Source organism: Shinella curvata (assembly GCF_022899935.1).
Classification (GTDB): Bacteria; Pseudomonadota; Alphaproteobacteria; order Rhizobiales; family Rhizobiaceae; genus Shinella; species Shinella curvata.
In genome coordinates, this window is the sequence record NZ_JALJCJ010000001.1 from 326,232 (window position 1) to 440,245 (window position 114,014).

Annotated in this window: 107 protein-coding genes and 1 riboswitch (1 of these 108 only partly in view); of the genes, 53 read left to right on the forward strand and 54 right to left on the reverse strand. The window is 63.1% G+C overall.

All coding sequences use genetic code 11. The annotated features are described in order from the left end of the window. The first annotated feature begins 128 nt into the window (after nt 1-128). From MUU55_RS01630 to sugE, 7 genes are all read left to right on the forward strand, one after another. A complete protein-coding gene (locus MUU55_RS01630; protein WP_244759020.1) occupies nt 129-533 on the forward strand; it encodes a helix-turn-helix domain-containing protein in 405 nt (134 codons plus the stop codon). Nucleotides 534-614: 81 nt separating this feature from the next. After that, nucleotides 615-1,742, forward strand: coding sequence for an S-(hydroxymethyl)glutathione dehydrogenase/class III alcohol dehydrogenase (locus MUU55_RS01635; RefSeq protein ID WP_244759021.1), 1,128 nt, complete (start codon nt 615-617; stop codon nt 1,740-1,742). A 35-nt stretch (nt 1,743-1,777) separates the two neighbouring features. Further along, a complete protein-coding gene (locus MUU55_RS01640; protein WP_425314141.1) occupies nt 1,778-2,215 on the forward strand; it encodes a GNAT family N-acetyltransferase in 438 nt (145 codons plus the stop codon). Between the two features lie 105 nt (nt 2,216-2,320). Further along, nucleotides 2,321-2,794 carry a YaiI/YqxD family protein gene (locus MUU55_RS01645; RefSeq protein ID WP_244759023.1) on the forward strand — a complete coding sequence of 158 codons (474 nt, stop codon included), beginning with the start codon at nt 2,321-2,323 and terminating at the stop codon, nt 2,792-2,794. After that, nucleotides 2,791-3,447 (forward strand): DUF1345 domain-containing protein, encoded by a 657-nt coding sequence (locus MUU55_RS01650; protein WP_244759024.1) that lies wholly within the window; start codon nt 2,791-2,793, stop codon nt 3,445-3,447. Before MUU55_RS01645 ends, MUU55_RS01650 begins: the two co-directional genes overlap by 4 nt. 15 nt (nt 3,448-3,462) lie before the next feature. Further along, nucleotides 3,463-4,296, forward strand: coding sequence for an S-formylglutathione hydrolase (gene fghA / locus MUU55_RS01655; RefSeq protein ID WP_244759025.1), 834 nt, complete (start codon nt 3,463-3,465; stop codon nt 4,294-4,296). A 164-nt stretch (nt 4,297-4,460) separates the two neighbouring features. Beyond that, nucleotides 4,461-4,775: a quaternary ammonium compound efflux SMR transporter SugE gene (sugE, locus tag MUU55_RS01660; RefSeq protein WP_244759026.1), complete on the forward strand. Its 315-nt coding sequence runs from the start codon at nt 4,461-4,463 to the stop codon at nt 4,773-4,775. Nucleotides 4,776-4,826: 51 nt separating this feature from the next. Here the strand turns inward: sugE and MUU55_RS01665 are convergent, their stop codons facing one another. The 7 genes from MUU55_RS01665 to MUU55_RS01695 all read right to left on the reverse strand — a co-directional run bounded on the left by MUU55_RS01665 (nt 4,827) and on the right by MUU55_RS01695 (nt 10,323). After that, nucleotides 4,827-5,213, reverse strand: a complete 387-nt coding sequence (locus tag MUU55_RS01665; protein ID WP_244759027.1) for a DoxX family protein — start codon at nt 5,211-5,213, stop codon at nt 4,827-4,829. Between the two features lie 24 nt (nt 5,214-5,237). Then, the gene (locus MUU55_RS01670) at nt 5,238-6,770 is read right to left on the reverse strand and encodes an acyl-CoA carboxylase subunit beta (RefSeq protein WP_244759028.1); all 1,533 of its coding nucleotides are present in this window, start codon (nt 6,768-6,770) and stop codon (nt 5,238-5,240) included. A gap of 99 nt (nt 6,771-6,869) precedes the next feature. Then, nucleotides 6,870-7,523 carry a hypothetical protein gene (locus tag MUU55_RS01675; protein ID WP_244759029.1) on the reverse strand — a complete coding sequence of 218 codons (654 nt, stop codon included), beginning with the start codon at nt 7,521-7,523 and terminating at the stop codon, nt 6,870-6,872. A gap of 74 nt (nt 7,524-7,597) precedes the next feature. Continuing rightward, entirely contained in the window at nt 7,598-8,383 is a 786-nt protein-coding gene (locus tag MUU55_RS01680; RefSeq protein WP_244759030.1) for an ATP12 family chaperone protein, read from the reverse strand. Next, the gene (locus MUU55_RS01685; protein WP_244759031.1) at nt 8,383-9,042 is read right to left on the reverse strand and encodes an HAD-IA family hydrolase; all 660 of its coding nucleotides are present in this window, start codon (nt 9,040-9,042) and stop codon (nt 8,383-8,385) included. Before MUU55_RS01685 ends, MUU55_RS01680 begins: the two co-directional genes overlap by 1 nt. Then, nucleotides 9,042-10,028: an RluA family pseudouridine synthase gene (locus MUU55_RS01690; protein WP_244759032.1), complete on the reverse strand. Its 987-nt coding sequence runs from the start codon at nt 10,026-10,028 to the stop codon at nt 9,042-9,044. The genes MUU55_RS01685 and MUU55_RS01690 overlap by 1 nt, the downstream gene beginning before the upstream one ends. Nucleotides 10,029-10,086: 58 nt before the next feature. Further along, nucleotides 10,087-10,323 carry an Lrp/AsnC ligand binding domain-containing protein gene (locus tag MUU55_RS01695; protein ID WP_117366160.1) on the reverse strand — a complete coding sequence of 79 codons (237 nt, stop codon included), beginning with the start codon at nt 10,321-10,323 and terminating at the stop codon, nt 10,087-10,089. Nucleotides 10,324-10,549: 226 nt separating this feature from the next. Here MUU55_RS01695 and MUU55_RS01700 point away from each other — a divergent pair, with 226 nt between their 5' ends. The 4 genes from MUU55_RS01700 to gcvP all read left to right on the forward strand — a co-directional run bounded on the left by MUU55_RS01700 (nt 10,550) and on the right by gcvP (nt 15,639). Next, complete coding sequence (locus MUU55_RS01700; protein WP_244759033.1) at nt 10,550-10,831, forward strand: hypothetical protein; 282 nt, start codon at nt 10,550-10,552, stop codon at nt 10,829-10,831. A 147-nt stretch (nt 10,832-10,978) separates the two neighbouring features. Next, nucleotides 10,979-11,081: riboswitch (glycine riboswitch) on the forward strand. Between the two features lie 151 nt (nt 11,082-11,232). Further along, on the forward strand, nt 11,233-12,372 hold the full coding sequence (gene gcvT, locus MUU55_RS01705; RefSeq protein WP_244759034.1) for a glycine cleavage system aminomethyltransferase GcvT: 1,140 nt from the start codon (nt 11,233-11,235) through the stop codon (nt 12,370-12,372). A 43-nt stretch (nt 12,373-12,415) separates the two neighbouring features. Continuing rightward, a complete protein-coding gene (gene gcvH / locus MUU55_RS01710; protein WP_244759035.1) occupies nt 12,416-12,778 on the forward strand; it encodes a glycine cleavage system protein GcvH in 363 nt (120 codons plus the stop codon). Next, nucleotides 12,778-15,639, forward strand: coding sequence for an aminomethyl-transferring glycine dehydrogenase (gene gcvP, locus MUU55_RS01715; protein WP_244759036.1), 2,862 nt, complete (start codon nt 12,778-12,780; stop codon nt 15,637-15,639). Before gcvH ends, gcvP begins: the two co-directional genes overlap by 1 nt. Nucleotides 15,640-15,708: 69 nt before the next feature. Here the strand turns inward: gcvP and MUU55_RS01720 are convergent, their stop codons facing one another. From MUU55_RS01720 to MUU55_RS01765, 10 genes are all read right to left on the reverse strand, one after another. Next, nucleotides 15,709-16,116, reverse strand: coding sequence for a response regulator (locus MUU55_RS01720; RefSeq protein WP_244759037.1), 408 nt, complete (start codon nt 16,114-16,116; stop codon nt 15,709-15,711). Next, nucleotides 16,100-17,962: an ATP-binding protein gene (locus MUU55_RS01725; RefSeq protein WP_244759038.1), complete on the reverse strand. Its 1,863-nt coding sequence runs from the start codon at nt 17,960-17,962 to the stop codon at nt 16,100-16,102. Before MUU55_RS01725 ends, MUU55_RS01720 begins: the two co-directional genes overlap by 17 nt. 115 nt (nt 17,963-18,077) lie before the next feature. Next, complete coding sequence (sufA, locus tag MUU55_RS01730; RefSeq protein ID WP_244759039.1) at nt 18,078-18,467, reverse strand: Fe-S cluster assembly scaffold SufA; 390 nt, start codon at nt 18,465-18,467, stop codon at nt 18,078-18,080. A 79-nt stretch (nt 18,468-18,546) separates the two neighbouring features. Continuing rightward, nucleotides 18,547-18,927, reverse strand: a complete 381-nt coding sequence (locus MUU55_RS01735; protein WP_244759040.1) for an SUF system Fe-S cluster assembly protein — start codon at nt 18,925-18,927, stop codon at nt 18,547-18,549. 11 nt (nt 18,928-18,938) lie between these two features. Further along, on the reverse strand, nt 18,939-20,177 hold the full coding sequence (locus tag MUU55_RS01740; protein WP_244759041.1) for a cysteine desulfurase: 1,239 nt from the start codon (nt 20,175-20,177) through the stop codon (nt 18,939-18,941). Between the two features lie 14 nt (nt 20,178-20,191). Then, nucleotides 20,192-21,466, reverse strand: a complete 1,275-nt coding sequence (gene sufD / locus MUU55_RS01745; RefSeq protein WP_244759042.1) for a Fe-S cluster assembly protein SufD — start codon at nt 21,464-21,466, stop codon at nt 20,192-20,194. Nucleotides 21,467-21,488: 22 nt separating this feature from the next. Beyond that, complete coding sequence (gene sufC, locus MUU55_RS01750) at nt 21,489-22,247, reverse strand: Fe-S cluster assembly ATPase SufC (RefSeq protein ID WP_117366171.1); 759 nt, start codon at nt 22,245-22,247, stop codon at nt 21,489-21,491. A 48-nt stretch (nt 22,248-22,295) separates the two neighbouring features. Further along, nucleotides 22,296-22,457: a hypothetical protein gene (locus tag MUU55_RS01755; protein ID WP_244759043.1), complete on the reverse strand. Its 162-nt coding sequence runs from the start codon at nt 22,455-22,457 to the stop codon at nt 22,296-22,298. A gap of 111 nt (nt 22,458-22,568) precedes the next feature. Beyond that, entirely contained in the window at nt 22,569-24,038 is a 1,470-nt protein-coding gene (sufB, locus tag MUU55_RS01760; RefSeq protein WP_244759044.1) for a Fe-S cluster assembly protein SufB, read from the reverse strand. A gap of 139 nt (nt 24,039-24,177) precedes the next feature. After that, a complete protein-coding gene (locus tag MUU55_RS01765) occupies nt 24,178-25,335 on the reverse strand; it encodes a cysteine desulfurase family protein (protein WP_244759045.1) in 1,158 nt (385 codons plus the stop codon). A gap of 214 nt (nt 25,336-25,549) precedes the next feature. Between MUU55_RS01765 and MUU55_RS01770 the strand changes: the two genes are divergently transcribed. Then, on the forward strand, nt 25,550-26,227 hold the full coding sequence (locus MUU55_RS01770; protein WP_244759046.1) for an alpha/beta hydrolase: 678 nt from the start codon (nt 25,550-25,552) through the stop codon (nt 26,225-26,227). Between the two features lie 63 nt (nt 26,228-26,290). Here the strand turns inward: MUU55_RS01770 and MUU55_RS01775 are convergent, their stop codons facing one another. Then, nucleotides 26,291-27,469, reverse strand: coding sequence for a GGDEF domain-containing protein (locus MUU55_RS01775; protein WP_244759047.1), 1,179 nt, complete (start codon nt 27,467-27,469; stop codon nt 26,291-26,293). 91 nt (nt 27,470-27,560) lie between these two features. After that, a complete protein-coding gene (locus MUU55_RS01780; RefSeq protein WP_244759048.1) occupies nt 27,561-28,697 on the reverse strand; it encodes an anhydro-N-acetylmuramic acid kinase in 1,137 nt (378 codons plus the stop codon). A 90-nt stretch (nt 28,698-28,787) separates the two neighbouring features. Between MUU55_RS01780 and tyrS the strand changes: the two genes are divergently transcribed. After that, the gene (tyrS, locus tag MUU55_RS01785) at nt 28,788-30,041 is read left to right on the forward strand and encodes a tyrosine--tRNA ligase (RefSeq protein ID WP_244759049.1); all 1,254 of its coding nucleotides are present in this window, start codon (nt 28,788-28,790) and stop codon (nt 30,039-30,041) included. A 47-nt stretch (nt 30,042-30,088) separates the two neighbouring features. Here the strand turns inward: tyrS and MUU55_RS01790 are convergent, their stop codons facing one another. Continuing rightward, nucleotides 30,089-33,481, reverse strand: coding sequence for a DUF3971 domain-containing protein (locus MUU55_RS01790; RefSeq protein ID WP_244759050.1), 3,393 nt, complete (start codon nt 33,479-33,481; stop codon nt 30,089-30,091). A 151-nt stretch (nt 33,482-33,632) separates the two neighbouring features. On the opposite strand from MUU55_RS01790, the gene MUU55_RS01795 reads away from it, so the two are divergent. The 5 genes from MUU55_RS01795 to MUU55_RS01815 all read left to right on the forward strand — a co-directional run bounded on the left by MUU55_RS01795 (nt 33,633) and on the right by MUU55_RS01815 (nt 38,507). Beyond that, nucleotides 33,633-34,100 (forward strand): peroxiredoxin, encoded by a 468-nt coding sequence (locus MUU55_RS01795; protein ID WP_244759051.1) that lies wholly within the window; start codon nt 33,633-33,635, stop codon nt 34,098-34,100. Nucleotides 34,101-34,122: 22 nt separating this feature from the next. Beyond that, complete coding sequence (locus MUU55_RS01800; protein ID WP_244759052.1) at nt 34,123-34,950, forward strand: ferritin-like domain-containing protein; 828 nt, start codon at nt 34,123-34,125, stop codon at nt 34,948-34,950. A gap of 97 nt (nt 34,951-35,047) precedes the next feature. Continuing rightward, the gene (locus MUU55_RS01805) at nt 35,048-36,325 is read left to right on the forward strand and encodes a M23 family metallopeptidase (protein ID WP_425314124.1); all 1,278 of its coding nucleotides are present in this window, start codon (nt 35,048-35,050) and stop codon (nt 36,323-36,325) included. A 192-nt stretch (nt 36,326-36,517) separates the two neighbouring features. Continuing rightward, nucleotides 36,518-38,023 (forward strand): DEAD/DEAH box helicase, encoded by a 1,506-nt coding sequence (locus tag MUU55_RS01810; protein ID WP_244759054.1) that lies wholly within the window; start codon nt 36,518-36,520, stop codon nt 38,021-38,023. A gap of 64 nt (nt 38,024-38,087) precedes the next feature. Further along, complete coding sequence (locus MUU55_RS01815; protein ID WP_244759055.1) at nt 38,088-38,507, forward strand: NUDIX domain-containing protein; 420 nt, start codon at nt 38,088-38,090, stop codon at nt 38,505-38,507. 15 nt (nt 38,508-38,522) lie between these two features. Here the strand turns inward: MUU55_RS01815 and MUU55_RS01820 are convergent, their stop codons facing one another. From MUU55_RS01820 to MUU55_RS01855, 8 genes are all read right to left on the reverse strand, one after another. Next, nucleotides 38,523-40,634, reverse strand: coding sequence for a TonB-dependent receptor domain-containing protein (locus MUU55_RS01820; RefSeq protein ID WP_244759056.1), 2,112 nt, complete (start codon nt 40,632-40,634; stop codon nt 38,523-38,525). Between the two features lie 103 nt (nt 40,635-40,737). Continuing rightward, a complete protein-coding gene (locus MUU55_RS01825) occupies nt 40,738-41,058 on the reverse strand; it encodes a TfoX/Sxy family protein (protein WP_244759057.1) in 321 nt (106 codons plus the stop codon). Between the two features lie 3 nt (nt 41,059-41,061). After that, on the reverse strand, nt 41,062-42,672 hold the full coding sequence (locus MUU55_RS01830) for an NTP transferase domain-containing protein (protein WP_244759058.1): 1,611 nt from the start codon (nt 42,670-42,672) through the stop codon (nt 41,062-41,064). Next, nucleotides 42,669-43,367 carry an XdhC family protein gene (locus MUU55_RS01835; protein ID WP_244759059.1) on the reverse strand — a complete coding sequence of 233 codons (699 nt, stop codon included), beginning with the start codon at nt 43,365-43,367 and terminating at the stop codon, nt 42,669-42,671. Before MUU55_RS01835 ends, MUU55_RS01830 begins: the two co-directional genes overlap by 4 nt. Further along, entirely contained in the window at nt 43,367-43,693 is a 327-nt protein-coding gene (locus MUU55_RS01840; RefSeq protein ID WP_244759060.1) for an XdhC family protein, read from the reverse strand. Before MUU55_RS01840 ends, MUU55_RS01835 begins: the two co-directional genes overlap by 1 nt. A 9-nt stretch (nt 43,694-43,702) precedes the next feature. Beyond that, nucleotides 43,703-44,944, reverse strand: coding sequence for a vWA domain-containing protein (locus tag MUU55_RS01845; protein ID WP_244759061.1), 1,242 nt, complete (start codon nt 44,942-44,944; stop codon nt 43,703-43,705). Between the two features lie 3 nt (nt 44,945-44,947). After that, nucleotides 44,948-45,823 (reverse strand): AAA family ATPase, encoded by an 876-nt coding sequence (locus tag MUU55_RS01850; RefSeq protein ID WP_244759844.1) that lies wholly within the window; start codon nt 45,821-45,823, stop codon nt 44,948-44,950. A 78-nt stretch (nt 45,824-45,901) separates the two neighbouring features. Beyond that, complete coding sequence (locus MUU55_RS01855; protein ID WP_280518835.1) at nt 45,902-46,417, reverse strand: flavin reductase family protein; 516 nt, start codon at nt 46,415-46,417, stop codon at nt 45,902-45,904. A 151-nt stretch (nt 46,418-46,568) separates the two neighbouring features. Between MUU55_RS01855 and MUU55_RS01860 the strand changes: the two genes are divergently transcribed. The 7 genes from MUU55_RS01860 (at nt 46,569) to MUU55_RS01890 (ending at nt 52,375) form a co-directional block, all read left to right on the forward strand. Next, nucleotides 46,569-47,645, forward strand: coding sequence for an ABC transporter substrate-binding protein (locus MUU55_RS01860; RefSeq protein WP_244759063.1), 1,077 nt, complete (start codon nt 46,569-46,571; stop codon nt 47,643-47,645). 1 nt (nt 47,646) lies between these two features. Continuing rightward, entirely contained in the window at nt 47,647-48,648 is a 1,002-nt protein-coding gene (locus MUU55_RS01865) for a P1 family peptidase (protein ID WP_244759064.1), read from the forward strand. Between the two features lie 69 nt (nt 48,649-48,717). Then, the gene (gene rpe, locus MUU55_RS01870; RefSeq protein WP_244759065.1) at nt 48,718-49,395 is read left to right on the forward strand and encodes a ribulose-phosphate 3-epimerase; all 678 of its coding nucleotides are present in this window, start codon (nt 48,718-48,720) and stop codon (nt 49,393-49,395) included. Further along, complete coding sequence (locus tag MUU55_RS01875) at nt 49,392-50,126, forward strand: DUF2259 domain-containing protein (RefSeq protein ID WP_244759066.1); 735 nt, start codon at nt 49,392-49,394, stop codon at nt 50,124-50,126. Before rpe ends, MUU55_RS01875 begins: the two co-directional genes overlap by 4 nt. Before the next feature lies 1 nt (nt 50,127). Then, complete coding sequence (locus MUU55_RS01880) at nt 50,128-50,670, forward strand: hypothetical protein (protein ID WP_244759067.1); 543 nt, start codon at nt 50,128-50,130, stop codon at nt 50,668-50,670. Between the two features lie 64 nt (nt 50,671-50,734). Beyond that, complete coding sequence (gene purB / locus MUU55_RS01885) at nt 50,735-52,042, forward strand: adenylosuccinate lyase (protein WP_244759068.1); 1,308 nt, start codon at nt 50,735-50,737, stop codon at nt 52,040-52,042. Nucleotides 52,043-52,141: 99 nt separating this feature from the next. Next, complete coding sequence (locus tag MUU55_RS01890) at nt 52,142-52,375, forward strand: hypothetical protein (RefSeq protein ID WP_244759069.1); 234 nt, start codon at nt 52,142-52,144, stop codon at nt 52,373-52,375. Between the two features lie 91 nt (nt 52,376-52,466). Here MUU55_RS01890 and MUU55_RS01895 read toward each other — a convergent pair whose 3' ends face one another. Then, on the reverse strand, nt 52,467-53,267 hold the full coding sequence (locus MUU55_RS01895; RefSeq protein WP_244759070.1) for a DUF2189 domain-containing protein: 801 nt from the start codon (nt 53,265-53,267) through the stop codon (nt 52,467-52,469). A gap of 173 nt (nt 53,268-53,440) precedes the next feature. Here MUU55_RS01895 and MUU55_RS01900 point away from each other — a divergent pair, with 173 nt between their 5' ends. Together MUU55_RS01900 and MUU55_RS01905 are read left to right on the forward strand one after the other, a co-directional pair. Continuing rightward, entirely contained in the window at nt 53,441-54,001 is a 561-nt protein-coding gene (locus MUU55_RS01900; RefSeq protein ID WP_244759071.1) for an RBBP9/YdeN family alpha/beta hydrolase, read from the forward strand. An 84-nt stretch (nt 54,002-54,085) separates the two neighbouring features. Next, entirely contained in the window at nt 54,086-56,674 is a 2,589-nt protein-coding gene (locus MUU55_RS01905; protein WP_244759072.1) for a sensor domain-containing protein, read from the forward strand. Between the two features lie 61 nt (nt 56,675-56,735). On the opposite strand, the gene MUU55_RS01910 is transcribed toward MUU55_RS01905, so the two are convergent. Beyond that, nucleotides 56,736-57,056 (reverse strand): DUF1476 domain-containing protein, encoded by a 321-nt coding sequence (locus MUU55_RS01910; RefSeq protein ID WP_244759073.1) that lies wholly within the window; start codon nt 57,054-57,056, stop codon nt 56,736-56,738. 226 nt (nt 57,057-57,282) lie between these two features. Between MUU55_RS01910 and purC the strand changes: the two genes are divergently transcribed. From purC to MUU55_RS01935, 5 genes are read left to right on the forward strand one after another with little or no spacing between them, the layout of a single operon-like run. Continuing rightward, nucleotides 57,283-58,047, forward strand: coding sequence for a phosphoribosylaminoimidazolesuccinocarboxamide synthase (gene purC / locus MUU55_RS01915; RefSeq protein WP_244759074.1), 765 nt, complete (start codon nt 57,283-57,285; stop codon nt 58,045-58,047). A 44-nt stretch (nt 58,048-58,091) separates the two neighbouring features. After that, a complete protein-coding gene (purS, locus tag MUU55_RS01920; RefSeq protein WP_117366198.1) occupies nt 58,092-58,334 on the forward strand; it encodes a phosphoribosylformylglycinamidine synthase subunit PurS in 243 nt (80 codons plus the stop codon). A gap of 19 nt (nt 58,335-58,353) precedes the next feature. Then, complete coding sequence (locus MUU55_RS01925) at nt 58,354-58,611, forward strand: hypothetical protein (protein WP_244759075.1); 258 nt, start codon at nt 58,354-58,356, stop codon at nt 58,609-58,611. Further along, nucleotides 58,608-59,279: a phosphoribosylformylglycinamidine synthase subunit PurQ gene (gene purQ, locus MUU55_RS01930; protein ID WP_244759076.1), complete on the forward strand. Its 672-nt coding sequence runs from the start codon at nt 58,608-58,610 to the stop codon at nt 59,277-59,279. The genes MUU55_RS01925 and purQ overlap by 4 nt, the downstream gene beginning before the upstream one ends. A 47-nt stretch (nt 59,280-59,326) precedes the next feature. Continuing rightward, nucleotides 59,327-59,719 (forward strand): hypothetical protein, encoded by a 393-nt coding sequence (locus MUU55_RS01935; protein WP_244759077.1) that lies wholly within the window; start codon nt 59,327-59,329, stop codon nt 59,717-59,719. Between the two features lie 7 nt (nt 59,720-59,726). Here MUU55_RS01935 and MUU55_RS01940 read toward each other — a convergent pair whose 3' ends face one another. Beyond that, entirely contained in the window at nt 59,727-59,942 is a 216-nt protein-coding gene (locus tag MUU55_RS01940) for a DUF1127 domain-containing protein (protein ID WP_244759078.1), read from the reverse strand. Nucleotides 59,943-60,036: 94 nt separating this feature from the next. Here MUU55_RS01940 and MUU55_RS01945 point away from each other — a divergent pair, with 94 nt between their 5' ends. From MUU55_RS01945 to MUU55_RS01975, 7 genes are all read left to right on the forward strand, one after another. After that, a complete protein-coding gene (locus MUU55_RS01945; protein WP_244759079.1) occupies nt 60,037-61,458 on the forward strand; it encodes an aminotransferase-like domain-containing protein in 1,422 nt (473 codons plus the stop codon). 103 nt (nt 61,459-61,561) lie between these two features. Further along, the gene (purL, locus tag MUU55_RS01950) at nt 61,562-63,799 is read left to right on the forward strand and encodes a phosphoribosylformylglycinamidine synthase subunit PurL (protein WP_244759080.1); all 2,238 of its coding nucleotides are present in this window, start codon (nt 61,562-61,564) and stop codon (nt 63,797-63,799) included. Nucleotides 63,800-63,815: 16 nt separating this feature from the next. Next, nucleotides 63,816-64,049, forward strand: coding sequence for a BolA/IbaG family iron-sulfur metabolism protein (locus MUU55_RS01955; RefSeq protein WP_244759081.1), 234 nt, complete (start codon nt 63,816-63,818; stop codon nt 64,047-64,049). A 6-nt stretch (nt 64,050-64,055) separates the two neighbouring features. Beyond that, nucleotides 64,056-64,319 (forward strand): hypothetical protein, encoded by a 264-nt coding sequence (locus MUU55_RS01960; RefSeq protein ID WP_244759082.1) that lies wholly within the window; start codon nt 64,056-64,058, stop codon nt 64,317-64,319. Nucleotides 64,320-64,337: 18 nt separating this feature from the next. Then, entirely contained in the window at nt 64,338-64,874 is a 537-nt protein-coding gene (locus MUU55_RS01965; protein WP_244759083.1) for a hypothetical protein, read from the forward strand. A gap of 151 nt (nt 64,875-65,025) precedes the next feature. After that, on the forward strand, nt 65,026-65,361 hold the full coding sequence (gene grxD, locus MUU55_RS01970; RefSeq protein ID WP_244759084.1) for a Grx4 family monothiol glutaredoxin: 336 nt from the start codon (nt 65,026-65,028) through the stop codon (nt 65,359-65,361). A gap of 125 nt (nt 65,362-65,486) precedes the next feature. Beyond that, on the forward strand, nt 65,487-66,692 hold the full coding sequence (locus tag MUU55_RS01975; RefSeq protein ID WP_244759845.1) for a multidrug effflux MFS transporter: 1,206 nt from the start codon (nt 65,487-65,489) through the stop codon (nt 66,690-66,692). 181 nt (nt 66,693-66,873) lie between these two features. Here MUU55_RS01975 and MUU55_RS01980 read toward each other — a convergent pair whose 3' ends face one another. From MUU55_RS01980 to MUU55_RS02015, 8 genes are all read right to left on the reverse strand, one after another. Then, nucleotides 66,874-67,692, reverse strand: a complete 819-nt coding sequence (locus tag MUU55_RS01980; protein WP_244759085.1) for an inositol monophosphatase family protein — start codon at nt 67,690-67,692, stop codon at nt 66,874-66,876. Next, on the reverse strand, nt 67,682-68,548 hold the full coding sequence (gene ttcA / locus MUU55_RS01985) for a tRNA 2-thiocytidine(32) synthetase TtcA (RefSeq protein WP_244759086.1): 867 nt from the start codon (nt 68,546-68,548) through the stop codon (nt 67,682-67,684). The genes MUU55_RS01980 and ttcA overlap by 11 nt, the downstream gene beginning before the upstream one ends. A gap of 31 nt (nt 68,549-68,579) precedes the next feature. Further along, nucleotides 68,580-69,506: a glutaminase gene (locus tag MUU55_RS01990; protein WP_244759087.1), complete on the reverse strand. Its 927-nt coding sequence runs from the start codon at nt 69,504-69,506 to the stop codon at nt 68,580-68,582. Between the two features lie 75 nt (nt 69,507-69,581). After that, entirely contained in the window at nt 69,582-70,199 is a 618-nt protein-coding gene (gene rpsD / locus MUU55_RS01995; protein ID WP_117366213.1) for a 30S ribosomal protein S4, read from the reverse strand. Nucleotides 70,200-70,420: 221 nt separating this feature from the next. After that, entirely contained in the window at nt 70,421-71,932 is a 1,512-nt protein-coding gene (locus MUU55_RS02000; protein WP_244759088.1) for a helicase HerA domain-containing protein, read from the reverse strand. A gap of 120 nt (nt 71,933-72,052) precedes the next feature. Beyond that, nucleotides 72,053-72,814: a glutamate racemase gene (gene murI / locus MUU55_RS02005; protein ID WP_244759846.1), complete on the reverse strand. Its 762-nt coding sequence runs from the start codon at nt 72,812-72,814 to the stop codon at nt 72,053-72,055. Nucleotides 72,815-72,830: 16 nt separating this feature from the next. Next, complete coding sequence (locus MUU55_RS02010; protein WP_244759089.1) at nt 72,831-73,667, reverse strand: RNA methyltransferase; 837 nt, start codon at nt 73,665-73,667, stop codon at nt 72,831-72,833. A gap of 67 nt (nt 73,668-73,734) precedes the next feature. Next, complete coding sequence (locus tag MUU55_RS02015; protein WP_244759090.1) at nt 73,735-74,310, reverse strand: hypothetical protein; 576 nt, start codon at nt 74,308-74,310, stop codon at nt 73,735-73,737. Nucleotides 74,311-74,526: 216 nt separating this feature from the next. On the opposite strand from MUU55_RS02015, the gene MUU55_RS02020 reads away from it, so the two are divergent. Both MUU55_RS02020 and MUU55_RS02025 read left to right on the forward strand, forming a co-directional pair. Further along, nucleotides 74,527-75,741 (forward strand): NADP-dependent isocitrate dehydrogenase, encoded by a 1,215-nt coding sequence (locus MUU55_RS02020; RefSeq protein WP_244759091.1) that lies wholly within the window; start codon nt 74,527-74,529, stop codon nt 75,739-75,741. A 111-nt stretch (nt 75,742-75,852) separates the two neighbouring features. Beyond that, nucleotides 75,853-76,491 (forward strand): glutathione S-transferase family protein, encoded by a 639-nt coding sequence (locus MUU55_RS02025; protein ID WP_244759092.1) that lies wholly within the window; start codon nt 75,853-75,855, stop codon nt 76,489-76,491. Between the two features lie 166 nt (nt 76,492-76,657). Here the strand turns inward: MUU55_RS02025 and MUU55_RS02030 are convergent, their stop codons facing one another. Continuing rightward, on the reverse strand, nt 76,658-77,530 hold the full coding sequence (locus MUU55_RS02030; RefSeq protein WP_244759093.1) for an AraC family transcriptional regulator: 873 nt from the start codon (nt 77,528-77,530) through the stop codon (nt 76,658-76,660). 175 nt (nt 77,531-77,705) lie between these two features. On the opposite strand from MUU55_RS02030, the gene MUU55_RS02035 reads away from it, so the two are divergent. Beyond that, nucleotides 77,706-79,373 carry a SulP family inorganic anion transporter gene (locus tag MUU55_RS02035; RefSeq protein WP_244759094.1) on the forward strand — a complete coding sequence of 556 codons (1,668 nt, stop codon included), beginning with the start codon at nt 77,706-77,708 and terminating at the stop codon, nt 79,371-79,373. On the opposite strand, the gene MUU55_RS02040 is transcribed toward MUU55_RS02035, so the two are convergent. The 3 genes from MUU55_RS02040 to recA all read right to left on the reverse strand — a co-directional run bounded on the left by MUU55_RS02040 (nt 79,370) and on the right by recA (nt 84,828). Beyond that, complete coding sequence (locus MUU55_RS02040; RefSeq protein WP_244759095.1) at nt 79,370-80,752, reverse strand: GGDEF domain-containing protein; 1,383 nt, start codon at nt 80,750-80,752, stop codon at nt 79,370-79,372. The two genes, MUU55_RS02035 and MUU55_RS02040, sit on opposite strands and share 4 nt — an antisense overlap. Continuing rightward, a complete protein-coding gene (gene alaS / locus MUU55_RS02045) occupies nt 80,715-83,375 on the reverse strand; it encodes an alanine--tRNA ligase (RefSeq protein WP_244759096.1) in 2,661 nt (886 codons plus the stop codon). Before alaS ends, MUU55_RS02040 begins: the two co-directional genes overlap by 38 nt. Nucleotides 83,376-83,742: 367 nt before the next feature. Next, on the reverse strand, nt 83,743-84,828 hold the full coding sequence (recA, locus tag MUU55_RS02050; protein WP_244759097.1) for a recombinase RecA: 1,086 nt from the start codon (nt 84,826-84,828) through the stop codon (nt 83,743-83,745). A 235-nt stretch (nt 84,829-85,063) separates the two neighbouring features. Here recA and MUU55_RS02055 point away from each other — a divergent pair, with 235 nt between their 5' ends. Together MUU55_RS02055 and MUU55_RS02060 are read left to right on the forward strand one after the other, a co-directional pair. Beyond that, on the forward strand, nt 85,064-86,011 hold the full coding sequence (locus tag MUU55_RS02055; RefSeq protein WP_244759098.1) for a carbohydrate kinase family protein: 948 nt from the start codon (nt 85,064-85,066) through the stop codon (nt 86,009-86,011). 46 nt (nt 86,012-86,057) lie between these two features. Then, nucleotides 86,058-86,984, forward strand: a complete 927-nt coding sequence (locus MUU55_RS02060) for a pseudouridine-5'-phosphate glycosidase (protein ID WP_244759099.1) — start codon at nt 86,058-86,060, stop codon at nt 86,982-86,984. Nucleotides 86,985-87,550: 566 nt separating this feature from the next. Here MUU55_RS02060 and cckA read toward each other — a convergent pair. Beyond that, nucleotides 87,551-90,154, reverse strand: coding sequence for a cell cycle histidine kinase CckA (gene cckA / locus MUU55_RS02065; RefSeq protein WP_425314142.1), 2,604 nt, complete (start codon nt 90,152-90,154; stop codon nt 87,551-87,553). 298 nt (nt 90,155-90,452) lie between these two features. On the opposite strand from cckA, the gene MUU55_RS02070 reads away from it, so the two are divergent. Next, nucleotides 90,453-91,421 (forward strand): flagellar biosynthetic protein FliO, encoded by a 969-nt coding sequence (locus MUU55_RS02070; RefSeq protein ID WP_244759101.1) that lies wholly within the window; start codon nt 90,453-90,455, stop codon nt 91,419-91,421. 243 nt (nt 91,422-91,664) lie between these two features. Here MUU55_RS02070 and dksA read toward each other — a convergent pair whose 3' ends face one another. Next, on the reverse strand, nt 91,665-92,084 hold the full coding sequence (gene dksA, locus MUU55_RS02075) for an RNA polymerase-binding protein DksA (protein WP_244759102.1): 420 nt from the start codon (nt 92,082-92,084) through the stop codon (nt 91,665-91,667). A gap of 373 nt (nt 92,085-92,457) precedes the next feature. Between dksA and MUU55_RS02080 the strand changes: the two genes are divergently transcribed. The 5 genes from MUU55_RS02080 to MUU55_RS02100 all read left to right on the forward strand — a co-directional run bounded on the left by MUU55_RS02080 (nt 92,458) and on the right by MUU55_RS02100 (nt 98,325). Beyond that, nucleotides 92,458-94,428 carry a putative bifunctional diguanylate cyclase/phosphodiesterase gene (locus MUU55_RS02080; RefSeq protein WP_244759103.1) on the forward strand — a complete coding sequence of 657 codons (1,971 nt, stop codon included), beginning with the start codon at nt 92,458-92,460 and terminating at the stop codon, nt 94,426-94,428. Between the two features lie 72 nt (nt 94,429-94,500). Continuing rightward, the gene (locus tag MUU55_RS02085; RefSeq protein ID WP_244759104.1) at nt 94,501-95,025 is read left to right on the forward strand and encodes a SixA phosphatase family protein; all 525 of its coding nucleotides are present in this window, start codon (nt 94,501-94,503) and stop codon (nt 95,023-95,025) included. Nucleotides 95,026-95,095: 70 nt separating this feature from the next. Continuing rightward, on the forward strand, nt 95,096-96,568 hold the full coding sequence (locus MUU55_RS02090; RefSeq protein ID WP_244759105.1) for a YcjX family GTP-binding protein: 1,473 nt from the start codon (nt 95,096-95,098) through the stop codon (nt 96,566-96,568). Then, nucleotides 96,565-97,626 (forward strand): YcjF family protein, encoded by a 1,062-nt coding sequence (locus tag MUU55_RS02095; protein WP_244759106.1) that lies wholly within the window; start codon nt 96,565-96,567, stop codon nt 97,624-97,626. The genes MUU55_RS02090 and MUU55_RS02095 overlap by 4 nt, the downstream gene beginning before the upstream one ends. A gap of 147 nt (nt 97,627-97,773) precedes the next feature. Further along, nucleotides 97,774-98,325, forward strand: a complete 552-nt coding sequence (locus MUU55_RS02100) for a hypothetical protein (RefSeq protein ID WP_244759107.1) — start codon at nt 97,774-97,776, stop codon at nt 98,323-98,325. On the opposite strand, the gene folK is transcribed toward MUU55_RS02100, so the two are convergent. From folK to folP, 3 genes are read right to left on the reverse strand one after another with little or no spacing between them, the layout of a single operon-like run. After that, nucleotides 98,318-98,836: a 2-amino-4-hydroxy-6-hydroxymethyldihydropteridine diphosphokinase gene (folK, locus tag MUU55_RS02105; RefSeq protein WP_244759108.1), complete on the reverse strand. Its 519-nt coding sequence runs from the start codon at nt 98,834-98,836 to the stop codon at nt 98,318-98,320. The two genes, MUU55_RS02100 and folK, sit on opposite strands and share 8 nt — an antisense overlap. Next, entirely contained in the window at nt 98,826-99,194 is a 369-nt protein-coding gene (folB, locus tag MUU55_RS02110; RefSeq protein ID WP_244759109.1) for a dihydroneopterin aldolase, read from the reverse strand. Before folB ends, folK begins: the two co-directional genes overlap by 11 nt. A 22-nt stretch (nt 99,195-99,216) precedes the next feature. Further along, nucleotides 99,217-100,089: a dihydropteroate synthase gene (folP, locus tag MUU55_RS02115; protein WP_244759110.1), complete on the reverse strand. Its 873-nt coding sequence runs from the start codon at nt 100,087-100,089 to the stop codon at nt 99,217-99,219. A 135-nt stretch (nt 100,090-100,224) separates the two neighbouring features. Between folP and MUU55_RS02120 the strand changes: the two genes are divergently transcribed. Beyond that, nucleotides 100,225-100,845, forward strand: coding sequence for a DUF922 domain-containing Zn-dependent protease (locus tag MUU55_RS02120; protein ID WP_425314143.1), 621 nt, complete (start codon nt 100,225-100,227; stop codon nt 100,843-100,845). A gap of 467 nt (nt 100,846-101,312) precedes the next feature. Here MUU55_RS02120 and MUU55_RS02125 read toward each other — a convergent pair whose 3' ends face one another. After that, nucleotides 101,313-101,633, reverse strand: coding sequence for a 2Fe-2S iron-sulfur cluster-binding protein (locus MUU55_RS02125; RefSeq protein ID WP_244759112.1), 321 nt, complete (start codon nt 101,631-101,633; stop codon nt 101,313-101,315). 206 nt (nt 101,634-101,839) lie between these two features. Further along, nucleotides 101,840-102,208, reverse strand: a complete 369-nt coding sequence (locus MUU55_RS02130) for an Hpt domain-containing protein (RefSeq protein ID WP_244759113.1) — start codon at nt 102,206-102,208, stop codon at nt 101,840-101,842. Nucleotides 102,209-102,736: 528 nt separating this feature from the next. Between MUU55_RS02130 and MUU55_RS02135 the strand changes: the two genes are divergently transcribed. Further along, on the forward strand, nt 102,737-108,883 hold the full coding sequence (locus MUU55_RS02135) for an apolipoprotein A-IV repeat region-like domain-containing protein (protein ID WP_244759114.1): 6,147 nt from the start codon (nt 102,737-102,739) through the stop codon (nt 108,881-108,883). 188 nt (nt 108,884-109,071) lie between these two features. After that, nucleotides 109,072-110,043 (forward strand): Tim44 domain-containing protein, encoded by a 972-nt coding sequence (locus tag MUU55_RS02140; RefSeq protein WP_244759115.1) that lies wholly within the window; start codon nt 109,072-109,074, stop codon nt 110,041-110,043. A gap of 198 nt (nt 110,044-110,241) precedes the next feature. Here MUU55_RS02140 and MUU55_RS02145 read toward each other — a convergent pair whose 3' ends face one another. The 4 genes from MUU55_RS02145 to MUU55_RS02160 form a co-directional block, all read right to left on the reverse strand. Further along, nucleotides 110,242-110,859, reverse strand: a complete 618-nt coding sequence (locus MUU55_RS02145) for an ABC-type transport auxiliary lipoprotein family protein (protein ID WP_244759116.1) — start codon at nt 110,857-110,859, stop codon at nt 110,242-110,244. 223 nt (nt 110,860-111,082) lie between these two features. After that, nucleotides 111,083-112,453, reverse strand: a complete 1,371-nt coding sequence (locus tag MUU55_RS02150; RefSeq protein ID WP_244759117.1) for an MlaD family protein — start codon at nt 112,451-112,453, stop codon at nt 111,083-111,085. A 61-nt stretch (nt 112,454-112,514) separates the two neighbouring features. Continuing rightward, a complete protein-coding gene (locus MUU55_RS02155) occupies nt 112,515-113,300 on the reverse strand; it encodes an ABC transporter ATP-binding protein (protein WP_244759118.1) in 786 nt (261 codons plus the stop codon). An 8-nt stretch (nt 113,301-113,308) separates the two neighbouring features. Beyond that, nucleotides 113,309-114,014, reverse strand: partial view of an ABC transporter permease gene (locus tag MUU55_RS02160; RefSeq protein ID WP_244759119.1) — the 3' portion only. Its footprint extends 449 nt past the window's final position; the window shows 706 of its 1,155 coding nt (coding positions 450-1,155); its start codon lies off the right edge, out of view — the gene reads right to left on this strand; it ends in the stop codon at nt 113,309-113,311.

Here is a 114,014-nt window from a genome sequence, read left to right on the forward strand (position 1 = left end):
GCTGGCAATGCCGGAAATCCTGCCGGTCGGGGGCGGCCGTGACGCGGGCGGCGCGCGGCGGCGCATTTGAGGTAGCCCGGCGCGGCGACTTGCCTGTAAACTCGCCCCAAGAAGAAATGGAGGCCGCGATGACCTTTCCCGGCGAGAGCAACACCATCCCCTTCCCGTCGGGCCGTGCCGACGGTGATACGCTCGGCGGACGCATCTGGCGCGCCCGCGACGCGCTTGGCCTCGAGCTTGCGGATCTCGCATCGCGGATCGGGCTTCCCGAGGAGACCGTGAGCGGCTGGGAACGAGATCATGCCGAGCCGGACACCAAGGCTCTCTTCATGCTGGCCGGCGTGCTCTCGGTATCCCCTTCCTGGCTGATTGCCGGTATAGGCGAGGCACCAGCCGATCCCACGGGCGACGATCACCTGCATCCGCTTCTTCGGCAATTGCGCGAGGTGCACCAGCTGCACGACCAGACAGGCAAGGCCATCGCCGCGCTCGAAGCCGAAATCGCGCGGTTGATTGCCCGCGATCAGGACTGATTTTTCCACTCACCGCACTTGAGAGGCCGGGCCGGCTCTGCAATGGTCCGCCCGACAGAGAATCCGTAAAGGGAGACGAACATGGACGTACGCGCCGCCGTTGCCGTTCAGGCAGGAAAACCGCTTGAAATCATGACCGTACAGCTGGAAGGCCCGCGCGCCGGCGAAGTGCTGGTCGAGGTGAAGGCCACTGGCATCTGCCACACCGACGACTTCACGCTCTCGGGCGCCGACCCGGAAGGCCTGTTCCCGGCCATTCTCGGCCATGAGGGCGCCGGCATTGTCGTCGATGTCGGTCCCGGCGTGACATCTCTCAAGAAGGGCGATCATGTCATTCCGCTCTACACGCCGGAATGCCGCGAATGCTATTCCTGCACCAGCCGCAAGACCAATCTCTGCACCTCGATCCGCGCCACCCAGGGCCAGGGCCTGATGCCCGACGGCACCTCGCGCTTCTCGATCGGCAAGGACAAGATCCACCACTATATGGGCTGCTCGACTTTCTCCAACTTCACGGTCCTGCCGGAGATCGCGCTTGCCAAGATCAATCCGGACGCGCCCTTCGACAAGGTCTGCTACATCGGCTGCGGTGTCACGACCGGCATCGGCGCGGTCATCAACACGGCCAAGGTCGAGATCGGCTCGACGGCGATCGTCTTCGGCCTCGGCGGCATCGGCCTCAACGTCTTGCAGGGCCTGCGCCTTGCCGGTGCCGACATGATCATCGGCGTCGACATCAACCCGGACCGCAAGGCCTGGGGCGAAAAGTTCGGCATGACGCATTTCGTCAATCCGAAGGAAGTCGGCGACGACATCGTGCCCTATCTCGTCAACATGACGAAGCGCGGCAACGACCTGATCGGCGGCGCGGACTACACGTTCGACTGCACGGGCAATACCAAGGTGATGCGCCAGGCGCTCGAAAGCTCGCATCGCGGCTGGGGCAAGTCGGTCATCATCGGCGTTGCCGGCGCCGGCCAGGAAATCTCGACGCGTCCGTTCCAGCTGGTCACCGGCCGCAACTGGATGGGCACGGCCTTCGGCGGCGCGCGTGGTCGCACGGACGTGCCGAAGATCGTCGACTGGTACATGGACGGCAAGATCCAGATCGACCCGATGATCACCCACACCATGCCGCTCGAAGACATCAACCACGGCTTCGAACTCATGCACAAGGGTGAGAGCATCCGCGGCGTGGTCGTCTATTGAGCACGCAGACACCCTACGGCATCGACGTGCGGAGAATGGAAGCCTTCTCCGCCGTCGAGCTTTATGCGCTCCTGAAACTGCGCGTGGCGGTCTTCGTCGTCGAGCAGGCCTGCGCCTATCCGGAGCTGGACGGCAAGGATTGCGACGCGCTGCACCTGCGGCTGCTGATCGACGGCGACACTGCCGCCTATGCGCGGCTGTTGCCGCCGGGCGATGGCCCGCCGCGCATCGGCCGGGTGCTCGTGGCGCCCGGTCATCGCGGCAAGGGGCTCGGAGAAACGATCATGCAGGAAGCCATCCGCGCCTGCGAGCAGCACTTCCCGGGCGCTGCGATCGAACTTTCCGCGCAAAGCTACCTGGAGCGCTTCTACAAGGCGCTGGGCTTTTCGCCGACCTCGGAGGAATATGTCGAGGACGGCATTCCGCATATCGATATGGTGCGACCGGCGGGAAGCCGTCAGCCACCACTCTGACCACAGCGAGACAATTAAGGGTGCTATTCCTGCCTGCCGGACTTGCTACACGTCTGGAAAGACCGTTTCACGGGAACGCCGCCAGGGACACGCTCCGTTACTGCGATGACTGACACGCCACCAACCATCTATGTCGACGCCGACGCCTGCCCGGTGAAAGCGGAAATTCTCAAAGTCGGCGAGCGTCACGGCCTGCCCGTGACCTTCGTCGCCAATTCGGGCCTGCGCCCCTCACGCGACCCGATGGTGAAGAACATCATCGTGTCCGGCGCCTTCGATGCGGCAGACAACTGGATCGCCGACAATGTCATCGAAGGCGATATCGTCGTGACGGCGGATGTGCCGCTCGCCGTACGTTGCGTCGCCAAGGGTGCCCACGTGACCGGACCGACCGGCCGGCTCTTCGACCAGGCCAATATCGGCATGGCGAGCGCCATGCGCGACCTCGGCGCGCATCTGCGCGAGACCGGCGAAAGCAAGGGCTACAACGCCGCCTTCTCGCCGCGTGACCGTTCCGCCTTCCTCGAAACGCTCGACCGCCTGTGCCGCCGGGCGAAAAGCACGCGGACAAGTTCATGACGAAGGCTCCGGGACGCAAGATCTATGGCCGGCATGTGCCCTTCTATGCGGGCATCGGCGCAGCCGTAGTCTTCGGCGTTCCGGCACTCTGGCTGAAACCGGATTTTGCGATCGGCATCGCGGCCATCGCCTTCTTCCTCAGCTATCTCGTGCTGACGGCCATACGCCTCCCAAGTCTGACGGCCTCCTATCTCGAGCACTATGCGACGGATGCCGACGAGCCCGTCGCTATCATCTTCGCCGTGACGCTTCTGGCCGTCGCCGTTTCCACGGGCTCGCTCTTCGTCGTCCTCAACGAACGCGCCGCCTCCGGCATCGAATTCGTGCTCGCCTTCGCCTCCGTGGCGCTCGGCTGGCTCACCATCCATACCATGGCGGCGCTGCACTATGCCCATCTCTACTGGCGCCCCGGCAGCACGGAGGAGAGCGAAGACGCAGGCCGCAGCCTGGATTTTCCCGGCAAGGCCCCGCCCGGCGTTTACGATTTCCTCTATTTCGCGTTCGTGATCGGCATGACGGCGCAGACGTCAGACGTCGCCATCACCTCGACGGCGATGCGCAAGGTCAACCTGCTGCACGCCGTGGTTTCGTTCTTCTTCAACACGGTGCTGGTCGCCGCCGCGGTCAATGCGGCAGTGTCGCTGGCGTCCTGACAACAGGAGTTTTCCATGAAAGTGCTTTCTCAGAACACGGCTTTCGGCGGCATGCAGGGCGTGTTTGCCCATGAATCGGAAGCCTGCAAGACCGAAATGAACTTTGCTGTCTTCGTGCCGCCGCAGGCGATCAAGGAGCCGCGTCCCGTGCTCTGGTATCTCTCCGGCCTCACCTGCACCCACGCCAACGTGATGGAAAAGGGCGAGTACCGCCGCATGGCCGCCGAACTCGGCCTGATCGTCGTCTGCCCGGACACCAGCCCGCGCGGCAACGACGTGCCGGACGAACTGACCAACTGGCAGATGGGCAAGGGCGCCGGCTTCTATCTCGACGCCACCGAACAGCCCTGGGCCGAGAACTACCAGATGTACAGCTATGTGACGGAGGAATTGCCAAACTTCCTGCGCCAGCATTTCCGTATGGACATGGACCGCCAGGGCATTTTCGGCCACTCGATGGGTGGCCACGGCGCCATGACGATCGCTCTGAAACATCCGGACCGTTTCAAGAGCTGCTCCGCCTTCGCGCCGATCGTCGCCCCTTCCAGCGCCGACTGGTCCGTGCCGGCCTTGGAAAAATACCTCGGCGCGGACAAGGCGGCCTGGCGCGAATATGACGCCTGCGCGCTCGTCGAAGATGGCGCGCGCTTTCCGGAGTTCCTGATCGACCAGGGCAAGGCCGACGGCTTCCTCGACAACGGCCTGCGGCCCTGGCTGTTCGAAGAGGCGATCAAGGACACCGACATCAAGCTGACGCTGCGCATGCACGAACGCTACGATCATTCCTACTACTTCATCTCGACCTTCATGGACGAGCATCTGAAGTGGCACGCCGAACGCCTCGGCTGAAACATCGCGTCGATATGGTGGGAGCGCATGGCTGACATGACGCCCCCGCCCTTGCCCTTCCGTTGGCAATGAGCAATATTCCGCCCCGGTAGACGGCTACCGCCGGGAACAATCCCGGTTACGATCGCGGGGACGGCCTCGCTCCTTTGAAACGGAGTAGCCACATGCCCTGGATCCTTCTTACCCTCGCCGGCATCTTTGAAATCGGCTGGGCCATCGGCCTCAAATATACCGACGGCTTCACCAGACTGGTTCCCACCGTCCTGACGGCGGGTTCGATGGTGATCAGCATCGTGCTTCTCGGCCTCGCCGTGAAGACGCTTCCGATGGGAACGGCCTATGCCATCTGGACCGGCATCGGTACCGTCGGCACCGTCATTCTCGGCATTATCCTTTTCGCCGAACCCGTCACCGCCATGCGTATCGGTTGCATCGCGCTGATCGTCACCGGTATTCTCGGCCTGAAGTTCGTCGCCTAAGAGCCATTCCAGCAAAAGTGCGAAGCGGTTTTGCGTCCGGAATTGCGATAACTAACGGTTGCGATTGTCGAGGGCAAATGCCCCCGGCCCCGCGGCCGTCAGGTAAAGGAAAACGAAGCAGAAGAGGATCGCGGCATCGCCGCGATTGTTGACCGGAAAGAAGCTCTGCGGCGCGTGCGCCATGAAATAGGCGACGGCCATGAAGCCGCAGAGTACGAAGGCCACCGGCCGCGTGAACAGACCGACCAGCAGCAATATCCCACCGACCACCTCCAGTGCGCCCGCAAGCCCGATGAGGTTCATCAGGTCGCCGAACGGCTGTTCGGCTGGCGGAAAATTGAAGAATTTCTGCGTGCCGTGCTCGATGAAGAGCAGCGACGAGACGATGCGCAGCACGGCAAGCGCCTGCGGCTGGCAGGCGGACAAACGGTCGAACATGGCATGCACTCCCTTCCGTTTTGCTCAGAGGGGAATGTTATCATGTTTTTTCCATGGGTTTTGCAGATCCTTGTTGCGCAGGAGGCGCAAGGCGCGCGCAATGCGCTTGCGCGTCGAATGCGGCATGATCACCTCGTCGATATAACCTCGCTCGGCCGCCACGAAGGGCGAAAGAAAACGATCCTCGTACATCTTCGTGTGTTCGGCGATCTTTTCGGGATCGGCGATATCCTTGCGGAAGATGATCTCCACCGCCCCCTTGGCGCCCATGACCGCGATCTGCGCCGTCGGCCAGGCATAGTTGAAGTCGCCGCGCAGGTGTTTCGAAGCCATCACGTCATAGGCGCCGCCATAGGCCTTGCGGGTAATCACCGTCACCTTCGGCACGGTCGCTTCGGCAAAGGCGAAGAGCAGTTTTGCGCCGTGTTTGATGAGACCGCCATATTCCTGCGCGGTGCCCGGCAGGAAACCCGGCACATCGACGAAGGTAACGACGGGAATGCCGAAGCAATCGCAGAAGCGCACGAAACGCGCCGCCTTGCGGCTGGCATCCGAATCGAGCACCCCCGCCAGCACCATCGGCTGGTTGGCGACGAATCCGACTGTGGAGCCCTCGATGCGACCGAAGCCGCAGACGATGTTTTTGGCAAAACTCTCCTGGATCTCGAAGAAGTCGCCCTCGTCGACGGTCTTGAGGATCAATTCCTTGATATCATAAGGCTTGTTGGCATTGGCCGGAACGAGCGTGTCGAGCGACTCGTCCACGTCGTCGACCGGCTGGAAGCACTCGATTTCAGGCACGGGCGCTGTGTTGGACTGTGGCAGGAAATCGATGAGCCGGCGCACCTGCAACAGCGCATCGACGTCATTGTCGTAGGCGCCATCGGCGATCGACGATTTCGTGGTGTGAACCGAGGCGCCACCAAGCTCTTCCGAAGTCACCGTCTCGTTGGTGACGGTCTTCACGACATCGGGTCCGGTCACGAACATGTAGGACGTATCACGCACCATGAAGATGAAGTCGGTCATCGCCGGCGAATAAACGTCACCGCCGGCGCAGGGTCCCATGATGACGGAAATCTGCGGGATGACGCCTGATGCCAGCACGTTGCGCTGGAAGACCTCGGCATAGCCGCCGAGTGCTGCCACGCCCTCCTGGATGCGCGCCCCGCCGGCATCGTAGAGGCCGATGATCGGCGCGCGGTTCTTCAGCGCCATATCCTGGACCTTCATGATCTTCTGGGCATGGGTTTCGGACAGCGATCCGCCGAAGACGGTGAAATCCTTGGCGAAGACGAAGACGGTTCGGCCGTTGACGGTGCCCCAGCCGGTAACCACGCCATCGCCAGCGATCTTCGATTTCTCCATGCCGAAATCCGTCGAGCGGTGCTCGACGAACATGTCGAATTCCTCGAACGACCCCTCGTCCAGAAAGACATCGATGCGTTCGCGCGCCGTCAGCTTGCCGCGCTTGTGCTGCGCATCGATGCGCCCCTGGCCGCCGCCCATGCGGGCGCGCTCGCGCCGGACTTCGAGCTCGTGGAGAATTTCCTTCATGACGCCTCGGTTCCTCCCGTTTTGAAAACGGCTTAGCATGGGGAAACGGGGGCTTGAAGGGGCAGCGACTAGATCGATGGTCTTAGAGCATGGAGAAGATCAGTCGCAGCTGATCGTCTGCGTGACCACGCAGGGGGCGACCTTTTTCGTCGATCCTTCGGCAAGTGCGCGCGAACGCACCGTCAGCGCCGCATCGGTCGGAACGACCAGCGGGCGGTCGTCCTTGCGCGAGCGGGACTGCACGCTCCGCTGCACGGCCGGCTTGCGCTTGCCACCGGCATATTTGCGTCCCTTGGAGGGGCGTTTGCCTTCATTCAGCTTACCGGCGGCGACCGGCGACAGGCGGTAGGCGATCGCCACGCGCTTGGCGATGGCGTCACCCAGCGCGGCCTCGCGCCCCTTGCTGGACGGCATGAAACTGTTGACGGTCATCGTGTTGCGGGATGCGACGCCGCCCTTGAGATCGGAAAGCGTGACCGTGACATTTGCCGAACTGGCGCCGTTTGCCGATTGCTTGACCCCACTCACGCGCACATCCATCGACGCCCGGTCGATGGTCACCGCCCGGCGCGTCGCCTGGGCGGCACGCTTCAGGTAGGCATCGGTTCGCTTGAGAACCACCGGTGGCACGTTCCCGTCACCGCTGACGACGACCTTGCGAACATCGCGGACGGGAAAACCCTCGGCGCTGGCGGCAATTGGTGCGGAAAAGACGAGGCAGGCGGAAAGAGCGGCGCGGAGAAGAAACTGCATGATACTCTGTACGGGTCGGCTATGGCTGTTGGAACGAAGCGCCAAAATGAGGCGTGAATCTTAAAAAACTCTGGTCAGCGCGGCATGTCGAAAAACACGGAAGCGGCGACGTCCAATTCCTTGCGACGCATTTCGCGGCGATGGAAGGCCTCGTCGTCGGTGCCCCAATGCTCGATCTGCCAGTCCTCGTCGATATGGGCAAGCAACCAGACCTTGTCCGCATCGACAACGCCTTCGGCAAAGGCCAGGCCCAGCAAGGCCGAACCGGTCAACGTCGTGACGGTGTGCACGCAGGCGAGCGCCAGCGGATCGCGCCAATCGGAGAGTGCGGCGGCAAAGGCTTGGATGGCAGGAACTGGCTGCTCCCGATGCATCACGCCTTCGACGAGGATGAAGCGGATGCCCTTGGCATCGGCAGCCCAGCGCAGGACCGGATCCCAGCCATCGCGCTGGCGCGCGACGAGACCATCCGGCGTGTCCGCGCGGTAGCAGAGCATGTCCGTGCCGGCAAAACGCACGATCTCATCGAAAACGGCATCAAGATTTTCCGCAACCCCATCGATGGCCGTGTTGACGAGGCGTGTCACCGGCATCGCCGCAGGGTCGATTTCCTCCGCCTGTGCATCCCATTCCGCTTTCAGACGATCGGCAATCATCTGAGACGGCGCGGCAAGCAGCTTCTTGCCGGGTGTTCGCACCGGGCGACCATCAAGAAGGATGCGGAACCCCTCCTCCGCCTTGTCGGTCGAGACCTCCTTGTAGAAGCGCTTGGGCAGCGGCCGCTTCATCTGGATCTGCGCGCGGCGCACCGGATCGGGATCGCTCATCGCATCGGAAAGATCGCTCAGGATGTCACGCATCAGAAAGTCTCCAACCAGTCGAGAAGGTCTGCGGGCGTTCGCAGGATGTGATCCGCGCCAGCCGCGACCAGTTCGGGCACGCTTGCATAGCCCCAGGAAACGCCGATGGCCTTTGCCCCGGCTGCCTTCGCCATCTGCATATCGTAGATCGCGTCGCCGATCACAACCGTGCGGGCTGCATCGATGCCGGCTTCGCTGCAGCATTCCGTCACCATGGCGGGGTGCGGCTTGGACGGGCAATCATCCGCCGTGCGCGAGACGAAGAAGGTCTTGTCGAAACCGTGGGCGGCACGGATCAGGTCGAGGCCGCGACGGGATTTTCCCGTGACGGCGCCGATCAGCAGGTCGTCCTGCCGCTCCAGCGTCGCCATCATCTCGGCGATGCCGGCAAACAGCGGCTCCTGGAAGCCGGGCTCGGCGCGCACGCCGGTGTAGGTCGCCTTGTAATGCGCCGTCATCGCCAGCGCCTCCTCGTCGACATGCGGCTTGCCCTGCATGCGGGCAATGGCGATGTCGAGCGTCAGCCCGATGATCGCCTTGGTCTCGGAAATATCCGGTCTCGCATGGCCGAAATCGACGAAGGTGCGGGCCATGACCTCATGGATCAGCCGCGCGCTATCGACCAGCGTGCCGTCGCAATCGAACAGGGCGAGCCGCATCAGTCTTCCTCGTCCCCGGCGGTCTGGTCGAAGCCGAACAGGTTCCAGGTCTGCACCATATGCGGCGGCAGCGGCGCGGTGACACGCAGGCGCCCGCCATTGGGATGCGGAATATCGATGCGGCGGGCATGGAGGTGCAGACGGTTCTGCACACCGCCCGGAAAGGCCCAGTTGAGGTCGGCCTCGAAATATTTCGGATCGCCGATGATCGGATGACCGATATGAGCGGCATGCACGCGCAGCTGATGCGTACGGCCGGTATAGGGTTCCATTTCCAGCCACGCATAGTTTTGCGCAGCCTGCTCGATGATGCGGTAGAACGAAACCGCGTGGTCGGCGCCATCCTCGCCGTGCTTGGCGATGCGCATGCGGTCACCATCCGGCGTCTGTTCCTTGACGAGCCAGGTCGAAATCTTGTCCTCGCGCTTCTTCGGCACGCCCATCACCAGCGACCAGTAGGTCTTCTTGGTATCACGCTCGCGGAAGGCGGCCGTCAGCTTCTGCGCCGCGCCGCGCGTGCGGGCGATGACGAGCACGCCCGACGTGTCGCGGTCGAGCCGGTGCACGAGGCGCGGCTTCTCGCCCTTCGGGCTGGTCCAGGCCTCGAGCATCTGGTCGATATGGCGATTGACGCCCGAACCGCCCTGCACGGCGATGCCGGCCGGCTTGTTGAGCACAATGACCTTCTCATCCTCATGCAGCAGCATGCGGGAAAGCAGCTCGTGATCCGAAGAATGCTTCAGCTCGCGGCCGGCGATCGGCCCGGCCTTCTTGGCATCCACCTCCATCGGAGGGATGCGGATCATCTGTCCCGGCTGCACGCGGGTGTCGCTCTTGACGCGGCCGCCGTCGATGCGCACCTGGCCGGAGCGCAGCAATTTCTGGAGCGGGCCGAAGCCGAGACCCGGATAGTGGACCTTGAACCACCGGTCGAGGCGCATGCCCGCCTCGTCGCTCTCAACTTGCCTGTGTTCGATGCCTGCCATGTCAGCCTTCTTTCGTTGCGCCGTGCTTTAGCGCAAGAACCGGCGGAGGGAAACAGTCTTAGAACGCGCGGAAGGTCAGAGTGGTCAGCGAACGCACGATACCGGGAATGGAGGCGACGTGGTCGTTGATGAACTTGCCGATATCCTCTTCGCTATCGACATAGACCTTGAGAAGCAGGTCGTATTCGCCGCTGGTCGAATAGAGCTCCGAAATGAGTTCCGTAGCGTAAAGCGCATCAGCGACTTCGTAGGTCTTGCCTGGAGCGCATTGCAATTGCACGAAAATCGGCTTCATCGGTCCTCCCGCACCATCGGCGGCATCTGCTTTTACCGCCGATTCCGGCGGCATTTCCACTCCTCTTATGACGGAAACTGCCCCGAAAAGGCAAGGCCGACCGAAATTCGCACAGATCGTTAAAAGTCGATGAAAATGCAACCGCCGCGCTTCACACACGCGAAAGGCGCAAATGATAAATTGCACGAACCTGAACCAACTCTCGTTGAACGCCATGACTCAGATTGTGACAGTTTCGCCCGCCACCGCCGCCTATGCCTCGCAGGGCATGAAGATGCAGACGCGTGCGAACACCCTTTTCGAGCAGCGCATCCAGACCTGGAGCGAGGACGCGAAGACCCGCGGCGATGCGCGTGTGATCGCGGTGCTTAACGTCGTACAGCCGCCCGCACTGGCGCTTGCCCTTATCACCGCGCCCGGCATGACGCCGCAAGTGACCGTCGCGGAGGCGCAACGTCTTTATGACGAGAACGGCGCCCCTGTTCAGCAGGAAGCCGAACCCGCCTGATCCTCCCCTTTAAAGGACTACAGCCGTCCTCCAACCGACTAAGGCCCCTCATGGGGCCTTTTCTTTGCTCCTTTCCCTGAACGACAAAAATGTGTTCGGCAGCGACGCCACCTCTTGCCAAAACACGGGCAAGACCGTTATCTGGAGCCAACCTCGCTGGGAGAAGCCGGCCGCCTCTGGATGAGGCAGCGCCGGTGCCGAAGGAGCAACCGCCCCGGAAACTCTCAGGCAAAAGGACCAGCAAGGTGCCGTCATAACTCTGGAGAGAAGCGCGCAAGCGCTCGCCGAAGGGATAACAATCTCAGGCGAAGGGACAGAGGGGGCTCAGGAGAACGGCGCGACTGCGCCTGATTGTGAGCCGGCGCCTTGTAATCGGGCGCCCAGGGACTGGAGGGCGCCTTTTGGACGGATCGTCTGAACTCAAGAAAACACCGCTTCACGCGCTGAACGTATCGCTCGGCGGCCGCATGGTGCCGTTCGCTGGCTACGAGATGCCGGTGCAATACACGGCCGGCGTGATGAAGGAGCACCTGCACACCCGTGCTGCCGCCGGCCTGTTCGACGTCTCGCATATGGGCCAGGTCACCGTGCGCGCCCGCTCCGGCGACAATGCGGACGCCGCCCGCGCGCTCGAAACGCTGGTGCCGGTCGATGTCGTCGGCCTCGGCGAAGGCCGCCAGCGCTATGCGCTCTTCACCAATGACGAGGGCGGTATCCTCGACGACCTGATGATCGCCAACCGCGGCGACCATTTTTATGTGGTCGTCAACGCCGCCTGCAAGGATCAGGACTTCGCCTATATGCAGGCGAAGATCGGCGATGTCTGCGAGCTGACGCTGCATGACGACCGCGCGCTGGTCGCCCTCCAGGGGCCGCATGCGGAATCGGTCCTGGCCGAACTTTGGGCCGACATCTCCTCCATGCGCTTCATGGATGTGCGCGCCTGCGACCTGCACGACGCCGACTGCATCGTCTCACGCTCCGGCTATACCGGTGAGGACGGCTTCGAGATCTCCATTCCGGCAGCGCTTACCGAAACCGTCTGTCGCCGCCTGCTCGATCATCCGGACGTGCTGCCGATCGGTCTCGGCGCCCGCGATTCGCTGCGCCTCGAAGCCGGCCTCTGCCTCTACGGCAACGATATCGACACCAGCACCACGCCGGTGGAAGGCGCGCTCGAATGGGCGATCCAGAAGGTTCGCCGCAAGGGCGGCGAGCGTGAAGGCGGGTTCCCGGGCGCTTCCGTCATCCTCGACCAGCTTGAAAACGGTGCGGCCCGCCGCCGCGTCGGCCTGCGGGCCGAGGGCCGTGCGCCCGTGCGCGCCAGCGCCGTACTTGCCACCGATCCCGAGGGCGAGGATGTCGTCGGCACGGTCACCTCGGGCGGCTTCGGTCCGAATGTCGATGGCCCTGTCGCCATGGGCTACGTGACCAAGGCGGCGATTGCTCCCGGCACGCAGCTCTATGCCGGCGTGCGCGGCAAATTCCTGCCCGTCACCGTCGCCGCCATGCCCTTCGTCAAGAACACCTTCAAGCGCTGACACCGGCGCACGCAACCAAAAACATTCCGAGAGAGGAACAAACATGCTGAAATTCACCGAAGAACACGAGTGGCTGAAGATCGAAGGCGGCGTTGCGACCGTCGGCATTACGGTTCATGCCGCCGAACAGCTCGGCGATCTCGTCTTCGTCGAACTGCCCGAAGTCGGCGCGACCTTCGAAAAGGGCGGCGATGCAGCCACTGTCGAGAGCGTGAAGGCGGCCTCCGACGTCTATTGTCCACTCGATGGTGAAATCGTCGAAGTCAACGAGGCGATCACCGCCGATCCCTCTCTCGTCAACAGCGATCCGCAGGGCGCCGGCTGGTTCTTCAAGCTGAAGCTTGCCAATGTTTCCGATGCCGACGGCCTGATGGATGAAGCCGCCTACAAGGAGCTTGTCGGCTGATGTCTCTCCCCAAGGACTTTGCCTTTACCGATTACCAGCCCTACGACTTCGCCAACCGTCGCCATATCGGCCCCTCGCCGAAGGAGATGGAGGCGATGCTGAAGGTGATCGGTTATCCAAGCCTCGACGCGCTGATCGACGACACCGTGCCGAAATCGATCCGCCAGGAAAAGCCGCTGGAATGGGGCGCGCCGATGACCGAGCGCGAGGCGCTCGACAAGCTGCGCGAGACCGCCAGCCGCAACAAGAAGCTCGTCTCGCTGATCGGCCAGGGCTACTACGGCACGATCACGCCGCCGGTCATCCAGCGCACCATCCTGGAAAACCCCGCCTGGTACACGGCCTATACGCCCTATCAGCCGGAAATCAGCCAGGGCCGCCTCGAAGCGCTGCTGAACTATCAGACCATGGTCTGCGACCTGACGGGCCTCGACGTGGCGAATGCCTCGCTGCTCGACGAAGCAACCGCCGCCGCAGAAGCCATGGCCATGGCCGAGCGTGTCTCGAAGTCCAAGGCCAAGACCTTCTTCGTCGACGAGAACTGCCACCCGCAGACCATCGCGCTCCTGAAGACCCGTTCCGAGCCGCTCGGCTGGAGCATCGTCGTCGGCGATCCCTTCACCGATCTTGATCCGGTCGATGTTTTCGGCGCGATCTTCCAGTATCCGGGCACCTACGGCCATGTGCGCGATTTCACCGGCCTGATCGCCCGTCTGCACCAGACCGGCGCGATCGCCGTGATCGCCGCCGACCCGCTGGCGCTGGCGCTGCTCAAGTCGCCAGGCGACATGAATGCCGACATCGCCATCGGCTGCACGCAGCGCTTCGGCGTGCCGGTCGGATACGGCGGTCCGCATGCCGCCTACATGGCCGTCAAGGACGCCTACAAGCGCTCCATGCCCGGCCGTCTCGTCGGCGTCTCCATCGATGCCCGTGGCAACCGCGCCTATCGCCTGTCGCTGCAGACGCGCGAACAGCACATCCGCCGCGAAAAGGCGACGTCGAACATTTGCACCGCGCAGGTGCTGCTCGCCGTCATGGCCTCGATGTATGCGGTTTTCCACGGTCCGCAGGGCTTGAAGGCCATCTCGCAGAGCGTGCACCAGAAAACTGTGCGTCTCGCCATGGGTCTTGAAAAGCTCGGCTATACCGTCGAGCCGGAAGTGTTCTTCGACACGATCACCGTCCATGTCGGCAAGCTGCAGGGCATCATCCTGAAGACGGCCGTCGCGGAAGAGGTCAATCTCCGCAAGATCGGCGACGACCGCATCGGCATCAGCCTCGACGAGCGCTCGCGCCCCGTCACGCTGGAAGCCGTCTGGCGCGCCTTCGGCGGTGATTTCGAGGTGGCGGAGTTCGAGCCGGGTTACCGGCTGCCGGAAGACCTTCTGCGCACCAGCGAATACCTGACGCATCCGATCTTCCACATGAACCGCGCCGAAAGCGAGATGACGCGCTACATCCGCCGGCTCTCGGACCGCGACCTGGCGCTCGACCGCTCGATGATCCCGCTCGGTTCCTGCACGATGAAGCTCAACGCCACGGCGGAAATGCTGCCGATCACCTGGCCGGAATTTTCGGAGATCCATCCCTTCGTTCCCGCCGACCAGGCGCTGGGCTATCGCCACCTGATCGAGGACCTGTCGCAAAAACTCTGCGACATCACGGGCTATGACGCGCTGTCCATGCAGCCGAATTCCGGTGCCCAGGGTGAATATGCCGGCCTTCTGACGATCCGCGCCTATCACCTCGCCAATGGCGACACCCATCGTGACGTCTGCTTGATCCCGACCTCCGCGCACGGCACCAACCCGGCCTCGGCCCAGATGGTCGGCATGAAGGTCGTCGTCGTGAAGGTGTCGGACAATGGCGACATCGACATGGATGATTTCCGCGCCAAGGCCGAGAGCCATGCGGACAATCTGTCCTGCTGCATGATCACCTACCCTTCCACGCACGGCGTCTTTGAAGAAAACGTGCGCGAGGTTTGCGACATCGTGCACAAGCATGGCGGCCAGGTCTATATGGACGGCGCCAACATGAATGCCATGGTGGGCCTTGCCCGCCCCGGCGACATCGGCGGCGACGTCAGCCACCTCAACCTGCACAAGACCTTCTGCATCCCGCATGGCGGCGGTGGTCCCGGCATGGGCCCGATCGGCGTCAAGGCGCATCTCGCGCCTTTCCTGCCGACGAACCCGACGACCGGCGAAGCCGGCGCGGTTTCGGCGGCGCCCTTCGGCTCGGCCTCCATCCTGCCGATATCCTGGAGCTACTGCCTGATGATGGGCGGCGCGGGCCTGACGCAGGCGACCAAAGTGGCGATCCTCAACGCCAACTACATCGCCGCCCGCCTGAAGGGCGCCTATGACGTGCTTTACAAGTCCTCAAAGGGCCGCGTTGCGCATGAGTGCATCATCGACACGCGCCCGCTGGTCGACAGCGCCGGCGTGACCGTCGACGACGTCGCCAAGCGCCTCATTGACAGCGGCTTCCATGCCCCGACCATGAGCTGGCCAGTCGCCGGCACGCTGATGATCGAACCGACGGAATCGGAAACCAAGGCGGAACTTGACCGTTTCTGCGACGCGATGCTGTCGATCCGCGAGGAAGCCCGTGCCATCGAAGAAGGCCGGATGGACCGGGAGAACAACCCGCTCAAGAATGCCCCGCACACGGTGGAAGACCTCGTCGGCGAGTGGGATCGTCCCTATTCGCGCGAGCAGGCCTGCTACCCGCCGGGCGCCTTCCGCGTCGACAAGTACTGGTCGCCGGTCAACCGCGTGGACAACGTCTACGGCGACCGAAACCTCGTCTGCTCTTGCCCGCCGCTCGAGGATTATGCGGACGCTGCCGAGTAACGGCACACAAAAATGCTTGCCCCGGCCGATCCCATCGGCCGGGGCTTTTCATTTTCGGGCAGGGACTGGTCAGGGCGAAACGGCGACGTCCACCCAAAAGCGGGTAAAGCCCTCGGCGAAATCCCGGTAGCCGCTGAGCGTCGACGGTTTCACCGCATAGGCATTGGCGCCGTTCTCATAGGCGCGGTTGACATCAGCCGTATTCGAAGAGGACGACAGCATGATGACCGGCGTCACCGCCGTGCGCGCATCGCCACGCAAACGCTTCAGAAGCTCCATGCCGTTGGTGCCGGGCATGTTGATATCGAGCAGGATGTAGTCAAAGGCTTCCGTCGCGAGGCGATCGCTCGCCATGTCCGCATCGGCGACATGAGTGATCTCGATGGCGCTGCCGGCATCGCTGAAGGCGCGCATCACAAAGCGCACATCAACCGGATCGTCGTCGACGACGATGAGCTTCCTAGCCAAGCTTACCACGATCGCTCCCCCTCGATTTTACGGGTTGCGGAAACGTCACGATAAAGCGTGCGCCCGGACTATAGGTCGTGTCAAGCGCGATCACACCGTTGTGACTTTCAACGATCCGACGCGCGAGCGCCAGGCCGACGCCTGTGCCCTGATAAACCGTTTCATCCCGGTGAAGCCGCTGAAAGACTTCGAAAATCCGTCCGACATGCTGGGGATCGATGCCGATTCCATCGTCCTCGACGACGAGATCGACACCCCTCTCCGTTTCCCGGCAGTAGACACGCACAACGGGTGCCTCACCGGGCTTGCGGTATTTCAGGGCATTGCCGATCAGATTCTGCGCAAGGCGCTTTAGAAGCTCGTGATCACCCATGATCTCCGGCAGCGCAGCGACCTCGACCGTGCCGCTCGCCTCCTGCACGTGGGTTTCGAGCAGCACCAGTGCGTCGCGTACGACATCAGAGAGACCGACAGGCCTCGGTGTGGTGATGCGATAGGCGATCTGCGAGAATTCGAGCAGGCTGTCGATGATGCGCCGCATGCGCGCGGCACTCTTGCGAACATGGTCGGCATAGTGCACCAATTCGTCGTGCTCACCGCGATGCAGATCCTCGGAAATCATCTCGGCGAACATCGAGAGATGGCGCAGCGGCGCCTTCAGATCGTGGGATACCGTGGCCGTGAACTGGTCGAGCGCCTCGTTCTTGCGCCGCAGCTCGTTCGTCTGGGCTTCCACCTGCTGCTGCTGGCGCTTGGCCTCTGTGATGTCGCGGCCAACGCAGACGATCTCGGCGACACCGTCGTCATCGAAGATCGCGACGGCGGTCCAGAACATCCATTCCTGCTGCCCGTCCGGCCCTTCGGTGCAAACCTCGAGCGAGCGCACAGGGGCGTCGCGCGTATAATTCGCGACACTCATGAGGTCAGCCGTCTGCTCGGGCGCGCAGGCGACATCCGGCAAGTAGCGGCCGAGAAGCTCATCGGTCGTCGAGCCGACATGGGCGGCGTATTTGTCGTTGGCAAAGCGGATGGAAAGGTTGCGGTCGAAGCGCAGGATCATGTCGGGCAGGATCTGCAGCAGCGAGAGGTAGTCGCGTCGTTTCTCCTCCAACGCCGCCTCGGTACGCTTCAGTTCCGATATGTCGACGCGCAATGCGACGATGTCGCCGGTCTCGGCGACATGGCTTTCTCCGCGGATCCAGCGGTCCTTGCCGAATTCGAACACACTGCCGCCGCTGTCGGTCTGACGGTGGCTTTCGAGGCGCTCGCGCACCATCGTTTCGGCCTCGGGCGTGCCCTCGACAATGCCGGGAAACATCCCGGCCCGAATGCTCGCGCGCGCAATGCTCTCCAGCGTCGCGCCGACACGCACGGAATCGCGTGCCGCTCCGCACCGCTCCTTGTACGAGCGATTGAACATGACGAGGCGCTCTTCCTGATCGAAGATTGCAAATCCTTCTTTCATCGTATCCAGTGCGGAGGCGATGCGCTGGCCGAGTAGGATCTGCTCGCCATGGCTACCGCCGCTCAGAAGGCTGCGCAGCAGAAGCGCGTAGTGATGAGCGTTTTCGTCGGAGACAGGAATGACATGGGCTGTCGCCTCGAACTGCGAACCGTTTTCGTGAAAAAACGCAAAGGGGTGCACGTTTTCCCGGCCCATCGTGGCGCGGTGAGAGAGCAGCACCGCCGTGTCCGGATCTGTGAAAACAGGAGAATCGGAGGGTTTCTTGCCATCCTTGCCCCAGCCGAAGGTTCGCGCAGCGGCGTCATTATAAGACGCAACGCGCGCTTCGGCATCGACGACGAGCACGGGAAACGGCAAGTTTTGATAAAGTGCGGCGGCAAAGCCGTTCATCGCATGCTCTCTCCCCGTTGCGACATGGCCGGCTTACGCGCCGGCGGGGGGAGACTAGGCAAAACTCTCGGCGATGAAAAGGTGCAAGGATTTGCGGTCCCTGCACCCTGTGATTTCAGGCGCGAACCGTCGGCTGGCCCGCCGCGGCGAGCGCTGCAAGGTCGGCCGGCTTAAGTTCGACCGATTCGCCGCAGCCGCAGGCGGATGTCTGGTTCGGGTTGTGGAAGGTGAAGCCGGAGCGCAGCGTCGTCACTTCGAAATCCATCTGCGTGCCGAGCAGATAGAGCACCGCTTCCGGCGCAACCCAGACATTTGCGCCGTTGCGCTCGATAAGGTCGTCCTTGGCGTTGGGCTCTTTTACGAGATCGACGGAATACTCCATCCCCGCGCAGCCGCCCTTCTTGATGCCGACTCGGATGCCCTTGGCGTCGCCACCGGCATTATCGACGATCGCCTTGACGCGGCTGGCCGCCGCATCGGTAAGTGTCATCACTGCAAAGGCCATGGGCCGTATCTCCTTCGACCAGCCGGGTTCAAGGCCCGACGGTTTCCGAATCCGAATCTAGTGTCCCGGTATTAAAGGATCAATACCAGCCAACGGCGACCTGCGCCTCTTCCGACATGCGGTCCGGCGTCCACGGCGGGTCGAAGGTCATCCTGACCTCGACACCCGAGACGCCCTCGACGGCGCTGACGGCGTTTTCCACCCAGCCCGGCATCTCGCCGGCAACGGGGCAGCCGGGGGCGGTCAGCGTCATGTCGATCTTGACCATGCGGTCGTCTTCGATATCGATCTTGTAGATCAGGCCGAGCTCGAAGATATCGGCCGGGATTTCCGGGTCATAGACCGTCTTCAGCGCGGAAATGATGTCGTCGGAAAGGCGGGCGAGCTCATCGGCCGGGATCGCCGAATGAACGATGCCGTCGCGGACATCCACCTTTTCTTCGGTTGCGTCGAGGGACATGGGTCTACTCCTCAGGCAAAAAACTTGCGGGCGTGGTCGAGCGCGTCGGCCAGGGCATCGACCTCGGCGCGCGTATTATACAGGCCGAACGATGCACGGCATGTGGAGGTGACGCCGAAGCGTTTCAAGAGCGGCTGGGCACAATGCGTGCCGGCGCGCACCGCAACCCCTGCCCGGTCGATGACCATCGACACGTCATGGGCATGGATGCCTTCCAGCTCGAAGGAGAAGATCGAGCCCTTGCCGGGTGCCGTGCCGAAAATCTTCAGCGAATTGATCGAAGACAGCCGCTCATGGGCATAGTCGCGCAGATCGGCCTCGTGGGCCGAGATCGCCGCACGGCCGATCTTTTCCATATAGTCCAGCGCATGGCCAAGGCCGATCGCCTGCACGATGGGCGGCGTGCCGGCTTCGAAACGGTGCGGCGGGTCGTTGTAGGTGACAACATCTTCCGTGACCTCGACGATCATCTCGCCGCCGCCCTGGAAGGGGCGCATCTCCTTCAGGCGGTCCATCTTGCCGTAGAGCACGCCGATGCCCGAGGGGCCGTAGAGCTTGTGACCGGTCATCACGTACCAGTCGCAATCGATGTCGCGCACGTCGACCGGCATGTGCACCGCACCCTGCGAACCATCAACCAGCACCGGAATGCCGCGCGCACGGGCAATACGGCAGACTTCCTTGACCGGCACGATGGTGCCGAGCGCATTCGACATATGCGTGATGGCGATGAGCTTTGTGCGCTCGGTGAGGCATTTCTCGAATTCTTCGATCTGGAACGCACCCGTCTCGTCCACCGGCGCCCAGACCAGTTTGGCGCCCTGCCGCTCGCGGATGAAATGCCACGGCACGATGTTGGAGTGGTGCTCCATGATCGACAGCACGATCTCGTCGCCTTCGCCCAGCTTCGGCATGCCGTAGCCATAGGCGACCGTGTTGATCGCCTCGGTGGAGGACTTCGTGAAGATGATCTCGTCGATCGAGGAGGCATTCAGGAAACGGCGCACCTTTTCGCGCGCCGCCTCATAGGCATCGGTGGCAGCATTCGACAGAAAGTGAAGGCCGCGATGCACATTGGCATATTCGTTCGAATAGGCATGCGCGATCGCGTCGATCACCGACTGCGGCTTCTGCGCCGAGGCGCCGTTGTCGAGATAGACCAGCGGCTTGCCATAGACCGTCTTCGACAGGATCGGGAAATCCTTGCGGATCGCCTCGACGTCATAGGCCTTTGCGGGAGCGTGTTCCATCTCAATGGTCCTTCTTACGCGTGCTTTTCGAGCCAGGCGGCAATGACGCCTTCCAGCGCCTCGACCAGCGGCTCGTCTTCAAGCTCTTCAACGATCTCGGCGACGAAGGCGTTGACCAGCATGGCGCGCGCCTTGTTTTCCGGAATGCCGCGCGCCATCAGGTAGAAGAGCTGGACATGGTCGATGTCGATCACGGTCGCGCCGTGGCCGCACTGCACGTCGTCGGCGAAGATTTCCAGCTCCGGCTTGGCGGAGAAGTCGGCTTCGTCGGAGAGCAGCAGCGTGTTGCACGACATCTTCGCGTCGGTCTTCTGGGCATCCGGAGCGACCCGGATCTGGCCCTGGAAGACGCCGCGGGCGCGATCGAAGATCACGTTGCGGATGACTTCCGTCGACGTCGTGTTCGGCACGTCATGACCGACCGTGAAGGTTACGTCATTGTGCGTCTCGCCGCCGAGCAGGTTGATGCCGCGCAGCTTCAGGTCCGTGCCCTCGCCTGCCACGACGACATGGATTTCCTGCCGCACGAGCTTGCCGCCGGCATTGATCACATAGAGGCGCAGCTGCGCATCCGCGCCGAGCGTGATGCGGATCTGGCCGAGATGCGTATCGGCGGCACCCTGCGTCTGCAGGATGACCCAGGTGATGTCGGCGCCATCGCCGAGCGCGATATCGCTGATCGACGTGACAAAAGCCGCAGTCTCGCCGACCGCGGTGTGGCGCTCGATGATAGTACCTTTGGCGCCAGCACCGAAAGCGACGGGGAAACGCGTATGCGTCTGGCCGGCATTCTGCACCGTCTGGATTTCCAGCGGCGCTTCCAGCTCCGTACCGGCGGCGACATCGAGCACGAAACCATCGCGCACGAACGAGCCGTTGATACGACCAATCGCATCGTCACCATCGCGGGCAGCAAGGCCCTCGGCTGCGGTGCCGTCGGCCAGCGCATCCTTGAAGGTACGGACCGTCACGCCCTCGACCGTTGCGCGGGCATCGGCAAGGCCGTTGACGACCGACAGAACCGTCGAACCCTCGACCAGCGGGCTGGTCTTGGCGGCGGAGGCGGCTGGATCGAAAGCCGGCACGGCGCGCAGCAGCGCCTTGAGGTCGGTATAGTGCCAGGCCTCGACGCGACGCGTCGGCAGGCCGGCTTCCTTAAAGTCGCTGATCAGCGTGTCGCGCGCGGCCAGCACCGAACCGTCGCCCGGCAGCTCGCCGATGGCGTGGTCATAGGCTTCGCAGAGCGCTGTCTCGGCGACCGAGAGCTTCATGCCTGTCTGCATGTTCATGAGATTACTCCTTCACGATGCTTCAGGCAGCAGCGGCACCGATGATGTCGGCGTAGCCGTTTGCTTCCAGCTCGTGCGCCAGCGTCTTGTCGCCGGACTTGATGACCTGGCCCTTGTAGAGGACGTGGACCGTATCCGGCACGATGTAGTCGAGCAGGCGCTGGTAGTGGGTGATGACGATGACGGCGCGGTCAGGCGAACGCAGCGCATTGACGCCGTCGGCGACGATCTTCAGCGCGTCGATGTCGAGGCCGGAATCGGTCTCGTCGAGAACGCAAAGCTTCGGCTCGAGCAGCGACATCTGCAGGATTTCGGCGCGCTTCTTTTCACCGCCGGAGAAACCGACGTTCAGCGGACGGCGCAGCATTTCCGGTGCGATCTTCAGCTCGGCCGAGGCTTCCTTGACGCGGCGCATGAAGTCCGGCGTCGTCAGTTCGGCTTCGCCGCGCGCCTTGCGCTGCTCGTTCATCGCGACCTTGAGGAACTGCATGGTGGCAACGCCCGGGATTTCGACCGGGTACTGGAAGGCCAGGAAGATACCCTTGGCGGCGCGTTCGGCCGGGTCAAGCTCCAGAATGCTCTCACCGTTATACAGGATCTCGCCTTCGGTGACTTCATAGTCCTCGCGGCCGGACAGGATGTAGGAGAGCGTCGACTTGCCGGAGCCGTTCGGGCCCATGATGGCGGCGACTTCGCCGGCCTTCACGGTGAGGTTCAGGCCACGGATGATCTCGGTGCCGTCTTCGGCGATACGAGCGTGCAGATTCTTGATTTCCAGCATGGTGTCTTGGTCCTGCGTTCAGAGCGTCCAAACGCTCTCGTCTTCGTTTCAGAAGCCGAGGAAGAAATGGACCACCGGAAGCATCATGGCGGCAAAGCCGCCGAGGCAAAGCCCCACCACCGTGCGTATGGCCACGTTCCGAACGTTGGGCGCATACGCTGCCAGTCCACCGCAAACCACGGCGTAATACGTCAGATTGACCGGATCCATGTCGTCTCTCCCGATGAGAACCGCACCGCTAATATAACGGATCACGCGGGGAACTTCATCGGGAAGCCATCCGGCCACCCGGCGGAAGCCGCCGGGGCATTCATCACTCGATCAGCCGACCGAACCTTCCAGCGAGATGCCGATCAGCTTCTGCGCCTCGACGGCGAATTCCATCGGCAGTTCCTGAATGACTTCCTTGACGAAGCCGTTGACGATCAGCGCAATGGCCGCTTCCGTCGGGATACCGCGCTGCAGGCAGTAGAACAGCTGGTCTTCCGAGATCTTCGAGGTGGTCGCCTCGTGCTCGAAATGGGCCGTCGCGTTCTTCGCTTCGATATAGGGCACGGTATGCGCACCGCACTTGTCGCCGATCAGAAGCGAGTCGCACTGGGTGAAGTTACGCGCATTCTCCGCCTTGCGGTGGGCCGAAACCTGGCCGCGATAGGTGTTGTTGGAGAAGCCGGCGGAAATGCCCTTGGAGACGATTCGGCTCGACGTGTTCTTGCCGAGGTGAATCATCTTGGTGCCGCTATCGATCTGCTGATAGCCGTTGGAAACGGCAATCGAGTAGAACTCGCCGCGCGAACCATCGCCACGCAGAATGCAGGACGGGTACTTCCAGGTGATCGCCGAGCCGGTCTCGACCTGCGTCCAGGAGATCTTGGAATTCTTGCCGCGGCAATCGCCACGCTTGGTGACGAAGTTGTAGATGCCGCCCTTGCCTTCCTTGTCGCCCGGATACCAGTTCTGGACGGTGGAATACTTGATCTCGGCCTCATCGAGCGCGACCAGTTCGACGACGGCAGCGTGGAGCTGGTTTTCGTCGCGCTGCGGCGCGGTGCAGCCTTCGAGATAGGACACATAGGCGCCGTCTTCGGCGATGATCAGCGTGCGTTCGAACTGGCCGGTGTTCTTCTCGTTGATACGGAAGTAGGTCGACAGTTCCATCGGGCAACGAACGCCCTTCGGCACGAAGACGAAGGAACCGTCGGTGAAGACCGCGGAATTCAGCGTGGCATAGTAGTTGTCGGTCGTCGGGACGACGGTGCCGAGATACTTCTTCACCAGCTCTGGATGTTCGCGGATGGCTTCCGAGATCGACATGAAGATCACGCCGGCCTTCTTCAGCTCTTCCTTGAAGGTCGTAACGACGGAAACAGAATCGAAGACGGCATCAACGGCGATCTTCGAGGTCTGCACGCCGGCCAGGATTTCCTGCTCGCGCAAGGGAATGCCGAGCTTCTCGTACATCTTCAGAAGCTCGGGATCGACCTCGTCGATCGACTTCGGGCCGCTCTGGTTCTTCGGAGCAGCGTAGTAATAGAGGTCGTTGAAGTCGATCTTCGGATAATCGACGCGCGCCCAGGTCGGCTCCTCAAGCGTCAGCCAGCGGCGATAAGCCTCAAGGCGCCATTCGAGCATCCAGTCGGGTTCGTTCTTCTTCGCCGAGATGAAACGGATGATCTCTTCGGAAAGACCCTTCGGGGCCTTTTCCATTTCGATGGTCGTTTCGAAGCCGTATTTGTACTGGTCGACGTCAATCTGACGGACCTGATCGATCGTTTCCTGCACCGCAGGCATATCGTTCTCCAATCTCGCCGGATCCAAGGTCCGGCAGTTTGTCAACGTGTGGCGGGTCCTCCCGCCGGTTATGTAAGCGCCAAAGGGCGGTTTTCCCACCTTTTGGCAAGCGAAAACTTGAGTTTCCGCAAGATTCCGTTCAGGCCGCGCGCCGCCGCGAGACGACACGCGAAAAGGCGGCCAGAAAACGCTCCACATCGGCTTCCGTCGAGTCCGGGCCAAGCGAGACACGGAGCCCGCCGAGGGTCGCGTCAAACCCCATTGCCGTCAGCACATGGCTCTGCCCCACCTTGCCGGACGAGCAGGCCGATCCCGCCGACAGCGCGATACCCTCAAGATCGAAGGCGATCTGCCCGGTTTCCGATTTCAGGCCCGGCAGGCTGAAGAAAGAGGTGTTCGCGACCCGCTCTCCTTCCGCGCCATGAATGATCACGTCGTTCGTCGCCGTCCGCATGCCGTCTTCCAGCGCATCCCGCAGGCCGGAAATCCGGGCGTTGCGTTCGGCAAGATCGGCCAGGGCCGCGCGGGCGGCGGCGGCAAAGCCGGCGAGTGCAGCCGGGTTTTCCGTGCCGGAACGATGCCCCTTCTCCTGCCCGCCGCCACGGATCAGCGGCACCGGCATCAGGACTTCACCGCGCGAAACCAGCGCGCCGACGCCTTTCGGGCCGCCGAGCTTATGCGAGGATATGATCAGGAAATCAGCGTCGAGCGCCTCGATATCCACGGGCATGCGGCCGACAGCCTGGACGGCATCGACGATGAGCAGGCCGCCGTGACGGTGGACGATGTCCGCGACCGCCCTGACCGGCTGCACAATGCCCGTCTCGTTGTTGGCAAGCATGACGGCGACCATCGGCAGGCCCCTGGCCTTGTCATGGGCCTTGAGGCGTATGTCCAATGCGTCAAGATCGACGATGCCGGCACGGGTGACGGGAATCATCGTGACATCGTCGCGGGAAAATCGCCCGCCCTCGCGGATCGCCGGATGTTCGATTTCGGAGGCATAGAGATGGCCGACGGCAAGCGGCGTGCGTCCCATGCGGTAATTGGGCGTCAGCACGAGGTTTGCCGCCTCCGTCGCACCGCTGGTGAAAATGACATGAGCAGGCGCGGTATTGACAAGTGCGGCGACATCCCGGCGCACGGCTTCGACCAGCATGCGCAGCGCCCGCCCCTCACCGTGGACGGAGGACGGATTGCCGACCATATCGAGCGCGGACACAACGGCTTCGCGCGCCGCCGGCAACAGGGGTGCCGTGGCGTTCCAGTCCAGATATGTCCGCTCCGTTTTGGTCATTCTTCATCCGTACCCGAGCAATCAAGTTCAATGCAGCGTGCATTTTCCTTGAAATTTCCGTCGGGCTTGCCTTATGACACCAAACGCATGGCGCCAACCGGGCGCCGATACAGTTTCGAATGGTTCTAAACTAGGTTCTAGAAACGCTGACTGCTTTCGTCAAGACTTCAGTTGACAAGAATCCGTTTTCGGACCCGAGCTTGCCGGAGTAAGAATGCCCGAAATCATCTTCAACGGACCCGCCGGTCGCCTCGAAGGCCGTTACCAGCCGTCCAAGCAGAAGAACGCCCCCATCGCCATCGTGCTGCACCCGCACCCGCAGTTCGGCGGCACGATGAACAACCAGATCGTCTACCAGCTCTTCTACATGTTCCAGAAGCGCGGTTTCACGACGCTGCGCTTCAATTTCCGCAGCATCGGTCGCAGCCAGGGCGAATTCGATCATGGTGCCGGCGAATTGTCGGATGCGGCTTCCGCGCTCGACTGGGTGCAGAGCTTGCATCCCGATTCGAAGAGCTGCTGGGTCGCCGGTTATTCCTTCGGCGCCTGGATCGGCATGCAGCTTTTGATGCGCCGCCCGGAGATCGAAGGCTTCATGTCGATTGCGCCGCAGCCGAATATCTATGACTTCTCGTTCCTCGCCCCCTGCCCGTCCTCCGGCCTGATCATCAACGGCGATGCCGACAAGGTGGCGCCCGAGAAGGACGTCAACGGCCTCGTGGAAAAGCTGAAGACGCAGAAGGGCATCCTGATCACGCACCGCACGGTGCCGGGCGCAAACCACTTCTTCAACGGCCAGACCGAGACGCTGATGGCGGAATGCGAGGACTACCTCGACCGCCGCCTTGCCGGAGAACTCACCCCGGAACCGGCGGCCAAGCGCATCCGCTGACCGGCCGAAGACCGAAAATGCAAAAAGCCCGGTGGTTCCTGCCATCGGGCTTTTTCTTTGGGTTCAGTTCACGCGTTTGACGACTTCCAGCACCACGGCCGGCGGTTCGGCCTCGCGCACGCAATCGCGCCCGGCATTCTTGGCGGCATAGAGGGCATCGTCCGCGCGGCGCATGGCAAAACGCAGCGGCTCGTTCAGGCCGATTTCCGCCACGCCGAAGCTTGCCGTGACGCGAACGCCCGGCGGCAGGCCCGGAACGGGCGAAACGGACCGCGTCGCCCGCAGCGCATGGGCAAACAACAAAGCGGCTTCCTTGCCGGTGCATGGCAAAAACAGGACGAATTCCTCGCCGCCGATGCGGGCGACGAGTGCGCCCTGCGGGGCTGCGGCATTCAACATCTCGCCAAAGGCACGGATCGCCGCGTCGCCACCCTGGTGACCATAGGTGTCGTTGATCGATTTGAAACGGTCCAGGTCGCAGATCACAATGCTGTGCGGCCCGGCTTGGGCCATCAGGGCATCGACGCGGTTGTCGAAACCGCGACGGTTGCACAGGCCCGAAAGCGGATCCACCTCGGCGTTGACCTTCTCGTCGGCGACGATTTCCAGGACGAGTACGCATAGCAGCATCAGCCCGACCGCGACGATCAGCACGGCGCCCATGCTCTGGGAAACGAGCGCGAACGGACTGCCAAGATAGTCTTTCGCCGTCGCGCCTGCACCGGCAAACACGGCGGCAAAACCTTTCAGGATAAAATGCAGGCTGGTGGCGACCAGCAATACGATAAGCGCCCGGTTCACAAAAGACTTCACCGGCGCCCGCCAGGTGGCCCAGGCGCTCATGCCGAGCACTACCGCAAAGGGCGTCTGATAGGTCAGCGCATGCTGCAACGTGCCACGCGGCAGGTCATAGATGAAAGCACCAAGCACCACGAAGCAGAGATAGATGCCGGCAAGAACCGTTCGATTGGTCTTCAGATTGTAGAGATGACCGATACCGATGCGCAACATCAGCATGCCGGCGAGCATCGAGGCGAAGGCGAGGAGTGCCCAGAGCCTCACCGGCGGGATATAGGCGATGAGGAATTCGAAGATCGCAGACAGCGACGCGACCGCAAAACTGCCGGCAAACCAGCGGGCAGCAATACGATTGCGGCTCCGGGTGGAGACCGCCAGAAAAAACATGAAGAAACACTGCGCGATGAGGAAATTCACCGCCAGCAGGAAGCCTGCGCCGCTCATTGGCCACCCTACGCAATACACCACGACCATTCCGTTCATCACGTCTCGGAATGATCGCTGGCAATGCTAGGGAGCGGCAGGAAAAATTGCGTTAACCGGCCATACCAGATTTCCGCAGCAGGCCGCCCGTCACCGGCGCCTTGACGCCGGTGGTTCCCGGAAACGTCAGAGGCAAGCCGCGTAACGAGCGCACCGCCAGATAGGCCCAGGCTTCCGCCTCCATGCTGTCCCCATTGAGATCGACGGCTTCTGCCGCCACGACCTCGGCTTCCTCGACCTGAGCCAGCGACGCGAGGTCGTCCATGATGACACGGTTGAGCCGCCCACCACCGCAGACGACATAGAGTTTCGGCCTTTCCGGCAGATGCCGGGCGGAGCGCAGGATCGCCGCAGCCGTAACATGTGCCAGCGTGCGCGCGCCGTCCTCCAGGCTCGCCTCTTTTCCTTCCGGCGGGCGAAAATCGTTGCGGTCGAGTGAGCGGCGCACCGGATCGGTGAAGAAGGCATGGCCGAGATAGCGCCCAGCGAGATCGGCATTGACCCGCCCTTCCGAGGCGATCATACCGCCCTGATCATAGGGAATGCCGGCATGGGCCTCGACCCATTGGTCGATCAGCGTATTGCCCGGTCCGCTGTCGAAAGCGACGATCCTCTCGCCGCCGCTACCGATAAAGGTGAGATTGGAGATGCCGCCGATATTGACGAAGACCACGGCCCCGCGTCTTGCCTGGGAAAGACCAGCGGCGAGCGCGGCGTGATAGGCGGGGATGAGCGGCGCGCCCTGCCCGCCATGCACCATATCGTTGGCGCGCATGTCGTAGACAACGTCGATGCCGGTCTCGTCGGCCAGCAAGCCGCCATCGCCCAGTTGCACCGTCAGGGCGTCGTTGGGCCGGTGCAGCACGGTCTGACCATGGAAACCGATGACGTCAATGTCGGCAGGCTTCAGATCGTTTTCGGCCAGCAGAGTGCGTACGGCCTCGGCGTGACGCAGGGTCAGTTCCCGATCGATTTCGCGCAGGTCGCCGGGGCGCTCCGTTCGGTCCTTGATCACCTTGGCCGTTTCCAGTGCGCCTTGCAGCCGGCGACGGAAGGCCGATTCATAGGAACGCCCGAGCGACGGGCCACGCTCGACGATGCTCTCGCCATCCGTGCGCAGCAGCGCAACATCGATACCGTCAAGGCTCGTGCCACTCATCAGGCCGATCGCCGTTCGCATTCCCGTCATGTCCTTCGCTCCAGACTCACTTTTGAAGTGATAATGCCCATTAAAGGTGATAAATGCCCGCCCGAAACAATCCCACCAGAGAGACAGGCCATGTCCGAATTCAAATCCGATTTCCTTCGCACGCTCAAAGAGCGCGGTTTCATTCACCAGATTTCCGATGAAACCGGCCTCGACGACCTCCTGGCCAAGGAAACCGTGACGGCCTATATCGGCTTCGACCCGACGGCGCCCAGTCTCCATGCCGGCGGGCTCATCCAGATCATGCTGTTGCATTGGTTCCAGAAGACCGGCCATCGCCCGATCTCGCTGATGGGCGGCGGCACGGGCATGGTCGGCGATCCCTCGTTCAAGGATGATGCGCGCCAGCTGATGACGCCGCAGACCATCAACGACAATATCGCCAGCATCAAGAAGGTGTTCGCCAGCTACCTGACCTACGGCGACGGTCCCAAGGACGCGCTGATGATCAACAATGCCGACTGGCTGCTCGGCATCAACTACCTGGAATTCCTGCGCGATGTCGGTCGTCACTTCTCGGTCAACCGCATGCTGTCCTTCGACAGCGTGAAGACGCGCCTCGACCGCGAGCAGTCGCTGTCCTTCCTCGAATTCAACTACATGATCCTGCAGGCCTACGACTTCGTCGAGCTGAACAAGCGCTACGACGTGCGCCTGCAGATGGGCGGCTCCGACCAGTGGGGCAACATCATCAACGGCATCGACCTCGGTCACCGCATGGGCACGCCGCAGCTCTACGCCATGACCTCGCCGCTGCTTACGACCGCATCCGGCGCAAAGATGGGCAAGTCTCTGTCCGGCGCCATCTGGCTGAACCCGGAGATGCTGTCGGCCTATGATTTCTGGCAGTACTGGCGCAACACGGAAGACGCCGACGTCTCGCGCTTCCTGAAGCTCTACACGACCCTGCCGATGGACGAAATCGCCCGCCTGTCGGCGCTCGGCGGTTCGGAGATCAACGAGGTGAAGAAGATCCTCGCGACCGAGGTGACGGCCATGCTGCACGGCCGTCAGAACGCCGAACAGGCGGCCGAGACGGCACGCAAGACCTTTGAGGAGGGCGCGATTGCCGAAAACCTGCCGTCAGTAGATGTTGCCACGAGTGAGCTCGACGCCGGCATCGGCCTGCTCTCGCTGATCGTCAAGGCGGGCCTCGCCGCGTCGAACGGCGAAGCCCGCCGCCATGTGCAGGGCGGCGCCGTGCGCATCAACGACACCGCGATCTCCGACGAGCGCCGGGTGATCGGCACGGCCGACGTTTCGGCCGACGGCGTCATCAAGCTGTCGCTCGGCAAGAAGAAGCACATTCTCGTGCGTCCGGCCTGAGGCAGGCGCCAACGCTGATGATCAAGGCCGCCCTCGGGCGGCCTTTTTCATTGAAACTCGAAGATGTTGCGGAACACACCCGGCGCGATGATCGACAGCGGGTTGATGGTGAGACGCGGCTTTTCAAAGGGCCCGGACAGCTTGAACGTAATGCCGATCAGGCCACGGTCGTTGCCGTTGCCCAGGATGATGCCGATGATCGGAAGTTCGGCAAACAGCCGGTTGAGACCATAGGCCGGCATGAATGTGCCGGTCATCTCCGTCTGGCCGTTGGCATCGCGCACCACGCCCTGGAACGTCGCTCCCACCGCCTCGCCACGCACCACACCGTTTTCCAGCGACAACATCCCGCCGCCGACACGGACCTGCGCAAAACCGCGCGAGAACCTGACCGCGCTGACGTCGATTTCCTTGCGCACCGCATCGTTGAGGCTGCGCCCGTCGCCGCCGGTTGGGGTGGAGACCAGGGACCGCAGCCGCTCTTCGCCGACCAATGCGAAATCGCGGATATCGACTGAACCGCGCCAGCCGCTGTTCGTCGTCTCGCGCAAGCGCACGTTCAAAAGGCCCCCGCGCATATGGCTGTAGATATCGGCAAAGCGGGCGACGGCGCCGGCATCGCCGCTCGTCAACTGGATGGCGTCCGAGCCACCGCTTTGCACCATCTGGCCCACGACAGGAGCGCCGTTTTCGGTCACGGCCGAAAGATCGATCGACGAAATACGGCCGCCGGCCGTCGAATAGCTGAGGCTCACATTGTTGAGGCTTTCGCCATTGAAGCCGACTGCCCGCGCGAGCTTGGCCTTGATCGTCCCGCCCTGCTTGCTCTTGCCATCACCAACGCCCCTCGCCGTCTTGAGGCGCGCCAACACTGACCTGACATCAGCCGATTCTCCATTCACGGCAACCGAGTACCCCGCCTTGTTGCGGTCGACCACCAGCCGGAACCGATCGTCGGCAGAGAGTTTCACGGAGGAGAAATTGGCGGAATCGAGCGTCGCGCCGTTGAAAACCAGCGCGCCCGCCACGTTGAAACCGTCGCCGCTAAAACGGAAATCGGAGACGCGTGTCGCGCCGTCTCTGGTTTCCGCCACCAGCGTGACCTTGCCGCCGATGCCCGCCCCCTTCGTCCAGCCGAGCCAGGGCACCGAAACGGCAGCGCCCCCCAGATTCGCCTCAACGGTGCGCGGACCGTCGCCCTCCTGTTCCATCCGGATGGAAACGTCACCTTCGACGATGTCATCGAGGCCCGGAAGCAGCTTGCCCCGATCCCTGTTGCCGAGCGTGCCCGACAGCACGGTCCGCCGCACGATGCCGGCCGTCTTGCTGACGGGTTCGACCAGTTCGAGATCGAGCGTCACACCGTCGATATCGGCCTTCGCCATGAGGTTCGCCCGCTGCGGATCGATGGTAAGCACGCCGCGCAGCGCTGTGACGTTGCGGCCGGCAATCGGTTTGTGCACATCGACGCCATCGAGGTCGAGCGTTGCCGTCCATTGCGGCGGTGGCGGCTTGTGGGCGGAGATCACGCCGAAATGCGCCTTGACCTTCGCCTTGACAAGGCCGCCGAAGTCTTCCGGCGAAAAGCCCGTCGCGGGAAGTGCGCGGATGGGTCGATAGGTCACAAGTTCGGCGATGGAGTCGGCATTGCCGGCCACATCGATGTCCATGTCGGCCATCAGCGGCTTGGTGTAATTGTCGGGCAGCACGAAAGTGCCGCCGGTCAGCGCCACCGAACGGCCGGAGGGGAAGTAAGCAGTGCCCCCGGTGATGCCGATCTCAGTCCTCGGCCCGCGCAGGCGGAACGTACCCGATGTGTCGCGCAGCGGCGGGATATCGCCGGCGATGTTCATGCGTGCACCCTTGATGTCGAAATCGATCTTCAGCTCGTCGGCGGTGAGATGCATCGGTACGCCCGGCTCACGCTTTCGGCCGGCAGCAAGATAGAATTCAATGCGGCCGTTGGTGACGGTTCCGCCGAAAATGTTCTTCGCCACCCAGCCGCGCGCCGTCTTCGCCATCCAGAACGGCCAGAACTGCTTGACCGCAGCGGATTGCAGCTCGCTGGCGATCATCACGAAGCTGACTTCCGGCTCCTTGTCGCCGAATTGCAAGGCAAGCGATCCGGCGATACTGCCTTTTTCGCTCGCGACCGCCATCTCCTCGAATCTCAGGCTCTTCGACATGGCAAGGTAGTAGCCGTTCACCTTGGCGTCGAACCGGATCGGCGCTTCGCCCGTGTCGCCCGGCCGGGTCACGGCGTTGCTGAAGACGAGGTCGATCGCAAAACCCTTTTCCGTCCGGTCCGAGACACGGTCAAGGTCGATCAGGCCGCCCGTGAAGGGAAACAGCGACTGACCGACACTGGCATCCGTCGAGGCAAGCTCGATCGAGCCCTTTTCGAAATTGTAGCGGACCTTCACCGAGGAAGGGCGCAGCTCCGCCGCCACGCCATCGCCATAGACCGAACCGGCAGCGAGCCTGACGTCGAGACCGAGAGCAGGCTTCGTCCCACCTGCCTCACGCTGGGCGTTGATGGAGACATCTGCAGCCGTATCGACGCCGGCATGAACCGCGCCCTGCGGATCGTGGCTCAGCATGAAATCACCGAGGTCGACATTGCGAATCGCGCCATCGATCGCGCGGATGGCTCCGGCGGCGCCCGATGTTGTCAGATCGATCTCGCCCTGTTCGCCGTTGATTGTGAAGTGCCCGTCGATCGACATGTTCTGGCCACCCTCGCGGGTGAATTGCAGGCTGGCGACGTCGAGCGTGACCGGCTTGCCGTCCGGCCCGCGAAAAGTCGCGCCGAGATCGGAGATGCGTACGGTCTGCATACCGTTGGCCTCGATCAGACGGCTGATGCCGTCAAGGCGCTCGAAGGTGGTTTCGAGATAGTCCGGCACGTCGGAAATCCGCAGGGACGCGAGATCGAGAGGCGCGCTCTTCGGCAGGAGCGCCGCGTTGAACATCGCGCCATCCACATCGAGCCTCGAAACGGCGATGCGGCCGGAAAGAAGTGCCGTCGGGTCGAGCACGATATCGACAGAGGCCGTCGTGGCAAGTTCCAGGCCCGATTCGACTTCGACGATACGCGCATCCTCCGCCTTGAGCGCAAGGCCGCCGAAGCCGGAGAGGCGCACGACGGTGTGTTCCACCGAAGCGCGATAGCGCGGCCCGAGCGCCTTGTTGAGCGCCGCGACGGCGCGCGCGTTGAGGGTGTTGTCGAACGTCCCCATCTCGACGAGACCGACGAGTATGGCACCGATGAAAAGCACGAGCGCGACCATGGCGGCCGCCAGGCACATGCCGATCCTGGTGCGGCTCGCATCCACTGCATGCAGCACGATGGGCTCATGCGCCTGCGCGGACGGCAGGTCATGCAGCGGAACGATGTCCTTTCTGCGGAACACGACTTTCTCGCCGCGGGCTTCATCCATCTCGCGCTGGTTTCCTTGTCTCCGGTCTCGCGACATTATCCCACGGAATCGCTACGCCTCGTCCTGTCGTCGCTGGACGATTCTGTCAGCCACTATATATGCGGGAGGCCGGTTGCTTGACTCAAAAAGCCGGCCAAAGAAAGGAAATCCCATGGCAGAACTGGTACCGGGCGTCGAAGCGCCGGATTTCAACCTTCCGCGCGATGGCGGCGGCATGCTTTCGCTGTCGGACTACAGGGGCAAACCTGTCGTACTGTTCTTCTATCCGAAGGACGACACCGAAGGCTGCACCATGGAAGCCAAGGACTTCACCGCCGCAAAAGCGGATTTCGAGGCGGCCGGCGTAGCGCTTATCGGAATGTCACCCGACCCCGTGAAGAAACACGACAAGTTCGTCAAGAAACATGATCTCGGCGTGCCGCTCGCATCTGACGAGAGCCTTCAGACTCTCGAAGCCTATGGCGTCTGGAAAGAAAAAAGCATGTATGGACGCACCTATATGGGCGTCGAGCGCACGACGGTTCTGATCGATGCGACGGGAAAGATTGCCGAAATCTGGTCGAAAGTGAAAGTCAAAGGCCATGTCGAAGCTGTTCTCGAAACCGCAAAAAAGCTTTAGGTTTTCCTGACAAAGGTTTGGAATGGCTAATCTTCCCCACATTGAAAGCCTGCGCGGCGGCGCGACGGCGGCCATCGCCTCGGCCGATCTCGACCTGAAAGCGGACCTGACGCAGGAGACCGCCCGTCGCTGGTTCGCCCGCACCCTCTCGTTGCGATCGCCGCTCGACCCTGCGCTGCCGGCCCGGCCCGGCCGGCCGGAGAAACCGGAGCTCATTCCGCCGAAGCACATGGAAAAGCGTTCCCTTCACACCCAGAAGGGTCGCATCGCGCTCCTTCATGCGCTCGCCCATATCGAGCTCAACGCCGTGGATCTCGCGCTCGACATCGTCGCGCGCTTTACCACGGAGCGCGTGCCGCATTCTTTCTTCGACGGATGGATGCAGGTCGCCTTCGAGGAGGCAAAACACTTCCGCCTCATTCGCGACCGACTGCGCGAACTCGGCGCCGATTATGGCGATCTGCCGGCGCATGACGGGCTGTGGCAGGCCGCGCATGACACGCGCAACGACCTCACCGCACGCCTCGCCGTCGTTCCGCTGATCCTGGAGGCACGCGGTCTCGACGTGACACCGACGCTGCAGATGAAAATGCGCGAAACCGGTGATCACGCCAGCGCCGATATCCTCGACATCATCTACAATGATGAAAAGGGTCACGTGGCGGTCGGTGCGAAGTGGTTCCGTTTCCTCTGCGCCCGCGAAAAGAAGGATCCGGCCGCGACCTTCAAGCAGCTCGTGCGCAGCAATTTCCGCGGCCCGCTGAAGCCGCCGTTCAACGACGTCGCGCGTGCCGAAGCGGGCCTCACGCCCTCCTTCTACCGCGCGCTGGTTTCCGTCAGCCAAAGCTAATGTTTCACACTTAAATGCCTCTCCGGAAAGGCTTTATTAACCCTAACAATGTGTAATTCCCGACACGAGACCAAGTGAATCGGTCGGGGAGTTTGTGGTGGCGGAGCGTCCTGAAAACCGCGTATTCGGAAAGCGCGCGCAAAAGCATGTCGTTATCCTGGCAAGCGGCGACAAGATCCGACACATGACCATCCGGCCCTGGATGGCGGCCGTCACCTTCTGCTTTGCCGGCATGTTCACCGTCGGCTACCTTGCCGCGACCTCCTATCTCGTGCTGCGCGACGACCTGATCGGCGCAACGATGGCGCGCCAGGCGCGCATGCAGCACGACTACGAGGACCGCATCTCCGCCCTTCGCGCCCAGGTGGACCGCGTTACCAGCCGCCAGCTCCTCGATCAGCAGGTCGTGGAGGAAAAAGTTGCGAAGCTGATGCAGCAGCAGCTCGCGCTCTCCGAACGGCACGGCAAGCTGGACGCCCTGCTCAATCGCGCCGACGCCGGCAGCGCATTGGACGACGGGCCATTGCCCGATGAAAAACCCGTCACGGACGGCCGCCGCGCGGATGCCTCCGGCGCGATAGACGCCATCATGGGCTCAACCGGTGGCGCCACGCAAAAATCGTCCGCGCTCGCCTATGCCGCAACGGGCGAATCGGTCGCGGATCGAGCCGACCGGCTGTTTTCCCGCGTCACCCTTTCCCTTAAGGACCTTGAGCACGAACAGATCGGTCGCATCCAGTCGCTTACGGCAGGAGCCTCCGAGACGGCCAATGCGATCCAGACGATCCTGCAGCGCAGCGGATTCGATGTCGCGGAGGCGGCCGAAACCGATGCGGAAACAGGCATTGGCGGCCCCTTCGTCGAGCCGGAGGCCTTCAACGACCCTTTCCAAGCCTCGATCAACGACCTTGATGACGCACTGGACCGTCTCGACAACGTCCGCCGCACGGCGCGCAAGCTGCCCTTCGGCAACCCCTCGCCTGGCGCCGGCATCACCAGCCGTTTTGGCAATCGCACGGACCCGTTCCTGGGCCGCCTGGCACTGCATGCCGGCATCGATTTCCGCGTTGGCACAGGCACGGAAGTGCGCTCCACCGGCGCTGGCACTGTCGTCGTCGCCGGTCGCAACGGCGGATATGGCAACATGGTCGAGATCGACCACGGCGACGGCCTGACCACCCGTTACGCCCATCTCTCGCGCGTGCTCGTCAAGGTCGGCGATCATGTCGAAGCCGCCGACGCGGTCGGCCTCTCGGGCACGACGGGCCGCTCCACCGGCCCGCACCTGCATTATGAAGTCCGTCGCGACGGCAAGGCGGTCGACCCCATGCGGTTCCTGACGGCGGGCATGAAACTGACCACCTACATGGATTGACGTAACGCAAGCCGAAGCCCCTTCGAAAGCCAAAAGCGATCGCCAGAGGCTTCAAATTGCTTGCGGATTTACCAAATTCGCTGATTTCCTTGACTTTCCGGCGGTTTCGGCCTAAGTGCGCTGCATCCTAGCGGCGATGTGCCCGCTACAACCCATTGCGTTCGCAAGAACCGGAACGGAAACCTTTTTCCTTTGACCACTTTTGCTGATCTTGGCCTGAGCCAGAAAGTCCTGTCCGCTGTTACAGATTCGGGCTACACGACCCCGACCCCAATCCAGGCTGGCGCCATTCCGCCGGCGCTCGCGCGGCGCGACATTCTCGGCATTGCCCAGACGGGCACCGGCAAGACCGCTTCCTTCGTCCTTCCGATGCTGACGCTGCTCGAAAAGGGCCGCGCCCGTGCCCGCATGCCGCGCACACTGATCCTCGAGCCGACGCGCGAACTCGCCGCACAGGTCGCGGAAAACTTCGAGAAGTACGGCAAGAATCACAAGCTCAACGTCGCGCTGCTCATCGGCGGCGTTTCCTTCGACGAGCAGGACCGCAAGCTGGAGCGCGGCGCAGACGTTCTCATCTGCACCCCCGGCCGCCTGCTCGACCATTGCGAGCGCGGCAAGCTCCTGATGACCGGCGTCGAGATCCTGGTCATCGACGAAGCCGACCGCATGCTCGACATGGGCTTCATTCCCGATATCGAGCGCATCGCCAAGCTCATCCCCTTCACGCGCCAGACGCTGTTCTTCTCGGCCACCATGCCGCCGGAGATCCAGAAGCTGGCCGACCGCTTCCTGCAGAACCCGGAGCGGATCGAAGTGGCGCCGCCGTCCTCCACGGCCAAGACCGTGACGCAGCGTTTCGTCGCCACCCACAGCAAGGATTACGAGAAGCGCGCCACGCTGCGCGATCTGATCCGCGCGCAGGACGACCTCAAGAACGCGATCATCTTCTGCAACCGCAAGGTCGATGTCGCCGATCTCTTCCGCTCGCTCGATCGCCACGGCTTCTCCGTCGGCGCGCTGCATGGCGACATGGACCAGCGTGCCCGCACGACGATGCTGGCCAACTTCAAGGAAAACAAGCTCACGCTTCTCGTGGCCTCCGATGTCGCAGCCCGCGGCCTCGATATCCCCGATGTGAGCCATGTCTTCAATTTCGACGTCCCGATCCACGCCGAGGACTATGTCCATCGCATTGGCCGCACCGGTCGTGCCGGCCGTTCGGGCGCCGCCTTCACCCTCGTCTCCAAGCGCGACGGAAAGTTCGTCGATGCGATCGAAAAGCTGATCGACCAGAAGGTCGAATGGCTGAGCGGTGGCATCGAGGACCTGCCGCCGGTCGCCGAGAGCGAGGAGCGCGAACGGCCCCGCAACGGGCGCGATCGCGGTGGTCGTGACCGCGACCGTGATCGTTCCCGTGGACGCAACAAGGGCGAAGCCCGCGCTACGGAAACCCGTACCGAGACCGTTGAGATCGAAGAGAAGGTGGAAGCCGTGAAAGCTGAACGCAAGGCGGAAGGGCGGCCGCAGAACAATCCCGCTCGCAACCCGCGCGCCGCAAACCATGCCGCGCCGCGCCCGGCCAACGATGACAACCGTGATCGTCGCAACCGCTACCGCCGTGACGAGGATGATGGCCCGACGCCGCTCGGCTTCGGCGACGAAATCCCGGCCTTCATGCTGATCGCCGGCAAGGCCTGATCTGCTGAATTCCTAAGCAACTCCGAACGCAAAACCGATTCACACTTTTGCTGGAGTTGCTCCAATGCCCATTCCCGGTATCGATGTGCCAGGCCTCGGATGCGGCCTGGCACTTTTGCGTGACGGCAAGCTCCTGCTCTATCGGCGCCTGCGCGCGCCTGAGGCTGGCTCCTGGAGCATCGTCGGCGGCAAGGTCGACCATATGGAACAGGCGAAGGATGCCGCGCGCCGCGAGGCCGAGGAAGAATCCGGCCTTGCGATCGGCGCGGTCGATTTCCTCTGCGTTTCCGAACAGATCATCGTGGAAGAGCGCCAGCACTGGCTGTCGCTCATCTATGTCTCAGAGGATTTTTCCGGTGAGGCGCGCGTTGTCGAACCGGAGAAGCTGCCGGAACTCGGCTGGTTCCCGCTCGACGCCCTGCCCGCACCGCTCTCGCGCTTTGCGGCGGATGCGGTCGACGCAATCCGCCGTCGCCGGGCCTAAGCGTCCGTAAACCTGCTAGAATTTCGCAGTGGCGCCGAAGATGAAGGTCCGGCCGCGGCCGTTCTTGATGCCGGCGTAATTGTCCATCAGGCCGGAATTCGCCTTCATATAGTCCTTGTTGAAAACGTTCTCGACGTTGAAGAACACCTTTGCGTTCTCGTTGATCTGCCAGGAGGCATGTGCGTCGAACAGCGTGTAGCTCGGCAGATTGTAGGCCATGTCCTCGTTGATATAGGCCTGCTTGCTCTTGCCGGTGTAGCGCATGCGGCCTCCGACCGTCAGCGCCTCGTCGAAGAAGCGCATGCCGAGATCGAGCGTCGCGAAATCGTCGGGCAGCTTGCCGACGTCGCCAACGCCGGCGGCAACGCCCTCCGGCTGGGCGGTGTCGGCAATCGTCACCGAGAATCCGGCGTAATATTTGCCGGCATCGTAGCCGCCTTCTATTTCCACGCCCTTCATGATCGTCGTACCATCGACATTCACCCAGCGCATCGTGCCGTCGGTATCGAGGTCGAAGGTGATGTAGTCGCGGACGCGATTGTGGAAATAGCCGATCTTCAGCCAGCCCTCGTCGCCATTGGTCAGGAGGTCGCTGCCCGTGAGGTTGACGCCGAGATCCACGCCCCGGCTCTTTTCCGGCAACAGGTTCGGGTTGTTGTTGATCGGATCGGACGAGCCGTCGAAGCTGTGGCCACCCGGATAGAACACTTCAGAAGCAGTCGGCGGGCGCGAGGTGTGGGCGTAGGTGATGTAGGGCTGCAGCCAGTCGAACGGCCGCGCCGAGACGGTGATCTTCGGGTTGAAGTCGCTGCCCGAGCGGGAGAGTGTGTCGATGGGGCACGGATCGCCCGCCGCGGGGCAACCGTTGGTGCCCGGCGCATGGTACCCTGTGATGCCTTCGAGCGACCAGTAATCGTAGCGCAGGCCGCCGGTCACATCGAAAATGCCGCGACTGATCGTGGCTTCCGCAAAGGTGCCGGCCTTGACCAAGGTGCCGTCGGGGTTCGCACCGCGCTTAGCATTGCCCTTGTATCTGTCCCGGCTGTAGGCGGCGCCGTAATAGAGCTTCAACTCGGTTTCGTCGTTAAGATCGAAGCGCATGCGGTTGGAGATGTCGAAACCGGTTGTGGTGTTGGTGCCCTTGCGCCCGTCGAACGACGTGACATTGCCGTTCGTCCCGTCGAATTCCAAATCCGTGATGTTGAGGTAGGCGTTGGCGTGCAGATCGAAAAGGTCGTCGCCGGGCGTATAGGAATACTTGGCCGTATAGGTCTGGTTGTTGATGACCCAGTTGTAGCCGGATGTGCCCGGCAGGAACTCGTTGCCATACCAGATGCCGCCGAGCTGCAGCTTGTGGTCGGAATTCGGTGACAGGTTCACCTTGAAGAGGCCGGATTTCGGATGCTGGTCACCACCGAAGGGGTAGATGATACCGGCGCCGTTTTCATAGGGGCTCTTCTTCGTATCGCTGAGCGCACCCACGACACTCATCTCGCCCTCGCCGAGATCCGTACGGGCGGCGCCGGCCAGAAGACGCGAATAATCGAAGCCGTTGGTGCCGGCGCGCACGCTCGACATCACGCCGACGTCCTTGCCGGGGAGCAGCACATCGTCAACGTCGAGTGTGCGGAAATTGGCGGCGCCCGCCAGCGTACCCATGCCCTCGGCACCGGAAACCGCGCCGCGCGTGACATCGACGCCGACGAGCATGTTCTGCTCGACGTAGAGGAGATTGTCGAAGGTGCCGCCATGGCCGGAAAGGTTGCGGAAAGTCTGGGGAACACCGTCGATCATGCTGTTGACGCGCCCCATGCCCTGCATGCCGCGGATGTTGACGGTGATGCCGGGCTGATCGGCGGGTTCGCGCGTAAAAGTGCCCGGCGTCGAGCGCAGAACCTGCGTCGCATCGCCTGCATAGCGCTCCTGCACCTTGATGCGATCCGACTTGGAGACGGCCGCCGGAATATCGACGACGCTGTCACCATTACTGTCGCCCTCGACATTCACAGCCTGAAGTTCCGTCGGTCCCGCATCCTGCGCGCGGGCCGGCGCAGCAAGTGCCAGAAGCGCAAGCGCCATGGCCGAGCCCGCCAGAAGCGTCGACGCGTGAAAACGATTATACTGCATGGGAACCTCACCGGACTTCACGCCGCGCGCAGCCACGCGCAACCGTCCGGTAATGGACAACATGATAAATAAAGTCAAGTTTGATTGTGGCGAATTTCCGGCCCTACTTCGCACGGAGCGCGGCCTCATAGGCGCGCCGCACCCACACCGCCATCTCTTCCGGATCGTCGAAGGCAGCCTCGGGAACCGACCAGTAGGGCATTTTCACAGGGTTGCCGCTCTGCTTGCCATCGTAGGCCCATTGCCGGCTGCCGGCCGTCTCGAAATCCGGCGCACTACGGGCATCGGCCTTGAGCAGGATTTCACCCTGAACCTCCAGCGCGAGGATGCGCCCCTCGTGATAGATCCCCTTGCCGCCGAACATGCGCCTGATCGTCACCGGCCTCAGCGCCTGGAACATTTCCTCGATCCCGTCCCGATCCATGTCCTACCCTTTCAGAACGCCGCCGGCGGCAAGCACCGCTTCAGGGGTGTCCACATCGACATGAGCCGCCGCGCCGATCTCCACATCCACGATATCCAGTCCCGCGCTTTCCACGATATGCCGCGCCCCGACATCGCCCTCGAGCTGGAGGATCGCGGAAAATGTGGTCCGCGGCAGGATGACGGGATTGCCCCGCTTGCCGCCCGAGACCGCCCGAACCACCGCCTGGCCACCCGACGCCGCAAAGGCATCCAGCAGCCGGCGCACATCCGCGCCGGTGACATGCGGCATGTCGGCCAGCATCACCGCCACACCGTCGCAACCCGAACCGAGCGCGCAAACGCCTGCGCGCAGCGATGTCGACATGCCCTGCACATGATCCGGATTGCGAATGACATCAACCTCGAGGCCCGCCAGTTCCGCCTCGATTTCGTCCGCCCGATGCCCCGTCACCACCAGCACGCGTGCCGGGCTTGCGGCAAGCGCGGCCTCCACCGAGCGTCGCACCAGTGCCTGACCATCGAAAGCGGCGAGCAGCTTGTGGCTACCGTTCATGCGGCTGGCGCGGCCGGCCGCCAGCACCAGGGCGGCGACCGAAAGCGGCCGCTCCGATGCCCGCAGGTCGCGGGGCTGCGGACGGTTCGGAATTTCCTTCAGCAAGCCGCCGACACCCATGCCGGTAATCTCCTCGGGCCCAGGGTTTTCTCCAGCGCAAATGCGGGCGAGAACCCAATCGAAACCGTTCTCCCTGGGGCTGCGCGCGCAACCCGGTGCGCCGATGACCGGTACGTTACCGACGCGGCCGAGAACCAGCAGATTACCGGGATCGACCGGCATGCCGACATGTTCGACTACACCGCCTGCCGCGCGGATGGCGGCGGGAATGACGTCGCTCACGTCCGTCACCGCGGACGCGCCGAAAACGAGAACGATGTCGTTTTCCTTGACCGTTTCCGCAATCACCGCAGCGAGCTCCTGCGCACGATGCGGCACACGCCTCTCACTCGTTAGCCGGCTACCGGATGCATGCAGACGTTGTTCGACGAGCCGTCGCGTCTTGTCCATGACCGAAATCTTGAGCGTGGGCAGCTCCGTCGCAACGAGGCCGACACGATGGGCGACGAAGGGTTTGACCTCCAGCGCCTGGCTCGAGGCCATCACCGCCGCGGCCTTGCGAACAAGATCGAGCGGAACGGCGAGCGGGATGATCTTGATCGTTGCCACCATGTCGCCGGCGGCAACGCTTGCGTGATCCGGCAGGGTGGCGATGGTGATGGCGGGATCGACCCGGTTGAAGCGGTCGATCGCCGCCCGATCGGCGACGAAGAGGCCATTGGTTGCGGCATGCAGATTGATGCGGCCCGTGGCGGACGGGGTGAACGTGAGATGGTCCGGCGGAATAGCCTGCGCAATCAGTGAGGCTGCCTCGTCCTCGCCGATATCGCCGGCCTCCAGCCGCACCACGATGACCGTGGCAACCGCCTCGCCAATCAGAGCTGCGCGATCCTCCGCCGTCACCACATGCCCCTTGTGCAGCGAGAGGCCCCGGGTGCGCACGCCATGCGCCAACCGCGCGCCGACCGCGTCGTGAACGGGAACTTCACCAAAGATCATGATGCGGCCCCGCGCAGCGGCCGGCGGCGCAGATGCGCGATGATGTCGGCGAGAATGGCGACGGCGATCTCGGCAGGGCTTGCGGCACCGATATCGAGGCCGATAGGCGCGGAAATACGCGCGATCTCCGCCTCGCCGTGGCCAAGAGCCGCCAGGCGTTCGACACGCCTGGCATGCGTTTTCCGGCTGCCGAGAGCACCGACATAGAAGCACCCGGTCGCAAGCGCCCGCGACAGCGGAAGATCGTCGATCTTCGGATCATGCGTCACGGCAACGAGCGCCGTATAGGCATCGAGCGGGCGTTTCTCCAGCACATCCTCCGGCCAGTCCGCGACGAGGTCGATGCCGGCGAAACGTTCCTCCGTGGCAAAGGCCGTGCGCGGATCGATGATCGTGATATCGAAGCCCGCGACGACCGCCATCTTCGCCAGCGCCTGGCTGATATGGACCGCGCCGATGACGAAGATGCGGGCAGGCGGCAGGTGAACATTGAGAAAGAAGCTTCTCTCTTCCGCCTCCACCAGCCCGGATTTCCCCGAACGAAAGGCGTTTGCGAGTGCGTCGCCGAGTGGCCCGGCGACCGGGTCGCCTTCGCGGATCACCCGGTCGCGCCCATCGCCGAGATCCGTCAGGTGAATGACGGCGCGCCGCGCCGTGCGTTCCGTGTTCAGCTTGCGCAGAAGAAAGGGATCCATCAGCCGACGCGCTCCACATAGACCCGGATACGCCCGCCGCAGGACAGGCCGACACGCCAGGCGGTCTCGTCCGCCACGCCGAATTCCAGCATTCGCGGTTCACCGTCGCCGATCACCTCCATGGCCTCGCCGATCACCGCTCCCTCCACGCAGCCGCCGGAGACAGAACCGTGAAAACGGCCCTCCCCGTCGATCACCAGATGGCTGCCGACAGGGCGCGGCGCTGACCCCCAGGTCTCGACGACGGTGGCGAGCGCCACCATGCGTCCATCATCCATCCAGCGCTCCGCGATGGTCAACGGGTCGAGCGTTTCATCCAATTCCATAGTTCCTCCTCAAGCCGCCGGCAGAACGCGGCGCGGGTCGCCGGTTCCGCTTGGCGCGGCACCGCAGAGCGCCGCCACCAGATCGGCCATGGACTCCAGATTGTGCACCGGGCGCAATTCGTCGACATGCGGCAGCATGGCCCGTACACCTCGAGCCCGCGCCTCGAAACCTTCGAAGCGCAGCAGGGGATTGAGCCAGATCAGCCGACGACACGAGCGGTGCAGACGATCCATCTCGCTTTCCAGCAGGTCGATGCCCTCGCGCTCCAGCCCGTCCGTGATGAGCAGAACGATAGCGCCCTGCCCCAGTACCCGTCGCGACCAAAGACGGTTGAATTCCTTCAGCGTCTCACCGATGCGCGTTCCGCCGGACCAGTCGCTGACCGTCTGGCTGCACGCGTCCACCGCGATATCCGGATCGCGATGGCGCATCGGGCGCGTGACGTTCGTCAGCCGCGTGCCGAATAGGAAGGCATGCACCCGCCTGTGACTATCGCCGAGCGCATGCAGGAAATGCAGGAAGATGCGCGTGTACTGGCTCATCGAGCCCGAAATATCGGCAAGCACGACAAGCGGCGGATGCACCGTCTTCGGCTCCCGGTGGCGCGGCAGGATGAGCGTGCCACCCGTACGCATGGCATGGCGCATCGTGGCGCGTGCATCGATGGCGACACTCCTGTTCGATGGACGGAAACGGCGCGTGCGCACTTCGTCCATCGGCAGCACGAGGCGTGAGATGGCGCGCTTGGCGGCGGCAAGCTCGGCGGCGGACATCTGGGCGAAATCGGTGCGGCGCAAGACCTCGCTACCCGAGGCGGTCAAGCGAGAATCGATCTCGATATCCGGCTCGTCGCGCTGGCGCTTCTGGTTTTCGCGCCCGCCGAACAGCGCGTCGGAGACACGCGTTTCGCCCGCCTTGCGCTTTTCCCGCTCTTCATGGCGCGCCACGACGGGCGACATCAGTGCGATCATCTTTCCCACGAGGTCGCGCGAACGCCAGAACAGCCGGAAAGCCTCATCGAAAACGGCGGCGTCCTCGTGACGCTTGACCAGCGTCGCATGGAGCGCCGTGTAGAACACCTCGCGCTCGCCGATGCCGATCACCCGCACCGCCTCGATCGCGTCCGCTACGGCCGCAGGGCCGAGCCGCAGGCCCGCCTTGCGCAACACGCGCGCAAAAAACACGATATTGTCGGCAAGCCTGCCGTCCCCAGCGGTGCCCAGAACCTCGTTATCCACCCGTGCCGCCATCACTCAGCCCGCCGCCGCCAGGCCGACTTTCACGTCCTCCAGCAGTTTGCGCCCCTCGGCCCCGTCGATACGCGCGATATCGTCCTGGTACTTGAGCAGTGTGCCGAGCGTGTCGGAAACGGTTTCGGGATCGAGCGCCACGCGGTCGAGTTCGGTCAGGGCCGTTGCCCAGTCGATGGTTTCGGCGACACCGGGATTCTTGAACAGATCGAGCCCGCGCAGGTTCTGCACATAGGCGACAACCTGCCGCGAAAGCGTCTCGTTGCAACCCGGCACCTTGCGGCGGATGATTTCGAGTTCCTGCGCAGCCGCGGGATAGTCCACCCAATGATAGAGACAGCGGCGCTTGAGCGCGTCGTGCACCTCGCGGGTGCGGTTCGTGGTGATGATGACGATGGGCGGTTCGGCGGCGCGGATGGTGCCAAGCTCCGGCACCGTCACCTGGAAATCGGAAAGCACTTCCAGAAGGAAGGCTTCAAAGGCCTCGTCCGTGCGGTCGAGTTCGTCGATCAGGAAAACGGGAGGGCGACCATTAGACGAGGAAAGCGCCTGCAAGACCGGGCGGCGGATGAGGTGGCGCTCCGAGAAGATATCGGCCTCGATGCGGCTGCGGTCGGTCGTCCCGGCGGCTTCGGCAAGCCGGATTTCCAGCATCTGGGCCGGATAGTTCCATTCATACACGGCCGAGGAGATGTCGAGGCCTTCGTAACATTGCAGGCGGATCAGCGGCCGGTCGAGGGCTGCCGACAGGACCTTGGCGATCTCCGTCTTGCCGACGCCCGCTTCCCCTTCGAGGAAGAGCGGTCGTTTCATGCGCAGAGACAGGAACAACACCGTCGCGAGTGAGCGCCCGGCAAGATAATTGCCCGAGGCCAGCATCTCGACGGTCTCGTCGATCGATTGCGGGATGTGTCCACGCTGATAGGGCACGCAAATCCTCCACTCCGGAGGATGAGACTATAGCGTGCGGTAGCCCCGGTCCATATAGAGAAGCGCCGGTTTGTGCTCGCCGAAGGAAACGCCCTTCACCTCGCCGATCAGCATCATGTGGGTCGCCATGACCTTGAGTTCGATGAGCCGGCAATCGAAAGAGGCAAGCGTGCCCTTCAGCACGGGCGCACCCGTCACCAGTTCATGCCAGTCTCCCATCGCAAAACGTTCTTCGGCGCTGAGTGCGGGATCGCGGCCGGAAAAGGCGTTTGCAAGATGCATCTGGTTGGCGGCAAGCGTGTTGAGCGCGAAGTTGCCGCTTTTGGAGAAAATCGCATTCTTCGGATTGGATGCGTTGACACAGGCGAGCACCATGGCGGGGCTGTCCGAGACCGAGCAGGCGGCAGTGATGGTCACGCCGCGTTTCTCGCCGTCGTGGGCTGTCGTCACGATCTGTACATGGCCGGCGTAACGGCTCATCGCATCGCGGTAGAGCGACGCATCCAGCATCAACCTGTCCAACACGGCATTCTCCTTCGACATCTGGTGATACATGGCGAAAGTGAAAAAAAATGTAACCCCTGATGTCGAATTTTCCTGTCATGCCAGAGACAAGAGGCAAAAGCCGTCCATATTTCCTTTGACCTGTGCAATCCCGACCGTACAAAGGGCCATCGCCACCGGTGGATTAAGAATGAAGACCGTTTTCCTTGTGAGCCTCCTGGGCGGCGTCCTGCTCGCCGGCGCCCCGGCCATGGCGGCCGGCCTGACGTTCGCCGTCGTAGCGCCCGAGGCGGGGCCACTTGCCATTCTCGGGCAGCAGGTGCGCGACGGCGCACGTTTTGCCGCCGAAGCGAACGGCGACACGGTCGTGGAAATCCCGGAAGCCTGCGACGAGACGGATGGCACCGCCATCGCCAAGGCGATCCTTTCGGCGGGTGCCGATGCTGCCGTCGGCTTCCTCTGCACGGAGGGGCTTGCCGCCGCCCTTCCGGCGCTCGCGGAGGCGAAGGTGCCGGCCATCACGCTCTCGGTACGCTCCGGTATCCTCATGGAGGATGCGCTGAAGAGGAAGTGGCCGCTCTTCCGCCTGGCTCCCGGGCCGAAAGCGGAGGCGGACAAGGCGGTCGAAATCATCACCCGCGACTGGAAATCCGATCCCTTCGCGCTCATCGACGACGGCACGATCCATGCCCGCGAACTGGTGGAGACCGTCCGGCTGCGGCTTGAGGAAGTAGGTCTGAAGGCGGCCTTCGTCGATACGTTTCGCCCGGCACAGGAGCAACAGCTCACCCTCGTGCGGCGGCTGGCCAAGACCGGCGTCACCCATGTCTTCGTCGGCGGCGACCGAGCGGATGTCGCCGTCATTGCGCGTGACGCAGCAGCGGAGAAGCAACCTCTTGTCCTCCTTGGCGGCGAGGCGCTGATCGGCGCCGATCCGACCGTGGCGATGACCGACGGCGTGCAGGCGATCGCCTTGCCGGACTATCAGTCGCAGCCGGAGGGCGAACCGGTAGCCAAGGCCATGCTGGCACGCGGCATCGTCGCGGAAGGTTACGTCCTGCCGGCCCATGCGGCCGTGACGGCGCTCGCGGCGGCCGCGGCCGAAGGTGGCGACCTGCTGGAAAAACTCGCCGCCGGCCGCTTCGAAACGGCAATCGGGCCCCTCGCCTTCGGCGCGGATCACGAACTCGGCGCCAACCCCTACCGCCTGCTCGTCTGGAGGGCTGGCGCTTTCGTGCCGGCCAACGCGGCACTGGAAAGCGAATAAAATGCGACCGGGTGAGAGGAACCTCATCACCGATGTCGCGGGCCTCCAGGTCGGCAACGCGACCGATCACGTTTTGCGCTCCGGCGTCACCGTGGTGTTTTGCGAGGAGCCGGCGACGGCTGCCGTGCAGGTGCTTGGCGGCGCCCCCGGCACACGGGAAACCGACCTGCTGGAGCCGCACAATACGGTCCAGACCGTCGATGCCGTCGTGCTTTCCGGCGGCTCGGCCTTCGGGCTGGACGCGGCGACCGGCGTGCAGGCGGGTCTGCGCGAAAGAGAGCGCGGCTTTGCCGTCGGCCCGCACCGCGTGCCTATCGTACCCGCCGCGATCCTCTTCGACCTGATGAACGCCGGAAACAAGGATTGGGGCCGCTATTCACCCTACCGAGATCTTGGTTACGCAGCGCTGGAAAACGCGGGCGTCGATTTCGACACCGGCAGCGCCGGGGCGGGTACCGGAGCGCTCACCGCCAGCTTCAAGGGAGGCCTCGGCTCCGCTTCCAGCATGCTTGCCGAAGGTTTTACGGTCGGTGCGCTCGTGGCGGTCAATGCACTCGGCTCCGCTACGATCGGCGCCACCCGGCATTTCTGGGCCGCCCCCTTCGAGGAAAACGGCGAATTCGGCGGCCTCGGCCTGCCTGTGCCCTTCCCGCAAGACGCCCGCATTCCGCGCACAAAACTCTCCGCTCGCCCGACCGGCACGGAAAACACCACCATCGCCGTTATCGCAACCGACGCCCAACTGACCAAGGCAGAAGCGAAGCGCCTTGCGATCGCCGCCCACGATGGCTTTTCCCGCGCGATCTGGCCCTCGCATACGCCGCTCGACGGCGACCTCGTCTTCGCGCTTGCGACGGGAAAAAGCGGCCGTGCGCCTGCGCCGGAGGACTTCATCGCGCTCTGCGCCGCCGCCGCCGCCACCATGGCGCGCGCCATCGCCCGTGGCGTGCACGACGCCACACCGATGGACGGCGATGTGCAGCCGAGCTGGGCGGAACGGTGAATTCGCCCGTTGTTCCCTCTTGCCGGGGATGATATGGCGACGCCAAAATCCTTGCCGATGGAGCCTGACATGACCCTTCCCATGCGGATCGCCCCTTCCATTCTCGCCGCCGACTATGCCAAGCTCGGGCAGGAAGTGCGCGACGTCGTCGCGGCGGGGGCGGACTGGATCCATCTCGACATCATGGACGGCCATTTCGTGCCGAACATTTCCTTCGGTCCCGATGTCATCAAGGCGCTGCGTCCGCATACCGACGCCTTCTTCGACTGCCACCTGATGATCGCCCCGGCCGACCCCTATCTCGAGGCCTTCGCCAAGGCAGGCTGCGATGGCATCACCGTGCATGCCGAGGCCGGCCCGCATCTCGACCGGTCGCTGCAGGCGATCCGCGCGCTCGGTAAGCGCGCCGGCGTCGCGATCAACCCGGCGACACCGGAAAGTGTGCTCGACTACCTGCTCGACAAGATCGACCTTATTCTCGTCATGACCGTCAACCCCGGTTTCGGCGGCCAGAAATTCATTCCGGCCATGCAGGAAAAGCTGCGCCGCGTACGCAAGCTCGTCGGTGACCGGCCGATCGAAATTCAGATCGATGGCGGCATTGCAATCGATACGATCGCAATGCCGGCTGCTTCGGGCGCGAACGTCTTCGTCGCGGGCTCAGCGATCTTCGGCGGCGGCCATGTTGACGCCTACCGCAAAACCATCGACACTCTGCGCCGCAACGCGGAGGAAGCACGGACGTGACCATCTTGCGGAAAACGGCGTCCGGCCTGCTTGCCTCCGCACTGATGGCGGCCAGTGCCTCGGCTGGCGATTTCGCGACCTTCCAGCCGCTCGGTTTCTCGCCCGACGGCAAGGTCTTCGCCTTCGAAGAATTCGGCATCCAGGACGGTTCCGGCTTTCCCTATTCCAACGTCTATTTCATCGATACGGAAAAGGACACCTATCTCTCGGGCACGCCGATCCGCGTGCGCATCGACGACGAGTCCGTAGGCCTCGGCAAGGCGCGCGCTGAAAGCCGCGACAAGGCCAGGAGCCTGATCGAGAGCCACAAACTCGCCGACAATCCCGGCGTGCTCGCCGCGTTCAACCCGATGGGCGAAGTGGGTGCCGACCGCGAGCGCATCGACTATCTTCCCCACGCCATCGAACCGACGCCCGGCGGCAGCTTCGCACTGGCGCTTGAGAACATTCCGCTGAAGCCGTCCGATCGGTGCCGGGATATCACACCCGAGGGCGGCACGGGTTTCCGACTGAAGCTGGTCAAGCGCGAAGGCGAAACGGCCGATACGGTGCTCCACGAGGACACACGGGTGCCCGACAGCCGCAACTGCCCGCTCTCCTACCAGATTTCTGGCGCCATGACCTTCCATCCGCGTGGCGCCGATCCTGTTCACGTGGCGCTCGTGCTGGTCCGCAGCTTCGGTTTCGAAGGTGCCGACGGCCGCTGGATCGCCGTCCCCTTCCGGCCCTGACATGCACGCATCGGGATCCGTCGCGGCAGGAAGGGATACGCCCTTCGGCAACGGAACCGTGGCCGTGTTTCCCTCTCTTGCGCTCTGTCTCGGCGGGGCTTTCGCCTGGGGGCTGGTGATGACGGCCTGTGCGTTTGTCTCCCTGCATATGGAGGGCCGCGACGCGAACTTTCATCTCGACAAGCTTCTCCTCATCTACTTCGCCGGCGGCCTTTTCGCCTGGCCGATCGCCCTGCCGCTCGCGCGGCTCCTGACGCGAAGGCGCGGAACCGAAAGCCGCTTTTCCGCCCATTTCGTTCTGCTCAGCCTCGGTACGATCGCCATGACGGCCTTCTTCTTCGCCATGGAGTACCGGCTTTTCTATGCGCGGTGGCATCAGCCCTTCGGCACGCGCATCTGGGTCTATCAGTTCGTCTTCACCTCCATCGGCGCCGTCTATCAGTTTCTCGTCATGGGCCTGCGGCTCTATCTGCCGGTCGGCCTGCCGCTTCTGGCGGGCGCCAGCCTATGGCTTGCGCTGTCCATGCCCAGATACATGCGTTGAGCTTGCCGGCCATCTTTGCTAAAGCGGCGGCAATTCCCACCCTCCCAAGGAAAGTCTAGAACCGATGATCCCTCGCTATTCCCGACCGGACATGGTCGCCATCTGGTCGCCCGAAACGAAGTTCCGCATCTGGTTCGAAATCGAAGCCTATGCCTGCGACGCGCTCGCCGACCTCGGCGTCATCCCGAAATCGGCTGCCGAGACGATCTGGGAAAAGGGTGGCAAGGCCGAATTCGACGTCGCCCGCATCGACGAGATCGAGGCCGTGACCAAGCATGACGTCATCGCCTTCCTGACGCATCTCGCCGAATTCGTCGGCCCCGACAGCCGCTTCGTGCACCAGGGCATGACTTCGTCGGACGTGCTCGACACGACCTTCAACATCCAGCTCGTACGCGCCGCCGATATCCTGCTTGCCGGCGTCGACCGCGTTCTGACGGCGCTGAAGGCCCGCGCCTTCGAGCACAAGGACACGATCCGCATCGGCCGCAGCCACGGCATCCACGCCGAGCCGACGACGATGGGCCTGACGCTCGCCCGCTTCTATGCCGAAATGGATCGCAACCGCGCCCGCCTCGTCGCCGCACGTGCGGAAATCGCGACCGGTGCGATCTCCGGCGCCGTCGGCACCTTCGCCAATATCGACCCGCGCGTCGAAGAACATGTCTGCGCGAAGCTGGGTCTCGTGCCGGAGCCGGTCTCCACACAGGTCATCCCGCGCGACCGCCACGCCATGTTCTTCGCCACGCTCGGCGTCATCGCGTCGTCGATCGAGAACGTCGCGATTGAAATCCGCCACATGCAGCGCACGGAAGTGCTGGAAGCCGAAGAGTTCTTCTCGCCGGGGCAGAAGGGTTCTTCCGCCATGCCGCACAAGCGCAACCCGGTGCTGACGGAAAACCTGACGGGTCTCGCCCGCCTTGTGCGCATGGCCGTGACGCCCGCCATGGAAAACGTGGCGCTCTGGCATGAGCGCGACATTTCGCATTCCAGCGTCGAGCGCGGCATCGGCCCGGACACGACGATCACCCTCGACTTCGCGCTGAACCGCCTTGCCGGCGTCATCGAGAAGCTGGTGATCTATCCAGAGAACATGCTGAAGAATCTCAACAAGTTCCGCGGTCTCGTTCACTCGCAGCGCGTCCTGCTTGCCCTAACGCAAGCCGGCGTTTCCCGCGAAGATTCCTATCGTCTCGTGCAGCGCAACGCGATGAAGGTGTGGGAAAAGGGTGCGGACTTCCTGGAAGAACTGCTGGCCGACACCGAAGTGCGCGCTGCCCTCACCGAAGAGCAGATCCGCGAAAAATTCGACCTCGGCTACCACACCAAGCACGTCGACACGATCTTCCGCCGCGTCTTCGGCACGGTCTGAGACAAAGCTGAAAGTCGGCCGGCGAGCATCTTCGCCGGCCGTTTTCCCTGTATTAGACTTCCCGCGCGTGCAATGCCGCACGACCCTGGGAGGCCGAACATGAAATTTGCCGCTGCACTCCTTGCCACCGTTTTCCTCGCCGGAGAGGCGCTGGCGGAAACACCGCAATCCATCATCGAATTGCTGAAGGCCGATTACGACATCATCAACGTGTCGCCGATCGCGGAAAGCTATGCCGTTTTCCTGCAGAAGGACGAGGCGGTCGTCGTCTGCCAGATGGGGTTCAAGGACGGCGCCTTTTCCACCGACAAGTGCTACCCGCTGACCAGATAGGAAACAGCAGCGATGGCGCCAGTGGCGCCATCGCTCCCCTCTGGTGGACGGCAACGCTCTCCTCCAGGCGCCGCCGCCCACGAAACAGCGGTCATCGTTCCTCGACGACGATCTTGCGGTAGAGATGCCAGGTGGCATGGCCGAGGATCGGCATGATCACGGCAAGACCGACGAAGAGCGGGATCGTGCCGACGATCAGCAGCGCCGCGACGACGAGGCCCCAGCACGCGATCGGCACCGGATTGACGAGCGTCGCGCGCAACGACGTCTCGATGGCCGCGACAGCACCGACGTCCCGGTCGAGCATCAGCGGAAAGGCGATCACGGTTGTCGCCAGCACGACGAGCGCGAAGCAGAAGCCGATGACATTGCCCGCCAGCACCAGCAGCAACCCGTTTTCCGAACTGAAGATGGAGGCGAGGAAGAGCGCCAGCGAACGCGGCGGCTCCGGCCCGAAGAGGCTGGTATAAAGCATCTGGGCAAAGACCAGCCAGGCCACGAACAGCACCGTCAGCATGGCGCCGACGGCGAGGATGGATGGCAGGGCCGGCGAATGGCGCACCGCGAGTGCGTGGCGCCAGGATGCGTCCATGCCGCGTTCCCGCCGTCGGCTGATTTCATAGAGGCCAAGCGCGAGGAACGGCCCGAGCAGCGCGAAGCCGGCGATCAGCGGAAAGATCAACGGCAGCATGTTCGCCCCGGAACTCCACGTGATCAGCACGACGCCGCAGATCGGGTAGATGAGACTGAGAAAGACGTAGTGGGACGGTTTGGCGCGAAAATCTTCGAAGCCGCGTGCGAGTGCGTCCCGGACATCGGACATTCCGATCCGCCGCACGGCGGGACGTGTCGCCATGTCACCGGAGCCTGCCATCACATGAAAAGCCGTCATGACCATTCCTCCTTGCCGGTTGAAAACCGCCACGGCGTCCGCATGTGTCGAGGGCAAATCGTCCGCCCCCACGGATGGCCGTGATTGGCATTGAGAGGGAGAATCATACACCTGCCCGCCCGATTTGTCTCACCCTCTTGACTTCAGCACTTCGTGAACGCACATCCCGCCGCATGAAAGCGTCTGAAGCAGAAATCCTCATCGTCCCCGGCCATACCAATTCCGGCCCCGAGCACTGGCAGAGCCGCTGGCAGTCCAAGCTCGGTTCGGCGCGCCGCGTAGAACAAGCGGAATGGGAAAAGCCGGTGCGTGAAGACTGGGTGCAGCGGATCGTCGACGAAGTCGCGGCGGCGTCCAAGCCTGTCGTGCTGGTCGCTCATTCGTTGGGGGTTGCTGCGGCCATCCATGCCGCACCGCATCTCGGCAACAAGGTGGCCGGCGCCTTTCTCGTAGCGCCGCCCGATCTCACGAAGCCGGACATCGAGCCGGCGCATCTGACGACCTTCGGCCCCTATTCGCGCGAGCCGCTTTTCTTCCCATCGCTGGTCGTTGCCAGCCGGAACGATCCGTTCGGCACCTATGAGCATGCAGACGACATCGCGGCCTGCTGGGGTTCGCTGCTGCTCGATGCGGGGGAAGCCGGGCATATAAATACCGCGTCCGGCCATGGTCCGTGGCCGGAGGGAACCATGGTGTTCGCGCAGTTCCTCAGCAAGCTCAAGCCGCCGGTCTGACCGCACCGCATTTCAGCATTAAGAGGAATTTCATAGAAATCCTGCACGCTAAGCCTGTTGAGTTCTTTGCAGGCGCCGCGTTTCATGGCCAAACCACCCGGTTCGACCTCTATTGCCGTGGATAAAACGGAACGCGAACCGCTGTATCGTCAGCTTTTCGCGCGATCCGGCTTCGGCTTTGCCGCGCTTGATACAGAAGGCCGCATCATCGAGGCCAATGCCACGTTTCTGCGGCTCTTCGCCGCCGCCTCGGTTGATGACCTGCCCGTCTTCGACGCCTGTGTTTCCCCGAAAGATCGCTCCATCATCGCCTATGCGATGCATCCGAAACTTCCCGAGCAGGCGCCCTGGGAAATCCGCTTCCAGCGACCGGATGGCACCGAATTCTGGGTGCTCGCCTCCTTCATCGCGCCCCCGGCTCTTCCCGGCGACGACGCGTCGCCGGCAATGATCGTGCAGGCCATCGACGTCGACGAGCGCAAACGCAACGCGCTGGAACTGGCCGAACGGGAGGCACGCTGGAACCACGCACTGGAATCTGCCGGCCAGGGTGTGTGGGACCATGATTTTTCCCGCGGCGATCTGTTCTATTCCCGCCAGTGGCGCACCATCCGCGGCCTGCAGCCGGACGATCCGATAGACGCCTCGCTGGAAACCTGGATCCAGAGCGTGCATCCCGATGATCGGGCCCATGTCATCGCCCATATCCAGAAACAGGAAACCGGCCAGACACCGTTCAGCATCTTCGCCTATCGCGAGCGGCACAAGGACGGCCATTGGGTCTGGATCGAAAGCCGCGGCGCCGTTGTCGAATATGGCGAGGACGGCAAGCCAAGCCGCATCGCGGGAACGGATACCGACATTACCGAGCGCAAGGAGGCCGAGGAGCGTCTGGCCCAGATGTCGCGCCGCCTGGAACTGGCTCTCGACGTCTCGCGCATCGGTGTCTTCGAGGTCAATCTCAGGACCAACGAAGTGCAATGGGACGATCGCATGGTCGAGATGTACGGCCTGACCGAAGAGCCGAATGCCACGACCTGGGAACGCGCGCTGCACCCGCAGGACCGTCACAAGGCGATGGCGAGGGTCGATGAAGGCATCTTCATCGGCCGGGATTTCGCCAACGAATTCAGAATCGTCAGGGGTGACGGGGAAATCCGGCACCTGCGCGGCCGCTCGGCTCCTTATATCGACACGACAGGCGTCCCCCGCCTCATCGGTGCCAACTGGGATGTGACCGATGACGTCGAGCTTCAGGAGGAACTGACGCACGCCAAGGAACTGGCCGAAGCCCGCGCCGGTGAACTTGAAGCCGCCAAGGCGCGCATCGAGTACACCGCCCTGCACGATCATCTCACCGGACTGCCCAACCGCCGCTACCTTGATGCCACCATTCAGGAGGCCGCCAGGCAAGCGCAGGAATCGGGCAGCCGCCTCGCCGTGCTGCATATCGACCTTGACCGTTTCAAGGAAATCAACGACACGCTCGGCCATCTTGCCGGCGACCAGATGCTGGTCCATGCCGCGAGCGTATTGCGGGAGCTCAAGGGTCCCGGCGATTTCGTCGCGCGCATCGGCGGTGACGAGTTCGTGTTCCTCTCTTCGGGGCCGAACGGGCGCAATCTCTCCGTGCTCGCCGAGGCGATCGTCGAGGCCATGCGCAAGCCCGTGACCTTCAATGGCCACATCTGCCGCTTCGGCGCGTCCGTCGGCATTGCCAGCCAGTCGGGCGCGGCCATCGATGCCAAGCAGCTGCTCGTCAATGCCGACCTCGCGCTCTACCGCGCCAAGAACCGTGGCCGCAGCCGACACGAATTCTTCACCAGCGATTTCCAGGCGCAGATCATCGTCAACAAGCAGACGGCGGACGAAATCCTCTCCGGTATCGAACAGGGTCGGTTCCTGCCCTACTACCAGCCGCAATTCTGTGCCCGTACGCTAGATATCTTCGGCGTCGAGACACTCGCTCGCTGGGATCATCCGACGCGCGGCATCCTCGCGCCGGACGCGTTCCTGAAGATCGCCGAAGATCTCGATTGCGTGGCAACGATCGACCGCATCGTGCTCGAAAAATCCCTCGCTGACTTCGCCGAATGGCAGTCTCTCGGATTGGGCATCGGCAAGATTTCTGCAAATGTCTCCTCCAAGCGCCTGCATGATCCCGAGCTGGGGCGGTCGCTGCGCGCGCTGAAGATCGCGCCGCAGTCGCTTTCCTTCGAACTTCTGGAATCGATCTTCCTCGACGACTGCGACCGTACGGTGCTGGAAAACCTCGCGGAGATGCGCAAGCTCGGCATCGATATCGAGATCGATGACTTCGGTACCGGCCACGCCTCGATCGTCAGCCTCATGAAGCTCAGCCCCCGCCGGCTCAAGATCGACCGCCAACTCGTCAAGCCGGTCAACCGTTCGCCGGCGCAGCGCAAACTGGTCGGCACCATCGTGGAGATCGGGCGCTCCCTGAACATCCAGGTGGTGGCGGAAGGGGTCGAGACGCCGGCTCATGTGGCCATCATGCGCGATCTCGGCTGCGATATCCTGCAGGGCTATGCCCTTGCCCGGCCCATGCCGGCGCATGCTGTTCCGGACTTCGTGCGCCAGGAAGAATGGCGCATGGAGACGGGCAATGTGCGCGACCTGCAAAACGAAGTGCGGCGCGCCGTCAACCGGTAGATCAAAACAAAAAGCCGCCCGACGAGGCAGGCGGCTTTCCGATTGAATGCGATGGGATCGCTTACTTGGCTTCGAGCTGCGAAATCGCAACGGCGAGCAGCTCGATCATCTGCACGCGAATTTCGTCTTCGCTGCGGGCAACGCCGCCGGCATCGAAATCGGCCTTCACCTTACGCACGACATCCTCATGCCCGACTTCCTCGAAGTCCGCCGCAACGACGTCCTTGGCGTAAGCATCCGCTTCCTCGCCGGTCTTGCCGAGCAGGCCGGCAGCCCACAGGCCGAGCAGCTTGTTGCGACGTGCTTCGGCCTTGAAGCGCAGCTCCTCGTCCAGTGCGAACTTGGCCTCGAAGGCCTTTTCCCGATCCTGAATACTGGTCATCCGTGACTCCCGTAGATTCTCTCAGCCATCAAAGGCTTCTCCGCCCATAAATCAAAACGACGACAAAAGTGCAATGCGAACTTTCGTCCCACTGAAACTTGCCGGAAGGCCGGAAATCGGGGGATCGGGCGTCACGGCGATTGTGAAAGTGCGGCATTTCGTTTATGGGAGCGCAAAAGACCGATATGTGCGCGAGCCCAAGCGCGCCAACCACAGAGACAAATCCATGAACCGTCGCCGCCGTATTTACGAGGGCAAGGCCAAGATCCTTTATGAGGGTCCCGAGCCGGGCACGCTGATCCAGTTCTTCAAGGACGATGCGACCGCCTTCAACAAGAAAAAACACGACATCATCGACGGAAAGGGTGTGCTGAACAACCGGATTTCCGAGTACCTCTTCACGCAGCTGAACAAGATGGGTATCCCCACCCACTTCATCCGCCGCCTGAACATGCGCGAGCAGCTGATCAAGGAAGTCGAGATCATCCCGCTCGAAGTCGTCGTGCGCAACGTCGCCGCCGGCTCGCTGTCCAAACGCCTGGGCATCGAGGAAGGCACCGTGCTGCCGCGCTCGATCATCGAATTCTACTTCAAGGCCGATGCGCTCGAAGACCCGATGGTCTCCGAAGAACACATCACGGCCTTCGGCTGGGCAAGCCCTCAGGAACTCGACGACATCATGGCGCTCGCCATCCGCGTCAACGACTTCCTCTCCGGCCTGTTCCTCGGCGTCGGCATCCAGCTCGTCGATTTCAAGATCGAATGCGGCCGCCTGTTCGAGGGCGACATGATGCGCATCATCATCGCCGACGAGATCTCGCCCGACAGCTGCCGCCTGTGGGATATCGCCACGCAGGAAAAGATGGACAAGGACCGCTTTCGCCGCGATCTCGGTGGGCTCGTCGAAGCCTATCAGGAAGTGGCACGCCGTCTCGGCATCATCAACGAGAACGAGCCTCCGCGCGGTACCGGCCCGGTTCTGGTGAAATAATTGCGCCCGCCCGGCGCTTGGGATTTTGGTTTGAAGAGGAAGACATGATCAAGGCACGCGTAACGGTCACGCTCAAGAACGGCGTTCTCGACCCGCAGGGCAAAGCCATCGAAGGCGCGCTCGGCAGCCTCGGTTTCGACGGCGTCGGCGGCATCCGCCAGGGCAAGGTGTTCGATCTCGAGCTCGCCACGGCCGACCGTGCCAAGGCCGAAGCCGACCTCAAGGCCATGTGCGAGAAGCTTCTGGCCAACACGGTAATCGAGAATTATACTATCGCCCTCGCCTGACGGTTGAGGGATATAGACAATGGCAGATGTCACGAACGAACTGCTGTACGGGGTGCTGAAAAGCATTCCTGCCCGAATGGACAAATTGGACATCGGGCTTTCCGATCTTCGCAGTGAGATGATCACGACGCGAGGAGCGATCGTTACAGTCCAGCAGGACGTTCACCACATCTACTCGCGCCTGGCCCACATGGACAAGCGTCTCGACCATATCGAAAAACGCCTCGAACTGCGTGAACTCGCCGAGGCCCAGGCAAGGTTTGAACCACACCCATGAAGTCCGCCGTCGTCCAGCTCCCCGGCCTCAATCGTGACCGCGACATGATCGCGGCGCTGACCAAGATTTCCGGCACCGCACCGGTCACTGTCTGGCAGACGGAAACGGACCTGCCGGATGTCGATCTTATTGTCATCCCCGGCGGCTTCTCCTATGGCGATTACCTGCGCTGCGGCGCCATCGCCGCACGCATGCCGGTGATGCAGGCGATCAAGGCGAAGGCGGAAGCCGGCGTGAAGGTTCTGGGCGTGTGTAACGGCTTCCAGATCCTGCTGGAAGCAGGCCTGCTGCCAGGCGCCCTCATGCGCAACGCCTCGCTGAAATTCGTCTGCCGCGAAGTGAAGCTGGAAGTGGTGAATGCCGAGACGGACTTCACCCGCGCCTATGACAAGGGCCAGATCATCCGCAGCCCTGTCGCCCACCACGACGGCAACTTCTTCGCCGATGCCGAGACGCTCGCTGCCATCGAAGGCAACGGTCAGGTCGTCTTCCGCTATGCCGACGGCACCAATCCGAACGGCTCGCTCAACGACATTGCCGGCGTGATGAATGCCAAGGGCAACGTGCTGGGCTTGATGCCGCACCCGGAAAACCTCATCGAGGCCGCCCATGGCGGTTCCGACGGCCGCGGCCTTTTCGCTTCCGTGCTTGACGTAATCGCTGCTTAACCCGGCGTCGTTATCAAGGGCGCATGTCCAAACCCGAAAGGCTTTCCATGCGCCCTCGTCTCTCTGCCAAGCTTCTCCTGCCGCTCGTTGCCGTTGCGGCGCTGGCTGCTTGCCAGACGAAGACGCCGCCGCCGAAGGCCAATGGCGGCGCACTTCCGACCATGGAACGCGTGGCGCTCGGCGCCAACAGCTGCTGGTTCAAATCGGGTGACCCGGCCTTCAAGGCCTACCGTCTCGCGCCGGAACTGAATTCCTTCTCCGGCCGGCCGCGCATTCTCGTCGTGCACCGCAACTCCCCGGAGTCACGCCCGTTGCTCGTCGTGCAGGCGGAAGGCAGCCCTGCAAAGCTCGATGCCTTCGGACCGCTGATGGGCGAAGCCGTCGGTGCGCGTATCGCGACCGACGTCAAGCGCTGGGCGGCGGGTGGTAAGGGCTGCTGAGGCGTCCTCAGTCCCAATAGAACGATTTGCCGATCTCGCGCTGGGCCTCGCTGCGGGTGATCCCGATATCGCGCAGCTGATCCTCCGTCATCTCGATGAGGGCCTGACGCGTGCGGCGCTTCAGCCACCATGCCCGCACGGCAAGCCATGCTCGATGAAACAATCCACGAGTGGAACGCGAGTGCTCGATGTCGCCCTGGACGAAAATTGTATCAATTGCCATGAAACTGCCTCCTGAAAGGTCACTGGGAGCGTGACAATCGGTGCATTCAGGAGATAATTGACTTTCAGAACGGTGCAATATAAGAATTGCCACCATGACAAATTGGCTTCCCAATCTACAGGCCTCCGACGGCCCGCTCTATGTCCGCATCGCTGACCAGATCGAACAGGCCATCAACACCGGCACCCTCGCCTCCGGCAGCAAACTGCCGCCGCAGCGTAATCTCGCCTATGATATCGGGGTGACAATCGGTACGGTCAGCCGCGCCTACAGCATGGTGCGCGAGCGCGGTCTCGTGAGTGGTGAAGTTGGGCGTGGCACTTATGTCCTGGGCTCGCCCGACAATGACGATGCGGCCTCGGGCATCGACCCGATCAGCGCGCGCCTTGTCGGCACCCGCGCCACCAATGCACCGCCCGGTAAGCTGCGCTTCGACACGACGGCCGCCACGGATGTGGGACAATCGGCCATTGTCACCGATATCCTCTCGGCCATCTGTCGCGAGCAACCGAACGAGATTTCGAGCTATACACGGAATTTCCCGGCGCACTGGCTGGAGGCCGGTCGCCAATGGCTGAAGCGTGGTGACTGGCAGCCGGCGCAGGAAAGCATCGTCCCGACGCTCGGGGCGCATGCCGCCGTGATCGCTGCCGTGTCGGTCATCACGGCGCCGGGCGACCGCATCGTCTTCGAACACGTCACCTATTCTCAGGTCAGCCGCGGCACCGCCCTGCTCGGCCGCCAGACGGCACTGGTCGATTCGGATGCGCATGGCGTCATCCCCGAGGATTTCGAGCGAATCTGCGTCCAGCAGCACCCCAAGCTCGCCTTCCTGATGTCCGGCGCCCAGAACCCGACGCTCGTCACCATGCCGGAGGAGCGCCGCCGGGCCATTGTCGCCATTGCCAAGCGGCACAATGTCTTCCTCGTGGAGGACAATCTCTATGGCGCGACGGCCAATGACGACATTCCGTTGCTCGCCGAAATCGCACCGGAGCGCACCTTCCTCGTCGGCGGGCTGTCGAAGAGTGTGGCGGCCGGCGTGCGCGGCGGCTGGATCGCCTGCCCACCGCATCTGGCGCAGCGCGTGCGCATCGCCCACAAGATGGTGAGCGGCGGCCTGCCCTTCCTGCTCGCCGAGCTTGCCGCCCGCCTCGTTTTGTCGGGCATGGCCGATACCATCCGCGCGAAAGTCTCCGAGGAGGTCGGCATCCGCGAGGCGCATGCGCGCAACATCTTCGAAGGGCTGGATTTCAACTCGCATCCGCGCGTGCCGTTCCTCTGGCTGAAGCTGCCGGATCCCTGGCTGTCGGGCACCTTCAGACAGGCAGCGTTTGCCGAAGACATCCTCATCGACGATGAGGACGAGTTCAAAGCGGGCCGCTCGGAAAAGACATTTCATCGCGTGCGCATCGGCCTCTCCTCACCGACGGAACGCGAGGCGGTCGTCGGCGGCCTGATGCGGCTTCGGCGGCTGCTCGAAAACGGCCCGACGGGGTATGACAGCCCGGCCTGAAAGCCGCGTTTGCCTGTGTTTCACCGTCATTTTCCTGTCGCGCTGACAGTCGGCTTGGGTTAAAGAGACGGCAATCCTGCCCTCCACGACAAGACGAGCGACGATGACCATTTCGAACACCCGCCCGATCACCCCGGAGCTGATTGCCGCCCACGGGCTGAAGCCGGATGAATACGACCGCATCCTCTCGCTGATCGGCCGCGAACCGACCTTCACCGAACTTGGTATCTTCTCGGCCATGTGGAACGAGCACTGCTCGTACAAATCCTCCAAGCGCTGGCTGCGCACGCTGCCGACCAAGGGTCCGCGCGTCATCCAGGGTCCGGGCGAAAACGCCGGTGTCGTCGATATCGATGACGGCGACTGCGTCGTCTTCAAGATGGAGAGCCACAACCACCCGTCCTATATCGAGCCCTATCAGGGTGCGGCGACCGGTGTCGGCGGTATTCTGCGCGATGTCTTCACCATGGGCGCGCGCCCGGTCGCGGCAATGAACGCGCTGCGCTTCGGCGCGCCTGACCATCCGAAGACCCGCCACCTCGTCTCCGGCGTCGTCGCCGGCGTTGGCGGCTACGGCAATTCCTTCGGCGTTCCGACAGTCGGTGGCGAAGTCGAGTTCGATCCGCGCTACAACGGCAACATCCTCGTCAACGCCTTTGCCGCCGGCCTTGCCAAGTCGAACGCCATCTTCCTCTCGGAAGCAAAGGGCGTCGGTCTGCCGGTCGTCTATCTCGGCGCCAAGACCGGCCGTGACGGCGTGGGCGGCGCAACCATGGCATCGGCGGAATTCGACGAGTCCATCGAAGAGAAGCGCCCCACCGTGCAGGTCGGCGATCCCTTCACCGAAAAGTGCCTGCTGGAAGCCTGCCTTGAACTGATGCAGACCGGCGCCGTCATCGCCATCCAGGACATGGGTGCCGCCGGCCTCACTTGCTCGGCCGTCGAGATGGGCGCCAAGGGCGACCTCGGTATCGAGCTGAACCTCGATCTCGTGCCAGTCCGCGAAGAGCAGATGACGGCTTATGAAATGATGCTGTCGGAAAGCCAGGAGCGCATGCTCATGGTTCTCGAGCCGGCCAAGGAAGAGGTCGCCAAGGCGATCTTCATCAAGTGGGGCCTCGCCTTCGCCATCGTCGGCTATACGACGGACGACCTGCGCTTCCGCATCCTGCACCAGGGCGAGGAAGTCGCAAACCTGCCGATCAAGGAACTGGGCGACGAAGCGCCGGAATACGACCGCCCCTGGCGTGAACCGGGCAAGCCCGCACCGCTGCCGGCCAATCTGGTGGAAGAGCCCGCCAATTACGGCGAGGCCGTGCTGAAGCTCGTTGGCTCGCCGAACCAGTCCAGCCGCCGCTGGGTTTACGAGCAGTATGACACGCTGATCCAGGGTAATTCCCTGCAGATCCCCGGCGGCGATGCCGGCGTCGTGCGCGTCGAAGGGCATGCCTCCAAGGCGCTCGCCTTCTCCTCCGACGTCACTCCGCGTTATGTCGAGGCCGATCCATTCGAAGGCGGCAAGCAGGCTGTCGCCGAATGCTGGCGCAACATCACGGCGACCGGCGCCGAGCCGCTCGCATCCACCGACAACCTCAACTTCGGCAACCCGGAAAAGCCCGAGATCATGGGCCAGTTCGTCAAGGCGATCCAGGGCATCGGCGAAGCCTGCCGCGCGCTGGACTTCCCGATCGTCTCCGGCAACGTCTCGCTCTACAACGAGACGAACGGCATCGCGATCCTGCCGACCCCGACCATTGCCGGCGTCGGCCTGCTGCCTGACTGGTCGGTCATGGCCAAGATCGGCGGCGCCAAGGATGGCGATCACCTGATCCTCATCGGCACCGACGGCAGCCATCTCGGCCAGTCCGTCTATCTGCGCGACGTCATCGGCAAGATCGATGGCCCGGCGCCGGAAGTGGACCTGCATGCCGAACGCCGCAATGGCGATTTCGTGCGCTCGGCTATCCGCAACGGTCAGGTCACGGCCTGCCACGACATTTCCTCAGGCGGCCTCGCGACCGCGCTTGCCGAAATGGTCATGGCCTCCGGCAAGGGCGCCAAGGTCGATCTCTCCGAATCCAACGGCCCGGCGCATGCGCTGCTCTTCGGTGAAGACCAGGCCCGCTACGTGCTCGCGGTTTCCGCCGATCTCGCCAACTTCGTCTGCGCCAATGCGGAAGGTGCCGGCGTGCCGTTCCGCCGCCTCGGCACGGTCGTCGGCGATGCACTGGCCGTGGATGGCCTGTTCTCGCTGCCGATTGAGCAATTGCGCAACACCCATGAATCGTGGTTCCCTGACTTCATGGATGGCAACGGCACCGCCGCTGCCGCCGCAGAATAAATAAGGGAGCAGTTTCATGGCCATGTCACCCGGCGACATCGAAGACCTCATCAAATCCGGCATTCCCGGAGCGAAGGTGGTCATCCGCGATCTTGCCGGCGACGGCGACCATTATGCAGCCGAGGTCGTCGCGGAAGCCTTCCGCGGCAAGACCCGCGTGCAGCAGCACCAGATGGTCTACGACGCATTGAAGGGCAATATGGGCGGCGTTTTGCATGCCCTCGCCCTCCAGACCTCCATTCCGGAGTAATCCGTGATGGCCGGCCTTCTCGACCAGCTCGTCTCCGGTGTCGTTGATGCAGCCCTCAAAGAGGTGCTGAAGAAGACCGGCGTGCGCAAGACCACGACCACCAAGCGCACGCGCCGCAAGGCGACGACGCGCAAGAAGGCTTCCGGCGGCATCCTCGGCGATATCCTCGAGGCTGCGCTGAAGCCGACGAAAAAGCCGGCGAAGCGCCCACGCAAACAGACGAGCCGCCGGCGCACGGCGGCCAGTCGTTCGGCCCAGCGTAACCGCTGATCCAGCCAAGGTCCCGCCATGCGTCTCGTCGTTCTCTCGCTTGGCCTGTCCCTCCTCGCCCTGCCCGCGGCAGCGCAGGACGTCGAGTGCCATTCCAGCGACAGCTATCGCGTTGCCGTAAAACTCTATGACGAAGAACCGGGCGCGCAGATCGCCGTCACGGCTCTTGAGCCGGATGCTGCGTCAACCTGCCGGTTCGATGCGAACGAGGCCGACGACGTGATCGGCGAACCTGGCGATCCCTTGTGGTTCTACGCGCTGGAAGGCAACATACTGGTGTTGAGCCGCTCGACAGGCCCGCAGGGCGATGTCGTCGTGCACGACCTGGACGAAGGCACAGTGCTGCTCGATGCGCCGTCCGATGCCTTCGAGGTTCAGAGCGGCAAGCTCACCTTCTGGGAACGCACGGTCGAGGGTACGCCCGACACCTGCCCCGGCTTCGCGGAGTTTCAGGCAAACGGTTTCGGCACGGTCATCACGGTCGAAAAGACGCTGGATTTCGCCGACGGCAACGTGACGGCGACCGGCGCGAGCCGCTGCGACGGCACGCAATAGGCGCGGCAACGGCGCAACACCCAGGATTTGCTAAGGCAACCCCCCGTATTTTTTCCTGAGGGACTTCTGGCATTTGTCACCCGAGGTTGTTATCTAGGGCGCATGGTTCATCGCATCGGCCCTTGAAGCCGATTTGCTAGGGAATACGACTATGAGCGGCATCCAAGATTTCATCGCCAACGAAGTGAAGACCAACGACGTCGTCCTGTTCCTCAAGGGCACGCCGGAATTTCCGCAGTGTGGCTTCTCCGGTCAGGTCGTGCAGATCCTCGATTACGTGGGCGTGGACTACAAGGGCATCAACGTGCTCGCCGATGCCGACATCCGCCAGGGCATCAAGGACTATTCCAACTGGCCGACCATCCCGCAGCTTTACGTGAAGGGTGAATTCATCGGCGGTTGCGACATCGTGCGTGAAATGTTCCAGTCGGGCGAGCTGCAGTCTCACCTTCAGGAACAGGGTATTTCGATCAAGGGCGCTGCCTGACGCTTCACGGTCTTCCGACCGGCAAGCTTTTCAAAGGCGCCGCATCCCAGCGGCGCCTTATCTCATTTATGGAATGAATTGATATGTCTGGACTTTCCCCTGAATCGGCCCAGCGCCTCAAAGGCATGGGCAAGATAGAATTCATCGCGCTCATGGCGTTCCTCATGGCGCTCAATGCGCTAGCCATCGACATCATGCTACCCGGTCTCCAGGAAATCGGCGCCAGCCTTGGCGTCGAAAACGAGAACCACCGGCAATATGTCATCTCGGCCTATCTGATCGGCTTCGCCTTCGCGCAGTTGCTTTACGGCCCGATCTCCGACCGCTTCGGCCGTCGTATGCCGATGTTCGTCGGGCTGGGTATCTATGTCGTCTCGTCGATCGCGGCGATCTTCGTGCCGAGCTTTGCCGCGCTGCTCGCCGTGCGTTTCATCCAGGGCATCGGTTCGGCGGCGATGCGCGTCATCACCGTCTCGATCGTCCGCGACATATTTGGCGGGCGCGCGATGGCGGAGGTCATGTCGCTGATCATGATGGTCTTCATGGTCATCCCCGTCATGGCGCCGGGCATCGGCCAGGTTGTCATGCTGTTCGGCAACTGGCACCTGATCTTCGCCTTCATGGCGGTCGTGGCACTCGCCGTCTGGGCCTGGATGTATGTCCGCCTGCCGGAAACGCTGCATGAAGACGACGTTCGCCCCTTTACGGTGCGTTCGGTCCTCGGCGGCTTCCGCATCGTTCTGACTGACCGTGTGGCGCTCTGTTACACACTGGCGAGCACCTTCATCTTCGGGGCGCTCTTCGGTTTCATCAACTCAGCGCAGCAGATCTACGTCGGCATCTACGGCCTTGGCGTCTGGTTCCCGGTCGCGTTTGCCGCCGTCGCCGCCTTCATGGCGCTGTCGTCGTTCGTCAATGCCCGCCTCGTCGGCCGGTTCGGCATGCGCAAGCTGTCGCACGGCGCCCTGATGGGCTTCCTGACGGTCAACACGCTGTGGCTCGTTCTGACGCTGATCTGGCCGGGACATGTGCCCTTCCCGATCTTCATCGTGCTGTTTGCGCTATCGATGTTCCAGTTCGGCTGGATCGGCTCGAACTTCAACTCGCTCGCCATGGAACCGCTCGGCCACGTCGCCGGCACCGCCTCCTCGGTGCTCGGTTTCATGGGCACGGCGGGCGGTACGATCATCGGCGCGATCATTGGGCAGTCGTTCAACGGCACGGCGCTGCCGCTGGTCACGGGCTTCTTCACGCTCTCGATCATCGGCCTGATCTTCGTTTTGATTGCCGAGCGCGGAAAGTTGTTCCAGGCGCATAACAAGCCGGTTTGAGACAGGCGACCAACTCTCCGTCATCCTCGGGCTCGCCCCGAGGATCCACATCTCACGGCACGTGTTGAGTTTGTGACATGGATCCTCGGGGCGAGCCCGAGGATGACGGAGGAGAGGTTCGTAGACAAAAAAGGCCCGGTTGCCATTGGCAGCCGGGCCTTTTCCGTTGAAGAGCGTCCATTTAGTCAACAAACACTTCGCGGCGCAGCAGTTCCCAAGTGTCTTTGTCCGGTGCGACCAACAGGCCGCCTTCCGTGTGGTGCGGCTTGTAGGCCGAGCCATCGAAACGGGCGGCGTAGGCGCCGGCTTCCTGGGCGATCAGCGTGCCGGCCAGGTGATCCCAGGGCATCAGCTTGTTGTACATGAGGTAATGCAGGTGGCCGCCGGCGAAGGTGCGGTATTCGTGCGCGGCGCAGCGATAGTTCGAGACGAAGGCCACCTTGGCGAGGTTCGACAGGATGCGCGCGCGGCGGTCGCGATCAAGGAAGCTGGTGGAAGCCATGCCGGTCAGGTCTTCTAGTGCGGCACCGCCGCGTGCCTTCAGCTTGACGGCCGGGCGGTGATCGCCGGTCTGCCAGGTGCCGCTGCCCTTTTCAGCCATGACGAAATCGTCGCCCATCGGATCGTAGATGATGCCGCCAACGGTTTCGCCACCGGAGACGATCGCCGCCATGACGCCGAAGAGCGGCACGCCGGACGCGAAATTGAACGTGCCATCGATCGGATCGACGACGATGGCCGTTTCGGCATCGCCGAGCTTCGAAAGCAGCGCCGGATCAGCCGCAACCGATTCCTCGCCGACGAACAGCACGCCCGGAAACTGCGCGGCAACCTCGCGCTTAATGAAGCGTTCCGCCGCTTCGTCCGCGACCGTCACGAGGTCGTTCGCGTCGGCCTTGGTGTGAACGTCGCCTTTGGCGAGCGCACGAAAGCGTGGGCGGATTTCCGCTTCGGCGGCCTGTGCAAGCACAAGCGCCAGGGCATTGATGTCAATCGTCATTGCTTTTTACCGTTTCGAGGGAGGAGAAATCGAAAAGCTTGGGGTCGAGAAGATGGGACGGATTGGTATGGCCAAGCGCGCGCAGCATGGCATCCTTGCGGCCGGGCATGCGCGTTTCGATATCGGCCAGCATCGCCTTCATCGCATTGCGCTGGAGACCGTCCTGCGAGCCGCAGAGGTCGCAGGGGATGATCGGGAACTGCATGGCTGTTGCGAACTTCGCCAGATCGTCCTCCGCCGCATAGGCGAGCGGCCGCAGTACCATCAGGTCGCCTTCGTCGTTCAAGAGCTTCGGCGGCATGGCGGCCAGCCGCCCGCCATGGAAGAAGTTCATGAAGAAGGTTTCGAGAATGTCCTCCCGGTGGTGGCCGAGCACCAGCGCATCACAGCCCTCCTCCCGGGCGATGCGATAGAGATTGCCGCGCCTGAGCCGCGAGCAGAGCGAACAATAGGTCGCCCCCGCCTGCACCTTCTCCTTCACGATGGAATAGGTGTCGCGGTATTCGATGCGGTGTTTGACGCCGATCGATTTCAGATATTCGGGCAGGATATGTTTTGGAAAATTCGGCTGGCCCTGGTCGAGATTGCAGGCGATCAGTTCGACCGGCAGCACACCGCGCCATTGCAGGTCCATCAGAAGCGCAAGCAGGCCGTAGCTGTCCTTGCCGCCGGAGACACCGACGAGCCAGCGCTTCTGGCCCTTCAGCATGGAAAAATCGTCCATCGCCTGCCGCACCTGCCGAAGCAGGCGCTTGCGCAGCTTGTTGAACGACACACTCGAAGGCGCATCCGCAAAGAGCGGATGGCGGCCATCGTCCGATGTGTCGTCGTCGGTTTCAGCGAATGCCAAGGTCATGGGCCTGCAATGCCCCGAACCGGCGGCACAATCAAGCCCCGAAGACCGACCAGCCAGTGCGCGCCGCCAGCATTTCGAGCGCCAGCGAGCCGATGAGCGAGTTGCCGTTGTCGTTGAGGCCGGGCGACCAAACGGCAACGGACGCCTTTCCGGGCGCTACGGCCAGAATCCCGCCGCCGACGCCGCTTTTTCCGGGCAGGCCGACACGATAGGCGAAATCGCCGGAACCGTCATAATGGCCGCAGGTCAGCATCAATGCGTTGATACGTCGCGCCCGAAGATGCGAGACGACGCGGTGGCCGGTCAGCGGGTTGGTGCCGCTATTGGCAAGGAACAGGCCCGCCTTGGCGAGCTGCCGGCAGCTCATGGCGAGTGCGCATTGATGGAAATAGACGCCGAGCACCAGTTCGGCCGCATGATCGAGTTTGCCGAAGGAGCGCATGAAATTGGCGAGCGCGAAATTGCGAAAACCCGTCGCCTGCTCGGAGCGCGCCACGGCCTGGTCGATGATGATGTCGTCTTCGTCCGCCAGATAGCGCAGGAAGCGCACGACCTCGCCGATCGCCTCCTTCGGCGTGTGGCCGGCGAGCACGAGGTCGGTGATGGCGATGGCGCCGGCATTGATGAAAGGATTGCGCGGGATGCCGCCTTCCTGTTCCAGCTGGACGATGGAATTGAAGGCCGATCCCGAGGGTTCGCGACCGACGCGCTTCCAGATCGATTCGCCATGTTTGCCGAGTGCCAGCGTCAGCGTGAAGACCTTGGAAATGCTCTGGATGGAGAACGCTTCTTCCGCATCGCCGACGAGATGCACGTCGCCGTCGACCGTCACCACGGCCATGCCGAATTTTTCCGGATCCACATGGGCGAGCTGGGGAATGTAGTTCGCCACCTTGCCCTCGCCGCGCCGTGGCAACAGCGTGGCGTGGATATCTTCGATGATGCCCTGCAGATCCATTCGTCATTTTCCCCAAAGAAAAAGCCGCCAATTTCTTGGCGGCTTTTCCAGATTGCGCAAGGTGTCGACCGCGAATTAACGCGAGTAGAATTCGACGACCAGGTGCGGTTCCATGACGACGGCGTAGGGCACGTCGGAGAGAACCGGGATGCGAACGAAGGTCGCAACCATCTTGTTGTGATCGACTTCGATGTAGTCCGGAACGTCGCGTTCAGCCAGCGAAACGGATTCGAGAACCGTGACGAGTTGCTTGGACTTTTCCTTGACTTCAATGACGTCGCCCGGCTTGCAACGGTAGGAACCGATGTTGACGCGGACGCCGTTGACCTTGACGTGGCCGTGGTTGACGAACTGACGGGCAGCAAAAACCGTCGGAACGAACTTGGCGCGGTAGACGATCGCGTCCAGACGCGATTCGAGCAGGCCGATCAGGTTTTCCGGGGTGTCGCCCTTGCGGCGTTCGGCTTCAGCGAAGATCGCGCGGAATTGCTTCTCGCGGATATCGCCATAGTAGCCCTTCAGCTTCTGCTTGGCGCGGAGCTGGACACCGAAGTCCGAAAGCTTGGACTTGCGGCGCTGGCCGTGCTGGCCCGGGCCGTATTCGCGGCGGTTGACCGGGGACTTCGGACGGCCCCAGATGTTTTCGCCCATGCGGCGGTCGATTTTGTACTTGGATGCAGCGCGCTTGCTCATCGCATTTCCTCTAAGTCTTGTTATGGCCTGCCCGTTGCCGGACCGGCTCAAGGAAACACGCCCTCCTCTGAACCTTTCGGGTTCCGACAGGCTTCTCACGATCGCGACCGGAGAATCCACGGGACATGTCAAATGAAACACCGGACATTTCTGCCCGGCGTTGGCGGGGTCATTAGGCGAGTTTTACGAAACTGTCAACGAACAAAGCCCGGAAAATCCGCCTATTCCGCCGCATCGCGGTGGGAATCGACAAGGTCCGGCCCGTTGGCGTCGCCCGGCAAGGTCTCGCAGCCGAGATCCGGGAAGGCGACGATGCGGTGGCCGGCGAGATCGCTGTGCACGACGACCAGCCCCTGCTCCTCGAAATAGCCAAGCAGACGACGCGCACGACGAGCCGAATGCGTGCCGTAGGCGCGCGCAATGCGGGCGTCCGACGGGCAGGCAAGCCCGCGTACTGCCGTCTGGGCAACGAGCAGGAACACGCCCTGCAAGTCCTCGGTAACATTGCGCGACAGCTCAAGCGCCCTGCCCCAGATCTCGGTGGCCGCTGTCTCGGCATCGACGCCGGAACGCGCCACCGCCATCTTGCGGCGGAACGCCGGAAGGGAAAGCGGTGCGCCAGGTACGCGGCGGATGCGGCAGCGCACGAGAAAATCCTGGAACAGTTCGGCATCGGCGCGGAAGGCCGCTTCCGGATTGCTGAGGATTTCGGCAAGTGCCTGATCGAGCAGACCTTCGCGCTCCTCGGCGGAGATTTCCGGCGTGGGCGCCTTGGTTTCCGTCTGAACCGGCTCGGGGCGTGCGCGGGAAAGTTCGGCAAGGATATCCGTCGTCGGTCGCGGCGCCGGCGGCGCGCGGCGCACGAGCGGGCGGGTAAACTCTTCCGGATCGGGCGTGAAGATCAGGTCTTCCACATCCTGCGGCGCATCCGGCAGCGGCATCAGCTTGGGGCTGGTCGAGCGCGCGGACGTCTCGACGGCGCCAATCGTCACCGGCAGCGGGCGGCGCGACAGCGCAGGACCCAGCGCCACGAAGGAACCGCGCGGCAGGTCGCGGAACATTTCCGCCTGCCGGCGGTCGAGGCCCAGCAGATCGGCGGCGCGCGCCATGTCGATATCGAGGAAAGTACGGCCCATCAGGAAGTTCGAGGCTTCGGCCGCAACGTTCTTGGCGAGCTTGGCAAGGCGCTGCGTGGCGATGACGCCGGCAAGGCCGCGCTTACGGCCACGGCACATCAGGTTGGTCATCGCACCAAGCGAGAGTTTTCTCGCCTCTTCCGAGACCTCGCCGCTGACGGCAGGCGCAAAGAGCTGCGCCTCGTCGACCACGACAAGCACCGGATACCAGTAGTCTCGGTCCGCATCGAACATGGCATTGAGAAAAATGCCGGCAGCGCGCATCTGCTCGTCAGCCTCGAGGCCCTCGAGCGAGAGCACGCATGAGACACGATGCTGGCGGATACGGGTCGCGATGCCGACAAGCTCGGCTTCCGTGCGCTGCCCATCGACCACGACATGGCCGAAGCGATCGGACAGCGTGACGAAGTCACCCTCGGGGTCGATGATCACCTGCTGCACCCAGGGTGCGGACTGTTCGAGCAGGCGGCGCAGAAGATGCGACTTGCCGGAGCCCGAATTGCCCTGCACCAGCAGGCGCGTTGCCAAGAGTTCCTCGATATCGAGCTTGGCCGGTGCGCCGCCTTGCACCGTTCCCATGTCGATGCCGACCTTCATCCCGTTCCTCGTTCCTGAAATGTGCGATTCGCCCAGCCGCCACCGGACATCCGGCAAGCCCTAACACGAAACGAGCCGCCGTCACGCGCGGCTTTTGAAAAACCCACAGGGAAAGCCGCGTCAGACGACGCGTAGACCAAAACCCTGCATCAGACGTCGTGTCGCAAAATCCGGCTTGCCGGAGGTGAAGACGGCGATGTCCTCACCCGGTGCCAGCGTTTCCAGCGGCGGCACGAGGCGGCGGGCCTGGCGGGCGATGGCTTCTGCGGGGTCGAGCCAATCGACGGGCCATGGGGCGAGCTTGCGAAAGAGGTTCGCGACGAAAGGGTAGTGCGTGCAGGCGAGCACGACGATGTCGGTCTTGCGGCCCATTTCGTCGACGAAACACGGAATGATTTCGGCGCGCACGGCCTCGTCGGACAGCGTTTCGCCGCGGATATAGGCCTCGGCCATGCGGGCGAGGTTTTCCGAGCCGACGAGGCGCACGTCACATTGCGTGGCGAAGGACTGGATGAGATCGCGCGTATAGGCGCGCTTGACCGTGCCGGGGGTGGCGAGCACCGAGACGAGGCCGGAGCGGGTGCGCTCGGCGGCGGGCTTGATGGCAGGCACCGTGCCGACGAATGGCATATGCGGGAATGCGGCGCGCAGATCGCTGCCGACGAGCGTGAAGGCCGTGTTGCAGGCGATGACGCAGATTTCCGGATTGTGCTCGTTCAGGAGTTTTCCAAAGAGCGCGATGATATGCGTCTTCAGCGCCGGCTCTTCCCAGCCGCCATAGGGAAAGCCCGCATCGTCGGCAACGTAGATGAAATGCCGCTCGGGCATCAGCACGCGGGCCTCGCGCAGCACGGTGAGGCCGCCAATGCCGCTGTCGAACATGAGGATAGGCTTGGCGCTATTCGTCAAGGTCACGGGGCTCTTTAGGCCGGCGGTTGCGGGTTCGGTTGGGGTTGGTCACGCCGCGCGGCGATTCCCTTGTAAAACGATCGAGGCAGGAAATGATGCCGCGCAAGACCTGGATCTCCGTACCGCTGAAGGAGGGACGCGTGAGGATGGCGCGCAGGTTCTCCACCAGTTTTGGCTTTTTTTCGGCAGGCCGGAAATAACCGCGTGCATCGAGCGTTTCTTCGACATGGTCGAAGAGGCCCTGCAGTTCTTCCTTCTTGGCCGGGCGCTGCGGCAGCGCATCGAAGGGCGTATCCTCCACGGAGGCGAGACCGCTCTTCATCCATTCGTAGCTCATGAGGAGCACGGCCTGGGCGAGGTTCAACGAAGCGAAAGCGGGATTGACCGGGAAGGTCACCAGCTCGTCGGCCAGCGCGATCTCCTCGTTGGTGAGGCCGGTGCGCTCGCGGCCGAAGAGGATGCCTGTCTTCTCACCCGCCCGAAAGCGGCCGCGCAGATCGTCCGCTGCCACGACCGGCGAGCGAACTTCCTTGTAGCCGTAACGGTCACGCGCCGTCGTCGCATAGACGAATTCGAGATCGGCGACGGCTTCCTCCAGCGAGGCATAAACCTTTGCCGCCTCGATGACGTGATCGGCCTTGCTGGCGGCGGAGATCGCCTTCTCGCTCGGCCAGCCGTCACGCGGGTTGACGAGGCGCAGTTCGGCCAGGCCGAAATTCGCCATGGCACGCGCCACCATGCCGATATTTTCACCGAGTTGCGGATGAACGAGGATGATCGCCGGTCCTTCGGCGATCATCGTGCGTTCGCTGTTCGTGCCTGCCATGCCAAATTTTCCCTAGAAAGTTGGCGCCTCACTGGCATAAACGGCCGGAAATGAAAAGCATCCGCTGCTATTCAGCGCTTTCGGGCGCTTCCACATTGCCACCATTGGCACCGGCTTCGGCGATCTCGACCATTTCCTTCTTGAGCGACGCGCCATCCTCGAAGCTGGGACGCTCGATATCGTCGATGACGGCATGGCCATCCTCTTCGATCATCTTGAAGACCAGCGTCTCCGGCTTCCAGTCGGGCGCGCGCTCGCCGAAACAATGGCTGTTGTCGAAGCTCACGGTCACGTCTTCCGCGCCATTGGCGGGCTGGCCCTCAGTGGTTTTCACATCCTTCAGCGCGCAACCATCCTGGCCGCCGATGATCGGGTCGTAGTCGAAGGGCGAGCCGCCATCGTCATAGGCCGGGAATTTCGCCGCCGCACGGTATTTCGTGACGAAATCCTTGCTGTAGAGCCGCTTCAGGAAATCGTCGCTGAAATAGTCGACATAGGGCGGGGGCGTGTCACTGTCGGTGCCCATGTCCTGCCAGTTGTTGGTCGCCGCCGACATGATCTCCGTGACGGGCGCCTTGAAATCGGCGGCGTGCACGGCGACGGGAAAGAGGACGGCGAGCGCCACGAGACCGAAACGCGACATGATATTCTCCATGGGATGGCGGCCACCCGGACGGGCCCCGCGAGCGAACCTTCCTGAAACGGAATTCGGGCAAAAGTTATTCCGCATCGCAACGAAAATAAACCGCCTCATTCCTTCGTTGGCTTTGCCTTCCGGGTCCCGGATGCTATAGGGCCAATCGGTTCTTTTGAAGTCCACGATCCGGGGCGTTCCGCCCCTACAAGCACGAGGCTCCCCATGGCAAAGATCAAGGTCGCCAACCCCGTCGTCGAGCTCGACGGCGACGAGATGACGCGCATCATCTGGCAGTTCATCAAGGACAAGCTGATCCATCCCTATCTGGATGTCGACCTTGAATACTATGACCTCGGCATGGAGAACCGCGACGCCACTGACGACCAGGTGACGATCGATGCGGCCAACGCCATCAAGAAGCACGGCGTCGGCGTCAAGTGCGCAACGATCACGCCGGATGAAGCCCGCGTCGAGGAATTCAAGCTGAAGAAGATGTGGAAGTCGCCGAACGGCACGATCCGTAACATCCTCGGCGGCGTCATCTTCCGCGAGCCGATCATCTGCAAGAACGTGCCGCGCCTCGTTCCCGGCTGGACCAAGCCGATCATCGTCGGCCGCCACGCCTTCGGCGACCAGTACCGCGCCACCGACTTCAAGTTCCCCGGCAAGGGCAAGCTGACGATGAAGTTCGTCGGCGAAGACGGCAAGGAAATCGAATACGACGTGTTCGACGCCCCCTCCGCCGGTGTCGCCATGGGCATGTATAACCTCGACGATTCGATCACCGAATTCGCGCGCGCCTCGTTCAATTACGGCCTGCAGCGCAAGGTGCCGGTCTATCTTTCGACCAAGAACACCATCCTCAAGGTCTATGACGGCCGCTTCAAGGACATCTTCCAGCAGGTCTTCGACGCCGAATTCGCCGACAAGTTCAAGGAAGCGAAGATCTGGTACGAACACCGCCTGATCGACGACATGGTCGCTTCGGCGCTCAAGTGGTCCGGCGGCTATGTCTGGGCCTGCAAGAACTATGACGGCGACGTGCAGTCCGACATCGTGGCCCAGGGCTTCGGCTCGCTCGGCCTGATGACCTCGGTTCTGATGACGCCTGACGGTAAGACCGTCGAAGCCGAAGCCGCGCACGGCACGGTGACGCGCCACTACCGCCAGCACCAGAAGGGCGAGGAAACCTCGACCAACTCGATCGCCTCGATCTTCGCCTGGACCCGTGGCCTTGCCCACCGCGCCAAGCTCGACGGCAATGCGGAACTGGCGAAGTTCTCCGAAACGCTGGAACGCGTCTGCGTCGATACCGTCGAATCGGGCTTCATGACCAAGGACCTCGCGCTCCTCATCGGTCCCGATCAGCCGTGGCTCTCCACGACGGGCTTCCTCGACAAGATCGACGAAAACCTGCGCAAGGCCATGGCGGCCTGAGCCTGAAAACACTGAGAAAGCCCGTCCATCGCGCCGGGCTTTTTCTTGTGCGCAGGCTTGCGGCCTCCCTGCCGCGCCCTATTCTCCCCCTCGCCGTTCGAGGAGGACATCATGGCCGATGAGCTTGTTTTCTACAGCAACCCGATGTCGCGCGGGCGCATTGCCCGCTGGATGCTGGAGGAGGTCGGCGCGCCCTACCGCACGGAATGGCTGACCTATGAAGGCTCGATGAAGGCGCCGAATTATCTTGCGGTCAACCCGATGGGCAAGGTGCCGGCCATCCTTCACGGCAAAACCGTGGTAACGGAAGCCGCCGCCATCTGCGCCTATATGGCCGACGCCTTCCCCGAAGCCGGCCTTGCCCCGCCAACCAGCCAGCGCGCCGATTATTACCGCTGGATGTTCTTCGCCGCCGGCCCAGTGGAAATGGCGGTCTCGCTGAAAGGCTTCGGCATTGCCGTTCCGAAAGAGCGTGAGCGCAGCATCGGCTGCGGCAGCTACGAATCGGTGCTGGACGCGCTGTCCTATGCCGTCAGCCGCACGCCCTATATCGCGGGCGACAGCTTCACTGCCGCGGACGTCTATGTCGGCGCGCATATCAGCTGGGGCCTGCAATTCGGCACCCTGGAGGCCCGTCCGGAATATCAGGTCTATTGGGACCGCCTGAAGGATCGCCCCGCCTGCCTAAGAGCAAAGGCGATCGATGATGAAGAGATGCATCGCCAGCTCGGGGCGGCGAAAGCTACCTAATAACCGACAACTGCCTCTCCTTCGTCATCCTCAGGCTTGACGCGAGGATTCATGCGGCGAGCACAACGCTTGTGGGGTGGATCCTCGGGTCAAGCCCGAGAATGACGTTGTGAGGATGGGAGGCCGAGACAAACAACGTCACGGCCCCAAGCTCACCCCCCGTAGCTCAGGCCGCGGCCTCGATCGCCGGCTGCAAGGGCAGGCAGATTTCCGTGATCAGTTCATTCGGCGGCACGTCGCGCGGGTTGTTGAGATAGGCCTCAAACATAACCTCGTCGCGGATCGAGCGGCCGGAAGCCGGCAGCCAGGTGGCGTAGAGCCAGCGATAGGCCGCGCCCATATCGGCATAGGGGCCTTTGTGGCGCAGCACGGCGTAGTCACCGCCGGCCAGCGTGCGGCGTTCGAGCGGCGCGTCCGCCGGGACATTGGCATCCGCCGTGACGCAGGCATAGGAGCGGAGCTTTTCCTCAGGCACGAGATCGGGATCATCCAGGAAGAGGCCGATCATGCGCATGTCGGGCGTGAAGAGGTTGCGGGAAAACAGGGCGCCGTAGAGCGCCTCGAATGCCTTGCCGATGCCCATGTAGGACCCGGTATGGGGAATCGAGAGCAGCGTCTGTTCGGGAATGGTGCGGATGGCGATATCATACATGCGGGACGTTTCCTTGCCGTGTTCGGGTTCGAAAGCGCGATGGGGGCCCTCCTTGCGGTAGCGCGCCGGCGGCATGCCATAGCCAGCCGCGAAGGTGCGCGTGAAGGATTGCAGGTTGGGATAACCCCAGCGCGCGGCGATGTCCCGGACCGAGCGGTCGCTTTTCACCAGATCGCCCGCCGCACGGTGCAGGCGGAGCCGCCGGACGGTCGTTGCCAGCGTCTCGTTGTGCACAGCACGGTAAACACGATGCCAGTGATGGGCGGAAAGGCAGGCGATGTCCGAGAGCCTGTCGAGGTCGAGATCCTCATCCAGATGCTCGTAGATATAGGCGGAGACGCGCAGAAGACGCTTCTCGTAGGCGGCCCAGATCGCGTTCTCGCTCATGCCTTTTCCTTTCTCGTCGGGACGCATTCAACCAAGCACGGAGCGATTTCACAAATCCTGCGCTTCTGCCATGGCCACATTTTTCGACACACTTGACGTCCGTCAATTGCATCGGCGTCCGACTCGGCGTGAGATAGGCGTGCCAGGCCCCACCCACCGGCTCCTCGAGGCTCCCATGACCGATACTTTGACGCCCAAGCTCGCCAGCGTTTTCGCGGAGGGTTACGGCGGCGCGCGTCTGCGGGCCGATGCACTTTCGGGGCTGACCGTGGCGATCGTCGCCCTACCGCTTTCCATGGCCATCGCCATCGCCTCCGGCGTCACACCCGACCGGGGTCTCTATACCGCCATTGTCGGTGGCTTCCTCGTCTCGGCATTCGGCGGCAGCCGCTTCCAGGTGGGCGGACCGGCCGGCGCCTTCATCGTGCTGATTTCCGCGACCGTCGCGAGGCACGGCGTGGAAGGCCTCCTGCTCGCCACCTTCCTGTCCGGTCTCATCCTGGCACTTGCCGGATACTTGCGGCTGGGAAAGTACATCAAGTTCATTCCGTACCCCGTGACGGTCGGCTTTACCGCCGGCATCGCCGTCATCATCTTCGCCAGCCAGATCAGCGAGCTTTTCGGCCTCAAGCTCGATGGGCGCGAACCCGGTCCGATCCTCGAAAAACTCGCCGCCCTCTGGGCCGCCCGCCCGACCTTCACCCCCGCGGCTGTCGGCGTCGCCGGCCTTACCATCGCCGTCATCCTGCTGCTGCGCCGCTTCCGTCCGACCTGGCCTCACCTCCTCATCGCCGTCACGGTCGCCTCCGTCGCGACCGCACTTCTCTCCCTGCCCACGGACACGATCGGCACGCGCTTCGGCGGGATACCGCATGGTCTTCCCATTCCGGCACTGCCATCGTTCTCGCTGGATCTTGTCGTCGCGGTTCTGCCGGACGCCATCGCCTTCGCCCTGCTCGGCGCCATCGAGTCGCTGCTCTCGGCGGTCGTCGCCGATGGTATGACCGGACGGCGCCACCGCTCCAGCATGGAACTCATCGCGCAGGGGTTTGCCAATATCGGCTCGGCACTGTTCGGTGGCATCTGCGTGACCGGCACCATCGCCCGCACGGCGACGAATGTGCGCTCGGGTGCAACCAGCCCCGTCTCCGGCATGCTGCACGCGCTGTTTCTTCTCCTCTTCATGCTCGTCGCCGCACCGCTTGCAAGCTACATTCCGCTTGCTGCGCTTGCCGGCGTGCTCGCCGTCGTCGCGTTCAACATGGTGGAACGCCCGGCCATTGCGGCTCTCATTCGCTCGTCGCGCGGCGATGCAGCCGTCGTCGTCGTGACCTTTCTGCTCGTCGTGTTCCGCGATTTGACGGAGGGTATTGTCGTCGGCTTCCTGCTCGGGGCGGTATTGTTCATCGACCGCATGGGCAAGGCCGTCGATATCCGCGAGGAAAGCGTGCCGCGCCTCGTGCGCGCCATCGAAAATGCCGGCGAGGACGATGGCAATGCACGGGAGCGACCGGTCGTGGCAGACGATCCCGATACCGTGGTCTATCGCATCAGCGGTGTGTTCTTCTTCGGCGCTGCCGCCAGCGTCGGCTCCGTGCTCGACCGCATCGCCGACCAGCGGCGCAACTTCGTGCTCGATTGCACCGATGTTCCGCTGATCGATTCCACCGCCGCCAGCGTTATCGAAGGGTTGGTGCGCAAGGCGGGCCGATCCGGCGTCCAGGTTTACATTGCCGGCCTGAAACCGGAGATGCGCCGTCTTCTGGAGGCGCACGGTCTGCACGACCATGTGATCTTCACGAATACGGCAAGCCAAGCGCTTGAGCGCATCGCATCCGTTTAGCCGGCGGCAGCGACACCAGCGGAATGGACGGGCGGCCTGCACAGCCGCTCGGCAAAACCGGCCAGGACGGCGGCAGGCGCCGCACGCATGACGCGGTTGCGTCCGGCCTCTTTCGCGGCGTAGAGCGCGCCATCAGCGGCCGAATGCAGCCGGTCGAAATCCGCGCCGAAGGTCGCGACGTCGGCAAGGCCGATGCTGACGGAAACACCGATCTCACGGCCCTCGCTCAGAATATTGAGCGCCGCAACCTCCTGCCGCAGTCGCTCGGCAAACTGTTCAGCCTGCGTCATGTCGTGCAGAGGCGCAAAAAGGGCGAATTCCTCTCCACCGAAGCGGCAAAACAGCATGCCCTCCTCCAGTGAGGCCGAGATGCGCGCCGCGAAATGCTTGAGAACCGCATCGCCCGCCACATGGCCATGCGTATCATTGATTGCCTTGAAGCGATCGAGATCGAAAATCATCAGCGTGCCTTCATTCCGGTCTTCAAGATGGGCGCGCGTGTCCTCGAAAAACGAACCCCGATTGGCGATTCCCGTTAGCGCATCGGTACGGGACGCCTCACGATACAGCGCCTCGCCGCGCTCCTTGATGAGTACAAGCATGGCGACGGCGGCAAGAATGGTGTGGGCAAAAAGCTCCAGCGAAAAGATTGCGAACCACGCTGAATAGGCTGTTCCATGTCCCATTTCCGCCGGAGTAATGATCGCCAGCGGTATGCGCATCGAATAGACTATGCCGTGCGAAAAGAAGAATACCGCCGACAGTGTGCGCGTCGGCAGCCGCTCCCCTTTCCGTCCACGCCAGATATCCCAGGCCATCCAAACGGAATAGACGCTGATAATCACGGAAATGACGACAATCCGCGCATTCACATCCCCGGCGACATAAGGCGAAAACAGATAGGCGAGGCTCCACAGGATAGGACCGGCCAGCACGACGGACAGGTAGACCGGTCGCCGGTCGAAGACACGAAATCCCGCCCACATGAAGGAGTAGCCGAAGGCAGCGAGCGCGTTGCCAAGCCCGACGGTCAGCAAGGGAAAGCCCATGGGGCGGAGTGCGAAAAATAGTGTGCAGGCGGAGCCGACCCACATGGAAAGGCACCAATAACCAGCTGCCGCATGGCGCCGGTCGGTCAGCCAGACCTGCAACATGAAAATCCCGACGACCACGGTCGACAGGAAGGTACAGATCATCAAGGTTGAAATACTGATGACATCTTCAATCAAAACACGCTCTCCGCACAGTGAAGATGCTAGGCGCAAAGCTTGAAGACTTCGCAAACAAAACGGCGGGCCAGAAGCCCGCCGCCGTATCGATACAGGATGTTTGAACGCCGGATCAGCCGGCGATGACGGCAGCCACCACTTCCACGGCATCCGCTGCCCTGGAGCCATCGGGACCACCAGCCTGAGCCATGTCGGGACGGCCGCCGCCGCCCTTGCCGCCGAGCGCTTCGGAGGCGCGGCGTACCAGCTCGACGGCGCTGAAGCGGCCCGTCAGGTCATCGGTGACGGCCACGACGGCACTGGCCTTGCCATCCGGCGAAACGCCGACGAAGGTGACAACACCCGAGCCGAGGCTCTTCTTGCCCTCGTCCGCCAGGCTCTTCAGATCCTTCGGCTCGACGCCGGTGACGACCTTGCCGAGATACTTGATGCCGGCAACCTCGCGAACGCCATCATCGCCGCCCGAGGGGCCACCGGAAAGCGCAAGCTTCTTCTTGGCTTCCGTCAGTTCGCGCTCGAGCTTGCGACGCTCATCGACCAGCGCCTCGACGCGGGCGAGCACCTCGCCCGGCTGGGCTTTCAGCGCGGTGGCGAGCGCCTTCACGCGTTCGTCCTGTTCGGCGAGATAGGCACGAGCCGCCTCGCCCGTAAGGGCTTCCAGGCGGCGCACGCCGGAGCCGACGGCGCTATCGGAGAGAATGCGCACGAGGCCGATTTCGCCGGTGGAGGCGACATGCGTGCCGCCGCACAGTTCGACCGAATAGGCGCGGTTCGCCTTGGCGCCGCGAATGCCCTGGCCCATCGAAACGACGCGGACTTCGTCACCGTATTTTTCGCCGAACAGTGCCATGGCACCCTCGGCAATTGCGTCGTCCACCGTCATCAGGCGGGTGGTGACGGGTGAATTCTGCACGATGATCTCGTTGGCCATGTCCTCGATGACGCGCAGTTCGTCTGCCGTCATCGGCTTCGGATGCGAAACGTCGAAGCGCAGGCGTTCGGGCGCCACCAGCGAGCCCTTCTGGGCAACGTGGGTGCCGAGCACTTCGCGTAACGCCTCATGCAGCAGGTGCGTTGCCGAGTGGTTCGCACGCAGGCGCGAACGGCGGGCGTGATCGACAGTGAGCGCGACGGCATCGCCGACCTTCAGCGTGCCCTCGGCAACAGTCCCGACATGGACGAAGACGCCCTCGCCCTTCTTCTGCGTATCGGAAACGGTGAGCTTGGCAGCGTCCGACGAGATGATACCGGTATCGCCCATCTGGCCACCGGATTCGCCGTAGAACGGCGTCTGGTTGACGACGATCTGCACCTCTTCGCCGGCGGCGGCATTATCGACCGCCTTGCCGTCGCGTACGATCGCCTGGATCACGCCTTCGGCCGTCTCGGTGTCATAGCCGAGGAATTCGGTCGCGCCGTGCTTTTCCTTGAGCTCGAACCAGATGGTTTCCATCGCTTTGTCGCCGGAACCGGCCCAGTGCGAGCGTGCTTCGGCCTTCTGGCGCTCCATGGCATCGGTGAAGCCGGAGAGATCAACGTTGATTTCGCGGGCGCGCAGCGCGTCCTGCGTCAGGTCGAGCGGGAAGCCGTAGGTATCGTAAAGCTTGAAGGCCGTCTCGCCGTCCAGCATGTCGCCCTTGGTGAGCGTCGAGGTGGCGTCGGAGAGCAGGTTGAGGCCGCGTTCCAGCGTCGTGCGGAAGCGGGTTTCCTCCAGCTTCAGCGTCTCGGAGATCAGCGCTTCGGCGCGCTGCAGTTCCGGATAGGCGCGACCCATTTCGCCAACCAGCGTCGGCAGGAGCTTCCACATCAACGGTTCCTTGGCGCCAAGCAGCTGCGCATGGCGCATGGCGCGGCGCATGATGCGGCGCAGCACATAGCCGCGGCCATCCTTGGCCGGCAGAACCCCGTCGGCGATCAGGAAGGCTGAGGAACGCAGATGGTCGGCGATGACGCGGTGGCTGGCGCGGGCCTCGCCTTCGGCCTTGACGCCGGTTGCCTCGACAGAGGCGTCGATCAGCGCGCGGAACAGGTCGATATCGTAGTTGTCATGCTTGCCCTGAAGCAGGGCTGCGACGCGCTCGAGGCCCATGCCGGTATCGATGGACGGGCGCGGCAGGTCGATGCGTTCTTCCTTCGTCACCTGCTCGAACTGCATGAAGACGAGGTTCCAGATCTCGATGAAGCGGTCGCCATCCTCTTCCGGCGAGCCGGGCGGGCCGCCCCAGATATGATCGCCGTGATCGTAGAAGATTTCAGAACACGGGCCACAGGGACCGGTATCGCCCATCGCCCAGAAATTGTCGCTGGTCGGGATGCGGATGATGCGGTCGTCGGTCAGGCCGGCGATCTTCTTCCAGAGGTCGAAGGCCTGGTCGTCGGTATGGTAGACGGTGACGAGAAGGCGCTTCTTATCGATGCCGAATTCCTTGGTGATAAGGTTCCAGGCGAGCTCGATGGCGCGTTCCTTGAAATAATCACCGAAGGAAAAGTTACCGAGCATCTCGAAGAAGGTGTGGTGGCGGGCGGTATAGCCGACATTGTCGAGGTCGTTGTGCTTGCCGCCGGCGCGCACGCATTTCTGCGCGGTCACGGCGCGCGAATAGGGACGCTGCTCAAGGCCGGTGAAGACGTTCTTGAACTGCACCATACCGGCATTGGTGAACATCAATGTGGGGTCATTGCGCGGCACGAGCGGACTGGACGACACGACCTCGTGTTCATTTTTGCGGAAATAGTCGAGGAAAGTCGACCGGATTTCATTCACGCCGCTCATATCGCGTCCTTCATCTCTGCACTGTCTACGCCTCAAGCCGAGCGCAACATCCACCAAATTTTCATGTTCAGCAGATGCGAAACCGCCCCGCCGGCCGGAGTGCCCGCCGGAGGCCTGGCAAGGCCATCCATCCGCGAATTCCGTCGAACCTTCCGCGCAACGGTCGCCCATCCGGCAGAAAGGCCGAAAATCGCGGGCGCGCGCGAGAACTGAAGGCTTTTATCGCCCGCCTCTTTCCCTGTCCAGACATCAAAAAACCGGCCTTTCCAGAAGGAGAGGCCGGTTTTTCATATTTTATTCCGCGCATGCCGCAATCAACAAACCATCGCATGCATTTGCGACAGACCGATCAGGCGCCGCGCAACGATCAGGGCTCGCCGTCGCCACCATCGTTCGGATCCGGCCCACCGTTCTCCAGGAAGCGGTCGGCGATCAGGCCGGCATTCTGGCGCAACGTCATCTCGATCTCGCGGGCGACATCGGGATTATCGCGCAGGAACGTCTTGGCGTTTTCACGGCCCTGGCCGAGGCGCTGGCTGTTATAGGAGAACCATGCGCCCGACTTCTCGACGATGCCGGCCTTGACGCCGAGATCCACGAGTTCGCCCGTCTTGGAAACACCTTCACCGTACATGATGTCGAATTCGACCTGCTTGAAGGGCGGTGCCATCTTGTTCTTGACGACCTTGACGCGGGTCTGGTTGCCGATGACTTCGTCGCGCTCCTTGACGGCGCCGATGCGGCGGATGTCGAGGCGGACGGAGGCGTAGAACTTCAGGGCGTTACCGCCCGTCGTCACTTCCGGCGAACCGTAGACGACGCCGATCTTCATGCGGATCTGGTTGATGAAGATGACCATGGTGTTCGACTTGGAGATCGAGGCGGTCAGCTTGCGCAGCGCCTGGCTCATCAGGCGAGCCTGAAGACCCGGCAGGCTCTCGCCCATCTCGCCTTCGATTTCGGCGCGCGGCGTGAGTGCAGCAACCGAGTCGACGACCAGAACATCGATCGCGCCGGAGCGCACCAGCGTATCGGTGATTTCAAGCGCCTGCTCGCCGGTGTCGGGCTGCGAGATCAGGAGGTTTTCGAGATCGACGCCGAGCTTGCGGGCATAGACCGGGTCGAGCGCATGTTCGGCATCGACAAAGGCGCAGATGCCGCCCTTCTTCTGGGCTTCCGCGATGGTCTGCAGCGCCAGCGTCGTCTTGCCCGAGCTTTCCGGACCGTAGATTTCGATGATGCGTCCCTTGGGCAGACCACCGATGCCGAGCGCCACGTCGAGGCTGAGAGAGCCCGTCGAAACCGTCTCGACCTCGATGACGCTGTCCTTGCCACCGAGCTTCATGATGGAGCCCTTGCCGAACGAGCGCTCGATCTGAGAGAGAGCCGCTTCGAGTGCCTTGCTTTTATCCACTGATTTTTCCTCTACGAGCCGCAAAGTGTTCTGTGCCATTTGGTCCACCTTTAGGTTATTGAAGCAAGACAGGCAACGAAGCCGTCGATGAACGGTATGTACACATTTTGTTCTCATTTTGCAAGATGCATTCATGCACTTGAATGATTTCGTGAATCGGGGGGGTGTTCTATTTTCGTTTCAGGTGGATAAGACCGGCGCATGAACAGGAACAAATCGGTGTCCGATGGAGCGTGATGCGCGCGAATCGGCCTGCCGGATGTGAAGGAAGACGATGACGGAGAAAACGATTCTGGTGATGGGCGGCGCCCATGTGGACAGGCGCGGACGCATTGCCGGCGAGACGGCGCCGGGGGCGAGCAATCCCGGCAGCTGGTTCGTCGAGGCGGGCGGCGGCGCGTTCAACGCGGCCCGCAACCTCGCCCGGCTCGGCCATGCGGTGCGGCTGGTCTCACCGCGCGGCGGCGATGCGGACGGCGATATCGTCGCGGCGGCGGCTGAGGCCGCCGGCGTCGAGGACACGCCCTTCGTCTTCCTCGACCGGGCGACGCCGAGCTATACGGCGATCATCGAGCGGGACGGTAACCTCGTCATCGCGCTTGCCGATATGGAGCTCTACCGGCTGTTTTCACCACGCCGACTGCAGCAGCGCGCCATGCGCGAGGCGATGGCGGCGGCTGGACTGATGCTGACGGACGCCAATCTACCCGCCGACACGCTCTCCACGATGTCCCGGATCGCAAAGGCAGCGGCTGTGCCGCTAGCCGGCATCGCCATTTCGCCGGCCAAGGTCGTGCGGTTCCGCGAAAGCCTCGATGCTCTCGCCTTCCTCTTCATGAACGAGGCGGAAGCACGGGCCTTAACGGGGGAGGATGCGCAGAACCCGGCCGACTGGCCAAAGATCCTGCGCGCCACCGGTCTTTCCGCCGGTGTGGTGACGCGGGGCGGGCGCGGCGTTATCGCCTTTGACGAAACACAGGCTGCGTCGGTCGTTCCGCCTGCTATCCCCGAGCTCGGCGATGTCACGGGCGCGGGCGATTCGCTTGCCTCCGGTTTTCTCGGCGCCGTGCTCGGCGGCGCAGGCATCACGGAGGCGCTGCGCTACGGTGTGGCGGCAGCCACCATCACCGTGCGCTCGCCGCTCGCCGTCGCCGAAGAAATGTCGCAGGCAGCGCTTGCCGCCGCACTTTCGCTTGTGCCGCAGGTCGAAATCCTGTCATGAGACTTTTTTGCCCAGATTTCCTCCCAGGATTTTGTAAGGACACCGCATGACCCGACCCGTTTCCCCCCTTCTGCCGATGCAATATTCGGACGAAGTCGCCGCCGCCAAGGCGCGCGGCGCACCGATCGTCGCGCTCGAATCGACGATCATCACCCATGGCATGCCCTATCCGGGCAATCTCGATATGGCGCGCAGCGTGGAGCGCATCATTCGCGAACAGGGCGCCGTGCCGGCGACCATCGCGGTCATCGACGGCGTGCTGCATATCGGCCTCGACGAGGCAAAGCTGGAAGCGCTGGCCCAGACCCAGGGCGCCATGAAGCTGTCGCGCGCCGACCTCGCCTTCGCAATCGCCGAGCGCCGCACCGGCGCCACCACCGTCGCCGCCACGATGATCGGCGCAGCCCGCGCCGGCATCAAGGTCTTTGCGACCGGCGGCATCGGCGGCGTGCACCGCAAGGCTGAAGAAACCTTCGACATCTCCGCCGACCTCGACGAACTCTCGCGCACCGGCGTCATCGTCGTCTGCGCCGGCGCCAAAGCGATCCTCGATATCCCGAAGACGCTGGAAGTGCTGGAAACCCGCGGCGTGCCCGTCGTCACTTATGACAGCCCCGTCTTCCCGGCTTTCTGGTCGCGTGATTCGGGCCTGAAGAGCCCGCTCACGCTGAACAGCCCGGCGGCCATCGCCAATTTCCAGACAGTGCGCGACCAGCTCGGCGTCGACGGCGGCATGCTGATTGCCAATCCCGTGCCGGAGCAAGATGAAATTCCGCGCGAGGAAATGGAGATCTACATCGCCCGCGCCCTCGACAACGCCGAACGCGACGAAATCGCCGGCAAGTCGGTGACGCCTTACCTGCTCGACAACCTGTTCCATCTGACGGACGGCCGGAGCCTGAAGACGAACATCGCGCTCGTCGAAAACAACGCCCGACTGGCGGCGGAAATCGCCGTCGCGCTGGTTGATTAAATAAACGAATGGCGGCTGACGATGAGTCGGCCGCTCTTTTTTGCTTCTTTAAATTTTAAGTTTCGCTCGCGGAAACATTATTCGTATCGGAACTAAACCACTAAATTGATACAAACCCTGGTGGCCTTCTGTCTGTAAAACGAATAGCCGCAGCGCCGTTAAGCGCATGGTTTTCAACGGAAAAGCTTGGCTACGCCACAACCGATAACCAACCAGACACAACCATTTTCACCAGTGCAGCACGCATAGGTAGGCGCTCAGTTGGTAGACGGATAAAGGCCAAAAACATTAGAATACCAGAATACAACGAGGTATGCGGCCATGCACTTAGTTTGCAAAGACCCGAATGGGGATAAATGGCACTTCTACATGACCGCAGAAGGTTGGCGCTGGGATCGTTACGCGTCAAACGGACACAAAGTCGGAAACTCCGCCAAAGCCTTCGCCAGTAGATATACCTGTATAACGAATGCGAAGCGTAGCGGAATGCTCGGAACCCCAATTTAAGCCCCGTGCTAAAGTACAGGACTGCTCACGTAGCTCTCCTACCAAGCGAACAGCTACAATTACGCGTCCAGCATCTCCCGCACCGCTTCGGCCAGTTGCTTTAGCGAGAACGGCTTCGGCAGGAAGCCGAACTTGGCGTCGGCCGGCAGGTTGCGGGCGAAGGCATCCTCCGCGTAGCCGGAGACGAAGATGAACTTCATGTCGGGATAGGATTTGCGCAGCTCGCGCAGCAGCGACGGGCCGTCCATTTCGGGCATGACCACGTCGGAGACGACGATGTCGACGGCACCGTTCAGCTCTTCCATGATGTCCAATGCCTCGACGCCGGAGCCGGCCTCGTGCACCGTGTAGCCGCGGGTTTCCAGCATGCGCTTGCCGCCGCGGCGCACCGCCTCCTCGTCCTCGACCAGCAGCACGACGGCCGAGCCGCCGGTGAGGTCGCGCGGCTCCTTTTCCGGCGTCGCAATGGCGGCAACCGGCTGCTGAACGCCGGCGTCGCCTTCCGCGGCAGCCTCCACCGGGACGACGTCCTCGATGTGGCGCGGCATGAGGATGCGGAAGGTCGTGCCCTTGCCGACTTCGGAATCGAGATAGATGTAGCCGCCGGACTGCTTGACGATGCCGTAGACCATGGAAAGGCCGAGACCGGTGCCCTTTCCGACCTCCTTCGTCGTGAAGAAGGGCTCGAAAATCTTGTCGATGATCTCGGGCGGAATGCCGGTGCCTTGGTCGGCGACGTCGACCTCAACATAGTCGCCCGGCGGCAGGTCGCGCAGATTGCGCGCGGCGGCTTCGTCGGCCGGCAGATTCCGGGTGCGGAAGGTGATCGTGCCGCCCTCGGGCATCGCATCGCGCGCATTGACCGCAAGATTGATCAGCACCTGCTCGAACTGGCCGAGATCGGTCTTCACCGCCCACAGGTCGCGGCCGTATTCGACGTCGATCTTGACGTTGGTGCCCGTCATTCTGTCGACCAGCATGCGCAGGTCGCCGATGACATCCGTCATGTTCAGCACGGTCGGGCGCATCGTCTGCTTGCGCGAGAAGGCGAGCAGCTGGCGCACCAGCACGGCGGCGCGGTTGGCGTTGCGCTTGATCTCCATCAGATCGGCGAAACTCGCATCCGCCGGGCGGGCGGAGAGCAGCAGGTGATCGGAAGAGAGCAGGATTGCCGTCAGCACATTGTTGAAATCGTGCGCAATGCCGCCGGCGAGCGTGCCGACCGCATTCATCTTCTGCGTCTGCGCCATCTGCGTCTCGAGCGCCTTCTGCTCGGTGATCTCCACGGCATAGACGATGGCCGCCTCTTCGGGCGCCTCGTCGCTCTGATCAATGACGGCGTTTATGTAGAAGCGGAAATGGCGGCCATCATCGGCCGGATGCAGTGAATCGAGCGGCGCGATATCGCCCTGACGGTCCTTGGCGGCATCGAGTGCCGATTGCAGGCGCAGACGATCCGTCTCGTGCACGATGGTTTCAAGCTTGGCGCCGCGGTCGATATCGTCGCGCGAGACGACACCGGAGAACAGTTTCAGGAACGGCGCATTGGTGCGCAGGATGCGGCCATCGCCATCGACGGAGGCAATCGCCATCGGCGTGTTGTTGAAGAAGCGCGTGAAGCGCATGGAGGCGATCGACGCGGACTGATCGCTCTCACCGCCCTCCTCGCGTGCCAGAACGATGGTACGGCTTTCGCCGGGCGCGCCGTCGCGCATGGAGGAGACGCGGTGCACGATGCGCACCGGCAGGCTCTGGCCGTTGGTCTTGCGAAGATCGAGATCCAGCATCTCGGTGCGCTTGTGGCCGGGTTCGGCCTGAACGGACTGGATGAGCGCAAGCCCCTCGCCCGCCACCATATCGGCGATCGACAACGAGCCCGGCTGAAACTTGGCCAGATCGATGCCGAGCCATTCGGCAAGCGTTGCATTGAGGTAGACGATCTCGCCCTTGCGGCCGGCGGAAAAGAAGCCGGCGGGCGCGTGGTCGAGATAATCGATGGCGTTCTGCAATTCCTTGAAGAAGCGCTCCTGATCGTCCCGCTCGGAGGTGATGTCGGAGATCTGCCAGATATAGAGCGGCTGCCTGGACTTGTCGCGGTTCGGCAGTACACGTGCTTTCAGGCGATACCAGTGCGCGCCCGATCCGCTCGTCACCGACGGGTTGAGAGCCTTCTGAACCCGGAACTCCTCCGCGCCCTCCTTGCCTTCGTGCAAGCCGTTCGTCAGGCGATAGACGGCTTCGGTCGCATCGCGATTGCGCGACAGCAGCGTTTCCAGCGTCTGCACTTCCGCCGCGCCCGTCGCTCCCGTCAGCGCGCCATAGGCGGCGTTGGCATAGACGATACGGCCTTTGCGGTCGGTGACGACGGTGCCGTCGGGATGGGAATCGAGAAAGGCGCGTGCAAGATCGTCCGAGCCCGCGGCCTGCGGCATGATCTCGATGAAGCCGATCAGCGCCGAGACGACGAAAAAGATGCCGGCCATGGCGAGAACACCGAGCACGCCGAGCACGAGCTCGTTGTCGAGCTGATTCTTGAAGACGATGAAGGCGCCGGCGGATGCAGCCAGAACGGCGGCCAGCACGACGACGCGCAGCGCCACCGCCGGCCGCGTATTGCGGTCCACGATCGGCAGGTTGTCCTCGCCAGGCCGCTTCATCGTCATCATTCCCTCATTCGCAACGGTCCGGCGCAGCGCTTGCCGCCGGATCCGATGCCAGAATCATTTTTATCTGCACGAGGGAAGCGCAAAAAGCCATCAAGGGAAAGCAAGGGCGCGAATTCACAGGGAATATTCCCGGCCCAACCATCGCAATTTCGGCATGTCGCGCTATTTTCGCGACAGTGACGGGGGAAATGGGCGCTGGACAACGGGCAGCAAGCGCTTGTAGGAGCCCGCGAAAAGCCGTCAAATGCGGTACCGTGCCCACAGGGCCAATCTGCCGAGTTAAGGAGTGCGCGCCATGTTCCAGGAGATTCTCGCGGAGAACGGCACGAAGTTCGTCATCGCCGCCGTGGTGGTGCTGCTCGGCCTCCTCTGCCTCGCGCTGGTGCTGTGGATCATTCGCGGTCGCCCCTCTTCGCCTTTCATCCGTGGCGGGCGCAACCGCACGCCACGCCTTGCCGTCCTGGATGCCGCCGCGATCGACACGCGTCGTCGGCTGGTGCTGGTGCGCCGCGACGAGGTCGAGCACCTCATCATGATCGGCGGACCGACCGACATCGTCATCGAGACGCGCATCGGCGCGGCCCCCGCCGTTGAGCAGCCGGTGGAAAAGCCGGCCCAGAAAGTGGAGCGCGCCGAACCGGCAGCGGTATTGCATGAAACGCCCCTGCGCACGGCGGAAGCTGCCGCTGTCCGGTCTACCGCGTCCGCGACCGCCGGCACCGCCGAACGCCGCCCCGCTGGCGTTCCCGATAGCGTTTCTTCCATGAGCAAGGTGCTCTATGCCGGCGAAGACGAAGCTGCTGCCCGCGCCGCGCAGGTTCGCCCCGCCACACAGACAGTGACGACACAGCAGCAGGTTCCCGCGACCGCCCAGCAACGCACACCGGAACGGCGCGCCGAGGACGTGCTGGAACAGAGCCGCCAGCGCGTATTGTCAACGCAGCCCGCCGCCGCCACCACCGCGCAGGCGACGGCTGGCCAGCCGGTCCAGCGACCGGTGACGACGGGAGCAGTCGCCAGGCCGGTGACGAATGTCGCCGACAATCCGGCACTGGTCAGCGAATTCGAAAAGATCCTCGAAGCGGAAATGGCCAGCAACGCCGCGGCCACAAGCGCTGCCCGCGCCGGCGCACAGCCCGCCGCCCTCACGACCCAGGTAACGCCGACGGGTACGCAAAGCCAGCCGGTTGCCAAGAGCCGAGAGGAAACCGAAGCGGAAATGGCGCGCCTGCTCGGCGAGATCGCGGCCAACCGTAAAGGCTAATCCACCCTCCCGGCGCCTGGCGAACCGAGCCCGACCCTCTCCCGGCTTCGTGATAGCCATGCTCGGGCGGTGGAGGCGGACCCAAAATCCCAAAAGAAAAAAGCCGTTGGAAACGATATGTTTCCAGCGGCTTTCCGTTTTGACGCGGTACGTGGCAACCCGAGGGCTACCGGCACCGGATGCATCCGATGTCCGATCCTTGTAAACGCAGCCCGCGGACCTCCTCAGACCCGCGGAAAACGCCTACTCGTCGCGATACACCTTTTCCCGACGCTCATGGCGCTCCTGCGCCTCGATCGACAGCGTTGCGATCGGACGGGCGTCGAGACGCTTGAGGCCAATCGGTTCGCCGGTTTCCTCGCAATAGCCGTAGGTGCCCTCGTCGAGCCGCTGAAGCGCGGCATCGATCTTTGAGATCAACTTGCGCTGGCGATCGCGAGCACGAAGCTCGATGGCACGGTCGGTTTCCGAGGATGCCCGGTCCGCGAGGTCCGGGTGGTTGGCGCTTTCTTCCGCCAGATGATCGAGGGTTTCGCGCGCTTCGCGCAGGATATCGTTTTTCCAAGCGTTCAGCTTCGCACGGAAGTAAGCCCGCTGGCGTCCGTTCATGAATTCTTCGCCCTCATCGAGGACGAAGTTGCTAAGATCGATCTTCTCACTCAACGCGATTCTCCTGAAGAACATCTCAAGGCGCGCTGTATATCCCCACGGGTAACGCGATTCAAGCCTGTCGGAACTTACCCACGGTTTTCGCGCATGCCTTTGTTTTAATCTCTGCCAGACTAATATTTCATCAAGATTACAACGGGATGGCAAAACCGCCCCGCAAAAGCGCCAAAAATGGCCGCGGGTCGTTCGTAAGGGCACTGCCTTCGCAATCGGCCTTTTCATCCTGCCCTCAATTCAGGCACAGGTTGTTTGTTCCCATAACGGATGATGGAGGCGGTTTCTTTCGCGAACCTGTCGAAAAGGCTGGATTCAGACTTATTTTAGCAAGTCGTGTTTCCCTTCCTCGTAGGGCAGGAGCGCGTTTTTGATGTTTCGCAATTTGAAGGCAATTCTCACGATCGAAGCCGGAGATCCCGAACTCGTTCAGGCGCAGCTCGCCGCTTTCACAAAGCAGGTCCCCCTGCTCTATTTCATGCTGGTGACGAATACGGTCGCGCTCACCGTCACCCATTTCAACGCCGCCCCCGCCGTCCTCACGCTCTATATTCCGTCCGTGCTCTATGCCGTCAGCCTCTTCCGGCTGGTTCACTGGTGGTTCAGCCGCCAACGGCGCTATACGCATGAAGAAGCGACCATGCGCCTGCGATCGACGTATCGCCTCACCGCCCTTCTCGGTGCGGGTTTCTGTGCCTGGTCCCTCAGCCTCTTTACCTATGGCGACGCCTATCAGCAGTCCCATGTCGCCTTCTATATCGCCAACACCGTTGTCGGCTGCATCTTCTGCCTGATGCATCTGCGCGCCGCGGCCCTCGCGCTGACGGCGATCGTGCTTGGCCCGTTCACCATCTTCTTCGGCACGTCAGGCAATCCCGTCTTCACTGCGCTGGCGCTCAACGTGGCGCTCGTCACCGTTGCCATGGTGTTCATTCTGCTCACCTATTACCGGGATTTCCGCGCGCTCATCCAGTCGCAGAAGGAGCTGACGGCACGGCAGGCGGAAACCCAGCGCCTCAGCGACGAGAACCACCGCCTCGCCAATCTCGACAGCCTGACCAACCTGCCGAATCGCCGCCAGTTCCGCGCCGAGCTGGAGAAACGCCTCGCCGCGGCAGAAGACGCCGGCACGGGTCTCGCCCTCGATCTCATCGATCTCGACGGCTTCAAACCGGTCAACGACACGTTCGGCCATGGCATCGGCGACAAGCTGCTGATAGAGGTCGGCGAGCGGCTCTCCGCCTTCATGCAGCAGAACATCTTTCCCGCCCGCCTCGGCGGCGACGAATTCGGTCTGATCTTCGAAGGCAATCTCAGCCCCGACCGGCTGCGTGCGCTCGGCGAGGAGATCTGCGCGGCGTTGCACGAGCCCTATGTCCTGAGCGGCCAGACGGCCCGCGTCTCGGGCTCGCTCGGCATTTCCATCCTCGGCGATGCCGGCACGACGGCGGACCGCCTTTTCGATCGTGCCGATTTTGCCCTCTACCTCGCCAAGCAGAACTTTCGCGGCACTGCGGTCGTCTTTTCCGCCGAGCACGAAGCGGAAATCAGCGAGCAGGGCCGCATTCAGCAGGCGCTGCGGGCCGCTGACTTCGAGCAGGAAATGTACCTTGCCTTCCAGCCCCTGGTGGATACGGACACCCATGGCATTTTTGCCTACGAGGCGCTCGCCCGCTGGAAGAGCCCGAGCATCGGCACAGTCCCGCCCGGCATCTTCATCCGCGCCGCCGAACGGGCCGGAATCATCGGCAAGCTCACCGAAGTGCTGATGCGCAAGGCGCTCGAGGCCGCGAAAACCTGGCCGGACCATGTCCGTCTTTCCGTCAATCTCTCCACGCGCGACGTCGTCTCCAACAAGACCGTCGATGCACTGCTCGACATCATCGCCGAAAGCGGTGTCGATCCGGCCCGCCTCGACATAGAGGTGACGGAAACCGCCGTGATGCGCAATTTCGCGCTTGCCGCCGAAAACATCCGCCGCTTTTCCGAGCGCGGCATCGGCGTCGCGCTCGACGATTTCGGCACGGGCCATTCCAGCCTCAGCTATGTGCACAAGCTGCCGCTCACCAAGATCAAGATCGACCGCAGCTTCATCGTCGATATCGCCAGCAACGAACTCAGCCGCAGCATCGTGAAGACCATCGTCGATCTCTCGCGCAACATCGGCTGCGTCTGCGTGGTCGAAGGCATGGAAACGGCCGAGCAGGTGGCCGTATTGCGCGCACTGGGGTGCCGCATGATGCAGGGCTACTATTTCGCCCGGCCACAGAGGCTGGAAGACACCCTCGCCTACCAGGCGGCATCGGATGCGATCCTCAACGCGAGCCTTCGCAAAACGGGTTGATCTTTCGCGCGAGGAAAGACATGAAGTCTGGAAGCGGCGCAAGTTTCCGGCCGCAGGCGATGGAGGACAGACTTGGCATCTTTCGGCGCGCCGGCTTTCCGGCTCTATCTCCTCCGCCATGCCCGCGCGGCCTGGGCCGAGCCCGGCAAGACGGATTTCGACCGCACGCTCGACGATGACGGCTTTGCCGAGGCCGAGATTATCGCCGAGGAAGCGGCCGATCAGGGTTACAAACCCGATCTCGTCATCTCCTCTACCGCGGTGCGCTGCCGGCAGACCACCGAGCCGTTCCGGCGCACGGTCAGCGAAGAACTGTCCATCGAGTACGTCGACCCGCTCTATTCCGGCACGACCGATATCTATGCCGAGCTGGCCTTTGCCGCGCGGCAGGAGACGTCCATCATGATCGTCGGTCACAATCCGATGATCGAGGAATTTTTCCATCGGCTCGTCGGCAAGGAGATCGCCGAGACTGCCGCGCCCTTCGGCTATCCGACGGCGGGCCTTGCGATCCTCGATTTCGACAAACGTCCGACGGAAGACGACTATACCGGCGCCTGCCTTGCCGGCTTCATGATGCCCCGCCCCGCGCACTGACGGAAACAGCGGCCCCTCTTTTTTCGCCGGATTTCGTTTCCTATATCGCGACCGAAGCTGGAAAGAGACCTTGCCGCCTAGCCTGACCACTCTCACCGACGAAGCCCTGCTCGCGCTTGACGCGTTGACCGGCCGTGCCGCCAATCTCGTTCACCCATCGATCCGCCTTGGTGTGACGGGCCTGTCGCGCGCCGGCAAGACGGTCTTCATCTCGTCGCTGGTGCACAATCTCCTGAACGGCGGCCGCCTGCCGCTGTTCGAAGCCGGCCGCTCGGGGCGCGTTTCGAAAATCCGGCTGGAGCCGCAGCCGGACGACGCCGTGCCGCGCTTCCAGTACGAGGACCATATCCGCGCGCTCGTCGCCGACCGTCTATGGCCGGATTCGACGCGCGCCATCTCGCAACTGCGCATCACGCTCGATTATGAGAGCGCCTCCGGCTGGGGTCGGCTGTTTTCGCCCGGCAAACTCTCCATCGACATCGTCGACTATCCCGGCGAATGGCTGCTCGACCTGCCGCTGCTCGCACAGGATTTCCGTGCCTTCAGCGAAAGCACCGTGGCGCTGGCGGGATCCGGCATCCGCGCCGAGCTTGCCCGCGACTGGCTGGCACTGTCCAAAACGGTCGACCCCGGTGCTGCGGCTTCGGAGGCGACCGCAAGGGCGCTTGCGGAAAGCTTCACCGCCTATCTGAAGGCCTGCAAGTCGGACGAACGTTCGCTTTCGACCCTGCCGCCCGGCCGCTTCCTGATGCCGGGCGATCTCGAAGGCTCGCCCGCGCTGACCTTCGCGCCTCTGCCGAACCTGTCGAAGGACAGCCCCGCCAAGGGCTCGCTGCAGGCCATGATGGAGCGCCGATACGAGGCCTACAAGACCCATGTGGTTCGCCCCTTCTTCCGCGAGCACTTTGCCCGCCTCGACCGGCAGATCGTGCTGATCGATGCCCTGCAGGCAATCAATCGCGGGGCGGAAGCGGTGCATGATCTGGAACGCGCGCTCGGCGACGTGCTCGATTGCTTCCGCGCCGGTGCGAACAGTTTTCTCTCCTCCTTCGTCACTCGCCGCATCGATCGCATCGTTATCGCGGCGACGAAGGCCGACCACCTGCACCATGAAAGCCATGCACGACTTGAGGCCGTCACCCGGCGCCTTGTCGAGCGCGCGATCGAGCGCATCGGCATGAGCGGCGCAGGCATCGAGGTCATGGCGCTCGCCTCCGTGCGCGCCACCCGCGAGGCGACCGTCAAACACAACGGCGAGGACCTGCCCGTCATCGTCGGCGTGCCGATGGCAGGCGAGCGCATCAACGGTGAAATCTTCGACGGAGAAAAGAAAACCGCGATATTTCCCGGCGACTTACCGGAGAATCCGGATTCTCTTTTCGAAGCACTTGAATCACATTCTGAAGGTGATCCGCCACTGCTTAACTTCGTGCGCTTCCGCCCGCCACATATCGAGGAGACGGGGGGCGGCCTGAAACTGTCGGTACCGCACATCCGGCTCGACCGCGCGCTGCAATATCTCATCGGAGACCGGCTGGCATGAACGACCGTCCGCGCAAGCCCGCCGCCTTCTCGCTGCCGTCGGAGCCGGCCGTACCACCGGTGCGCGGCGAACCGCGCAAGCCTGCCGCCTTCGACGGTGCCGTGACGCTGACACCGGATGCCGACGACCCCTTCGTCGCGACGACGATGGACCTGCCGGAGCTTGCCCCGCCGGTCGCAGCGCCGCGCCGGCGTCGCCTCACCTTCGGCCGGATCGCCATCGGCGCGCTCGGCCTTCTGCTCTCGCTCGCCATCGGCCTTTGGGTCGATGCTTTGATCCGCGACCTCTTCGGGCGCAATGACTGGCTCGGTTATCTCGCGATCGGCGCCACGGCCGTTGCGGTCTTCGCCCTCCTCGGCGTCGTGCTGCGCGAAGTCTGGGGCATTCGCCGCCTCGCCGCCGTGCAGGATCTCAAGCGCGATGTCGCCGATGCGATCACGGCGCCGAAGCCGGCTGCCGGCCGCGCCATCGTCGCCCGCCTCGTGCACCTCCTCGCCGCCCGCCCGCAGACCGCGCGCGGACGCACCCGTCTGGCGGAAACAGAAGGCGAGATCATCGATTCGGCGCATCTCGTCGATCTCGCCGAGCGCGAACTGATGGCCCCGCTCGACCGCGAGGCGCGCGCCCTCATCCTCGGTGCGGCGAAACGCGTCTCCATCGTCACCGCCGTCAGCCCGCGTGCGCTGGTCGATATCGGCTATGTCGTCTATGAGAGCAGCCGGCTGGTGCGCGGGATGGCCGAACTCTATGGCGGCCGGCCGGGCAAACTGGGCATGCTGCGCCTGATGCGGGATGTCATCGCCCATCTCGCCGTCACCGGCTCCATCGCCATGGGCGACAGCCTGGTACAGCAGGTGCTCGGCCATGGACTGGCCTCAAAACTCTCCGCGCGCCTCGGCGAAGGCGTGATCAACGGGCTGATGACGGCGCGGATCGGCATCGCCGCCATGGATCTCTGCCGCCCCATGCCCTTCCGCGCGCTCAAGCGCCCAGGCATCGGCGACTTCATCGGCGACCTGGCGCCAGGCTCCGGAAACGGACGGCAGGACGAGGCGTGACCACCTTGCAACACTCCGGTTTTCCGGGCGCATGATCTTCACAAATGATGAACGACAAGGGCGACGGAAACCGTCCATTAACCATTTTCGCGCAAATCTCGTCGCACCAAAGCAGGCCAAATGGCCGTCGCCCATCAAGGATCGTTCATGTACCCGCGCACCTCTTTGATCGCCCGCGCCTCCGTAGCGGCCTTCCTCGCAGCCGCCACCACCTTCGCCACACCGGCCTCCGCCGGCACGCGCGACAAGGCCTTCTTCGAACAGGTCACCGGCAGCTGGCAGGGCAAGGGCGAAATCGTCGCCGGAAAATACAAGGGCACGAAATTCGCCTGCGACCTGACGGGCGACACCGCTCCGGCCAAGGGCGCTGGCATCCAGCTCGACGGCTTCTGCCGCGTCGGCGTCTTCAAGCAGCCGATGTCGGCGCTGATCACCAAGGCGGGCGGCACCTACAAGGGCAAGTTCCTTGACGGCGCGGCGGGCAAGGGCCTCGACATCACCTCCGGCCAGGTCGCCGGCAACAAGGTCGTCGTCGGGATCAACCGCCAGAAGCTGAACGGCGCCATGATCGCCCGGCTCGAGAGCGACAACAAGCTCAACATCACCATCTCGGTGAAGGTCGGGGAAAAGATGGTGCCGGTCATCGGCGTGTCGCTCGACCGCAGCCTCGACGACGTCGCCGTCGGTTCGATCAAGTAAACGGACACCATTCGGAGCCGGCGCTCGCCGGCTCGATCCCCGTGACGTCGGCCTGCTTCAGCCAGTCTCCCACCGTTCGCCCTGCGACGACGAGGTCGGGCGCGATATCCGCAAGCGGCATCAGCACGAAGCCGCGGCCCGTCATGCGCGGATGCGGAAGTTCGAGCCTGCCGCCCGATTGCTCCACGCCCGCATAGCTCAGCACGTCGATGTCGATGGTACGCGGCCCCCAGCGTTCCTTGCGCTCGCGCTTCATGTAGCGCTCGATACCAAGACAGGTATCGAGCAGCGCTTCTGGCGCCAGCGTGGTCTCCACCAGCGCGCAGGCATTGAAGAACCAGTCCTGATCGGTCTTGCCCCAGGGCGGCGTGCGGTAGAGCCTCGACACGGCTGTCACACGGCAATCCGGCCGCGCGTCGAGCGTGCGCAGCGCCTGCGCCATGGCCATTGCGGGATCACCGATATTGCCGCCCAAGCCGAGCGAGGCCCGACGAAACACTTCAGACGACATGATCGACGGTCACCTGCACGTAGTCGAGAACGCCGGGCACGGGCGCGTTCGGCTTCCTCACGGTGATCCGCGCGCGGGAAATCTGCGGAAAACGGGCACAGAGCACGCCGGCAATCTCCTGCGCCAATGCTTCGATGAGGTAACGGCGCTGGCCGGTGACGATCTTTTCGATCTCCTGGAAAGCGACGCCGTAATCCACGGTCGAATCAATCGAGTCGTCCGAAAGCGGCCGCAGCGGCCGCACATCGAGTTCCGCGTCGACGAAGAAACGCTGCCCCAGGAACTCTTCCGCATCGTGCAGGCCATGGCGGGCAAAGAAAGCGCAGTTCTTGAGCGTGATCGTATAGGTGGTGGTCATGGTTTTTCCTGTCTGGCTGTGGTCAGGCACGTTCTTCGCGCGCCTTCACCTTGCGCTTCGTGTCCAGCATAGCATCCGCAACCGCAAGCGCATCCCTGTTGATTGCGACATCGTGCACCCGAAACACCGCCGCACCTGCGACACGCAGCAGCGCCGTCGTCGCGGCGGTGCCGGTATCGCGCTCCGCCGCTTCGCGACCCGTGACGGCTCCAAGGAAGCGTTTGCGCGAGGTTCCGGCGAGAATGGGCAGGCCGAAGCCATAGAGCTCGCCGAAACGCGCCATCAGTTCGAGATTCTCGTCCGTATCCTTGGCAAAGCCGAAGCCGGGATCGAGCACCATGGCCTGCCGCTCCACCCCCGCCTCGCGGGCAATGTCCAGCGAGCGACCGAGGAAAAGATACTGATCCTCGACCACATCAGGCATCTTCTGCCGATCGCGGCCGGTATGCATGATGCACAGCCCCGCTCCGGTCTCCGCCGCCACACGGGCGATGTCGGGCTCGCGCTGCAAGCCGTGCACGTCGTTGACGATATGCGCGCCGGCAAGAACGGCAAGCCGCGCCGTCTCGGCCCTGTAGGTATCGACGGAGATGATGGCCTCGGTCGAACCGGCAAGCGCCTCGATGACGGGCAGGATACGGTCCTGCTCCTCTGCTGCCGTCACCGCTGCCGCGCCCGGTCGGGTGGATTCTCCGCCGATATCGATGATTTCGGCACCCTGCTCCAGACACAGGATCGCCTGAGCCAGCGCCGCATCGGCGCCGTCGAATTGCCCACCGTCCGAAAAGGAATCGGGGGTAACGTTGACGATTGCCATCAAAATGCCGCGCGGGCCGAGCTCCAGATGTCGCCCATGCGCGAGCGCCCAGCGGAAGGGATCAAATGGCGAGACCATGGCGGCTTCCTTCGCGATTAACCAGCGTTCTGGAAAGGGTGTTGCGCTCGCCGAGCCTATGCCCCAAGCTTAAGGGAAGTTCAACCGGCCCCTGGCCGGCACTGCGTCGGGCGATCCCCGATGGCGAAAGGAATGCTGCTTAGAATGAAGACCATCGCTCGCCTGATGGCCCTTGCCGCCATCGTCTCCGCCCCGCTCCAACCGGCCAGCGCAGAGACGATCACCTCGAAATCCTTCGCCTATTTCTCCGTCGGCGGGCGCACTGCCGCGGAACTTGACGAGGAATTGTCCAAACGCGGACCGATGATGAAGCACTCCGGCTCGCGGCATCCGGGCGCCACACGGATCAAATGGGGCGGATCGGTCACCTATGTGCGCCGTGGTGAAAAATGTGCCGTCGGCGACGCCAAGGTGACGCTCTCCACCCAGATCGTCCTGCCGCGCTGGAAGAACCGCAAGCGCGCCACCCCTTCGCTCGCCCTCATCTGGGATACGCTGTCGGCCGACATCAAGCGCCACGAGGAACGCCATGCCGAAATCGCCCGCAGCCACGCCCGTGCGCTCGAGAAGACGTTGAAGGCCCTGCGACCCGAAAGCGATTGCGAACGCATGCAGGCCCGCGTCGACAGGGCGACGGCAGATGCCGTTTCGAAGCACGATGCCGACCAGGCCCGCTTCGACAAGGTCGAATCGAAAAGCTTCAACGATCGCATGATGCGTCTGCTCACGCACCGGCTGAAGAGCCAGGCCGAATAAGCCTGCGCGGCAACCATGTATTTCCTGAAAAAGAGTGAATGGAATCGGACCGCACCAAGGCTCGATGCGCATTTCATGCATGAAATGACTGGTTAGTTTTAGCGATAGCGCAATTCCGCAAATCACCGTACTTTCATATCAACAGTGAACGGGAAGAGGAATTTCCTCCCCGCAGTTGCATGAAACGGTTTGTAACAGGTTCTCCTGGCGCGTCCCTATCAAAGCAGCAGGTGTCTCCTCCCTCTCCTCGCTGCGATGCGCCCTCCTGGCCTCGCTCGTCTTGATCGACCGGCGAGGCTCTTTTTTTGCCTGTCTATTCTTGCAAAACTCTCAGTCGGCCGAATTTCTTCTTCGGCCACGAAGACGATGCTGCATATTCATCGGCGAGAAATCGCCGCGATGAAGCGCACGGGTCGGCAGGCGACACCGGGGATGTCGCCGCGAAATTCCACCATTGCAGGATGATGTCAGGCCTGGCGTTCCGGCACGTGAACCACGAGCCCGTCGAGCGCATCCGACATCTTGATCTGACAGGAGAGGCGCGAGGTGGGGCGCACTTCGTAGGCGAAGTCCAGCATATCCTCTTCCATTGCCTCCGGCGGGCCGACGGTGGCGCTCCAGGCATCATCGACATAGACATGACAGGTCGCGCAGGCGCAGGCGCCGCCACACTCCGCCTCGATACCGGGCACGGAATTGCGAACGGCGTTTTCCATGACGGTGGAGCCATTGGCGACATCGAGGTCGTGGCGCGTGCCGTCAAAGGCGACGATGGTGAGTTTGCTCATGATGGTTTCCGGATTCTCAAAGGCTGCCCGAAGCGGACGAATGAACGGCCGGCGAAGGAATTTTCCAGAACACCGGTTTTCCGCCGGTTGTTTCCAACAAAACCCCTTCCCAGTCAACATCGCGCGCCCGGCCTACCCTTGCAGGTCCGGACGCGTCTTCGGCTTGTCCCGCCGCGCCGCGGCACGAGTGCCGCCCACTTCGACGATCAGCGGCAGAGCTTGAGGATGAAATTCTCCGCCTCGACGACGGCGGCGGTAACACCGGCAAGCGCAATCGCATTGGCCGGGTTCTCTTCGAGCGCCCCGGCGGCCTTGGCGATCGCGTCTGCACCGACGGACTGCGCCGAACCCTTGAGACGGTGGGCAACGGCGGAGCGCACGGCGCCTTCGCTTGCTGCCAGCTCCTTCATGCTTTCGCGCGCCTGGCGCGCGAACATCTGCAGCACCTCGAGTTCGAGGGCCTTGTCGCCCATGGTCTGGCGAGCCAGATGCACCAGATCGATCGGCCGACCATTGGAGGGACACATGCCGCCTGCATTGTCGGGAGCCTCGAAGGCGATGTTGAGCGCTGCCATTTGCCAATATCCTCGTTACGCTACGCACGCTTGTTTCGTTGTGATGCACGCAGGGCCGGATGCGACCGGGAAACCTGTCCCGCGATCCGGCAGGGTCATGAGACACCATTCTGCGTGGCCGGCGCGGCTATCCGATTAAAAGACGGCGCAAAATGGGCATGAATCGCAAACTATGGTTAACGGCTGAAAAATTGCCGTTTTCCTAGATATTCCATCACGATACAAAAGCCTCCTTCGTTAACTTCCTGTTAAGTTTCAAGCTAAGGGAGATGGCAATCAATTGTGTGATACAGGCTAATGTGTCACTACGATACGACCGGGATAGTCCCGGTGGATAAGCCGTGCGCGGAGATACAATACTCCCGTGTTCCGGGTTATCGAGCGAATTTGGAATGAACGGCGGCCTGGACGCTGCTTGCCATGAGGGTAAGCAGCAAGACCGGCCACCAACCGGACGGTTCGAATACGCCTGAGCAGCGGCAGCGCGTACGAAACCCGTCCCGGAGAATAGTAACGAGGCGTAACCGCATGGCGACGAACAAGTCCAACGAGTCGATCGACGAAAAGGCCTTCCAGGCATTGGAAGAAGCGCTCAAGATCGATTTCGACGATCTGGCGCCGGAGACGCCTTCTAAGAAGGATACATCGGAGGCGCGCGTGTCTGAACCAGCAGCCGGTGTTTCGAGCAAGGCGCAGGAAAAGTCGGCAAACCGCCCCGCCACGGGCGACACGCCGCGCAACTTGGCTCCAGAGCCCGCGCCGAAGACGCCCGCCTTCACGCCCGCAAACGATGGATCGCGCAAGTCGCCCGCGGCGATCCTGAAGTCGCTTGACGTGCGCACCAGCCGCTCATCGATCCGCATGGCCGTGCTCGCCTCCATCCTCTGGGTCATCGGCGGTGTCGGCATTGCCAACCTTCTCTATGCGCCGCAGATCTGGCAGATCCGATCCGTCGCCGACCTCGTGGCGCTTCCCGGCGCCATCGGCATGGTCGTCGCCATCGTCATGCCGATCATGCTGTTCTTCGCCTTCGCGATCATGATCTCGCGCGCCCATGAATTGCGTAGCGCCGCCCGCTCCATGGCCGAAGTCGCCCTTCGCCTTTCGGAGCCGGAAACCGTCGCCAGCGACCGCATCATGAGCGTCGGCCAGGCCGTTCGTCGTGAAGTTTCCGCGATGAACGAAGGCATCGAGCGCACGATCGCGCGCGCCACCGAGCTTGAGACCCTCGTGCATTCGGAAGTCAACGCGCTCGAGCGCAGCTATACCGACAATGAAATGCGCGTACGCACGCTCGTGCAGGAACTCGGTTCCGAGCGCGAAGCCATCGTCAGCCATGCCGAGCGTATCCGCTCCTCGATTTCCGGCGCCCATGAGCAGCTGAAAGACGAGCTCGCCAGCGCCGGCGACAACATCACCCAGCGCCTTGCGACCTCCGGCGAGGCCTTCGCCTCGATGCTCGACACCCGCGCCGCCATGCTGATGGAAAAGTCCGACAGCGCGACGCAGACGATCGGCGCGATGCTTTCGGCCCGCACGGACAGCCTGCTCTCGACGTTGTCGTCCTCCGGCCTCGCCCTTGCCAACGAGTTCGACACCCGCCTCGACCATCTGACGAAGAGCCTCGATTCCCGCGGCCGAGACCTGCTCCAGCAGTTCGAGACGCGCGCGACCTCGCTCGACACCAACACGGAAAAGCTGAACGCGGCGCTCAACGAGCGCGCCAAGCAGCTCAACGAGACCCTGATCGCCCGCACCCGCGAGATCAGCGAAAGCCTTTCGGTCGGCCAGCACGCCGTCACCAACGGTCTCGATCAGGTTCTGCAGTCGATGAATGCCGCGCTCGATGAAAAGGGCGCGCAGTTCCGCCAGAGCCTTAAGAATGCCGCCGACGACACGGTCATGGATCTCGATCTGCGCTCCGGCTTCTTCGACGAGCGCATGCAGACGACGGTCGGCCAGATCGCCAGCGCCTTCGACAACCGCGTGGAAGAATTCGCCCAGGCCTTCGACCAGCGCGCCGGCTCGCTCGACTCGAAGCTGATGGAAAGCCTCGGCCGCATCAATGAGACGGTCGCCAGCGGTCGCGATGCCATCGATGGCCTGCTCACCTCAAGCATCGATCGCCTCGGCAACACGCTCACCGACCAGTCCTTCGCGCTGGCCACGACGCTCGCCACCAGCCAGGAAGTGCTCGAAAGCGCCGTTTCCGGTCATGCCGACGCCATCAACAACGCCGTCAGCGGCGCGCATGAGCGCGTCGGCGCGGTTCTCTCCGAGAAGTCGGCGACCCTGCTGGGCGGCCTCTCGGAAGTACAGAACCGCATCGAAAGCGGTTTTGGCGCCCGCGCGGATGCGCTGGCCGAGAGCATTTCGGGCAGCGAACGTCGCCTGACGGAAGCGCTCGACAATCGCGGCACGGCAATCGCCACCGACATCCAGGCCGCCCAGGCGCGCATGGAGGAAGCGCTTGGCGCCCGCGCCGACGAAATCACCTCGACCATCGCGGCAAGCCACAACCGCCTCGACAGTGCCCTGACCGAACGCACGGCCGCGCTCTCCGCCATGCTGAACGAAACCGGCAGCCAGCTTGAACAGTCGGTCGGCTCCGCCGCGGATCGTGTCGAAACGGCGCTGACGGGCGCTGCCCGCCAGATCGACGAGGTCATCACGGGGCGCACCGCAAATCTCACCTCGGTGCTGTCGAACAGCGCCGGTTCGATGCAGTCGTCCATCGATGCCGCCGCAAGCCGCGTCGAGACCGTGCTCACCGAAGGCAGCCGCGAGCTCGGCGGCGTCCTGCATGGTCAGGCCGCAGAATTTGCCGATGCCTTCTCCGGCCGCGCCGCCGAGATCGCCGAGGCCCTGTCCGGCCGCGCTTCGCAGCTTGCCGGCTCGCTCGTCAATACCCACGAGCAGATCCGCGCGACGCTCGACGACCGCATCAATGCGATCAATGTCGCCATCACCGACGGCAGGAACCAGCTCACCGAAACGCTGAACGAGCAGGCCACCAATATCGGCACCTCGATCGCCACCTCGGCCGGTATGCTGGAAATGTCTCTGGAGCAGCACGAGGAAACACTCCGTCGCACCATCGACGGCAGCGCCGCCCTTCTCGATCATCGCGTGCGTGAAAGCGCCGGTGCCGTGGCCGAGCGCCTGAGCGAGACCTCCGCGAAGATCGCCGAAGCCGCCGATGCTTTCGGTGCCCGCATGGAAACCACAGTCGACAGCGTGGCAACCCGTTTCGACACGACGGGGAGCCGCCTTGAAGAAAACCTCGGCAAGCTGGAAGCCCGCATCGAGCACAGCGTCGACAACGTCTCCGGCATCGTCGATACCGCCGCGTCGCGCATTTCCGATACGCTTTCCGAGCGCCTCAGCGATCTCGAGCGGGTCGGCGGCGACGTGTCGCTGCGCGTCTCCGACGCGCTCTCCCGCCCGATCGCCGAAGTCGATCGCATCGGCGACGAAACGACGGCGCGCATCGCAGCCGCCCTTGCCGGCCGCGTTGGCGATATCGAGCGCGTCAGCGCGGATGCAGCCGAACGCATCGAAGGCGCGCTTTCCGGCCGTCTCAACGACATCGAGCGCGTCACCACGGAAGCCGCCGAGCGCCTCGACAACACGTTGACCGGCCGCACGCTTGAAATCGAGCTGATCGCCGACAACGCCGCCCAGCGCATCGACACCGCACTCACGGGCCGTGCTACCGAAATAGAGCGTGCCGCCGGCGAAAGCGCCCAGCGTATCGACAACCTGCTCTCCGGTCGGGCCTCCGAGATCGAACGGATCGCCGGTGACGTCGCCCAGCGCATCGGCGATACGCTTTCGAGCCGCGCCTCCGAACTGGAACGTGTTACCAGCGATACCGCGGAGCGTATCGACAACGTACTGTCGGGCCGGGCCGCCGAGATCGAACGCATCACGGGCGACGCGACCCAGCGCATCGACACGACGCTTTCCGGCCGCGCGGCCGAAATCGAACGCGTCGCCGGCGCCGCCACGGAGCGTCTCGAAGGCGCGCTGACGGGACATGCCGGGGAAATCGCCCGCCTTGCCGGCGAAGCGACCGACCGGATTGACGGTACGCTCACGCTGCGTGCCGGGGATATCGAGCGTGTGTCCACCGAAGCCTCCGAGCGTATCGCTGCGACCATCGACGAGAAGACCGGCCGCATCGAAGAACGTCTCGGCACGATGGACCGCGCCCTCACCATAGGCCTCGACAGCGTCAATCGCACGATCGACGGGAAGGCCGCGGGCCTTGCCCAGACCCTGCGCGACGCCGTCTCCCAGGCCGCCCAGGACATGGATGCCGAAGCGATCCGCTCCGCCCAGTCGCTTGCGAAGACCGGCGAGGAGTTCGCCCATCTGTCGAGCTCGCTGCGCGGCGCCGTTTCCCGCGCAGCGCAGGAAATGGGTGTCGAAGCCCAGCGTGTCGCGGAGAATATCGCCAAGACCGGCGAAGACTTCGCCGAAAACCTCTCGATCCGCAACGAAGCCTTCACCCGCTCGGTCGATGAGACAACGTCGTCCGCCGTCGCCCGGTTTGCAGAAACCGAGAACCGTCTCGCAAGCCAGGCGCAGTCGCTGCGCACGGGCCTCGGTGACGTCGAAAAGGCTCTCGAAGCACGCGGTGCCTCCATTCGTTCGACCCTCGACGAACGCACGCGTGAACTCAACTCCATGCTGGCGAGCCGCACCGAAGAGCTGTCGCGCCTCATCAACGAGGAAGCTCGTCCGGTCATCGACGACTATGCCGCAGTTGGCCGCGAGGCTGTCGAGCGCATCACAGGCGTCGGCCGCGAGGCTGCCGAGCGTATCAGCGGGGTTGGTCGCGAGACGGCCGAAAACATCAGCGGCGTCGCCCGCGAAAGCGCCGACCGCCTGCGCAACGAGAATGCCGCGCTGATCAATGCCATCTCCGCCCGCACGGCCGATACGTTGGCCGCGATCTCCAACCGCACGGAAGAAGCGGCCGGCGCGATGCGCGATATCGAAAACGGCCTCGCCGCCAATGTCGAGGGCCTGATCGCCCGCCTCTCCGAAAGCAATGGCGCCATTGCCGGCCTGGTCGATTCCGCCAGCCAGACGCTCGGCGCCATCGATGGCCGCCTCACCAGCACGTCGGAGCGTTTCACCACCTCCGCCGAGCGCGCAGCCGACATGGTCGCCACCACGTCGCGTCTGCTCGAAGGCAAGGTTGACCGCCTGTCCGACATTTCGGCCGGCACGCTCTCGCAGATCGGCGGTATCGTCGGCCGCTTCGAGGATCACTCGAAGATCCTGTCGCAGGCCTCCGATCTGCTCGCCGCCGCCCAGTCGAACCTTGTCTCGACGCTGGAAGAGCGCCAGGACGCGCTGCGTTCGCTCTCCATCGGCCTCGTCCAGCGCTCGGAAGAGATCGAGAAGACCATGCAGTCGCTCGAAGGCATGGTCGAAGGCGTCTTCACGCGCGCCGAAGAGCGCTCCGGCCTGATCGCAGGAAACCTGCGCGGCGGTATCCAGAGCTCGTTTGCCGAAGTCGGTCGCATCCTGGGCGAGACCGAGAAGCGTGCGGAGGCAGCCGCCACGACCCTTCGGGACTCGCTGGTCAAGGCAGGCGAGGAAGCAGGCGCGTCCGTCGAAGGCGCCTTCACGCGCGCCGAAGAGCGGACCAAGGAAGTTGCGAACCGTCTGCGCGGCAGCGTCGGCGCCTCGCTCTCGGATGTCGACCGCCTTCTCACGGAATCCGGCAAGAAATCCGAAGCTGCCACGACCGTCATGCGCGAATCCATGCGCGAGGCCGTCGAGGAAGCCATTGGCAAGTTCTCCGGCGCCACGGAGGAAATCCGCCGTGCCGCAAGCGAAATCCGCAAGGAACTCGACCAGACCCGCGGCGAACTGAAGCGCGGTGCCTTCGACCTTCCGGAAGAAGCCAAGGAAAACGCCGCCCAGATGCGCCGCGCCGTCAGCGAGCAGATCAAGGCGCTGCAGGATCTTTCCGACATCATCGGCAAGTCTTCCTCGGCGCTGGAAGTCTCCCGCCCGGCCGTCCAGCAGCCCGTGGTACAGCAGCAGCCTGTGCAGGAAACCCGCGCCGTCGAGCCGCGCCGCGAAGAGCCGGCCGCGTTGCGCGGCAGCCTCGGCCTCGAACGGGCAGCAAGCGCCACCGTGCCGCAGCGTGCACAGCCCCTGCCCGCCGAAGCCGAAGCCAAGACATCGGGCGAAGGCGGCTGGATGCGCGATCTCCTGCGCGGCGCCGTCTCGCGCGAGGAAGCGCAGTTCGCCCAACCGCGCGGCGAGGCCCAGGCCGCCCGCCCGGCCGATGCGCGCAACCCGCGCCACGTCGTGGAATCGCTGAACTCGCTCTCCGTCGATATCGCCCGCGCCATCGATCACGATGCCTCGGTCGACCTGTGGCGGCGCTACCAGCGCGGCGAGCGTGACGTCTTCACACGGCGCCTCTACACGCTGAAGGGCCAGCAGACCTTCGACGAGATCAAGCGCAAGTACGAGCGCGAGCCGGAATTCCGCACAGCGGTCGACCGCTACATCTCGGACTTTGAAAAGCTGCTTGCCGATGTCGCCCGCAACGACCGCGACAAGGTGATGACGCAAACCTACCTCACCTCGGATACCGGCAAGGTCTACACCATGCTGGCCCACGCGGCAGGCCGCTTCAGCTAAGCGCAAACGAGATCGAAAACAGCGACGGCCGCCCCTCGGGCGGCCGTTTTGCTGTGATAACGCGCCGATAACGCAGATGTGAGGCCTCCACGCCATTTCCCCGCGCCAAAACCTTATAATCCGCGTGCGCTGCCTCTATATGCGTCTCGACGCACCTTGAAGGTGCCAAGGGGAAGAGAGACGAAAATATGATTTTTATACAGGGATTTGGGCGTGTGCTGGCAACGCTGGCGATCGCGCTGATGACAATCGTCACGGTGGTTGACGTCGCCGAAGCGCGCCGTGCCGGCGGCGGTTTCGGCAGCCGCGGCACCCGCACGTTCACCACACCCTCGACGACGCGCACATCGCCGACGGAGGCCCAGCCGATCGACCGCACCATGACGCGCCAGCAGTCGGCGCAGCCCTCCGCGGGCCGCAACACGACGGCCGCGAACCAGCGCCCCGGCCTGTTCGGCGGCTTTGGCGGCAGGTTGCTCGGCGGCCTGATGCTTGGCGGCCTCGTCGGCATGCTTCTCGGCTCCGGCCTCGGCGGCGGCATCGGTTTCCTCGGCCTCATCCTGCAGGTGGCGCTGATCGCCGGCCTGTTCTTCTTCCTGCGGCGCATGTTCGCGCAGCGCAATGCACCGGCCTATGCCGGCAATAGTCAGGCGCGCAGCGCCTATCAGGGCGGCGCCTCCGACTTCGAGATCCCGCGCATCGGCGGCGGCAACCGGCAGGCGGCTGTCCAACCGAAAAACAGTGATGAAATCGGCATCCAGCAGACGGACCTGGAACAGTTCGAAAGCATGCTGAAGGAATTGCAGGCAGCCTATGCGGCGGAAGACTTCCGCACGCTGCGCCAGATCACGACGCCGGAAGCAATGTCCTATCTCGCCGAGGAACTGAGCGACAACGCCACCCAGGGTCTGAGGAACGAGGTCAAGGATATCCATCTCGTGCAGGGCGACGTCGCAGAATCCTGGCGCGAAGGGTCGGATGACTATGCGACCGTCGCGATGCGCTATGAGAGCATTGACGTGATGCGCGACCGCTCGACCGGCAAACTGGAGTCCGGTGATCCGGACAATCTGACGGAAGCCGTCGAAATCTGGACATTCCTGCGCCGCAACGGTGGTGAATGGAAGGTATCGGCCATCCAGGGCGTCGCCGACGCCTGATCAGGCAAGGGGGCGGCACAGGTCGCCCTCCTCCGGCCTGCCAACTATCTTCTCCCCGTTTGCGGGGAGAAGGAAAAGGGTACGACGGTTTCTTCCTGTCGCATCGTCAGACTTTATGAAAATCAGGCATCCTCTCCTTCCCTCCGCCTGCGGAGAGAAGTGCCTGCAAGGTGATGAGAGGCTTCTAAATCCGAAAAATCAGATCGTGGAGAGCGTCCAGCCGACGATATCGGCTGTCACGCGCGCAAAGGCAGCATCGAGCGCCTTCACGAAAGCCGGGTTGCCCGTGCCGCTGACTGGCACCGTCGCACGAAACACTTTTTGCGACCGCACCGTGCCATTGCGATCATTGAGCAGCTTGGCCGAAATTTCCACAACGGCGGTATCCGCACCCGCGGCCTGCACCTCGAAGGATCTGATATCGGTGACGAGCTGGTAGTCGATCGCAAGGCCCTGCCCCGGCATGCCGACACCGCCGAGACGACCGGTGTTTTCGAAGGCCTGGACGAGCTTCGACTGCACCATCTTGCTCAGGCTGTCGCTCCACTGCGCCTTGGCGAGATACTGGATCTCGGACGGCGTCGGGCGAATGACGATCTGCTCGCTGTCGAGCGCCTTCAAGGCGGAAGGCTGCGGCACAAGAAGCTGACGGCTCTTTGCGGACGGGCCTTCGACGGCACTCAGGGCCGAAAGGCTGAACGTATCGTTGTTCGCCGCCTTGCTGCCGCAGCCGGCAAGCGTTGCCGCCAGAACCACGATCAGGGCAGCGCGCGCCGCCGTTCCGTTCCGCAACAACTCGATACCCGATACTGTCATCTCGTCCTCTAAGCCACAGACTCAATGTCTAGCAGCGGCACAACAACAAGTCACGGCTGCGATACCGGACAAATTCACGTCCCAAACATCCGAAGTACCATTGTGGAAATAGAGCCACACCTAAAACCCACAGCATTTCCGATTTTCTTCAAATCGCGAAATACTCTATCTGTTTTGCGCAATTCCAGCCGCAAAACCGCGTCGCACTTTTGCTGGAATTGCTTTAGCGCCGCGTGCGGCCGTCATACTGTTTCACCGTCTCGCCACCGAACAGCAGGCGCTGCGGATCACGCTCGAAGCCTGATATCGCGCTGTCGAGGTTCTGGATCGTCCGGCGCGTATCCAGCACGAGCGCCTCGACATCGCGCAGGCCCGAGCCGGAGAAGCGCTGGAGGCCATCGGCAATCGGGCCGATGCGGCCGTTCAGCGTATCGGCCGCCTGCTTGATCGATTGCAGCGTGGCCTTGGCCTCGGCAAAGAGCGATTCGGAGTCGCCTTCACCCAGGAAGCCGTCGAGCTTGGCGAGCACGCCATCGACGCGGGTGGAGGCCGCGTTCAGCTTCTTGGTCATCTGCTGCACGTCGGTGATGATCTGGTCGATATCTCCCTCGCGCTCGCCGATGCGGTTTGCCACCCCCGTGACGGAGGCGATCGCCTTGCGAGCATCGGCGCTTGCCACCGAAATGTTGTCGATCGCGCCCGAAACCTTCTGCGTGTCGACCGCGGCAATCAGCGTATCGACCTTGTCGAGCGCCGCATTGGCATTTTTGCCAAAGGTATCGAAGGTTTCCGCCGTCTTGCGGAACCCTTCGACCGTCGCCTTCACGTCACCGGAGGCCGCCGCGATGTCCTTGCTGATCTTGTCGACATTGCCGACGAAGTCCTCGACCTTCCTGGGATCGACGGCCTTGATGAGGTCATCGACCGAAGCAAGCGTCGAATCCAGTCGGCCGGAGAGATTGCGGAAGGTTTCCGACAGGCCGCCAACGCTCTTCAGGAACTCATCGATATTCTTGCCGTTGCGGGCAAGCGAATCGGAGAACTGCTCGGCATTGTTGATGGTCTTGGTCAGCGGTCCGCGCGCATCGGCGACAAAACCCTGGATGTCGGTGATGGCGGCATCGGCGCGCTTCAGGATCTTGTCAGCAGTCGACAGGATGTTGGTGACGCTCGACTGCTCTGCCTGGAGAACGGCAGCCGTCTCTGTATCGAAGGCCTTCTGGAGAATATTATCGGCGCCGGCATCGCCACCTGACAGTTCGATATAGGCCGCCCCCGTCAGGCCCTGCACTTCGAGCACGGCCGAAGTCGATTGCTTGACCGGCGCACTTGTCGCAACTTCCGTCATGGCGACGGAAAAGCGCGGGTCGTCGGCATCGATGGCGAGGCTGCGCACGGAGCCCACCGGGATGCCGTTGAAACGCACGGGCGAACCGATGCTCAGACCGTTGGCGGAGCCCGGAATGCGGATGGCGAGCTGCGCCATGTCGCCGCTCCGGCCATATTGCGACATCCAGTAGACGAAGCCGAAAGCGGCGGCCATCACGAGAACGGTGAAGAAACCGACGATGGCGTAATTGGCTTTCGTTTCCATGCTTCAGGCTATCCCGCTTCGCAATTCCTATTCCGGGGCAGCGAGGCTCCCGGATATTTTTTCACGGCTTCCGGACGATGGAGCGCGCGCGCTTGCCCTGGAAATAGGACTGCACCCATGGATCGTCAAAGGCCAGCATGTCCTCGATCGTGCCTTCGACCATGACCTTCTTCTTCCCGAGAACGGCAATGCGGTCGCAGACCGAAAACAGGCTGTCGAGGTCGTGAGTCACCATATACACGGTCAATCCCAGGGTGTCGCGCAGTTTGGCGATCAGTTCGTCGAATTCGGCCGCACCGATCGGGTCGAGGCCTGAGGTCGGCTCGTCGAGAAAGACCAGCGCCGGGTCGAGCGCGAGCGCCCGTGCCAGTGCGGCGCGTTTGATCATGCCGCCAGAAAGTTCTGAGGGAAACTTGTCCGCCGCCTCCGGCGCGAGGCCCACCAGCTCGATCTTCAACTTCGCCAGCTCGTCCATCATCGCCTGCGGCAGGTCGAGATATTCGCGCATCGGTACCTGGATGTTTTCCTTCACCGTCAGCGAGGAAAACAGCGCACCGTGCTGGAAGAGCACACCGAGCTTCATGTCGAGCGCCAGGCGCTGGGCTTGCGTCGCCTTGTCGAAATCCGTGCCGAAGATGCGAATATTGCCGGAGCGACGCGGCAGAAGACGCAGCACGGTGCGCATCAGCACGGACTTGCCGGTGCCGGAGGCGCCGACGAAGCCGAGGATTTCACCGCGATGGATATCGAGGTTCAGCCGGTCGAGCACGACATTGCTGCCGAAGGCCACGGTCAGGTCCTTGACCGAAAGCACGACATCATCCTGTTTTTCGAGAGCCGGATCCATGCGCGTTCCTAGAAATCGATTGCCGCGTAGAACATGGCAAACAGACCATCGACGAGGATGACGACGAAGATCGACTTCACCACGGCGGCCGTGACATGGCGCCCGAGCGATTCGGCACTGCCGCCAACCTTCAACCCCTCCACGGAAGCGACGATGCCGATGATCAGCGCCATGAAGGGCGCCTTGATCATGCCGGATACCACCGTCGAGAGATCGATGGCCTCGCGCAGACGCGAGAGAAACGTATCGAAGGTGATGCCGGAATAGGCCCAGGCGACGCAGGCCGCGCCGAACAGTGCGGCGAAGTTCGCGATGATGGTGAGCAGCGGCAGCGCGACGGTCAGCGCAACGAGCCGTGGAAAGACGAGCACGCCGACAGGGCTGAGACCCATGACCTTCAGCGCATCGATCTCCTCGCGCATCTTCATCGAGCCGATTTCGGCGGTGATGGCGCTGCCGGAGCGGCCAGCGATCATGATCGCGGTCAGGAGCACGCCGATTTCGCGCAGCTGAAGGATGCCGACGAGGTCGACGACGAAGACCTCGGCCCCGAAATAGCGCAGCTGGAAGGCACCCTGCTGGGCGATGATGGCGCCGATAAGGAACGACATCAACAGGATGATCGGCACGGCGCGCACGCCCATATGGTCGATCTGGTGCACGATCGCGGCGGGAGACAGCCCGCTACGGCGGCCGATCTTCAACTGCGCACCG

Excerpts from the sequence above, each read along its gene's own strand:
- MUU55_RS01820 (WP_244759056.1), bottom strand. The coding sequence starts at position 40,634 with ATGCAGTATAATCGTTTTCACGCGTCGACGCTTCTGGCGGGCTCGGCC.
- MUU55_RS01780 (WP_244759048.1), bottom strand. The coding sequence starts at position 28,697 with ATGACGGGAATGCGAACGGCGATCGGCCTGATGAGTGGCACGAGCCTT.
- MUU55_RS01940 (WP_244759078.1), bottom strand. The coding sequence starts at position 59,942 with ATGGCAATTGATACAATTTTCGTCCAGGGCGACATCGAGCACTCGCGT.
- MUU55_RS02130 (WP_244759113.1), bottom strand. The coding sequence starts at position 102,208 with ATGGCAGCGCTCAACATCGCCTTCGAGGCTCCCGACAATGCAGGCGGC.
- MUU55_RS01980 (WP_244759085.1), bottom strand. The coding sequence starts at position 67,692 with ATGACGATTGACATCAATGCCCTGGCGCTTGTGCTTGCACAGGCCGCC.
- folP (WP_244759110.1), bottom strand. The coding sequence starts at position 100,089 with ATGGTCTCGCCATTTGATCCCTTCCGCTGGGCGCTCGCGCATGGGCGA.
- purQ (WP_244759076.1), top strand. The coding sequence starts at position 58,608 with ATGAAGTCCGCCGTCGTCCAGCTCCCCGGCCTCAATCGTGACCGCGAC.
- MUU55_RS01840 (WP_244759060.1), bottom strand. The coding sequence starts at position 43,693 with ATGGAATTGGATGAAACGCTCGACCCGTTGACCATCGCGGAGCGCTGG.
- tyrS (WP_244759049.1), top strand. The coding sequence starts at position 28,788 with ATGTCCGAATTCAAATCCGATTTCCTTCGCACGCTCAAAGAGCGCGGT.
- MUU55_RS02080 (WP_244759103.1), top strand. The coding sequence starts at position 92,458 with ATGTTTCGCAATTTGAAGGCAATTCTCACGATCGAAGCCGGAGATCCC.
- MUU55_RS01830 (WP_244759058.1), bottom strand. The coding sequence starts at position 42,672 with ATGATCTTTGGTGAAGTTCCCGTTCACGACGCGGTCGGCGCGCGGTTG.
- MUU55_RS01640 (WP_425314141.1), top strand. The coding sequence starts at position 1,778 with ATGGAAGCCTTCTCCGCCGTCGAGCTTTATGCGCTCCTGAAACTGCGC.
- MUU55_RS02055 (WP_244759098.1), top strand. The coding sequence starts at position 85,064 with ATGACGGAGAAAACGATTCTGGTGATGGGCGGCGCCCATGTGGACAGG.
- MUU55_RS01775 (WP_244759047.1), bottom strand. The coding sequence starts at position 27,469 with ATGAGCGGCGCAGGCTTCCTGCTGGCGGTGAATTTCCTCATCGCGCAG.
- purB (WP_244759068.1), top strand. The coding sequence starts at position 50,735 with ATGATCCCTCGCTATTCCCGACCGGACATGGTCGCCATCTGGTCGCCC.
- MUU55_RS01880 (WP_244759067.1), top strand. The coding sequence starts at position 50,128 with ATGCACGCATCGGGATCCGTCGCGGCAGGAAGGGATACGCCCTTCGGC.
- ttcA (WP_244759086.1), bottom strand. The coding sequence starts at position 68,548 with ATGACCTTGGCATTCGCTGAAACCGACGACGACACATCGGACGATGGC.
- sugE (WP_244759026.1), top strand. The coding sequence starts at position 4,461 with ATGCCCTGGATCCTTCTTACCCTCGCCGGCATCTTTGAAATCGGCTGG.
- MUU55_RS01905 (WP_244759072.1), top strand. The coding sequence starts at position 54,086 with ATGGCCAAACCACCCGGTTCGACCTCTATTGCCGTGGATAAAACGGAA.
- MUU55_RS01825 (WP_244759057.1), bottom strand. The coding sequence starts at position 41,058 with ATGGATCGGGACGGGATCGAGGAAATGTTCCAGGCGCTGAGGCCGGTG.
- MUU55_RS01740 (WP_244759041.1), bottom strand. The coding sequence starts at position 20,177 with ATGGAACACGCTCCCGCAAAGGCCTATGACGTCGAGGCGATCCGCAAG.
- MUU55_RS02015 (WP_244759090.1), bottom strand. The coding sequence starts at position 74,310 with ATGTCGCGTTTCGGTCTCGTGGCGCTCGCCGTCCTCTTTCCCGTCGCC.
- purL (WP_244759080.1), top strand. The coding sequence starts at position 61,562 with ATGACCATTTCGAACACCCGCCCGATCACCCCGGAGCTGATTGCCGCC.
- MUU55_RS01935 (WP_244759077.1), top strand. The coding sequence starts at position 59,327 with ATGCGCCCTCGTCTCTCTGCCAAGCTTCTCCTGCCGCTCGTTGCCGTT.
- purS (WP_117366198.1), top strand. The coding sequence starts at position 58,092 with ATGATCAAGGCACGCGTAACGGTCACGCTCAAGAACGGCGTTCTCGAC.
- MUU55_RS01770 (WP_244759046.1), top strand. The coding sequence starts at position 25,550 with ATGCCCGAAATCATCTTCAACGGACCCGCCGGTCGCCTCGAAGGCCGT.
- MUU55_RS02095 (WP_244759106.1), top strand. The coding sequence starts at position 96,565 with ATGAACGACCGTCCGCGCAAGCCCGCCGCCTTCTCGCTGCCGTCGGAG.
- MUU55_RS02100 (WP_244759107.1), top strand. The coding sequence starts at position 97,774 with ATGTACCCGCGCACCTCTTTGATCGCCCGCGCCTCCGTAGCGGCCTTC.
- MUU55_RS01865 (WP_244759064.1), top strand. The coding sequence starts at position 47,647 with ATGCGACCGGGTGAGAGGAACCTCATCACCGATGTCGCGGGCCTCCAG.
- MUU55_RS01910 (WP_244759073.1), bottom strand. The coding sequence starts at position 57,056 with ATGACCAGTATTCAGGATCGGGAAAAGGCCTTCGAGGCCAAGTTCGCA.
- MUU55_RS01855 (WP_280518835.1), bottom strand. The coding sequence starts at position 46,417 with ATGTCGAAGGAGAATGCCGTGTTGGACAGGTTGATGCTGGATGCGTCG.
- purC (WP_244759074.1), top strand. The coding sequence starts at position 57,283 with ATGAACCGTCGCCGCCGTATTTACGAGGGCAAGGCCAAGATCCTTTAT.
- MUU55_RS02140 (WP_244759115.1), top strand. The coding sequence starts at position 109,072 with ATGATTTTTATACAGGGATTTGGGCGTGTGCTGGCAACGCTGGCGATC.
- grxD (WP_244759084.1), top strand. The coding sequence starts at position 65,026 with ATGAGCGGCATCCAAGATTTCATCGCCAACGAAGTGAAGACCAACGAC.
- rpsD (WP_117366213.1), bottom strand. The coding sequence starts at position 70,199 with ATGAGCAAGCGCGCTGCATCCAAGTACAAAATCGACCGCCGCATGGGC.
- MUU55_RS01895 (WP_244759070.1), bottom strand. The coding sequence starts at position 53,267 with ATGACGGCTTTTCATGTGATGGCAGGCTCCGGTGACATGGCGACACGT.
- fghA (WP_244759025.1), top strand. The coding sequence starts at position 3,463 with ATGAAAGTGCTTTCTCAGAACACGGCTTTCGGCGGCATGCAGGGCGTG.
- MUU55_RS01975 (WP_244759845.1), top strand. The coding sequence starts at position 65,487 with ATGGGCAAGATAGAATTCATCGCGCTCATGGCGTTCCTCATGGCGCTC.
- MUU55_RS01675 (WP_244759029.1), bottom strand. The coding sequence starts at position 7,523 with ATGCAGTTTCTTCTCCGCGCCGCTCTTTCCGCCTGCCTCGTCTTTTCC.
- MUU55_RS01790 (WP_244759050.1), bottom strand. The coding sequence starts at position 33,481 with ATGGATGAAGCCCGCGGCGAGAAAGTCGTGTTCCGCAGAAAGGACATC.
- sufB (WP_244759044.1), bottom strand. The coding sequence starts at position 24,038 with ATGCCTGCGGTGCAGGAAACGATCGATCAGGTCCGTCAGATTGACGTC.
- MUU55_RS01960 (WP_244759082.1), top strand. The coding sequence starts at position 64,056 with ATGGCCGGCCTTCTCGACCAGCTCGTCTCCGGTGTCGTTGATGCAGCC.
- MUU55_RS01890 (WP_244759069.1), top strand. The coding sequence starts at position 52,142 with ATGAAATTTGCCGCTGCACTCCTTGCCACCGTTTTCCTCGCCGGAGAG.
- MUU55_RS01845 (WP_244759061.1), bottom strand. The coding sequence starts at position 44,944 with ATGGCGGCACGGGTGGATAACGAGGTTCTGGGCACCGCTGGGGACGGC.
- MUU55_RS02145 (WP_244759116.1), bottom strand. The coding sequence starts at position 110,859 with ATGACAGTATCGGGTATCGAGTTGTTGCGGAACGGAACGGCGGCGCGC.
- sufD (WP_244759042.1), bottom strand. The coding sequence starts at position 21,466 with ATGAACATGCAGACAGGCATGAAGCTCTCGGTCGCCGAGACAGCGCTC.
- MUU55_RS01795 (WP_244759051.1), top strand. The coding sequence starts at position 33,633 with ATGGCAGAACTGGTACCGGGCGTCGAAGCGCCGGATTTCAACCTTCCG.
- sufC (WP_117366171.1), bottom strand. The coding sequence starts at position 22,247 with ATGCTGGAAATCAAGAATCTGCACGCTCGTATCGCCGAAGACGGCACC.
- gcvH (WP_244759035.1), top strand. The coding sequence starts at position 12,416 with ATGCTGAAATTCACCGAAGAACACGAGTGGCTGAAGATCGAAGGCGGC.
- rpe (WP_244759065.1), top strand. The coding sequence starts at position 48,718 with ATGACCCTTCCCATGCGGATCGCCCCTTCCATTCTCGCCGCCGACTAT.
- MUU55_RS01835 (WP_244759059.1), bottom strand. The coding sequence starts at position 43,367 with ATGGATCCCTTTCTTCTGCGCAAGCTGAACACGGAACGCACGGCGCGG.
- MUU55_RS01650 (WP_244759024.1), top strand. The coding sequence starts at position 2,791 with ATGACGAAGGCTCCGGGACGCAAGATCTATGGCCGGCATGTGCCCTTC.
- MUU55_RS01680 (WP_244759030.1), bottom strand. The coding sequence starts at position 8,383 with ATGCGTGACATCCTGAGCGATCTTTCCGATGCGATGAGCGATCCCGAT.
- MUU55_RS01690 (WP_244759032.1), bottom strand. The coding sequence starts at position 10,028 with ATGGCAGGCATCGAACACAGGCAAGTTGAGAGCGACGAGGCGGGCATG.
- MUU55_RS02150 (WP_244759117.1), bottom strand. The coding sequence starts at position 112,453 with ATGGAAACGAAAGCCAATTACGCCATCGTCGGTTTCTTCACCGTTCTC.
- MUU55_RS02020 (WP_244759091.1), top strand. The coding sequence starts at position 74,527 with ATGGCAAAGATCAAGGTCGCCAACCCCGTCGTCGAGCTCGACGGCGAC.
- MUU55_RS01685 (WP_244759031.1), bottom strand. The coding sequence starts at position 9,042 with ATGCGGCTCGCCCTGTTCGATTGCGACGGCACGCTGGTCGATAGCGCG.
- MUU55_RS01645 (WP_244759023.1), top strand. The coding sequence starts at position 2,321 with ATGACTGACACGCCACCAACCATCTATGTCGACGCCGACGCCTGCCCG.
- MUU55_RS01925 (WP_244759075.1), top strand. The coding sequence starts at position 58,354 with ATGGCAGATGTCACGAACGAACTGCTGTACGGGGTGCTGAAAAGCATT.
- cckA (WP_425314142.1), bottom strand. The coding sequence starts at position 90,154 with ATGACGATGAAGCGGCCTGGCGAGGACAACCTGCCGATCGTGGACCGC.
- MUU55_RS02000 (WP_244759088.1), bottom strand. The coding sequence starts at position 71,932 with ATGAAGGTCGGCATCGACATGGGAACGGTGCAAGGCGGCGCACCGGCC.
- sufA (WP_244759039.1), bottom strand. The coding sequence starts at position 18,467 with ATGGCCTTTGCAGTGATGACACTTACCGATGCGGCGGCCAGCCGCGTC.
- MUU55_RS01955 (WP_244759081.1), top strand. The coding sequence starts at position 63,816 with ATGGCCATGTCACCCGGCGACATCGAAGACCTCATCAAATCCGGCATT.
- MUU55_RS01965 (WP_244759083.1), top strand. The coding sequence starts at position 64,338 with ATGCGTCTCGTCGTTCTCTCGCTTGGCCTGTCCCTCCTCGCCCTGCCC.
- MUU55_RS01630 (WP_244759020.1), top strand. The coding sequence starts at position 129 with ATGACCTTTCCCGGCGAGAGCAACACCATCCCCTTCCCGTCGGGCCGT.
- MUU55_RS02030 (WP_244759093.1), bottom strand. The coding sequence starts at position 77,530 with ATGAGCGAGAACGCGATCTGGGCCGCCTACGAGAAGCGTCTTCTGCGC.
- MUU55_RS02035 (WP_244759094.1), top strand. The coding sequence starts at position 77,706 with ATGACCGATACTTTGACGCCCAAGCTCGCCAGCGTTTTCGCGGAGGGT.
- MUU55_RS01850 (WP_244759844.1), bottom strand. The coding sequence starts at position 45,823 with ATGCTGGCCTCGGGCAATTATCTTGCCGGGCGCTCACTCGCGACGGTG.
- folK (WP_244759108.1), bottom strand. The coding sequence starts at position 98,836 with ATGTCGTCTGAAGTGTTTCGTCGGGCCTCGCTCGGCTTGGGCGGCAAT.
- MUU55_RS01735 (WP_244759040.1), bottom strand. The coding sequence starts at position 18,927 with ATGTCCCTCGACGCAACCGAAGAAAAGGTGGATGTCCGCGACGGCATC.
- MUU55_RS01900 (WP_244759071.1), top strand. The coding sequence starts at position 53,441 with ATGAAAGCGTCTGAAGCAGAAATCCTCATCGTCCCCGGCCATACCAAT.
- MUU55_RS02125 (WP_244759112.1), bottom strand. The coding sequence starts at position 101,633 with ATGAGCAAACTCACCATCGTCGCCTTTGACGGCACGCGCCACGACCTC.
- MUU55_RS02135 (WP_244759114.1), top strand. The coding sequence starts at position 102,737 with ATGGCGACGAACAAGTCCAACGAGTCGATCGACGAAAAGGCCTTCCAG.
- gcvP (WP_244759036.1), top strand. The coding sequence starts at position 12,778 with ATGTCTCTCCCCAAGGACTTTGCCTTTACCGATTACCAGCCCTACGAC.
- folB (WP_244759109.1), bottom strand. The coding sequence starts at position 99,194 with ATGACCACCACCTATACGATCACGCTCAAGAACTGCGCTTTCTTTGCC.
- murI (WP_244759846.1), bottom strand. The coding sequence starts at position 72,814 with ATGTTCGACAGCGGCATTGGCGGCCTCACCGTGCTGCGCGAGGCCCGC.
- MUU55_RS01665 (WP_244759027.1), bottom strand. The coding sequence starts at position 5,213 with ATGTTCGACCGTTTGTCCGCCTGCCAGCCGCAGGCGCTTGCCGTGCTG.
- recA (WP_244759097.1), bottom strand. The coding sequence starts at position 84,828 with ATGGCACAGAACACTTTGCGGCTCGTAGAGGAAAAATCAGTGGATAAA.
- MUU55_RS02025 (WP_244759092.1), top strand. The coding sequence starts at position 75,853 with ATGGCCGATGAGCTTGTTTTCTACAGCAACCCGATGTCGCGCGGGCGC.
- MUU55_RS02060 (WP_244759099.1), top strand. The coding sequence starts at position 86,058 with ATGACCCGACCCGTTTCCCCCCTTCTGCCGATGCAATATTCGGACGAA.
- MUU55_RS01800 (WP_244759052.1), top strand. The coding sequence starts at position 34,123 with ATGGCTAATCTTCCCCACATTGAAAGCCTGCGCGGCGGCGCGACGGCG.
- MUU55_RS01670 (WP_244759028.1), bottom strand. The coding sequence starts at position 6,770 with ATGAAGGAAATTCTCCACGAGCTCGAAGTCCGGCGCGAGCGCGCCCGC.
- MUU55_RS01635 (WP_244759021.1), top strand. The coding sequence starts at position 615 with ATGGACGTACGCGCCGCCGTTGCCGTTCAGGCAGGAAAACCGCTTGAA.
- MUU55_RS01990 (WP_244759087.1), bottom strand. The coding sequence starts at position 69,506 with ATGGATCTGCAGGGCATCATCGAAGATATCCACGCCACGCTGTTGCCA.
- MUU55_RS02040 (WP_244759095.1), bottom strand. The coding sequence starts at position 80,752 with ATGCCGTGGAAGTGGTGGCTGCCGTCATCGCCGGCTGATCCGGCGTTC.
- MUU55_RS01945 (WP_244759079.1), top strand. The coding sequence starts at position 60,037 with ATGACAAATTGGCTTCCCAATCTACAGGCCTCCGACGGCCCGCTCTAT.
- MUU55_RS02070 (WP_244759101.1), top strand. The coding sequence starts at position 90,453 with ATGTTCCAGGAGATTCTCGCGGAGAACGGCACGAAGTTCGTCATCGCC.
- MUU55_RS02155 (WP_244759118.1), bottom strand. The coding sequence starts at position 113,300 with ATGGATCCGGCTCTCGAAAAACAGGATGATGTCGTGCTTTCGGTCAAG.
- MUU55_RS01815 (WP_244759055.1), top strand. The coding sequence starts at position 38,088 with ATGCCCATTCCCGGTATCGATGTGCCAGGCCTCGGATGCGGCCTGGCA.
- MUU55_RS01765 (WP_244759045.1), bottom strand. The coding sequence starts at position 25,335 with ATGACCAAAACGGAGCGGACATATCTGGACTGGAACGCCACGGCACCC.
- MUU55_RS01755 (WP_244759043.1), bottom strand. The coding sequence starts at position 22,457 with ATGGATCCGGTCAATCTGACGTATTACGCCGTGGTTTGCGGTGGACTG.
- MUU55_RS01695 (WP_117366160.1), bottom strand. The coding sequence starts at position 10,323 with ATGAAGCCGATTTTCGTGCAATTGCAATGCGCTCCAGGCAAGACCTAC.
- MUU55_RS02010 (WP_244759089.1), bottom strand. The coding sequence starts at position 73,667 with ATGGCAGGCACGAACAGCGAACGCACGATGATCGCCGAAGGACCGGCG.
- MUU55_RS01860 (WP_244759063.1), top strand. The coding sequence starts at position 46,569 with ATGAAGACCGTTTTCCTTGTGAGCCTCCTGGGCGGCGTCCTGCTCGCC.
- alaS (WP_244759096.1), bottom strand. The coding sequence starts at position 83,375 with ATGAGCGGCGTGAATGAAATCCGGTCGACTTTCCTCGACTATTTCCGC.
- MUU55_RS01725 (WP_244759038.1), bottom strand. The coding sequence starts at position 17,962 with ATGAACGGCTTTGCCGCCGCACTTTATCAAAACTTGCCGTTTCCCGTG.